The organism is Povalibacter uvarum, from assembly GCF_014202975.1.
Taxonomy (GTDB): Bacteria; Pseudomonadota; Gammaproteobacteria; order Steroidobacterales; family Steroidobacteraceae; genus Steroidobacter; species Steroidobacter uvarum.
On the sequence record NZ_JACHHZ010000007.1, the window covers coordinates 13,913 to 129,255 of the forward strand.

The following is a 115,343-nucleotide window of genomic DNA, read 5'->3' on the forward strand; positions in this document are numbered from 1 at the left end:
GAATGACGGCAGTCCTCGTCACACCCGCGAAAGCGGGTGTCCATCTTTGTCGCAAAGCCCGGATGGATTCCCGCGTGCGCGGGAATGACGGCAGTCCTCGTCACACCCGCGAAAGCGGGTGTCCATCTTTGTCGCAAAGCCCGGATGGATTCCCGCGTGCGCGGGAATGACGGCAGTCTCCGTCACACCCACTGTCGCGGGTGTAACACCTCATCGCTGCCCTTTCGGGCCAGTTGCAATCACCCTATCGCGGGCTTCTACTAGCCGTGCTTCGCAACGATGTCTGGGAGGGATCGTTTATGCAGCGTCGCCGATTTCTGCAGTCTTCACTGTGGGCGGCCGCCGCCCTTCCTGCCCACTATGTTCTTGCTGCCCGGACCGGGCGTGCCCCGAACGTCGATGCTGTAACCGGCGATGGTCGCGAGATCCAGCTGCGCGGCGGTGATATCGACGAACTCGCTGCGCAACTACAAGGCGATCTGTTGCTGGCCGGCGATCAGGGCTACGACAAATCGCGACTGCTACTGAATCCGTCGTTCGACAAGCATCCCTCGCTCATCGTATTGCCGGCGAACAGGGTGGATGTGCAGGCGGCGGTCACGTTCGCGAAGGCGCACTCGTTGCTGCTCGCAGTAAAGTGCGGCGGCCATAGCAGCTCAGGCCAATCGAGCTGCGACAAGGGAATGCTCATCGACCTCTCGAAGCTTCGCGGCGTGAAGGTCGACAGCGAGCGACGTCTCGCGCGGGTGCAGGGCGGCACGTTGCTCGGACAGGTGGATCAGGCTTGCGTCGCTCAGGGTCTCGTCACTCCGCTCGGTACTGTGTCGCACACGGGCGTGGGTGGTTTGACGCTCGGCGGTGGCTTCGGTCGCCTTGCCCGGCGCTACGGGCTTGCGATCGACAATCTCGAATCCGTGGAGCTGGTGACCGCCGACGGACAATTGCGGAGCGCCAGCGAGAAAGAAAATGCAGATCTGTTCTGGGCTGTGCGCGGTGGCAGCGGCAACTTCGGTGTCGTGACGGGGTTTGAGTTTCGCCTGCACGAGCGGCAGCCGCAGGTGATCGCAGGCTCTGTGATCTTTCCATTCGAACGGGCGCGCGAAGTGCTGGGCATGTGGGCGGAATACGCGCCAGCTGCACCAGATGATCTGTACGTCGATCCTGTCCTGATGCTCCCGCCCAACAATGCGCCTGGCGTCATGCTGCTGGAGATTTGCTACTCCGGTGCGGCGAAGGATGCGGACGCAGCGCTCGCGCCCATTCGAAAACTGGGTCCCGCCAAGGACAGCATCGGTACGAAGGACTACGTCGCTGTGCAACGCGCGAATGACTCCGGCGATTCGCGCGCCATCGCTTCTTATATGAAGAGCGGTTTCGTTCCACAGCTGCCGCGCGAGCTCGTTTCGACCATCGTCGAAGGCTTGAAGCCGGACCCTCGTCGCACGACGTTGCTGTTCTTCCAGCACTGCGGCGGTCAGAGCACGCGTGTCCCGGAGGCGAGCACCGCGTTCGCTCATCGCGATGCAGTCGCGAACATGATGGCGGTCGTGGCGTATCCGAGCTCGGGTGATGCGGCCGATCACATCACGGCGACGCGGGCGTACTGGAAGACGCTGGAGCCGTTCACTCGCGGCTTCTACGTCAACGACATGGCGCGGGAAGCGACGTCCTCGGAGGTCAACGAGAACTATCGGGGGAATTACAAGCGTCTGGTCGACCTGAAGAACAAGTACGACGCGACGAATCTGTTCAGGCTGAATGCGAATGTGAGGCCGACGCGGGTGTGAGGATGGATTCCCGCGTTCGCGGGAATGACGAGACTGTCGTCACACCCGCGAAAGCGGGTGTCCATCTTTCCCAGACCAGATGGATTCCCGCGTTCGCGGAATGACGGAACCCCTCGTCACACCCGCGTAGGCGGGTGTCCATCCGAGCCCCCTCAAGCGCGCAGCTCCAGGTAGAGATCCCGCCACTCCGGATTCATCGACTCGATCAACTGAATCTTCCACGCGCGCCGCCACTTCTTCAGCTGCTTCTCCCGAGCGATGGCTTCGTACATGGTCGAGTGAGCTTCGTAGTAGACCAGCAGATGGACGCTGTACTGCTGCGTGAAGCCTCGCACTACGTCCTTGCGATGCATCCAGGCGCGCGCGATCAGGTTTGAGGTGACGCCGATGTACAGCGTGCCGCGCGGGCGACTGGCCAGGATGTAAACCGCGGGTTGCCTGTCCATGGCTTTCCGGGGTGGGATGGGGTAACTGAAGATGGATTCCCGCGTTCGCGGGAATGACGAAGAAGACTCTGTCACACCCGCGAAAGCGGGTGTCCATGCGTTTCGCGGGAAATCGGATGGATTCCCGCTTTCGCGGGAATGGCAGGACGTCGTCGGGAACTACAGGACGTCGTCGGGAATGACAGGACGTCGTCGGGAATGACGGAGAGGTCTCGTCACACCCGCGAAAGCGGGTGTCCATCCTTCCCAGATCCGGATGGACTCCCGCTTTCGCGGGTGTGACGGAGTGCCTCACCCGATCGGGAACACCAACGTCGAATTCCCACGCCGGATCGTCACCGTAAACGCCCGAGCATCCTTCACCGTCGTGCGGAGCTGCTCCATGTTCGTGATCCGAGTGCGGCCGATCCCGACGATGACGTCATTCGCGCGCAGCCCGTTCAGTGCAGCGGGGCTGCCTTCGGCGACGCTCTGAATCTGCACGCCGCCGTTGCTCGGTGCATTCCCCAGCGCGGCGCCTTCAAACGCTGAGTGAATCTCGCCCGAAGTCTCCGCGCTCGCATCGTCACGCTGTGCGATCACTGCAGTAACGCGACGAGGCTGACCATCGCGACTCAACCCGATGTCCACCTTCTCGCCGATGCGCAGCAGGCCAATCAGATTGCGCGTCTCCGATGAGTTCGACACGGTCTTGCCGTTGATCGACGTAATGATGTCGCCCGCCTTGATGCCTGCCTTCTCCGCCGCCGAGCCTTCAACAACCTGGCCCACGAGCGCGCCCTTCGACGTCTCGAGCCCGAGGCTCTCAGCAATCGCCGGTGTGAGGTTGCGCAGTTGCACGCCCAGGATGCCGCGCTTCACTTCGCCGTATTGAATGAGCTGCGTCATCACCGCCTTCACCATGTTCGACGGGATGGCGAAGCCGATGCCGATGTTGCCGCCGCTGCGCGAGAAGATTGCGCTGTTCACGCCGACGAGCTGGCCGTCGAGATTCACGAGCGCGCCGCCCGAGTTGCCGGGATTGATCGACGCATCGGTCTGGATGAAATCTTCGTAGCCTTCGGGATTGATGCCCGAGCGGCCGAGCGCGCTGATGATTCCCGACGTCACCGTGTGCTGAAGGCCGAACGGATTGCCGATCGCGATGACGAAGTCACCGACTTCGGCTTTGTCGGAATCCGCGAGCGGCATTTCGACGAGATTTTTCGCAGCGACCTTGAGCACCGCGACATCCGAGCCCGTGTCCTTGCCGACGACTTCCGCCTTCACCTGGCGATCGTCGCGCAGCGTGACCGTGATTTCGTCCGCGTTCTCGATGACGTGCGCGTTCGTGATGATGTAGCCGCTCTTCGCATCGACGATCACACCCGAGCCCGCGCTCTGGAATTCACGCTGCCGCGGCTGGTTCGGCGCATCGAAGAAGCGACGGAAGAACGGATCATCGAGCAGGGGATTGCGGGCTTCCTTGATCGTACCGCGCGTCGCGATGTTCACCACCGCCGGCGACGTCTTCTTGATGATCGGCGCGAGCGAGGGGACGGGCGTATCGCCCACCTTCTGCGGCAGCTGCGCGTGGGCAGCGGCAGCAAAGAGAGTCAAACCGAGGGCGACGAGCTTGGATGCCTGGCTCATAGAAGAAAGTCTCTGCAAAGCGATTGGAAGAACAAGTGCGCGATTTCGCGACGATTGTCGGGAGATTCTAGCCGCGAACATTGGATGAGTGCTGGAAGAGTCCGGAAGCGGAGAGGAAGTTCCCCCTCTGTCATTCCCGCGCACGCGGGAATCCATCCGGATCAAAGGCATGGACTCCCGCTTTTGCGGGAGTGACGGGGCGACTCTCTGTCATTCCCGCGCACGCGGGAATCCATCTGGATCAAAGGCATGGACTCCCGCTTTTGCCGGAGTGAAGGAACGCCGCACTCCGTCATTCCCGCGAAAGCGGGAATCCATCTGGTTTTCCGGGGGGGGCTCAAGGCATGGACTCCCGCGTTCGAGGGAGTGACGAAGCCGTTCGCGGGAGCGACGGATTAACAACCCTGTGGACAACCCGTGCACACCCTGTGCGCCCCCTGTTCTTTCGTTGTGCAGTTCTGTGGGGCGACACAACATCTTGTGCTCCAAACCCTGACGGAGGTGGCTGCGGAAGGCGACGCTTGCAAAATAAAATTTCTCCAACAAACCCTGTAATCGGCTCATCCGTAAAGAATTTTCCGACCCTGAACGAGCCTAAACATTGTCTTGACGCATCCCCAACACCGGAATAGATTCCCTCCTCTGACACAAGATGTTGTGGTAGGCGATCACGGGTGGTACTCCCGCCCCGCGGACTACGGGGCACCCCCAGTAACCGGCCCGGATCCCAAACCAGCATGGAGTCAGGAAGGACTGTGCGCAGCTTCGTCCCCCCGCCGCCATACGAAGAGCGAGGCACGCACAGGTGGATTCAAGGGGTTCCCGCCCTCATAAAGTTGGGGAGTTCTCACCGGCATGAAGACAGCAATCAAGCTTGAGCCTATGGACGTCAACAGCATTCCATTTCAGGAGGCCTCGCTCGATATCTGGGACAAGAAGTACCGGTTGACGGCCAAAGACGGCTCGCCGATCGACAAGAGCATGGACGAGACGTACCAGCGCGTTGCCCGCGCACTCGCGGACGTCGAGCTCGAAGAAGTCCGTACCGAGTGGTACGAAAAGTTTCTCTGGGCGCTGCGCAAGGGAACGATCCCGGCGGGGCGCATCACCTCGAACGCCGGTGCGCAGGAACACAAACCTGCGACCTCCACGATCAACTGCACCGTGTCCGGAACCATCCTGGACTCGATGGACGATATTTTAGCTAAGGTTCACGAAGCCGGCCTCACGCTCAAGGCTGGCTGCGGGATAGGTTATGAATTCTCAACGATGCGTCCGCGTGGCGCGTACGTGTCGGGCGCCGGTGCCTACACGTCCGGCCCGCTGTCGTTCATGGATATCTACGACAAGATGTGTTTCACCGTGTCGTCGGCTGGCGGCCGTCGCGGCGCGCAGATGGGCACGTTCGATGTCGGCCATCCCGATGCGATGGAGTTCATCCGCGCCAAGCGCGAAGCGGGCCGGCTGCGCCAGTTCAACCTGTCGCTGCTGATCACGGATGAGTTCATGGAAGCGGTGAAGCAGGACAAGGAGTGGAAGCTCGCCTTCCCGGTCACCCGCAAGGAAGTCGAAGCCGAAGGCCTCGATACCTCGGATACCAGCAAATTCCTGTGGCGCGAATGGCCGCACAAGGGGCCGTACGTCTCCAACGAAACGGGCCTGGTCTGCTGCCGTATATATAAGACTGTCCCGGCGCGCCGCATGTGGGACGTGATCATGTCCTCGACGTACGACTTCGCCGAGCCTGGCTTCGTGCTGATCGACCGCGTCAACGAGATGAACAACAACTGGTGGTGCGAGAACATTCGCGCGACCAACCCCTGCGGTGAGCAGCCATTGCCGCCGTACGGCTCGTGCCTGCTGGGCTCCATCAATCTCACGCGCTTCGTCGTCGATCCGTTCACGGACGATGCGCGCTTCGATTGGGAAGAGTTCCGCAAGACCGTGAAGGTCTTTACCCGCATGCTCGACAACGTCGTCGAGATCAACGGCCTGCCGCTCGGCCAGCAGCGCGATGAGATCATGCGCAAGCGCCGTCACGGCATGGGCTTCCTCGGCTTGGGCTCGACGATCACGATGCTGTGCATGAAGTACGGCTCGAAGAAGTCCGTCGCCTTCACCCAGAACGTGTCGCGCGAAATGGCGATCGCGGGCTGGGAAGCCGCACTCGATCTCGCACGCGAGAAGGGCCCGGCGCCGATCATGCTCGAAGAGTTCGAAGTGACGCCGGAGATGCTGCGCAAGCGTCCGGAGATGGCGGATGACGGCTGGCGCGTCGGCCAGAAAGTCCCGGGCCGCACGCTGCACGCGAAGTACAGCCGCTACATGCAGCGCGTTGCCGAAGCAGCGCCGGAACTCGTCGATGAACTCGCCGAGATCGGTGCCCGCTTCACGCATCACAGCTCGATCGCGCCGACCGGCACGATTTCGCTGTCGCTCGCGAACAATGCATCCAACGGCATCGAGCCGTCGTTCGCGCATCACTACTTCCGCAACGTGATCCGCGAAGGCAAGAAGTCGAAGGAAAAGGTCGATGTCTTCTCGTTCGAGCTGCTGGCCTATCGCGAACTCGTGAATCCACGCGCGATGCCCGGCTCGACGAACGCCGCCGAGAAGCTGCCGGACTACTTCACGACCGCCGACGACATCTCGCCGAAGGAACACGTCGACATCCAGGCCGCCTCACAGATCTGGATCGACTCCTCGATCTCGAAGACGGCGAACGTGCCGACGAACTACGACTACGAGCAGTTCAAGGACATCTACCTCTACGCCCACGAACAGGGCCTGAAGGGCTGCACCACCTTCCGCTTCAACCCCGAAGCGTTCCAGGGCGTGCTGGTCAAAGAGGAAGACCTGAAGAACACCACGTACGTGTTCACGCTCGAAGACGGAAGCGAAGTGAAAGTGAAGGGCGACGAAGAGATCGAGTACGACGGCGAGATGCACAGCGCCGCGAACCTCTTCGACGCTCTGAAAGAAGGTTATTACGGGAAGTTCTAACTAGCAGCGCCGCCCACTCCGTCATTCCCGCGAACGCGGGAATCCATCCGGACCAAGGCATGGACTCCCGCCTACGCGGGAGTGACGAAGAAGCAGACGCGTCGCTGCCAGTTCTGAAGCGGCACAGCCGCTGGAGCAAGAAGATGTCCATCAAGATCGACAAAAAGATTTCGAAATACCGGGTCGAGAAGCCCGAAGACAAGAAGGCTGCTGCGGTTGCGAAGGAAGAACCCCGCAAGGAAGCCAACGTCGTCTGGATGCACGAGAAGCTCGAGCGTCCCGAGATGCTCATCGGCTCCACGTACAAGATCAAGACACCCGTCTCCGATCACGCCATGTACGTGACCATCAACGACATCATTTTGAATGAAGGCACGCCGCACGAGCAGCGCCGCCCGTTCGAGATGTTCATCAACACCAAGAACCTCGATCACTTCCAGTGGATCGTCGCCCTCACCCGAATCATTTCGGCCGTGTTCCGCAAGGGCGGCGACGTCACGTTCCTGGTCGATGAAATGAAAGCCGTGTTCGACCCCCGCGGCGGCTACTGGCAGGCCGGCGGCAAGTTCATGCCATCGATCATTGCCGAGCTCGGCTACGTGGTCGAAAAGCACCTGCAGATGATCGGCCTCCTCAAGAAGCCGGAAATGGACGAAGATCGCAAGAAGCTCATCGAAGAGAAGAAGGCCGAGTACGAAGCGAAGACCAAGCAAGTCGACGCGTTCTCGAAGAGCCACTTCCCGGATGGTGCGCAGCTCTGCTCAAAGTGCAGCACGGCGGCGGTGATCATGATGGACGGCTGTATGACGTGCCTGAACTGCGGCGACTCGAAGTGCGGGTGAGGTGAGGGGACTCCTTGAAGGGCCTCTCTTCTTGCTAGTAGATCTTTCTTATTGTGGGTCCCACTTTAGTGGGACTCTTTGCAAAGCAAAGGTTTGAACACATTCCCTCCCGCCCCACCGCCTATCTCAGCGGGCAGGCGCCAAGGACGAGGATGGAATGAGACGAAGCGTGACGACAGATGAGGATGCGGGACTTTGACCAAGTAATACGACGATGGCCTCACCGCCATCCCAGCATCACCTCATCGCGTCATCACGCTTGCTCACAAGTTTGATCGTCGAAGGGGACTAGCCTTGACCGATTGAAGCCCCGCCGAAGAGCGGGGTTTTTTTTGGGATGTATGACAGTCGAGTACTGAATCGGGAGGTGCGCGGATGAAGTCAATTGCGGTGTTCAACAATAAGGGTGGAGTTGGGAAGACGACATTCTTGTGCAACCTAGCTTCGTCCCTGGCTCGACATCAGAAGAAGCGCGTGCTCGTTGTCGATGCGGATCCGCAATGCAACGCAACTCAGTACATGTTCGATGATCTAACGATTGACAAGATATACGAACAGAACGATTTCACACTGCTGGATGTCGTCAAGCCGCTAGCTCAAGGCAAAGGCTTCGTTCAACAGTTGCGAGTTCGCCATAGCGAGGCATTCGAGGTTGATGTAATTCCCGGTGACCCCGGTATGTCCCTCGAGGAGGATCGGCTGGCCACGGATTGGGTTCAAGCGACCGGCGGCGACATTCGTGGACTTCGAACGACCTTTCTGTTCTCGCAGTTGCTCTCGCAATGCGGCGAGTACGACTTTGTCTTCTTCGATATGGGGCCATCCCTGGGCTCGATCAATCGAGCTGTTCTTGTGGCCGTCGACTATTTCGTTACTCCGATGTCGACGGACATATTCTCTGTGCGCGCGATAGACAATATCAGTCTCTCGTTGTCGTCCTGGAGGAAAAAGCTGGAGCGCGCGCTCGAAGATGTTGCGGATTCGCTTGAGGATCTTGAAATCGACGACCCGCGCTGGAGACTGCAGTTTCTAGGCTACATTACGCAACAGTACACTGCGAAAACAGTCGGTGAAGAGAAGCGGCCCGTTAAAGCGTTCGACAAGATAGCCAAGAAAATACCAGTTCGAATAGAGAAGCAGCTAATCGCGCACTTTACGAGCCGAGACTTACCAACTTCAAAGTTTGAACTGGGGTCAATACCGACGCTGCATAGCTTAGTTCCGCTTGCGCAGTCTGCGCACACGCCGATATTCGCTCTGAAGGCTTCCGACGGTGTGGTTGGTGCTCACTTCACAAAGGTTAAGGAGTATGCCTCCACCATCCGCGAGGTTGCCAAGCGCTTCGAAAGCCAAGTTGACGCATTGTCATGATTGTTTGGCCTCAGCAGCTGATCGAGGACATCGCTCGGCGCAGAGCTATTCTTTTCCTCGGCTCTGGTGTCTCCAAAAACTCGGTTTCCGAGTTGGATAACAACGTACGTCCGCCTACGTGGGAGGAATTTCTAAGAGCTGCTGTTGCTCGCTGTGGGAATCCAAAGCGACACATTGAAGCGCTCTTGAGTCGGCACGACTACCTGACTGCCTGCGAAATCATCAAGTATCGACTCGCGGATGAGTGGAACGCATTGATACATGATCTGTTTGTAGCTCCGAAATTTCGTGCAGCAGACATACATCGCGACATTTTTCAACTAGATAGTCGCATCGTTCTAACGCAGAACGTTGACAGAATCTACGACTCATTTGCTGCTAACGAATCTAGCGGCACTGTCTACGTCAAGGAATATTCGAACGCTGATGTCGGTCTGGTGGTGCGCGGAGATCGCAGATGCGTACTGAAGGCGCACGGGTCTGTGGATACACCGGCTAGGATGATCTTCACGCGCGAGGACTACATTCGCGCTCGCGTCGAGCATTCGCCTTTCTATGGTGTGCTTGACGCGCTTAGCGTGACTCACACGCTATTGTTTGTGGGTTGTGGCCTGTCCGATCCCGATGTCCAGCTAATGTTGGAGAAGTACGCATACGTGTTCCCTGGTAGCCGGCCGCACTACATGGTTGCGCCGCGCGCATCACTCCATGTGGACATCGAACAAAGCCATAAGAGAAATATGAATCTAAAGTTCCTCTTCTATCGGGCGCAGGATGGTCATGCCGAGCTTCGCGAATCGCTACATGATCTCGTGGGGTTGGTGGAGACACAGCGTGAACTGCTGGCAAGTACCAGAAATTGGTAGCAGCCCCCAAGATCTGTAAGCGCGGGTTCAGCTATGCAAGTGTTGCGGGACGACCTTGAGAGTCCAAATCTGAAGGTAGGATGACTGTATGGCAATGGGAGCAGACTTTCGTCAGTCGTGGCTATGGCGCCAGGCGTTCTTGACTCAACGGTCGGATAGTACAGCCGAGGAGCAAGAGTTCTTTCGGATGCAGTATCTTTCGGTTCGAGAGAAGGCCGCCCAACTTGTAAGTCGCATTGCTGCGGATTTGCCTGGTTTGACGGTTCACGACATCTCTCACCTAGATGCCCTGTGGGATACCGCGTCTTTGGTGGCGGAGGGCGCGATAAATGTGAACCCGGCAGAGGCTTTTGTGCTGGGAGTGAGCATCCTCTTGCACGACGCAGGCATGAGTCTCGCGGCGTATCCAGGGGGTATCTCGGAGCTGAAAACAACGCTCGCTTGGAAAGACGCTGTTGCCCGGGCGTGCTCAGAATTGGCGGTTGATGACGATGGGCTGCAGGACTCCGATTCGCTGCCGGCTCCCATTGAGCAGCGAATAGTCTCTGAAGTGCTGCGCCGACTGCACGCGGAAACAGCTGAGGTTCTTGCAGAGCAGGGATGGCAAGCCTCGGATGGCTCAAAGATCTACTTAATAGACGACCCCGATCTCCGAGCTTTCTACGGTCCAACTATCGGGCGAATCGCGCATAGCCATTGGTGGTCAGTTAGCAAGGTGGAGTATGAGCTCTCAGAGGACTTGGGGGCGCTGGCGCATCGGACACGTAACTTGGTTGATCGCGTAAAACTCGCATGCCTGTTGAGAGTGGCTGATGCGGTGCATCTCGATAGTAGGAGAGCGCCAAGGTTTCTCCGAGCGATAACAAATCCGACTGGGGTATCCGCCGCTCATTGGGCATTTCAGGAACGACTATCGCGTCCTCATGCGGAGCTAGACGCGGTTGTATTCACGAGCGGCCGGCCATTCTCGAGATCTGAGGCGGAAGCATGGTGGCTTGCGTACGACACTCTCAACTCGGTCGACCGTGAGCTGCGGGACGTCGACGTCCTTCTTCATGGGAGAGGCCGCGAGGTTCTCAAGGTCAGGCGGGTGAAGGGTGCTGGATCTCCAGAGATGCTCGCCCGCTCCGTGCAGACACGAGAATGGAGGCCGGTGGACGCGCGCTTGCAAGTTTCCGATGTTCCGCGAATTGTCGAAAACCTGGGCGGATCGAAGCTCTATGGAAATGATCCAACAGTTGCGCTACGTGAGTTGATTCAAAATGCTGCTGATGCAGTCCAGGCACGGCGAAGATTTCAGAAAAGGGCACCTGATTGGGGAGAGATCACGCTAGACCTTGTTTGGCGAGCAGGTGACTGCTGGCTAATTGTCGAGGACAACGGCATAGGAATGTCTGAACACATCCTAACTGGCCCCTTGTTGGACTTCGGGACATCGTTTTGGAGATCGTCGCTAGCCATGGATGAGTTTCCCGGCCTGCTTGCTTCCGGGATGCAAGCAATTGGCCGATTCGGCATTGGCTTCTTCTCTGTCTTCATGCTGGGGTCGCTAGTTCGTGTCTACTCGCGTCGCTGTGACAAAGGCCAGGAAGCTGGACGATTGCTCGAGTTTCGCGGAGGCACAAGCGCGAGGCCGATCTTGTCCCCGGCTACTGCTGAAGCCCCAATCGACGGAGGTACGCGTGTAGAGGTCTTGCTTAAGATTCATCCCGCAGACTCGCATGGGCTGTTATCCGTGGGACCGTTCTCTAGGGCTCCATTGCAGTTTCCAAGCCTCGTTGCCTCGATAGCTCCAAATCTCGACGTAAACGTGTTTGTGAGGACAGATCGTGGGACACGCGAGCAGGTCATACGCCCCGGTGACTGGCTAGAACTCGGAGATGCCGATCTAATTAGTCGCCTAGACCCGCAGCTCGATAAGGCTCATCTAGATCGCCGCAAGGCTGATCGTTCGTTGATGCGGCCTATCGTTGGCGCGACTGGTGAGCTATTTGGGCGTGCGTTCATCAATCCGTCACCCTACTTTTCGTCCACATCAGGTGGATGGGTGACGATCTCCGGGCTACGGGCTGGTCGGCTTAGCAACCTACAAGGCGTGCTTCTGGGTCAGGCTGTGACGGCGGCGCGAGATGCTGCGCAACCCTTGGTCACGAAGGAGGCGTTAGCGAGGTGGGCCACTGAGCAAGCACGTCTCATTGAGGAGTTGGTGAGTGACGAGGACCGTCAAGCGAGATCGGCCGAGGTCATACTGGAATGTGGGGGAGATGTGGGGGGGCTTAAATTGATCAAATGGGGCTCGGATTGGCTCAATGCGCAAGAATTCTTGGAGCGATTAGGTGCAATGGGCGAGATCGCGATCAGCTTCGATGGTGAGTTCAGGTACGACGAGGATGAAGACGATATCCATCCGAAGGAATTCCGCGAAGACTTCGTGCAAGATGATGGCGTGGCAATCGCTCTCAGGCATGACGGTGAAATACTGCGATCAAGCAATTGGCCGGCAGCTCTGACTGGAGAGCAAAAGCCCCAAGATTCCCGCGTCGCAGGCTTAGTTCGAAACCTTATAGCCCACGCCTGGAATGGGGCATTCGCGGAAGACGAAGACGATGTCGTAGTGGGGGCGGTCAATTCAACGAGAATCCATCGACGAATACCTATCTTCAGAATGCAGGAGTCTACGCATGATGGAGACGTGAAACCTGGTACCTCTCCCGACTTCGACGCCACGCTGTAAATCACGGTGCCCGCAACGAAATGTTCGTGGGTTCGAGCGACTAGGTGCCGGGCCGCGAGTTCAGGGGTTCGCGTGCACATTGGTGCCGGGCCGTAGGTTCGTACTTTCGAAACTATGGGACGGTGGGCGCTGTTTGATGTGAGCAGAGATACGAACACACGTCCCGGTACGTAGCGCCTGGAGCTCGACATCAGTATCTATTGTGGCAGCAGAGAGGAGGTGAGCGCTCAATGTGTTTCGGGTTGGACGCGATGATTGAAGGCTTTGTGCGATTTCAGACTTTCATCGTGGGGCTGCTCGGCTTTACGGGGGTGATTCTTACTATCAGAATGAATGCTAGGTCGGCGCGCCAGCAGCATGGGCGCCAGGTGAAGCACGAGAGGCAGGCGCTCCGCACCGCGTTGCGGGCGGAGCTAGAGATCATACGTGCGATGTATGCTGATCGGATCAGCACGACTGGCGATCATGAATCGCAACAATCAGTGTTAGTTCCGCTGCATGTGCCGGATCGCGTGTATCAGCAGCTCCTCGATCGAATCGGCCTCCTGACAGCAGCCGAAGTGGAGGCGACGATGAAAGCGTATCTGCTGGTCGCCGAGCTTCCGACGCGCTTAGGAGTTCTCGCTGATACGACGGTTGAGAGCAGGTATCCGGGATATGTCCGTATTCCCGGCCGCAACGTCGGGCACGTGTCGAAGCTCCATGCGAGTTTCATTGAGAGTATCGATCTAGCATTGAAGCTGCTGATTGGCGAGCTTTCCAGCAATGCCATCACATAGAGCAAACGAGGTCATCGGTGCCGGGCCGCGGGTTCGCGGGTTCGTACGGATTCGGTGCCGGGCCGTATGTTCGTAGGTTCGAAGCTCAACCAAGATACGGACGTATGTTCCGGTACTTAGAGCCGGCAGAGCTTGTAAATGGAAGGAGCATCGAGCATGCCTACAGAGGACGAGCTGAGTCGCCGGGCGAGTCGCTCTGCGATGGTCATTGCCACGGTGGTTGTTGTTCTCGTTGTGGTCACGGCCGTTGCATCGAGGGAGCCCCCACTGTCGGGTGCATACGGCGATACATTCGGTGTGCTAACAGCATTGTTCTCGGGCGTGGCTCTCTCGGGTCTCTGGCTAACGATCAGGCTGCAAAAGATAGAACTGGCAGCGACTCGGGCAGAGCTGCGCGCGCAGGCAGAAGCTGTGTCGCGGCAAGGTTTCGAGAACACGTTTTTTGCAGCTATGGATCTATTGCAGCGCGTTGAATCAGAGGTAAGAAATCCCGGCAGCGTGGACCCGGCGCAGCAAGGTAGGCACGCGTTCTTCCATCTGGTTCATCATTTGAACGGCTATGACAACGGGGGTCTGAGTAAGGTTCGCGAGGGAGATTCGCCGGATAGTGTGAGACGAATCTACAGTTCATGGTTCATCAATAGCGCTTACAACATTGGCCCGTACTTCGATCTGCTGTTGCAGATTCTTAGACTGATCGACAGAAGTCGCCTGGCAGATCGACAGATATACGCGAATCTCCTCAAGGCGGCTGCGTCGCCAGCTCAGAAGCATTTGATCTTCTATCACGGCTTACTGTGCGAGTCGTCTCCGGATTTCAAGACGCTTCTTGAGCGCTTTGCATTCTTCCGCGACTTTGACATGACGCAGGTGTTCGCCATCCCTCAGTCTCGAAACCTCTGGTATGGCGCGGAGGCAACGGGTCCTGGTGTGATGGTTGACGGGAGAGCTGTGTAGGGCGCGGAGCGCCAGCATTTCGGTACCTGTGCACCGGTGCCGGGCCGCTAATCGCGTGGCTAGGGCGTTCGGCGCCCGGGGAGAGTTTCGGGTTGGCCGTCCGGTACGAATGAGGAACCGCAAAACCCCGCCCCGGCAACGAAGCTGCCGGCACCGAGGCTGCGCTAGGCTGTTATGGCGAATGGAAGGCATTCGAATGAACGAGTCGAACGACCCGCGGTGGCATCGTCGAGAGCCTGTGTTCTCGAAGTCATCGGAAGAAAATCTCTTCGTTCCAGTGAACATGGAGCGACACAAAATGTATGAGCCCGAGACCAGTCGCGCCGTATCGTGGAAGGAGCTTTCGGTGCTGGCGGCCCTGCTTGCCCTCGTGTATCTCGCCGCCAATCCCTGGATCACGCTGCATCAGCTGCGCGCTGCGGCGGCGTCTCGAGATGCCGATGCGCTTTCGCAATACATCGACTTTCCGGCCGTTCGCGACAGCGTAAAATCCCAGATGGGCGTCGTCATGACGAAGGAGATGGCGGAGCAGAAGAGTGGATTTGCCGTGCTCGGTGCGGCGTTCAGCTCCATGATCATCGATCGCTTCATCGACACCATGATGACGCCGGCGGGCCTGCGCGCGGTGATGAGTGGTAAGGACCCGGTGGGCGCGGGGCGGGATCAGTCGCCGACGAAACCCGAAGAAGTCTTCAGGTACGACCGCGCGTACTACACGGGTGTGAATCGCTTCGTGGTAGAAACTCCGAACCAGAAACGCGAGATCATCAGATGGGTGATGAAGCGCGATGCCTTCTCCTGGAGGATCGTCGATATCCAGTTGCCGCTCGACGAGTTCGACACGGAGTAACCCTTCGAACCTTCGACCCGTCGTCTTTGGTGCCCGGGCACCGAGGGAGGCGAGTGCTACCAAGAGTGAGCCGCCATACGGCATTGCGCTTCCTGGTTGCTTTTTCGCAAGTTGAACGGGAGTGCCGATGAAACGACTCGTCCGCAAGCGACCGGGCTGGCGCAACACAGTTGGAGGTCGTGGTGTCATGAATGAAGGGGGTGCCATGAACGAAACGACGGCAACAGCTTCAATCTCCGATCCCGCTGGTCTATGGAGATATATCGACCCAAAGAGCCGGACGTGGAAAGGCCCGGTGACGCTGCAAGAATTGGACAGCATGCACAAAGCGCTCGAGATCCACGGTTCAACAACGGTAGTGGCTGAGTATGTTGTTCAACAGCGTGGCGAGGAGTCGCCGCTCATCACGTACGAGAACATTCTTCGCTATCCGTTTGTCTTCGAGCCGACGATCGATGACTTCTTCGTACAGCGCAGGGATGCGTCGGTAACGGTCCTCTGCGGTCCGAACAATTGCGGAAAGTCGCTAATCCTCAAGCAGATGTATCTCCGTGCCGACCAGCGTGCCTTTTTGCTCGCGGTCGGTCGGTTCTCCCACGTCGACACACTCAATACTAGGCCTAGCGAGCCAGAGCTGTACCGCGGCATGTACTACAACCACATGCAACAATCGTTTCAGAAGGGTCAGAATCAAGACGATTCGCAGGTCAAGCTTGAGCAGATTGTGGGCGGACTCCCCGATGCTGAACTGGACAAGTTGCTCGAACTGTGTAGCGACCTGATCGGTGAGAAGTTCACAATCAAACACGTCGACGAAGGCCGCAGGCTCAGCCCGTTCTACGTGGACATGAATGGCCAGAACATGCGCGTAGCCAGTACTGGAACGCGTGTCTTGATGACCGTACTTGGTGTGGCAGTCGATAGCCGAATCTCTGCCCTCTACATCGATGAGCCAGAGCTCGGTCTCAGTCCGAAAGTCCAAAAGACCGTGGCTACGCTTCTCTACAGTCCGGAAAGTCGTGCCAAGCACTTTCCTCACCTGAAGCAGGTTGTCGTCGCAACGCACTCTCATCTGTTCTTGGATAGACGCGCGTTCTCTAGCAACTTCAACGTTCAGAAGGCAGACGATGTCTTGACCGTTAAGCAAGTGACGAGCGTCAGCGAGTTCCACGCGCTGCAGTTTCGCCTGCTTGGGAATGATCTAGAGTCTTTGTTCTTGCCGTCCGCTATCGTATTCGTGGAAGGAGACGCAGACATCATTTTCCTCTCGCGCGTCATCTCGCGTCGCTTTCCAGACAGAACAATCACCGTGACGCCTACTGGCGGCGAGGGGAATGTCAGCGGGAGAATCCACACGTTGAAGGAAGCATTTGGTTCGCTGGAAAAGAGCCCATATCAGAGCAGGCTGTTCGTCGTATTCGACAGCCGGTTCAGCACCAAGAGGCAAAAACTCGTGAATATGGGAGTTGCAAGCGACAACGTCATTGTCTGGAGCCGAAATGGCATCGAGTATTTCTATCCACCAGAAATGGTGGCCTCACAGTTCAATTGTGCCGTTGAAGAGGTCGAAGAAATCTCCTATGAGAAGGATCCGATCACTTTCAACGGCGTGAGTTTGGGAAAGAAGCAGTTGGCCCAAGCTGTTAGTGATCGCCTTACCAAGGACACCGCATACAACAAGGAACTAGAGGGCTTTCTCGCCAGACTGGGTGACGCGTCAGCTTAGCTCCTGGCAGACTCCCTGTAGTCCATGCTCGGTGCCAGTCGGGCGTTCGGTGCCCGCCGCGGTGCCTCTGGTGCCGGGCCGCGGGTTCGAGGGTTTGATGTTGTGCAAGATTAGGTCGCGCTCCTGAGGGGCTGACTAGGACCGGCACCCGTAACGCAATCCAACTCCTGCCGAGAAGCGGGTTCGGTTAACCCAGAACCCGCTCCCGACGTTCTTCAGTGCAAAGGCGCCACGTCGTACGCTGCTGCCATCTCCCGAACCCCAGCCGCTAGCGTCTCCCGCCCCTCCGCATACTCCAAATCCTCCAGCCGCCTGACCGCCTCATTGACCAGCTCTCCCGCCGCCTCAATAGCCGCCGGCCAATACGGCCGATCACCCGCACAAACGCCATCGCTCTCTATCGCCTGCTGAACACACCCGAGGATCGCGTGCGCCTTCATCAGCCGCATGCGCTCGTTCTCGATAATTTCACCCCGCGTCTTCGGATCCGCTTCACTCGCCGGAGAAGCGCAGTTGCGGGACGGACGGGACTTCGACTTATGATGCTTCCTAGCCATGGATGGACCTCTCAGTAAGGTTTGCCTGTGGTTAGGCGTTCGGCGGTGTTGCCACACCGTCGAACGCCGCTTGTCGATCAATCGACAGACACCTTAGTACCGATCTGGCATGCGGCCGAGATGCGACTTTCTGAGTGAATTGCAAAGATACTCATTCGGAGCTGATGCACGAATGGAGCTATCGTGCGGCAGGAAGAAACCGCTGCAATTCAGTTGGGGATTCGGTGTCTCGAAAAGCCATAGCCCTACCGAAGCTGATGCTCGCCGAAGATATTTTGCGAGTGATGGGTTGTGTCAACGTTAACGTTCGGTGCCGGGCCGCGGGTTCGCGGGTTTGGCGAATCAGTACGTGGTCCTTTGGTGCCGGGCCGTGCGTTCGTGGTTTGAGCCGATGGATCGGGCTGCAGCTTGCGCATTGGATTGAAGTGGCCGCGCCGGCGCCGAGGGGCACCTTATGAGATGCTGCCCACGGTGAGGATCAACCAGGGAGACTCGAATGACCGCAAAGTTCGCACTAGTCCGGGGTCGTGACGTCGTTCCGATCGCCGAGATCAAGGCCAATGGCCGCCGCGTGTCGACCATGCATGAGCTCACCCATGTAGTGCAGCAGCGGGGTTGTCAGTTGACTCTGTCATTCGACGAGACAGGAGTCAGTGCCGCGCAGAAGACCATCATCGGCGGGTTCAAATCAATGTCGGGGATGGATTCGGAGACAGAAGTGGTCGATCAGGCGCTGGTCGGGGAACGAGTTGCCCTCGGCGGATTCAAGGCGACAGGCGCTGGTGCGACACCGTATTTCCCCGGTAATACCAAGTACTCGTCGGTCAAACTGACACGCAGCTGATTCCACGCAGAAGCTCTTGTTCGTGATTCCGGTTGGTCCGGCATCGAAGCGCGCGGTGACCCCGAAGGACGCGGTGGATCCCGAAGGCGTTGCGTGCTGTTGGTGCCGGACCGGGAAAGGTGGCTGTCCATTGATTGCGGGCCATACCCGGCACGGCATTCGGTGCCGGTGCCGGGCCGCGGGTTCACGGGTTTGAGCGTTACGCAAGACGAGGTCGCGTCCTGCTGGGTTGGCTAGGAAACCCGCGAACCCGCGACCCGGCACCGCCTGACACGCGGTACCCGCTGAGGCGCGCTGAGGCGGGATTTCACGTCGCACCGATTGCGCCGATCTGCGCAAGTCCTCGCTGTGATTCCGGCGGCGCGCGAGAATCCAGTCCGTCGCGAAGTCCCAGCGTATCGGAGGCATCGGCATGCGATTCAGCGTGATCGTTATCCTGGTTGCGGCATTCACCGTGGCGTGCGCGGCGGTACCTGACAGGACAAGCAGCCAACGCATGGTGGTGGTCCCGTTGAGCGAGGCCAAGTTCGTTCCGGTGGTGGCCCGATTGCCGGATGGTCCACAGATGGCTGTGCTGTGGGGCGATCCTTCGAGCGGCCCTTCGGCGATGTTGTTGGAGATGAAGCAAGGACCGACACCGCTTCATGTACACACTGCGGACTATCATCTGGTGGTCATCGAGGGCCAGCTCAAGCACTGGGGTGAAGCGGAGACCGGCGCATCCGCGAAAACGTTGGGGCCGGGCAGCTACTGGTTTCAGCCGGGGAACGAGATTCATGGCGATGCCTGCCTGACATCGAAGTGTCTCGTGCAGGTCGTCTGGTCCGGCCCGAGGGACGGACGTCTCGCGGAGTAGCGTCCGGCACCAGATTGCGTTTTGTTCTTCGCGCCTACCCGTGCCGGGCCGCGGGTTCGCGGGTTTGGTTCAGGCGGATCAGGCGGCAGATTTGCGTACTTCATCAAAGTGAACCCGCGAAGCCGCGACCCGGTACCAGTAACTAGCTGTGCCGGGCTGCGGATTCGCGGATTTGATTCTCAAGAGCTAACGGAAAGAACAGAGCGTTGGATTCGATGCGTCCTGGATGGCGAGTCATGTCGAATGGACCATTGCTGCACTCAGACTGCGGCTAAAATCCGCGAATCTGCGGCCCGGTGCCGAATCACGATCGCTGGCGTTGACTCACGAAGGACCCAGGAACCGGACACTCACGTCCCAGCGCACCGCGCGCCGCCGCGAGCCGGAGTTGCAGTAGCCGACGATCTGGACGCGTCCCTGGCTCAAGTCGTTTACGGCGTACGCCTCGCACCCGCCTGAGTAGCCGCTGGCGGGCAGCTTCGGGAGTTCGCGCATGCCGATGCTGGGATGCCACACGAAGCCGTGATTGCGGCGATATCCCGGAGGACCTGGCAGCGGAGAGATCGTCCATTTGTCGGCGACACCGACGACGAATCCCTGCCGGTTCACTTCATAGGCCATGCTCTCGGTTCCGGTTGGCAGCACTCCGGTGAAGATCGAGTGCGCACCGACGCCGTCCCAGAAGAATGCGCGACGCAGCCTGGCGCCGGACTCACCAAGGACGTAGAACTCACCGACTACCTGACCGCCATCGTTGATGCCACGGGCAGGACCGCCTGAGCCGAGGATTCCCATACCCGGTGGCAGAGGCACCGCCGTCAACACGCCCGAATGCCAGCGGAACGCTTTGTGATCGACGCGAACGCAGCACTCGTTCGCCATGCCCACGAAGGTTCCGTGATTGTTGACGTCGAAGTTCTGGCCGCCGGGCAGTCCGACGTCGAGCGTCTCGGGAACGCCAAACACGTGCGTCCAGTAGGCCGGTTCGTATGCAGGGTAGCAGCGCGATGTCGGTGTCTGGATGCTGATCGCGCCGACCGCCATGCCGGAATCGTTGAGCGCTTGCACCAGGCTCCTGTAGTTGCACATTCTGGCAACGTCGGGATGGATGCCCTCGTCCATGAGCACCATGGATCCGCCGTACGAGTAGGTGGCGGCATGCGGTCGCAGGTCGGTACGGGCGCGGGCAATCGCCACGGCGCTGCGCAGGCTGTTGATACCCGTCGCTTCCGTGTCGTAGTTACTGGCCAGGTTCCAGCCAATGTCGGCCATCACTCCGGCGAGATGCATGAATGCACTCTGCCGTCCGTCCGCCTTGTGCGCCCAGCCGACTGCGTCACCGAGATTGTTGATGTCCCTGGCGACGCTCTCCTGACCACCGAGCGTTCCCAGGTCGGTGATGGTGATAGTCGCAATCTCGTAGCGCGAGGCGCTTGCGGGCGCGTTGCCGGCGAACATCGCGAGAGCGATCGCCCAGGTCAATTTGCGGAACGGCATGTTTCAGCCCTCCGAACGCGAACTCCGTTGCCTGCTCCCAATGGAGCGCCGGCCACGTACGCGTGCAATCGACGAAGCGTACCGAGATCGAATTCACGGTAGGCTCTGTCAGTTGATGCGTCAACTGAACGGAAGTCTGCTTCCGCCTGTCTTGCGGTTCGCGCATCGGCGGTCGGATTCGTCCTGGTCATGCTCAGGCACACCAGCGGGTCTATCAAACTCTCGTTGGATTTGTGGCGGTGGGAAGTTCCCAGGACACCCATCGATTGCGTCCGAGAACTGATGGGTATCCCAAGTAGCTCGCCGCGAAATGGATTCCCAGGACCCATCGCCGCAGTTCGAGATGGGTGTCTCCGTAGTTCGGTACGGTGTCCCAATCGCAGCTCCAGTGATGGGCTCCGGTGCCGGGTCGTCTGCGCCAACCCAGATATTCACATCACGAGTCCCATCTCGTCCTTTTTTTCATTCGTCAGCGATCATTTGCCAGGTAGCGTATTCACTGGCATTACCGAAGCGGCTCGGGCGTGTATTGGCCGCTGATACCTCTGACGTACGGTGCTGCATGAGAAATGTTCGTCCAGGCACGATCGTAGGGCCCTTGCTGGCGTTGGCCGGGGTCACAATCGGATTGTGTTCTGCTTTGAACGGCGTCGCTTCGGAGTATGTGGGTAGTGAGGCCTCAGGAATAATGTTTGGCCTCGCCGGCGCAGTAGTCGGACTACTTGCGGCAGTCGGCTGCGCGTTGGCCGCTCGCGGCGGCAAGCCTCGCGCCTGAGCTGTCTCGAATCGCTCTTGAACCAGGGGCGTTACGCCACGGACTCGATCCGGTACGCCCAATGTGCAGTGACGCTGAAATTCCCAGTAGCTCGCATTCGAAGCGGGATAGCGCTCGGCGGCGCGGGAATGCGGGTCCTCGACGAACTCACAAGCCTCGACGTTGCAACTTCTCCCCATTGATTCGTGTCCTTGGGCGACGCGAACCGATACCGGAGATTTGCCATGTCGACGGAGCTGCCAATCACTCCTTCAGTACCGCTGCCACTATTGGCGCCGGGCAACACCGGGACTACGGATCGGCGCCAGGCCATGGCGCGGCTCTCGGGATTCGCCTACATCTCTTACGTGTCCCTCGGACTCTACATCTCATTCGGACCCGTTGGCCGGATCTGGAACCTGAACGCAGTAGGAGAGTCCGCTGGCCTGTCCCAGGCAGACTTTCTATTCCGCACGGGTCTCGTCGCGGAGACGGCGCTCTACCTCTTTGTGACGATCTCCGCCGCCGCCATGTACGCCACCCTTCGCGACGTCGATCGCGGCATCGCGTTCGCGGCTGCCTTCTGTCGGCTCATGGAAGGAGCGATGGGAGCGACATTCGTGCTGCTGAAGTACGCCGCCTTCGCCGTCCTGATGCGCGATGACCTCGTGGGCGCGTTTCCCGATGCTCAGCGCCAATCGCTCACCATGCTCTTCAAGCACGTGCATGGATCCGGGCTCTACCTGATTCTCATCGTCATGGCCGTGGGCGGCGCGCTCTTCTTCTGGTTGTTCTGGCGCAGCCGCCTGATCCCACGCTGGCTCGCAGGATGGGGCGTCTTCACGTACGCACTGATGGGCGCGGTCGCAGTGCTGGTGATCCTGTTTCCAGCGTTGAAACAGTGGGTGATGATCGCTTTCCTCCCTGGCGCAGTATTCGAGGCTATCGCCGGAGTCTGGCTGCTGGCCAGAGGCGTCAACGGGTGCGTAGCGACTAGGACACCCACCGATTCCCAGCCGAATATCGACTTAATCCCCACCGCTCCGACCTGACGCCGGCATATATGTATTGCCGGCAATCTCACCGGCTCAGAAGCACACCGATGTGTCACGATGCGTCGCGCGCGGAAAACGCTGGTGTGTCTAAACGACATGCGTACCTTCCTGTCCTCTTGTTCCTCTGCACTTCCCTCACCAAAAGAGTCGTCATGCATCGACATGTCATATGCATAGTGCTGATCTCCGGTATCACCGCGTGCGCAACAACACAGCCTGAGGCGAAGCCGCCCGAAGCCCCGCAGCGCTGGACCTGCAGTGGCGAAGAAAACGCAAGGAAGCAGCAGATCGAGCACAACATGCTCCCTCGCGTGGTTTTCGAAGGTGAAACCACACCCGTCCGCATCGAGTCACGCATGGCGGCGCACAAGACGCCCGCCCTGTCCGTGGCTGTCATCAACGATGGCAAGTTGGACTGGAGCAGTGCGTGGGGTGTGCTCGGCGTCGATAGCGCGCAAGCGGGTTGCGACAGTCTGTTTCAGGCGGGTTCACTCGCGAAGCCGGTAACACTGCTTGCGGCCTTGCGGATGAAGGAGGCGGGGCTGATCGACTTCGACAGGAACATCGACTCGTATCTCGTTTCCTATGATCTCCCTGCGGGGCGGCAGACCGAGGGCAACCCGGTGACGTTCCGCAACCTGTTCGCGCATACCGCCGGGATCACACCCGGCGGATACGCGGGTTACGCGCAGACCGAAGCATTGCCCACTGATCAGCAGATCGTGCGCGCAGAACCACCGAGCAACTCGCGCAAGGTGGAGGTGCTGAACGAACCCGGTACTTCGCTCATCTATTCCGGCGGCGGTTACACCGTCATTGAGATTGCTCTTCAGGATCAGCTGCGCAAGCCATTTGAACAGATCATGTCCGAATGGCTCATCGATCCAGTCGGAATGAAGCAGGCGACCTATGCGCAACCGCCGCCGCCCGCGATCCGTGAGCGGATTGCTCGCGGGCATCGAGCCGATGGCAGCATCGTACCGGATGGTTGGCGAAATCATCCGGAGCAGGCCGCAGCCGGACTTTGGGCAACCGCGAACGATATGGCGGCGTTTCTGCTCGAGATCTACAAAGCCCACAACGGCAACAGCAAGGTCCTTTCCCAGGCCAGCATTCGCGAACTTCTGGCCGCGCCCATCGAGCGGCATGCGTACGGCTTCCGCCTGATTGGTGAAGCTGACCAGGTGTTCATCACCCACTATGGCGGAACCGAAGGCTACCGGGCAGGGATGACGCTGAACCTGCGCACCGGCGACGGCGCTGTGTACCTGAGCAACTCAGATGCTGGCAGTGACCTCGGCGCCGAGTTCCTCGCAGCGGTTTCGCGTGTTTATGAGTGGACGGCGTTTCGCGAGGTGCGAGTCACCCGCGTGACTCAACCAGTTGAAGTGCTGCAATCGCTTGCCGGTGTCTACACGTTCCCACGGGGACGGGATGTTTCCGTGGTCTACGAAAAGCAGTTGACGCTGGTGTTTCCGAATGGCGATCGATACGCACTCGAGCCGATCAAGGGTGCTCCTCGGCGATTCATTCATCCAGCATCGGCTGTCGAAGTCACCTTCGAAGGCGAAGGCTTGCAAACGCGGCTGCATCTGTATGGGCAGATCGGAACGCGCCGGCCGTAGCGGCGCGTTAAACCGGCTCTAGTTTGCGGGCGGCGTTGGCACTGCAGGTGGCTTGCAGACCTCTGCGCCAGGTTTGGCGTCGCCCCGACATTCGCGGATGCAGCGAAATCCTCTCTCGGCTTCGTGGGCACATTGCTTCTTGCACTCGGCATCCTTCTTTACCCACGCGTCACTGCACTTCGGTAGATCCTGAGCACCTGCCAAGATGCTCATGCTGAGTGTGAAGGCTCCAATCATCACTGCCGAGAGTTTCATTTTGCCTGCCCCTTGCGTGGAAGATGCCCAACTGACCCCGAGTGTCGTCAGAACTGGAACGACGAGGCGGATGACCTCAATCGCGTTCTTCATTCAGACGCCACAGCATAACAACTATTGAACTGACGCGGATTCGCGGATCGATCGTGTTGTCAGTCAGCGCTCCCTACGGCAGGGTGAGGTCTCTAGAAGATCAAGGTCAGGGCAGAGACTCCTTCATTCGCGTCGGTACTGAGGACCTTCCTCTTGTCGAATGTCCCGAGGTCGGTCCACGGATCGCCGTCGTCGGAGACCAGCAGAGCGCCGCCCTCGGAGTCTCGAAATAACTCGCCGATGCGGCCCTCGACCACGATAGCGTCCTTGATCCAGCGATCAGGCCCTGAGATGCGAAGTCGCATCTTCATGTGCCCGCTGAAACCTTGAGGATATTCGATGCCGGCGACCCCCAGCGACAGGCGGGGGTTGACGGGGGTTATCAGATACGGCCTCTTGAAAGTGCAGATCACTCGATCCTGCCTGTTCCTATCAAGACGTTCCGTGTCCCCGTGTTCGAGTCTGACAATGCAGATTGGCGCATCATCTCTGAGAAGCTCGCAGGTAACCTCATTGTCCGTACCGGCCTGATGCTCGTCGCTCGTGTAAAGCGACCACCGTACGGCGGCAAGAACTGTCGTGGACATCCGGATGCTCCTGAGTAGATGGGTAAAGTCTGCTGAGAGTGATGGTGTAGTTGCCTTTCTGTCAGGGATGGACATCAGAGCATTTGTGCACGAGGTCAGAACGTGCGAGACACGATGATCAGTGCGGACCAGCGGGACTTGGTTTCGTATCTCACGGCGGTCTCGGTTCCCGGCGGGGGCTCGTTCTCCTTGAACCCGTCAGCGAGGTCTTTGATGTTGCCATCGAGGACGACGCCAATGCCGACCGAAAAACCTTCGGTATCGCTCGGCGTCGATTTTCGGCCGTACATGAAGCCAACGCCGACGCCAGCAAGGACATCGTCTTCCGATGCGGCTACCGCGACGAAGGGACCGCATCCGCGGTCTAGTTTCGTTCTTCCGCTGTTGCACCAGAAGTATCGGTGGAACTCGAGAACCGCCCGGGGTTGATCTTTCTTGCGAGAATTGACGCGGACCACGCCATCAACGATGGTGGCGTCGTCGATGGCCTCGTCTTCTCCGAATGAATAGCCGAAGCCCAGCCCCCACGTCAGACCCATGAACTCGGTGGCGCTCTTGGTCTCCTTCACCGAGGCTTCAGCGAGTTCCACATGCGGTTGGACTATTCGGTCTGCATTCGGATCGCTCGTTTGAGCGGCCACGATTTCCTGGTTGGATCTGAAGCAGAGCCGCGCCTCCTGCGCGCTGATGAGACGATCGTCCATCGTGCGACTGCCGTCCCTGGACTCGCTCAACGACCGATCGCACGCCTCCAGGATGACGCCCTGCGTCTCGGGCAGGTTGTTCCTCACGATTGCCTGGTTTAGCCGCGCTTGCTGCGACGGATTCATGAATTGGTTCTGCGCCAAAGCGGTACCCAAAGCGACATGGCTACCTACTGCGATCCCCACGAAAAGGAGAAGGAATCGGCGCATACATTTCTCCCTGTAGTTGAGGTCCCTGAACGGGGTACCGTTGCTCCGGGAACCTGTGGCTACGCCGATTCCTATCTCACTAACGCAGGTCCGGTGCCGAACGCAGGTCAACGCAGGTCCGGTGCCGGGCTGCGGCTTCGCGGGTTTGAACGTTACGCAAGACGAGAGTCGCACGCTGCTGGGTTGGCCAGGAAACCCGCGAACCCGCGACCCGGCACCGGCTCCGCGTCCGGCACCGGCTCCGCGTCGGCATTCGGTGCCGGGCTGCGGCTTCGCGGGTTTGAACGTTACGCAAGACGAGAGTCGCACGCTGCTGGGTTGACCAGGAAACCCGCGAACCCGCGACCCGGCACCGGCTCCGCGTCAGGCACCGGCTCCGCGTCAATGCGCGTCCGTCCTGCTTTTCCTGACCGGGACGATTTTGGTCGTATGGCCGAACCAGCCCGCGACAGTGGATTTGTTGCGGCGGCTGATCGGTATCCTCAGGTCGTTGGATAGCAGGCAGTACCATTGATGGCCGTTCTTGACGATTTTCACGATAGCGCCTCGTGCCACCCAGTGGGCTCGATGGACCCGCAAGCCGGATTCCCCCAATGAATCCGCGGCCTGCTGCAGAGAACCGAGAATCATGCAGCGGCCGAGGTCCGTGTAGACGTGCAGATAGTGAAGGTCGGAAGAAATCGCAATGACGTTCGTTCCCAGCGATTCGGGTAGTCGGCTGATGAACTCCGCCCGGGCGGATTCGGCGTAGCGACCCGCTTCCGCCTTGTCGAGATCGACCGGCTCGGCCGAGCCGGCGTTGGGGTCTCGCGCATCGCCGAACGACCGGCGCTGCGCGAAAAGCGGCAGATTGATGATCATCCAGAAGCTCAACGTTGCCGGTGCAAGCTGGAGGAATTCGGCCGCGATGGCTTGCCACCAACCCCGGCTGGCGAAGACATCCAGCCACCCGTCCTCGTCTTCGACAGCGATCAGCGATGCCGGCAGCGCGTGTTCGACCAGGTAGCTCACCGGCGTGACGAGTAGCGCACCACCGGTCCCAGCGACTAGCAATACGAGCCACGCCGGCAAGGATTTCATCATGTGCGGTAGAACGAGCCAGCTTGCGGCATAGAGGGAGACAAGCCCGAGCCCTACGTGAATCACCCAGAAGACCGTTCTTGCCGCTACGCCCAAACCCCGGCTGGCCTCCGGCTCGATCACCACGAAGGTGATGACGAGCAGAGCGCCGACGACCGCGATGGAGCGCCCCAGCGCCCAGGCTCCGAAAACTGTTCCGCTACTGACTGCGGCGTTGCGATTCATACGTAGCGTCCAAGAAGCCACCAGAAGTACTCGAAGGCAAGTCCATCATCGTAGACGAAGAGAATCCAGTTCTCGCGCAACTTGGCAGAGTGATCGAACGTCATAGGCGGCGCCGGGTTCTCGCCGGGCGGCTGGAATGCGGCTGATGGAGGTCGACATCCCCGCGCCTGTGTTGACCGACGTGATCTTCGAGTCCGTCAGGCGGCGGTACCACTCGTTCCATTCGGGTTGGCGGACGACGGTTCGTGAAGTATTCGCGCCGCTGGTACAAAGGGCCGCGCTGGACGAGCCACGGCGCAGCAAGATTGACCTGAGATCACCACACTACGCCTCACCATGTCTCACCAGCTACGCAGTTTCCATCAGGCTGTATTCGGTTTGCAGAAGGCCGCCCTCATGCTGCTACTTGCGACAACCCCCGCTGTTGCCGACGTAGGCGCGATATCGGTGGAGGTCGTCGATGCCGTGACGCGCCGGCCTGTCGATGGTGTGACGATTACGGCCGAATCGCGCGACGGCGAGGTGCGCTCGGCTACGACAACTGAAGGCAAGGCGCTGCTCGACAGCCTGGAAGACGGTTTCTTTAGACTGCGTGCCGAATCGGCCGGATACGTCACGGCCGTCGAGCCGGCGGTGCGAGTACTGGAACAACGGACAGGCCGACTTCGCTTCGAACTGCAGCCGGTATCCGACTCGTTGGACGAGGTCGTCGTTATCGCTCGTGCACTCGAGGCAGATCCCTTCGGCGGCGTCTCGGACAGATTCCTGAGCCGCGACGAGCTGCGCAACGCGCCTGGCAGCGGCAGCGACGTCATGCGCGCGCTGAGCGGCCTGCCAGGGGTCGTCTCCAACGGCGAGTTTGCGGCCTTTTCCGTGCGGGGCCATGGCCCCAAGAGCAACCTCATCTATGTCGATGGCTTCCCGTTCCAGCAAGTCGTGCACTTCGAGCAGACGCTGGGCGAGGAGGACGAAATCATCAATGGCGGCCGCTATTCCATATTTGCACCCAATGCCGTTGCCGGAGCGGAATTCTCGCCTGGCGGCTGGAGCGCGGAGTTCGGGGGCCGCGACGCGTCGCTCCTGCAACTCGACGTCGTGGATGGCGCGCCATCGCCTGTCGCCAGCCTGCGTCTCGATCTCGCCGGTGCCGAATTCCTCTACGAGGGACCGAGTGGCTTCCACGACAACACGACGATGTTCCTGCAGGCGCGGCAATTCGATTTCGGCCAGTTCTTCGAGATGATTGAGGAAGAGTCTTTGGGTGCGCCGGTGTCCACGGACGTAATCCTGAAGACGCATACACGTCTCGATGATGACGACGAGTTCGAGTTTCTCGCCGTATACGCGCCTGAGGAGTATTCGCGGGACGTCAACCACATCCTCGCTGCCGAGGAGGACGAGGGCATCGAGGACGTCACGTTGCAGAACGAAGACCAGGACCTTGCGCTCATCGGTGGCACCTGGCGGCGGATGTTCGGCAACGATGGCGAATGGACAAACCGTATCTACTACCGTGAGAGCGACCGGGTGTCGTCCGAGGGCGAGGCCTACCCGGACCTGGTGCCCCCGGGTACGCCAGCCGACCAGGTTCCGGTGCGCGAGAAACTCCTGACTGTGAAGGAAAAGGAGTCGGAGTTCGGCTGGCGCAGCGATGTGTCTGTCGGGAACGGCCTTGGGATATTCATCGCCGGGCTGCACCTCACGAGCAACGATCTCGACTATTCGACGGACCTTCGGGAGGACTGGATACGCTATATCTACGAGTCCGACGATCCGCGCCCCCCGAACGCAAACTACATTGTGTTGCAGCCAGATGAGATCGACTCGGTCTATAGCGCAAGCGAAACCAACTACGGAGTTTACGGCGAGCAGTTGTTTGACTGGGGCAATGCCAGTCTGCGTGCGGGCCTTCGCTACGATCGCAATGGCTTTGGGGACGAAGACCTGGTGTCGCCGCGATTCGGCTTCAATTATGCGATTTCACCCCGGCTGAGATTCTCGGCAACGGCTGGCATCTTCTATGAACCGCCAAGCAACCTGGCGCGTGCGGCCGACCCTGATAACTTCGATCTCGAGAGCGAAAGGCTTACTCATCTCAGCCTCGGCTTCGACTATCGGCTGAGCGACGACCTGGATCTGCTCGTAGAAGCGTACTTTCAGGATCTCGATAACCGGCTCGTTGATAGCGGACGCACGAGCGGTCGAATCACCAATGATGGAGAGGGCACTAACACCGGCGTGGACCTGGTGTTGAGGCGCAGGTTCGATCGGGGCTGGTCGGCCGACTTCGTCTATTCCTGGAATCGCTACCGGGTGGACGACAATGACGGGCGTGGGGAGTACGACTGGGACTTCAATCGCGAGCAGTTCGTCGCTGTCGGCGGGCGCTGGGAGATCAATGATCGATGGCAGATAGCGGCGCGATGGAAGTATGGCTCCGGGCTGCCAACGTACCGCTACCTCGTGCACGATGACGTGCTTGCGCCGAACCCGCCCGTGCGCTATTCGCAAGAGAGGTTCGACTTGAATGCGGATCGCGGTGATGCGTTCCACTCACTCGATGTGCGCGTCGATTACCGTCGTCGGATCGGCCCGGTGGATCTTGTGCTGTTCGCGGACGTGCTGAACGTTTATGGCGGTCCGGCTGGCCTGCAGCCCGAGTTCAACATCCTGACGGGAGAGATTGTCGACGAGGAGGAGGAAACTCTGCCGCTGCTCGGCCTGATCATCGAGTACGCCTGGTAGGCGTCCGGTGCCGGGTCGCGGGTTCGCGGGTTTGACTCCAGCAGAGCTGCAACGCTCGGATGCTGCCTTCGCTGAGTCAGCTGGAGCAATTGCGGAAGTGACGCTATGGCGCCTTCGGTGCCGGCACCGAAGGCGCACGATCCATTTGGGTGCGCATCCAGCCGGCGAATTCCTGCTCGAGAAAGATTTTCTGGAAACGAGACTTTTCCTCGATGCTGAGGCCGCTCTTGAGCGCGAATCGATACGTCCAGGTGACGGTGGTCCTGTCGGGCGCGGGTTGCGTACGGACGAACTCACCCACCGCATAAGCGACATTACGAAACTTGGGGTTGGTGTGGTTCCAGACCACGTACCTGAAACGGCTGCTCTCGCTATTCGAATCAGTGTTCAGCACCTCTTCGACCGACGTCGAGCCATCCGTGAGGCAGACGAGTCTGCGCGCACCGACGCTGCCATACGGGCCGTCTGACAGCCTGAAAGTACCACTGACGCCAGGCAGGTCTTTCGTCGGATCGATACGCAGCGGACGATTCGCGGATTGCAGGACGACGGCAAGTGGCTGGGGGATTTCCCTCTGCTCGGCGTGACTCATTAGTTGCTCGAGCGGAGCGATCTCGGGGCGGGGTGGGTTGACAAATCCCGCCGGCGGCTCGCAAGCCAGACTTTGGCCATTGAGCAGAAGGCCGAAGAGCGTCATCGCGAAATGGAACCGGTATTCGAATGTGCGCATGCGAGGTATCTTGCGCAAGTCTGCATCGCCGGGCTATTCGCATATGAGAAGGAACGCAGCCGGATCGCTGAACCCCAGAAAGAAGCCGCAACAGCGGCGTTCCCGCGACACCATCGACGCTATTTTCGAAGCAGCTATTCACGTTTTGCTCGCGAACGGGTTCGACAAGACCACGACGATTCAGATTGCCGAACGAGCCGGGGTTTCCATCGGCTCGCTTTACCAGTACTTCCCGAACAAGCGCGCCCTGCTCGCGGCAATCGTGAGGAGACATGTGGGTGGAGTCGTCGATGAGACGATTGCTGCCTGCAAGTCGGTACACGGGCAGACGATCGAAGCAATGTGCGCGACTATGATGGCTGTGTTTGTCGATGCGAAAACGCGCAGGCCAGACATCTCACGCGCGCTCTACCTCCCCACGGCCGCGGTCAATGCCGATGCAATCGTCAAGGAGGAGTCGAGCCGGTGTGCTCAGGCCGTACACGACATGTTGATAACGGCCAGTGACGCCAAGTTCGACCAGCCGCTTCTCGTAAGTAGCATGCTGATCGCATCCATCGTAGGGCCGACACGCGCAGTGATCGAGGCGGGCGGAGATCGTAGTACGTTCGAAAGACTCAAGCTGCACCTCACCGCGCTGACAGTGGGGTACCTGAAAGAAGTTTCGGCGCTTCGGTGCCGGGCCGCGGCTTCGCGGGTTTGAAGGTTATGCAAGACGAGGGTCGCACTCTGCTGGGTTGGCCAGGAAACCCGCGAACCCGCGACCCGGCACCGGCTGATCAGTGGCAGCTGACCTGGATGTCGGTCACGTTGGTCGCCCCGACAATGCCCGAGGCACCGCTGTCGATCGTGCAGACGTAACCATTGGTCGAGTCGATGGCCACGGTGTACTGCGTGCCGGCGGCAAACGGTGCATGGCCGGCGCCGTCGTCGATCGCGAAATTTCCTGCGACAAAGACCGGCTTCCAGAACTGCGGTGATGACGCGCCGTTGACGGTGAGCGTCAGCAACAAAGGTGCCACGCCTCCCATGCTGCTCGCCGGAAGGCCTGTTACGGTGCCGTCGATCGTGTAGCCGACCCAGCAGTCGACGACGACGCTCGTTACATCCTGCGTCGCCGTGCCGCTGGTATTCGATGCTTCGCAGTACTGGCCCCCAGGCTGCTGAGTCACAGAAACATCGTAGGCGTCTCCCGGATTGACCGCGGCCGGGAAGCCGAACACCGCGGCGTTGGCAGCCGGAGACAGCGTCTGCGAGCTGTAGATTTCCATGAGCTGCAGGCCGCTCGTCGTCAGGCCGTTGATGGATCCACCGATGGAGTACATGACGGGGCCGCAGACGAGCTGCAGATGTGTCACGTTCGCCGCTGCGACGGTGCCGCTGGCACCTCCCGAGAATGCGCAGCTATGTCCAGCCGGCAGACCGATCGGTTGGGCGGCGACGGACAGTGCATAGGCAGTGCCGGAGGGAAGTGCGTCTGCGAGTTCGAAGCTGCTCGCGCCCGCGGACACGGTGAGCGCCACGCTGCCGTGATTGGCGATCTGCAATCCGGTGGCGCTGCCGAGGCCGCTGATGCTCCCGCCGACCGAGTATGTGTTCACGCTGCAGGTGACCGCGACATCGGTGATGTCGTGCGCCGGTACTGTGCCACTGCCATTGCTGACCGCGCAGGTGCGCCCCGCCGGCTGGCTGCTCACTGTCACGCTCCATGCCGAACCAAACGTGACTCCCTGCGTGAACGCGAAGGTCGTGGCGTTGGCGGCAATGGCGAGCTGTTCACCGGCGCTGTCGAGCACAAGGCCCGTGGTATTGCCGAGACCAGCGACGGTGCCGCGGATGTCGAACGGCTGTGCCGCGCAGGCGATGGTGCCGATGTCCAGCACGCCACCTGCTGCGGACTCGGGAAATACGCCAGTTGCAGCGGCGAACGTGCAGGACAGGCCCGCGGGCATGCCGCTGACGACCACGCTGTACTGCGAGCCCACCGGCACCGGGTCGGGCAGCGCGTAACTGCCGGCGCCAGCGGGCACGTCGTACTCGGTCGTGCCGTTCGTGAGTTTGAGTCCGGCGTGGTTGCCCAGCCCGGTGATGCCAACGGATAGCTGGCCGCTCAGGGTTGCACAACTGACCACCACGTTGGCGATGTCTGCCGATAGCATGGTTCCGGCGCCGTCGGCGACCGAACAGATCTGGCTCTGCGGCTGCTGCGCGATGGATACCGCATACGCCGCGCCTTGTTGGACCGCTGTAGGGAACGCGAAAAGCACGGTGCTGCCGGGTTCGATCGCGAGCTGTTCGGAGCCCTGCGCGAGAATCAGGCCTTGGGCCGTGAGACCGTGCACCGTGCCGCCGACGGTGTGTGCCGGCACGGGAGTCGTGCATGTGACCGTAACGTCACGGTCCATGTCATGGCCGTGCTCTCCGACAATTTCATAGTTGCCGCTGATGTCCCCGGACAGTACGCAGGTCTGACCCTGCGGCTGGCGTGAAATCTCCAGGTTCCATGTGTAGAGGCCGCCGCCCGAGCTGCTATCGGTGTCCTTCACCTTGACCTTGCTTGTGGTTTCGTTCGCCGCGATGTCCAAGCGTGTGTCGCCCACCGTATTTACGATCTGCAGGCCCTGTGCATCGAGACCGGTCACCGTGAGGTTGATCGTCAGTGATGCTGGAGCACCGCAGGCTGCAAGGACCAGAAGCGCGGCGACGGCGGCGACCGCGCGGGGTCGCGTCGACATGATTTGCATGAAGGAAGGACTCTTGTTTGTTGTGGCCGTTGGCCCGATGAAACGGCAAACTTCGGCGATGACGGAGCGAGCTGCCAGCGAAGTGGCGCACAGTATTTCCGCGCCGAAGACCGGACATCCGAAAGTGTGGATGCGTACTGATCCGATCAGGGATTGCCGATTGCGAACGTTAGGTCGCTCGCCCAATGATTCTTGGAGTGTCTAGTCGAATCGCTGAACGCAGCGTCGTCCGGTAGGTGCCGGGCCGCGGGTTCGCGGGTTTGGGCGCGGGAGATTCGGAGCTTCGGTGCCCGTACATTCGTACGTTCGAGGCTACGGACCGTGAAGTATCCCAAGGTGAGCAAACGTACGAACATACGTCCCGGCACCTGACGCGGAGCCCGAAACTTCGACGTCGCGTGCGTGCGCCACTAGGCGCTAGTTTGCGGGCGGCGTTGGCACCGCAGGTGGCTTGCAGACCTCTGCGCCAGGTTTGGCGTCGCCCCTACATTCGCGGATGCAGCGAAATCCTCTCTCGGTGTCGTGGGCACATTGCTTCTTGCACTCCGCATCCTTCTTTACCCACGCGTCACTGCACGTTGGTAGATCCTGAGCGCCTGCCCAGATGCTCATGCTGAGTGTGAAGGCTCCAATCATCGCCGCCGAGAGTTTCATCTTGCCTGCCCCTTGCGGGCCACTCATCCTCGCGGCGACACTCAACCTCGAACATCACGGGTCGATCTCTCGCCAATGCACGATGGCGTGATGAATCAGGAAATTGTCGCCGCCGTGCCGTTCGAACTGAATCGTGTTCGCGCCCGTCTTGAGAAAGCGGGCTGGAATGACGTCGGTATGTGTCTGCAGACCGGTGTGATCCCCTTGTCCAGTTCGGAACACGTCGACTGCGGGCAGCGGCTGGTCGTTGATGAGGATCTCGTGCGCCAGTTCATCGACGTGTGAGACCTGATAGCTCACGTATCCGTCGACCTCGAACAGTGTTTGATTGATCTGGAACGTCCGCTTCGACGAGCGCTGGCCTTTGAAATCGAAGTCCGTGTCGATGTCACCCTGGTTGTCACCGAGATGCTCATTGAAGGTGAACACCTGGAAGTCTGCTCGTGCGCTCATGGTGCCTCCGTCGCTGAGATCCGTTCCCGGTTCGTTCGGCTCCCATCGTGCAGCACCGCTTCTTGAAGGAAAATCGTACCGAAGCGCTAGCCAGGAAATTGGTGCCGGGCCGCGCATTCAGCGCACGAAAACAACAGGGCCCCGACCTGGCGCCTCACGGCTTCAGATCGAGCGCAGCCTTTAAGCTGCCATCCATATAGAAGGGCACCGATGTGTGCTCGTGGACGATGAGCCATCTGCCGGCCCTGCGGGCAAGGCAGAACGTAGCGCGCGACCACCATTCAGCGAGCGCCCCACTCGCGTTGCTGACGGCGGCCGTGTGGATGTAGCCGTGTGCGTAGGCGAGATCGCCACCGACCGTGATCTCGAGGTTGTGCACCTTACGGCTTACGGGTCCGTCCCACGTATCGAGCCACGCGGCGGTTGCCTTCTCGCTCACTCCGTGCGCAAGAGGCGGAGACAGGTCGAAAAGAGTGGCATCGGAAGCGAAGGGCGCGATGATGGCTCTGGCGTCGCGATCGCTGTGCGCCCTGTTGATGCCTTCGACGAGGGTGCGGATTGCGTCGGAATCGGCTTGCATGGTCATGGGAGTCTCCAGGATGGGTTCATCAAGGACGACTCGGTGAATCGTGTTCCGACATCGCGCCTCGCGCCCGGTGCCGGGCCGCGGGTTCGCGGGTTCGAAGGCTGTGCGCGCTGAGGATTGATCACGAAAACCCGCGAACCCGCGACCCGGCACCGCCTAGGCACCGCCTAGAAATACCAGAACCCGATCGACACCAGGACATTCAAATAGTCGCGCGCGGAGTCGACCGTCGCGGTCAGGCTCCAGTCGTATTCGCCCCAGAGGCTGGTGTGGAACAGGCGGACTTCGAATCCGCCAGTCACGTGCGTACGGCTCGACACGCCTTCGTAGTTGGAAGGTTCGTAGTAGCTGCCCAATCGAAGCCGCAGCCGGCCTGGTATTGCTTCCAGCTCTGATCCAACTCGAACACTGATGGTGTCATGAGTTCCGACGGGCTGAATCCTCTGCGCCAGCACCGATTCGACACCCACCGCGTTGTCGCTCGACTCGGTGTAGAGCAGATCCCCGCTGACCAGCCATTTGTGGTCCTTCCAGAACGGAGCGGACTCCACGGCGTAGGACGCGCCCATTCCAAAAGTCGCAGGCAGAATCACCTGGTGCGGAACCACCAGGCCGTTCACTGTAACCGGAGTGTCGCCGGGATTGTCGAGCTCATCGGTCAGGATGGAAGAGGAGAACGACGCGCCGAACCGCCATGGCCCGCGTTCCGGGTTCCACAAGGCACCCACATCCCACCCGACGCCGGAAAGTTGCCCGAGCGTCGCGTCCAATGTCTCGGTTCGCAGTTTGCTGGTCGTCGCGTGCAGTCCGACACCGATCGTCAGTTCGCGATCCAGAAACTGCCGGCCGAGTCTCAGCGAGGTGACACTCAGTACATATTCGCTGTCGTCATCATCGGGGTTCTCGAGTGCGATGATTTCTGCATTGTTCAGCACGCCGAGTCCCCATGGCCCGTATTGCCCCATCAGTCCCAGCGACCGGATCCGGTGACTCTTGTAGTCGGGCGGTGTTACGCCGTTGTTGTCGAAGTCCTTGCTATCGAGGTTGGTCAGGCCGGCAGTCCAATCCCAGTCGAACCGGGTCGTCGAGCGTTCCAGGCGGAACGCCACACCGGCGGGATTGGAGTTCAGCGATGCGATGCCTTCGGCGACTCCGATGTATGCGCCGCCCAACGCGACTTGCCGGGACGAGCCCATGACGGGGCCCTGCCGCAGATCCAGATTGTAGTTGTTGTCTACGATCGGCGGTCCGTCGATCTCGCTGCGCACTTCAGCGCAGGACAGCGACATCATCAGCAGCAACAGGCGGCATCCGGATCTCAAGGCGGACTCGGTTGTGTGGGACATCGAAAAGGCGTCCACTCTGGCGGGAACGAGGACGCCCGCCTATTGGGGAAAGACCGGAGCGCGGAGCGCGGTGCCGGGTCGCGGGTTCGCGGGTTTCAATAGCGATCAGGGATAGTTGAAATGACGTTTGACGCACTCTCGCAAGCTGGATTCGCGACGCTGGAAGACGCGAGCGACAGCGCTGAGTGATGCGACGCGCAGGGTAAGGGCTTGATGGGCCACCCAGGCGCGTGCTTTGGTCAGCTCGCGGTTGGCGCTGGGGGAGCGAAGCGATGATTCATCCACGTCGAACTTCCGGCATGCTTCTGCGACGATGTCGGCAATCGTTTTGCGGGATCTTGGTTGCCAGGCTGCACCGAGGAGTTTGGCCGCGAAGTCATCGCTCCCAAGGATGCGGCGATCGTTGGAATTGCATTCAAGCAGCGGAGAACAGAGCACGCCGCCGATCTCCTCGGATAGGAAGCGTTGGTACGCTGCGACTGCGTGCTCCCGTTCCCGATGGAGCATGCTCAGGGCGAAGTCGGTCGTGACCCACGGATGCGCGATCGAGCTGCAATACGCATGATGGCTTGACCACGGATAGTCGCACGGAAGCGCGACCATCCGGGCGCGGACAGGGTTGAGATGGATGTAACGCAGAAGTTCGAGCAGGTATTCATTGGCATCGACGAGAACTGGGTAGTAGCGCTTCTCGAAGAGGTGTCCGGTCGTGTGGAGTTGCGCCTGGACAGTGCGTGCATAGCGGCCGGCAATACGCATCATCAATCTGCCCAGAGGAACGTCGCTGACCTGAATCAGCAGATGGATATGGTTGGTCATCCAGCAATAGGCGTGAACCCGTGCCCTGAACCGTTCGATGACCTCGGCGACAATCTCGTCGAGCAGTTGCCGATCGGCGTGCGAGAAGAAGATGCTCTGGCGATGGTTGCCTCGCAGCGTCACGTGATAGAGCGCGCCGGGCGCATGAAGTCGAAGAGGTCGCGGCATCCTTGCCCCGGCAGAAATTGTGCCTGGATGAATGTAGAGTCGATCAGGTTGGTTGGTTATTCGATAAATGAAGCAGTCATGCCAGAAACCCGCGAACCCGCGACCCGGCACCGGAGGCGACAAGGACTCCGCCGCAGATGACTACGCCTCACGCTACGGCACTCGTGAGGACTTCAACGAGAGCGACATTCCGCCGCCCAAGCCGCAGGAACCGCCGACAAAGATGCTCGAGTACAGGGAGATGACGAAAGCAGAGCAAAGACATCGGTCCCGACGCTGGGGTCGCCGAGAGCGCAACGAACCTCCTCAATCCATGGGCTCGCGCGTCATGGGCGCGATCGGTCTGATCCTCGTGATCATCATCTTCAGGGGGCTGACCAAAAGTAATCCACCGGAAGGACACATTGACGGATCCATGGGAGGCGCCGTCTATCACGTGCCGAATCTGTTGACGGCGCTTGTCATCGTCGGCGTCATCGGTGGAATCTTTCTGGCAATTTTCAGAAAGAAGTAAGATCGAATCATGCCGGTGGATAGGGCGGTGGCGGAACTTCATCGGTGCCGGGCCGCGGGTTCGCGGGTTTGAAGGCTGTGCGAGATTCGGGCGCGCTGAGGGTTGATCACGAAAACCCGCGAACCCGCGGCCCGGCACCGTGAGGAAAGCCCAATGCCGTGTTGCGCAGAGAGATTCCACTGCACGAGCGTCTTCATGGGTCGATTATCCGGGCCGCGACCGAGGAGCTTGGCATACCAGCGTTCGGCGACCGAAAGGTCGGTGGTGCGCAATATCGTGTAGCTCATTTGCAGGTTCATGACGGCGAAACGTCCGCTCGAGAAGCGGGGTTCCGAGCAGTGACGGGCAGTGCATCCGACTAACCCGATCCCTCCTGTTTTCCTCATAAGGAGAATCCTGATCTGCACACAACTGCTCGCGTGGGAATTCTCGACGTACAAGGTTGTTACACTTTTAACCGCGTCGATGGCGAACAATACCCGCGAGCAAGTGTCAGTACCCGGATGACAATCACCATGCCGAGAATGCGAGCCGTCACAGTCGTTGCTTTTCTGCTGCTCGGAGCTTGTGGCGGCGGAGGCAACTCGCCCGCGCCTGCGCCGGCACCCGCTCTCGTCGTCAATAGCCTGCTCGACTCCGCCACTCCAGCGGCGGGAACGACAACGCTGCGCTCGGCCTTGGCGCAGGCCGCGTCAGGGCAGGCGATCACCTTTGATGCCGCACTTGATGGAGGCACGATCGCGCTGTCGATCGTCGCTAACGAACACACGCTGCTGAAGGGCGAGGTGATGGGCATTCGTAACGAGCCCAGCGGCCCCGTCTCGTATCTGATCGGCTATTTCGATCGGGACTACGGTCGATCGGCACTGGAAGCGCGAAAGGATGTCGTCATCGATGCGTCCAGTCTTCCGAGGGGCATCACGCTCGCATGGGCTGGTGGTGCGCAGCCCGGTGCGCGCGTGCTGGCTGTCGACGGCGATCTTTCGCTCACGAATGTCTCGATCACGGGCGGCAGCAGCGTGGCTGCAGCGAACACGGTCACCACTGCACACCCTCAGCCCTGGACGCTGGCACGCGGGGGTGCGCTGGCGGTGTGGGGCACGGCCCGCCTCACGAACTGCAAGCTCTACGACAACCGCGTGAGCGGCGACTTCGAACAGTCGCGGGATCGCGGCGCATTCGGGGGCGCGGTCTATGCGGACCTCGTGGTCATGAAGGGATGCGTCGTGAGCGGCAACTCGGTGCTCGGCGCTGGTGCCGCGGGTGGCGGCGTGTACTCCGTCGGTGGCGCCGGGCACTCCGGGACGACATCGACCATCGATCAGTCAACGATCAGCGGCAACCGCATCAGCGGACTGTTCACCTACGGCGCCGGCGTGTACTCGGACGGCGGCAGCATCGGCGAAAGCAAGCGCCTTAGACTGACGAACACCACGATCGCAAGAAATCTCGTCGAGCCGGCGCCGGGCCTGCCACCGTTCCTGCTGGCTATGGGTTACTGGCGTGGCGGCGGCGTCTACATGTCGAACGGCTACATGGAAATCCAGAACTGCACCATCGTCGAGAACGAAGTCCGCGGCGTGCCGCGCACGGACAGCCTCGGACGGCGCAACCTCGCGGGCGGCATCGCGGCGACGGTCGGCAATGCCCACGCTGTCGAGGACCTGATTATCGGCAGCTCGGTCGTCGCCGGAAACACCGTGCAGGAAGTTGGAGGAGTCCGCTACGCGCAGGACATCTATACGGGCTCGCTTTTCTATTTTCGCAGCGCGGGCTACAACCGGATCGGTGCGCTCGATTTCAGTCATATCCTCGTTCCGGTCGGTGAACCGGGCTGGGCATCGCTGAGCCGTAGGCACTATCCGCAGAATGGCGACGCGGACGGCGTCGCACTGGTGGACGTGATCGACGTTGTCGGAGTGACGCGCTCGAACTCCATTCTATCGGTCGGTGCTGATTCAGGCAGTTTCGCGGTGCTGCACTACCCTCCGTTGGGCAGTGCACTGGGCCAGGTCCCGAACTCTTCCTATGAACTCAGCGAGACCCTTGGCGAGTACGCTGTTGCGCGCGGGGCCACCGATGACTTCCTCGAGATCGTGCTTCGGCGCATCGAGAGTCACTATGGGTTGCCGGGATTCGCAGCTGATTTTCAGGCTGATTTCGAAACGTTCCTGCGGACCGTGGACGCAGATTCTGCAACTTCCGGAACCCAGCCCTACGTGGATCCATCCGGCGTTCCGATTCTCACGCTCGCCGCCACCGCATATTTCGGTCCGGCACAGACCTGGCCACAAGAGCTCGAGAACTATCCTTACATCGAGTTCTGGCACCGGCTCGACGAGGCCCTTGCCGCGGCATCTGTTCCCGGCATGGGGCCGGAACTGCTCGGTGGCGCGGCTTGGCGCCAGCTGTTTTCGACGGGCCAACTCAACGAGAATCAAGGCATCACCGTGACGATGAGCACCCGGCCTCGGCTGAGTGTTTCGCCACTTGGCGTCGACCAGCTAGGTCGCACACGCCCGACTGCTTCGTCTGCCGACATTGGGGCCATCGAGGCGCCCTGACCCGTGCCGGGCCGCGGGTTCGCGGGTTAGGTAGGTGCGTCGGCTGAGAGTTTAGAGTTCGCTGTGGTCAGTCCGGGTGAACCCGCGAACCCGCGGCCCGGCACCTCTACGATATTGTCGGCCTGCTGGCGCATCCATCGTCCTTCGCTCCGTGGTCAGTCACCAGGAGCACCTCATGCGAGCCAGTTTCATCTCGATCGGACTATTCGCGTTGGCCTTTCAGGCGTTAGCAGAAGACCGCAAATACGCTTCGTTCGCCGAATATGAAATGCCGCGCGATGCCGAGGTCGCACTGGCGAGAAGCGCGGCACCCGAACAGATTTCCTCGCGCGCCACGATCAAGATACTGACGCGCAACGGCTTCGAAGTCGTCGCGACGGGTGACAACGGCTTTCTCTGCATGGTGATGCGCAGCTGGAGTGCAGCTCCAGATCCGGAAGCCACCTACGCAGCCGCGATTCGCTCGCCCATTTGCTTCGATGCCATTGCGGCACGAACGGTCGCACCGGCGGAAGAATTGAAGACGAAGCTCGGGCTGGAAGGACAATCTCCCGAGGCCATCGCGCAAGAGGTGGCGACACGTTACGGAAATGGTCAGCTGCCCGCGATGGAAACGGTTGCCTTCGCATACATGTGGTCAGCCGACCAGAATACCGGCCCGGGTTTCGGTGCCTGGCATCCACATATGATGATCTATGCGCCCTACTACGAGAATGCAACGCTCGGCAGCAACGCCGTTGGCGGCCATGCGGCTCCGTTCGTGGTCGGCAGCGGCGCGCCATACAGCACCGTGCTGATCGTGGTGGATGACAAGCTGGCAATCAGGGCGAGCAAGCCCTAGTTCGGGCTGCGGACTGACCTGTCACGGAGGCATAATCACCGAGCGCCTTCTGGGCGCTCTCAGTTCGCCAACAAAAATCAACGAAGGGAGTGTCGGCATGAAGATCCTCATCAACGTTCTGCTCCTTCTGTCTTTTGTGACTATCGCTGCATGCGATGGCTCTCCTCAGCCCTCGGCGAAAGAGGCCGAGAACAATGCTTCGGGCATGCCGAGTCTGCTTCTCATCGAGGCCAACGGTTCAAAGTGCGAATGCAGGCCTCACACCTGCCCGCATAACCTGGCGTCGTCCTGCACGATGACCGAAGTAAAAGACGCAACCGGCTCACGGTGCCAATGCACGTGCCAGTGTATTTACCTTTAAGGTGCCGGGCCGCGGCTTCGCGGGTTCCGGCAATCACCGATGGAAATGCCGTCTGGCTCACTCGTGCGCAGGCACCGGCCATCACCCTCGCTGCTGCGAATTTTCAACCAGCCTCACTCCATCCTCACGGCTCAGCTGTGGCGTAGTCAGCACCACGGAGGTTTCAATCTGACGCTCTGGAATCCTCCAGTATGTTCTCAGCAGCAGCGGCTTCAAATCCTCAGGGACGAGCCGAAATCCATGCCGCTCATAGAAGCGAACTGCCCACGTCGCGGCGGCCCATGTGCCAACGAGTACAGGCCGCTCAGTCCGCTCGCGCAAATGGGCTATCAACGCGCTTCCGACGCCCCGACCCTGGTAGCCCGGCAGTGTGTACGCGTGACGAATCAGATCGACATTGCGCACCGTCTGAATGCCCATCACTCCAACCACCGCATCGTCGATTTCACAGCACACGAAGCGGACGCCCGCTTCGATTTCCGATAGAAGTTCCGCCTCTGGCATGTAAGGTTCGTGCCAGCGATCCGGAGGAATCACACCGCGATAGGCTTCGGCTGCCGCGTTGATGATCCCCGTCATGATATCGATCTCGTCGCTGCGGGAAGGACGAATGGCTGGAGAGGGAAGGGTGTTCACGTCGCGCGGAGTCATACTTGTGCTCGTCCCATCGTTTGCTTGCCGCACCGGCAATAGCGATGGAAGCACGCGACCGAGTGCGTGGTATTGAACGAAATTGCAGCTCAGCGCATGGCGCGTGCGTAGGCGCCGGGTGTGAGGCCGTAGCGTCGAACGAACAGACGATTGAAGTGGCTTTGATCCGCGAAGCCGCAGGTGATGGCGACGGCTGCAAACGATTCACCGCACGCAATCATCGCTCGTGCCGTGTCCATGCGCCGCTGCACGATATAGGCATGAGGTGTAAGTCCAGTGCCGCTCACGAATCTGCGCAGCAACTGAAAGCGGCTGAGGCCGGCTTCGTGCGCCAGCTCGGCTAGGGTCACGTGTGCAGCCGGATCATCATCGATCCGCGCCTTGGCACGCGTCCATGCCTCGGGCGGATGTCGCGATGAGTGCGGCTTGACGCGTAGAAATCCGGCCAGTAGCTGGATCAACCGTTCCTGCGCATCTTCCGCATCGACGCTCCGACTCGCCAGCGCGTCGTAGGCAGATTCGAACCTCCGAGCATGCGCCCGTTCCGAGATCACAGGATCAGTGAACTCGAGCTCCTGCGCAGCGCCCTCGTGGACGTCTGACGCAACGGCTGCCACAAGCTGCGGCGGCAAGTACAGCATCCGCCACATCCTGCTGTCGCCCACTGGCCTGCCGTCATGAACCTCGCCCGGGTTGCACGTGATGACATCGCCAGGCCCCGCCTCAACCATGCCGCGACCACTCCAAGATCGATGCGCGCCGCGCACGATGATCCCGATGCCAAAGCTGTCGTGTGTGTGTCGCGGAAACGAATGTCGCGAGGATGCCTCGACCGCGTGCACCCCGGGCAGGGCGCAGGATTGCATCGCGAATCCTGCGCCATCTATGGCAGGTTGCTTCTGGGTGGAGCGGGGCCTCACGGATGCGATCCTAACAGCCGCTGAGTTCCCCGGACATCTACGCTGATCGAATGATGGGCGTACGCGCGCGCCGCCGATTCGCGAAGAGAAGCAGGGCGACCCCAATGCTCATCATCGAGAAGAGGCCTGGCTCAGGTATCTTCGCTGCTCCTCTGCGCACGTGTCGCACCGTGATATCGGCAACGAGGTTGAAGCTCATCGGGACGATGTCGTCTGTCGCAGCGTTGATCAGCAACGTGCCGGTCTTGACCCCAAACTGCGAGTCGCCCTCCGTCGAGATGACCATGTCCCTGTAGAGGTAGTCGAGAGGCAGTCCCACCATCTGCATGCCTTGGGCGTATCCGACCAGATCGTTCGGATAAGACACCGGACTCCAGATCGGAGATGCAAGAAAGCTCACGCCGCTGACTGAGAGGAACAGGCCCGCGCCACGCGGTTCGACGGGTCCAAAGATCGAGCCGGGAGTCGCGACCTCGCGGATTCCGAACCACCCCAGGACCGGATCACCGACGGTGAATGGCGTTGCAGCTCCGGACTCGGTCACCGACACCAGGGAGCCGGAAATTTCCCAGATGGAAACGGGCTTCGCGAACAACTGTCCGGAAGTGAACAGGAGAGAGAGCAGGACTAGCGCGCGCATGGGACTCTCCAGTGGTGGAGAAAGCGGGCAGATTGCCGGCCGAAGTATTCAGGTGGACGGCAATGGAGACGATGCAAGCGGTGCGCCAGAAGGAACAGTCGAACAACAATCAATCAGTTGACGGAGCAACGGACTGGTGGCGCGACGCGTCATGCAAGGGTCTTCGACGCTTGGTTTCACCTACGGTGACGACGCGCGTGCACCTGATCGCGGCGGTTGGCGAGAATGCTAGGTCGGTGCGGTGCGATTCTTCAGCGTGTCCTCGATCTGCACAAGAACTCGCTCGATCGCCACCTCTTCGGTGCGGGTGCGAGTGCGCTTCAGCCGGCCGCGAAGCTGGTTGCTCAACGTGGTCAGATGCTCGGTCGAAGATGTGGTCGGATCGAAGGCCAGCAGCGCTCCGGCCACCTGTTCGTCGCTGATCTCGTGTTCATTCTGCGTGGTCGAACGGGTCAGCTTCTCGGAGGTCGCGGCTGCGACGCCGCTGATGATGCCGTCGAACTTCCGCCTGAGGCCCTCCACTTCCATGGTGAGGTACTCCAGCTTGTCACCGCTGGATGTTGTCGGACGCGCGCCATCTCCGCCGAACTGTGCACGCAGGCCAAAGTACCTCCACAACGCGTTGCCCTCTTTTGACTGCTCGACGCTCGTCCTGATATGGGCCGCAAGTGTCTCGATCTCACGCTTGATCGTCCATGGCGTGAGATCACTCCGGTAGACATGGTAGTTCACGATTCCCGCGTCAAACGGAATGGAAGATTCCGTGATGTCGTCGACCACGAAACACAGCGGCTGGTTCAGAGCCGTACGCAGTCCCATCTCGAAGAATACGTTCGGGTTCAATCCGGACATGTCACACAGCACCAGATCGCTCTTGACGATCTTGTCGACGATCGATGCATGAACCAGATTGGCACCCGTCGCGATCGGCGACACCATCGCCATCCCGGCAATCTCTATGGCGGGCTGGAACAGGTGCGACAGCACGTGAGAGAAATGCTCCTCATCGCCTCTATAGGCATCAAGGGACCCGTCGGGGGTCGTGATAGGCATAGCGACGAAACACTGCCGCCTGCCATGATTCACGTCCGGATTGCTGGCATTGCGCACGTCGTCTACTCCGCAGGGTGTGACATCCGCGAGGATGTGCCGAACAAGACGTCGACCGCCTCATCCACCGATGCGACGAAGCGAAATTTCAGGCCGTTGGAAATTCGATGCGGCAGTCTGGCCACTTCCGCTTCGTGACTGCGTGGCACGATCACTTCCTCGAGTCGCTGCCGTTGTGCAGCTGCCATGCGGACCGTGAAATCGTGACAGCCTCCGACCTCGCCATGCAGATCGACTGTACCCACAACACCGCTTCGCTGCGGAGCCACGGTGCCGATCAGCGCGGAGATCAGCGACAGGCAGATGGCGAGGTCCAGATTGGGCGTGTCGTCCGTGGAGATGCTTGCATCGATGTGAACGTGCACATCGGAGTTGTGCAGGCCCTCGGGATCGAAACCCAGTCGCTGTGCCCGATGTCGCACCAGCGACATCGCAACGTGCATGCGTTCGGTCACTACGCTGTCGTTGGATCCCGAGACTACGAGCTTGCCCCGGCCGCGAAAGCGTATTGAATCGATTGGCACGATCCGCGCACCGCCGGCATCGAAGGCAATCGCATTGACACGCCCGACCTGTGCCGTTGGCACACCCATGCTCGGAGGGACGCGTGGTGCGCCGAGCAGGGAATCCAGTGTGTCCGTGGTGATGTGTATGGTCTTCTGCGATGCGCCACTGACCGACAGCAGCACAGCACAACGTCGACAGATCCGCTCGAGGTGCCGCGCCAGTTCGCGCACGCCAGCCTCTTGCGTGTAGCGCTCGATCAGCTGCTCCAGCGCAGCTTCATCGATCTCGACACGGCCCTTGAGCCCGTGGCTCTCGAGCATCCGGCCCAGGATGTAGTCACGGGCAATCGCCAGCTTCTCGTCCGCCGAATAGCCCCAGAAGGTGAGCACACGCATCCGCGATCGAAGCGGCGGATAGATGGCGCGAGCATTGTTCGCAGTAGCAACAAACAAGACCTGCGAAAGATCGAGCGTTACACCCAGGTACTCATCGACGTAGTGACGATTCAGCATCGGATCGAGTGCCTGCAGGAGTGCCGCGCCGACATTCCCGCGGTATGAATCGCTGCTTACCTTGTCGATCTCGTCAAGAAGGATGACCGGCGCAAGCATGCCCGCTGCCTGCAACGCCGTCGTGAGCATGCCCGGCTCGCTGCCGATGTAGGTCCTGCGATGGCCTCGAATGAACGAAGGATCCATCGCTCCGGCAAGGGATATCGTCTGCAATGGGCGATCGAGCGAGTTGGCGATGGCCTGGGCAAGGCTTGTCTTGCCGACGCCTGGCGGCCCAACGAGGCAGAGCGTTTGCGCGCTCCGGTCGGTTGTGCTGCGCGCGGTCAGGTTGCGAACGGAGAGCTCCTCGACGATCCAGTCCGCAACCTCGTCCGCCCCGAAATGCAGGCTGTCCAAGGTTGCGCGAACGGCCGCGATGTCGGGAGGAGTCTTCACATACGACGTCCACGGCAGCGCGGCGATGTGTTGCAGGAGTTTGAAGCCGACCGCGTACTCGGCCGCGGACTCGGACTGCCGCTCCAGCTGTGCATGAGTCTTTCGCACCAGATCCCGCACGGCCTGCGGCAGGGCAAGGCGGTCCAGTCGGCTGCGAATCTCGACGAGGTCGCTTTCTTCCGCCTTGCCCTGGCCGAGCTCCGCCCGGATGGCTTTGAGCTGCTCGGTCAGGTAGTACTCGCGTTGCGAAGCGTCCATCTGACGTTTCACTCTCCCCTTGATCTGACGCTCCAGTCCCGTCATCGCCTGCTTCTCGCGCAAGAGTGCGGCAAGCAGCGCAAGCTGCTCATTCACATCCTGTGCCTCGAGCAGCCGGATCTGTTCGTCGTGCGTCGCGCTCGCGTGAGTTGAAATGAGGTTCGCGAAGACAATTGCATCGTGCGCGCCCTCGATCTGCTCCACGATGCCCGCGGCAATTTTTTCGTTCTCTTCGCTGAACTCACCCCATAGCTCGCGTACTTCTGCGAGCACAGCCGGATTGGCGACGCCGCTTTCGACGATCGGAGTTACACGACCGCGCACGTAGGGCTCAGTGCGCGTGAAATCATCAACCCTGACCCGGGAGATCCCGCGCAGGATCGCTGTTCGCGCGCCATCGCTGCCTTGTGTGAGGCTGACGATGTGCGCGACGACTCCGATCGGAGAGATATCCGACAGACCGGGCTCCTCGATCTCGGCCACCAGCTGCGTGGCGACGACGACGGGTGTCCGCACTTCGCTGCCCAGTGCTTCCAGCAGGGCCAATGTCCGCTTTCGGCCGAGGTCGAATGACCGCTCGGTGCCTGGGAAGACGACCGCATCGCGCAGGAACAGGAAAGCCAACTCGCCGCTCAGATCCGGCGAAGTTTCCGACGACTGCGGATTGCCCATTCGCACCTCGGCGATTCGACGTCGGGTCACCACCAGGTGTCCGACCCAGCGGCTTCTAGTTTTAAGAGCCTCGGTCCTGGAACTGAGGAAAGCGTGCTCCCGCGGAGCTGGGTTCGTCAACCACCAACAGCGGCAGCCCGGGCTCGAATCACACCGCTGAAACTTGCCAACCCGAGGAACCGATGACAATGTTCTTGGGCAAGCACGCTCGGCGTGCCAATCCGTGCCGCGATTTCCTGTACCAGCACGACACCCGCTTCCAAGGAGAACAAGTGAGTGGCCTGACGTTCATGGTGCTTGCGCTTGGTATCGGCTTCGTCCTGTTCATGCTCAGACGCACCACCGGGTCCACCGGGGGACGCCTGTTGACCACGTTGGTCTTCTTCGTATCGTTCTTCGTTTTCGGGGCAACCTTTATTGGATTCGTGGCGGTGCTGATAGGCCAATCCGAGAGTGTCCGCACCGCATGGTCCACACGACTGATGTTTCTGGTGCCTTTGTCAGTTGCCTGCATTTGGGCACTCTGGCGGCTTCGAGAATGGATTCGTTGATCTTCACCCAACGACGTGAACCCGACTCCGAGCCGTCGCCGTCTGAGTCCTGCGCAGCACCGAATCCACGGACGTTTGCACTTCCGCGGCCATCCATTGCGCAAACGCCTCGATGTCGGGATCGCCCTGACGATCGCGGCGCCAGCGCAGGTAGTGCCGCTTCGTCGAGACCATCGGTTCGAAGTTGCTGACGGGAATCGCCAGTCGGCCTTCCGCAAGAGCATCGTGCGCAAGCAGCGATCGCGAAAGAGCCACACCCGCGCCATTGATCGCAGCGGACAGCAACATCCCCATATCGCCCAGGCGCAGCTCGCCGCGTGAGCCCCGCTCTCTGTGCATCTCGAGTTTCTGCAGCCACGTGGCCCAGTTCAGCTCGCTGAATCCGTGCGAGGTCTTGTGGATCAGCGGCAGCTCGGCAAGTGCCCGCCCGGGCGCGACGCTCTTCAGCAGCGCGGGACTGCACACCGGAAAGACGTGTTCATTCGCGAGCGCGAGGTGGGTCGCGGCCTTTGGCTCATCGTGAGCGGCGAGCCAGAGGACGCGTACGTCGACTTCGGGAATCGGCGAGCGCTCGTTCTCGATCGGCACCAGTTCGAGCGTGATCTGCGGATGCGCTTCCATGAAGCGGGGCAGGCGGCCCGCGAGCCACCAGCTGCATAGCCCGCTCTCCGCGGCGACGCGCAGTCTGCGTTCACGCCGCCGGCCGAGCTGCTCGAGGCCATCGAGCGCCGACTTGAGTTGCGGCAACAGCAAGATGCCTTCCGATGTGAGCTGCAGCCCGGGATTCGAGCGATGCAACAGGCGCACGCCGAGGAACTGCTCCAGCCGCCTGACCCGATGACTCACGGCGCTTTGTGTAATGCACAACTCGTCCGCTGCTTTGGTGAAGCTCAGATGGCGAGCCACCGCTTCGAATGCGACGAGTTCGGCAAAGGGAGGGAGACGGCGCATGGGGCCATTGTGCCGCAAGCTGGCGCGGATGGCAGCGGCCATGAGCATGATCGTACGTCATGCCGCATGCCGCATGGTCATTTGCGCCGCGCGTTGCTTTGTCGACACTGGACGGTGTTCACCGAGGAAAGGAGAGCATCATGTCGACGTCATCGCTGGCTCAGCACAATAAGGCCCTCCTGAGGGAGATCTTCGAAGCAGTCGGACGAGGCGACGGTCGCCTGTTCGCCTCGCATCTGGCGAATGACGCCCGGATGACGATCACGGGCGAGGGCTCCTGGTCGCAGGTGGTCGAAGGCAAGGAGCGCATTCTCGAATTCTTCCGCTACGTGCGTTCGCGCATCGCGGAGCACAGCTTCAGGACACAGGCGTTTCATTTCCTGGCGGATGACGACTGGGTGGTCGTCGAAGCGCGCGGCGATATGGTGACTCTATCCGGCGAACCCTATCGCAATCACTACTGCCTCATGTATCGGCTCGAGGACGACCTGATCATCGAGATCAAGGAGTACCAGGACTCCCTGATGGGCGAGCGATCCCTGGGTCCTTGTCCGCCGCATCTGCGAAGCCAAGGGGCTTTCACGGCACGCGTTTCGCCACCAGCACCGACCCCTGATCTTCAATCGCAGCACTCGTGACGTTGCCCGCCGCGTCGCGGATGAACTCGACTGAATCGCCGCTCGCGGGGTTCACGTAGACCCAGTCGCTTTCCGCGGCCAGCGAAGGACGTTGCGGGCCAGGCGCATCGACGACCAGGGTCGAACCTTCGACGCGACACGTGACGACGACACCGGGAAACAGCTCGTAGCGACCAGCGATAGCTTGTAGCGCGGCGGGCGCAGGAACGAATCCTTCCTGTGGCATCTGGCGCAGAGTCCATGCGGCAGCGGCTTGTTCATCGCGCGGCACGGTCAAGCGATCTCGCGTGCGCCACGTCGCGTCGAAGAGGCCGGATGCGACGCTGCTGACCACGGGGTCCAACGTACCCGGTGGCGCGCGTCGCCCATCCTGGATGATCCAGTCGAACTGCGTGAGCGGATTTCCCCGCACGAAATGGACGAGCTGCGGCCGCCAGAAGTACATGCCGGCGGTGGAAGTCGGTGCTACGACGTATACGTAACGGTCTGAGGCGGCTGGGCTCGGGTAGACAGCCTGCAGGACTGCGTCTTTCGCGTGCCATTCGCGGCCGTCTACTTTGATGCCTTTCGCGGACGTGGCGAACGGGAGTTTGCTGGCGAAGCGCCGCGTGACCGCATTGGCGTCGCTGCCGCCGATCAGGAGCAGCGAGTACTTCTGCTCCTCAGCGGAGGTGACCTGAGTGTCGTCAAGCATTCGCAGTGGCTTGTGTTGCCAGCTTTGCCACTGGTCTGCCAATCGTTGCGCGCGTTCTCGAATGAGCGCGCGCATGCGGGCATCGCTTGATGTGGTGCCAACCACGATTGCGAACGGAGTAGCGAGGACGGCGGGCAAAGGTCCTTCGAGGCCGGCACGTTTGCGCAGGGCGGGGGACTTGATCTGCGCTCCCAGCACGACGGCAGACGTACCGTCCGTGAGCTTCTGGCGCTCACCGTTCCAGACAATCTGCAATGTTGATTCCGATCCGCGCAGCTTCTGCGGCAGGGCGATGCGGAACGTCGCGACGTTGGTCGTATCGACGCTGACGATACCGGGCTCGGTCACCTCGGCGAAGACGCGAATGATCTCGCCCGGCTGCTCCGATGCGAGAACTTCCAGCCAGTAGGCGGATGCGCCCGCGAGGTCTGTGGCCCGGATACGCACTGTGCGTGGATCCGAGACACGCGAGTGCTTCAGAAGCCAGTCTGCGATCGCTCCTTGCTGTTCGAGGTCTTCATGCGCCCAGCCTGGCATTTCGTGGTAGCGCACGTCGTACCCCCAGCGCTGCAGCAGGCGTACCGCGTGCCGCGAATTCTCGACGCTGACAGCCTCATCGGCGTCACCATGGATGATCAGCAGCGGCACGTGCTGGAGATTCTCGGCATTGGCAAACGAACTTGCGCGCTCGAAGCCGTAGGCTTGCCACGCCGTCGTCGGTGCGGGTGCGAGAGCCGGTCCGCTCACGTTGGTGATCCGAAAGTCCCAGCCCCCATAGACCGGCGCGACTGCAGCGAAGCGATCCGGATGCCGGGTGGCGATCGCCCAGGTGCCATGCCCACCCATGGACTCGCCCGTGAGATAGACGCGGTCAGGATCGACAGAGAACTGGCGACTTGCCTCTTCGAGGCAGCGCAAGACATCGCGGTCGCCGATGCCGAGGTACTGAGCATTGCCGCGCCCGTGCGGCTCTACCACGATCGTTTCGCGGGTCTGTGCAATGCCGTGATGTCGCTGGTCGACGCTCCACCAGTCGAAGTATTCGGGATTGGCCGGATTGAAGCCGTGCAGTGAAATGATCAGTGGCCAGGCTCTGCCGCGCGAATAGCCGGACGGCAGATACGCGCGGCAGTACTGCGTCGAGTTGTCGACTTCGTCGCGATAAGCAATTCGTACGAAGCCATCGCTTCTGACGCGCCCCTGTTTGCCCTGCGCTTCGAGTTCGACCTCTTCGAACTCCATCAGTGGGGAGTGCACGAGCCGCCAGTGAGGGGCGATGGCCTGATTCTCTGAGCCGCCGAGCCGATCGAGCGCCATCGCAGACAGCATTCGCAGCGTGTCGCCGGCAGAAGTGTCGGGTGCCTTTGCGGCCGTCGATTGCAATCTTTTCACTGCGGCAGCCGCATCACCCTTGAACCAAGGCAGGTACTGAACGCGGCTCGTGCTCCATGCATCCGACGTGGCCACGCGGATTTCGTATGCACCATCCCGCCAGTTCGTCGTGTCGAAGGTTGCCGCTTGCCCACGCGAGCGCGTCTGCTCCGCGATTACGGTACCTCCGGCAGCGATGACCTTGAGCTGTACCGGCGCCCCGCGTGTCTCCGCGACGTGTGTGCGCACGAGCAACGTGCCTGGCTGCGAGTCATCGAGAGAAGGTGACACCTCGTCGATTCGTTGCAGCACCGCACCTGTTGGGACGGGGCGCAGCGTGAAAAGAGCCGGTCCGGCTTGTGACTGCTGGAATCGCAATACGATGCGATTGCTCCCGGCCCGCAGTCGAACCGCGACACGATCCTGATCCGGCGTAAACGCCGCGGGACTGCTGCGTTCGTGGACCTGCTCTCCATTGACCCACAGCGCATAGGGCAGCGCGCTGCCGATCGCGAGGTCCAACGAGCCGTCTGTCTTACTGGTGAGATCGCAGGCCATGAATGTCACGTGGCCGGCCGCCATGCCCGGCAGTGCATTCACATCGATGACGTTCGACCATGACACCTGGGGCAACCAGCGTACCGACTGTTGGTCTGGCGCAAGCGGCATGCCGACCCCGACGTCGAATCGCGCCGGGTCGATTCGCTGCGCAGCCTCCGGCGAGACGGGGCCTGCGATCAGCCACTGGCGCTGGAACCGCACGGCGCCCCTCGTCCACAGTTCGCGCAGGGGCGCATCGAAACTGTCAGGTGGCAATGGTTGCGAAGCTGCGTCTACCCTGGGAGCCGGCAGCGCCACCACGAGACTCAGCAGCAGTGCGGGTCCACGCCAGAGGGTGAATGACATCGGTGGCCAGCCTTTATCGGGTGTGAACGATTGGGACGCGGGGCCGCGGGAAAGGGTTGCACATCCGCAGTGCCATCCTAGCGACAACGCTTGCGCGCCAGGGCGATCACCTTGTCAATCAGATCATTGGTACGCAGCCAGACTGAGTTGAACACAAGGTTGGGGTCGCGTTGGGTGGGCGCAAGCGCCTCGAGTATCGCCCGATCGAGATCCTGGTGCGCATCGACCACCGACCGTGCATCGGTCGCGTCGAACAACATGCGGACACGTGTCACATCTGTCCTCAGGTCGGCTCGAGCGGACTTCCAGCTCGTCTCCATCGCGGCGATTTCCTCCGCCGTGAATTCATGGAGCTGGAGATGATCGGCCTGCTGCATCATGAATCGGGAGCGGACGATCTCCGCCGTCGAGACGATTCGCAGCAGTGTTTCGTAGCGATCCAGCCACAGGCATTCCCGGCGTGACTTCAGCAGCGCGAAGTAGGTACCGAAGAGCGCTCCGACGAACGCGACCAGCAGCGGTATGACGTTGGCCACCGACCTCTCCTTGTCCGCAGCTCGTGACCGACGGGTCCAGGGCATGACCCGCCATTCGGGCTGGTTGAGTCGACCCAGTGTCTGAGTGCGCGCTCATACTACCTCGTTGCGTGGGTACTCCCGGTTCTGTTCGCACGGAACGCTGGTGAGCGACCTCACCCGGCCAGCGCCGGATAATCCGTGTATCCCTTCGCCTCGGACGTATAGAACGTCTTCGAATCCGGAACATTCAGCGTCGCGCCCACGCGGAATCGCGCCACGAGATCCGGATTCGCGATGAACAACCTTCCGTAGGCGATTGCATCAGCTTCGCCAGCCTTCACTGCAGCCGCGCCGGTGGCGGCATCGAAGCCGCCGTTCAGAATGAACGTGTTTCTGTACGCCTCGCGCATCGCAGGCGCGACGCGATTCGCGATCGTGCGCGTCTCGTGCACGTGCAGGTACGCAAGATCAAATTCGTTGAGTGCCCTTGCCGCTGCCGTGAACGTCTTCGCAGGGTCGCTGTCGGTCATGTCGTTGTATGGATTCCACGGCGACAGTCGTACGCCTGTGCGGCTCGGCGACCATGCCTTGACGACTGCTTCGGTCACTTCGCGCAGGAAGCGCAGGCGGTTCTCGATGCTTCCGCCGTAGCGGTCCGTGCGCTTGTTCGACCCGTCGCGGATGAACTCGTCGATGAGATAGCTGTTGGCGGCGTGAATTTCCACGCCGTCGAAGCCGGCCTCGCGTGCGTTGAGCGTGGCTTGGGCATAGTCCCGCACCGTTGTGGCAATCTCGGCTTCGGTCAGCGCGCGTGGTGTGACATACGGTTTCTTGCCTTGCGGTGTGTATGTCGTGTCGTTGACCGCAATCGCGGACGGAGCGACCGGCGTCGCGCCGTCGAGGAAGTCGGGGTGCGAGACGCGGCCCATGTGCCACAGCTGCAGGAAGATCTTCCCGCCGCGCTGATGCACGGCGTTCGTTGTCGCCTTCCATCCTTCGATGTGCTCGGGCAGATAGATGCCAGGTGAGCCGTTCCAGCCGTAGCCGGTCGCGGAGATCGCCACGCCTTCCGATACGATCAGACCTGCACCAGCGCGTTGGCCGTAGTACTGCGCCATGAGCGCATTCGCGGTACGAGAGGCTCCCGCGCGGCCCCGTGTCAGCGGCGCCATCGCGATGCGGTTGCGCAGCTCGACATCGCCGATCTTGATCGGTGCAAGCAACGCGTCGGCCGGTTGTTCAGTCGCATTCCCGCGCCCAATCGCCAGTGCCAGCATCGTCGCAGCAGCGCCCTTCGTCACATCACGCCTGGAAATCGATCGCATCGTTGGACTCGTCGCAAAATAGGAAGCCGCAGGATAGCGGATGGACTGCCCGGGGCTGCGATCGGTTCCCTCTGAGTACATCGCCGGCGCGCATGACAGCTCGACGACGGGACTTCGCTGGTTGGTGATCAGTATCCGATCGTCTCGGCACCGCATCTTGATCGCGCAGGTAAGCAGACCTTCTGATTGCACCTTCACGCCGACCGCCTGACGATTCGTGTCACACCGGAACGAGGCCTCAAGGAGCGGACAATGAGGGTAGGGAGACTGGCAATCATCGGCGTGCTGACGGGAGAAGAAGTCAAGGACAAGGAAACGGAAGAAGGGGCCTATGCCCTGCTCGGGAGGTGCACGGAGCGGTCTCCGAACATGGAATGGACATTGAAGTTTGTCAGGCTCGGGGGAACCCCCGGAGCCCAGGCCTGGAACCCACAGGAAGATAAGGAGACTGGCGGGCAAGCCTCGGGCTACTTCGAAAACTCTCCCGCCGACCTGGGCGTCTACGTGCTGGCGCACGGCAGCATGGCGGGGCTCGCCGGCGTCGTCGACGTGGAAAAGTTCTACGTCATGCTGCAGCACTTCGGTCTGCTCTCTCTTCGCAAGCTGTGTCTGATTGCATGCGTAAGTGCCGGAGAGGCGATCGTCGAAGGTGTGGTCCACGGCAATCCCAGTACTCTCTACAAGATCTGCAAGTACATGGGAGAGAAGGGCTGCAAGCCCGTCATGGCGGGCTGGAATTCATTCGTGACCGTCGTCAATACGGAGATGTTCGGCAAGTCCGAAGCGGACGGGAAGCCGTTCCTGCTTGGCACCGCGACGGCAAGCGTCAAGAAGAACAAAGGATTGCTGGATCCCGCCGACCATGCCGGAAGGAAGGCGCTTGACGGGCCAAGGACAGCGAAGATCCTGGCATCGAATCCGGCGAGCAAGAGCAGCGCAAAGAAACTGTTCTATGTGTTTAAGGATGGAGCGACCCGAGTGACTCACGCCGACTGGACCGACAAATAGGGCAGCTGCGATCAGGCGACTCCTTTCGCAATGCGCTTGCCGATGCTCCAGCGATGGACCTCCGAAGGTCCGTCGTAGATGCGGAAGGCACGCATGTCACGGAAGATGCGAGCGACGATCGTGCGATCGGTGACGCCGCTGCCACCGAGAATCTGCACGCTGCGGTCGACGACACGCCACTGCGCCTCCGAAGCCAGGACTTTTGTCATGCTCGATTCCAGGCCGCCGTCGCGGCCCTGATCGAGTACCCAGGCTGTGTGCCAGATGGAAAGTCTGGCGGCGTGCAGGTCCATGAGGTTGTCAGCCAGCATGAAACTGACACCCTCGTGGTGACCGATGGGCTTTCCAAACGCCTGGCGCTCACGCGAGTACTCCACTGCGACATCGTGGGCGCGCCGCGCCTGACCCAGCCACCGCATGCAATGAGTCAGCCGCGCCGGTGCCAGACGGACCTGGGCATAGTGAAATCCTCGGCCGGGCTCGCCCAGGATGTCGTCCTTCGAAACTCGCAAGTTGTCGATCCGCACGTGCGCATGGCCACCCGTGAAGCACGTGTCGAGTGCGGTGAGTTGCTCCTCGATCCGGATTTCCTCGCGATCCATGTCGGCCAGGAACATGGTTGCAGAGCCATCAGGCATTCGCGCCATGATGATCGCGAGCTTCGCCCCCGTGGCGCCCGTGATGTACAGCTTCTCGCCGTTGATCACGTAGCCATCGTCTACGGGGTCGGCAGTCGTGCGCAGCAGTCCCGGATCCGATCCAGCGCCTGGGGGTGGCTCGGTCATGCAGAAGCAGGAGCGGATGTCGCCGCGAACCAAAGGACGAAGCCATCGCTCCTTCTGCTCGTCGTTCGCGACGACTTCCAGCATGTGAATGTTGCCCTCATCGGGGGCATGAATGTTCAGCGCTGTTGGGCCGAGGGGCGAATAGCCTGCCTCTTCGAACAGCACGGCTTTCTCTCGGTGAGAAAGACCCAGCCCACCCATCTCGACCGACGCGTGCGGTGTCAGCAGCCTGGCCTGCCGCGCCAGAGCCACGAGCTCGCGACGCAAGTCTTCCGTGGGTCCGTGTTCGGTCTGGCGCGGATCGCTCTCGTAGGGAACGACCTTCTGCGCGATGAATTCGCGTGTTGCGGCCTGGAGCTCGCGCATGCGCGGGGTGATTTCAAAGTCCATAACCTGTCATTTCGGTGGCCCGGGGTCAGCGCATTTAGGAGCCTTCCGGAAGTGAAAGCATCGTCGCTTCTGACGAGTCGGTGCCGTGCCGGGACCGATTGAGGTAGCATTCCGTCATCTCCAATCGCCCCGCATTTCCCATGGCTTTCTCGCGTCAGGAGCTGCTAGCGGGATTCCAGATCGGTGCGTGCGTCATTGAGCCGCGCCAGAACCGCATCGTGCGCGGCGATACGGAGGTGCATCTCGAACCCAGGGTAGTGGACGTGCTCGTATGCCTGGCTGAGCATGCGGGTGAAGTCGTTTCTCGCGACACGCTCAACGCGCAAGTGTGGGGCAACGTCGTGGTCACCGATCAGGCGGTGACCAACTGCATCTCGGAGTTGCGTCATCATCTGGGCGACGATCGTGCAGCTCATCGCGTCATCGAGACGATTCCCAAGCGCGGCTATCGGCTGGCGGCGTCCGTGGAATTGGTTCGATCCGAGCCGCCGCCGATGGAGCCGCCATCCCCGCCGAAGGCTCGCATGTCCGGCAGACGTTGGCTGCTCGTGGGCGGGCTGTTCCTCGTGCTCAGTGCAGCACTCGGCGTGTTCTGGTGGCGGAGTGCGTCGACGGCAACGCGTACGAGCGTCGCAGTGCTGCAGTTCGAGAACGCAGCCAACGAGGAAGCGCTCGACTATCTCAGTCTTGCGCTGCCGGATGAAGTGGCGACCCTGCTGTCGAAGTCACGCGATCTGGCGGTCCGTCCCTCCGCGTATGTCGATGGCGAAGATCCGCTCACCGCCGCTCGCAAGCGTCGCGTGGATCACATCGTCAGCGGCCGTTTCTACAAGGAAGACAACGGTCGGCTGAGTCTCGCGGTCGAGGCGTTGCATGTGCCCCAGGAGCGCGTGGTCTGGCGAACACGTATCACGGTTCCGGCTCACGATCTGCTTGCGATGCGTCGAGAGATTTCAGACGGCGTGAACAGGGGCCTGCTGCCAGCGCTTGGCGTAACTGCCGCTGCATCGTCAGGGCCCATGCCCGAACACGGCGAGGCCTATCAGCTCTATCTGCATAGCCTCGCGCTCCCGAAGCAGCCGAAGCCGACCGAACGCGCCATCGAGATGCTGGAGCGCGCAGTCGAGTTGGAGCCGAAGTTCGCATTGGCATGGTATGCCTTGGGCGTTCGCTACTACGACCACGGTTCTTATGGTGCGGGCGGAGAGGCCGCACGGCAGCAAGCGATCGTGGCGCAACGCAAGGCGCTGGAACACGATCCCGATCTGCTTCCCGCGGCCAGACGCATCGTGAACCAGCGCGTCGAGGCCGGAGAGCTCGAGGCCGCGTATCGCGCAGCCCGTGAACTGTACGACCGTCATGGCCCGGCCCTGGAAACGCATTTCTCACTCGCGTACGTGTATCGGTTCGGTGGGCTGATGGAGGATGCACAGCGCCACTGCGAGCTGGCGCTCGAGTACGACCCATACAACCCGGGCCTGCGTTCCTGCGGCTACGCGTATCTGTACGCCGGGAAAACCTCGCGCTTCATGCGCTTTCTCATGCTGGATGAGGGCTCGTACTTCGTGCAGTGGGGAACTGTGCTGTTCCACTTGCGACAGGACAATCGAAACGCAGCGCTGCAGGTCGTCAGGCAGGCGGCGGATGAGCCGACGCGGCAACTCATGGAGCCGTGCCTGGCGGGAGCGAGTGGCGCCGCGCTTGATGCTCGGGCTGCCGCGTTCGTCACGTACTGGAAGCGCCAGGGAGACCCGGAGAACTACTACTCCGTTGCACCGATGCTCGCCTACTGCGGCCGCGCTCGGGAGGCGCTGCACATGTTGGAGCTTGCGGTGGATGGCTACTACTGCTCATACCCCGCGCTCGATGTGGACACGATCTGGACGGGAGTGCGTGACGACCCGGAGTTTCAGCGAATCCGCGTCAAGGCCATGGAATGTCACGACAACTTTCGTCGAATGGTCGAGGCATACGACGCCGCCTGATGCCGCACGGCAAGAAGCAGGCAGTCTTGTCGATCCCGGCCGGGATCGATCGTCCTGACGAATCACGTTCAAACGTAACTGAGCCACCAGTCCTGTCGTCGCGCCTTGAGGTCTGCGATCCAGCGACACAGCGGGTAGAGGGCGGCGACGACCGCGATCCAGACCAGGTAAACACCCAGCAAGCCGACCCCAAAGCCCGTTGGAAAGTAGCGGTAGTGGGTGAGGAACTGCTGTGCCGGGAAGCCCTGCGCGATTCCAAGCAATATCGCCGCGGAATGAATCAGATACAGATGAGCGAGGTAGAAAGCGAGTGGCGCGCGTCCGAATGTCACGAGCGCAGTGCGGATTGGACCCTGGAGCCGGTCGATGAACGCGCAGGCGAGAGCAGCTGGGCCCAGTGTCATCAGGACGTAGAGAAGACTCGGCGGATACTTCGTCGTCGCCAGGAACGACATGACGGAAGCCGCTGTGCCGCTCGCGTCAGACTGCCATGGATGCGGATCACCGTAGACGTTGAGCGCCCGGATCAGAACAAACGCAATGATTACGCCCGCGCCGATTCGTACCAGCAACGTGTTCCGCTGTTTCTCCGGCAGCTCGAAGAGACCGGCGGCGCCGTAGCCGGCGAGCATGACGCCGGTCCATGGCAGCAGCGGGTAGGAGAAGAAGACCGAGAGGAAGCCGACTTCATGCAGTTGTCGCGCATGCAGCACTGCCCACAAAGGTCCTGTGCTTCCAGTTGTACTTGCCGCGGGCCAGACGCCATCCAGGAGGTTGTGGCCCATCAGGATCATCACACCAATCAGAAGACACGCGTGTCGGCCCAGAAATTGCGCGCCCGCCAGAATCACCATGCTGGCCCCGATCACCCAGATGACCTGCAGTCCTATGTAGGTCTGCCCGCCAAGCTCTGGAATACCCATCGGGGCGAACGACCAGGCTGGGGAAACTACGAGGACTTCCAGCACGATCAGCCAAAGGCCTCGCGTCAGCAGGAAAGACGCAAGCTCTGCGGGACTCTTGCGGCGTGACATCAGTCCCGCACTGGTTCCTGCGAGGAACACAAACGTCGGCGCGCAGAAGTGAGTGATCCATCGCGTCGCGAACAGCAGTGGGCTGCTTGCAGGATCGGCCGTTGGATCCTGCACCGCCGCAGTCATGACGAAGTCACGAACATGATCCAGGGCCATCACGACCATCACGAGTCCGCGGAGCATATCCAGCGAGGACATCCGGTACGCGCGCCGATCCGCGGGAGCCGAGATTGTCGCAGTAGTGCTGACCGGTGAGCCTGCCACCGTTGCATGGACCGAACTCATGACCACCCTCGCACAGGACAGATGTTCGGTCAGTACTGCGACGGCAGCTTCGGGTTCACTCGCTCGATGACGAATGTGTCATGTGGATCGCTGAGATGGCGCCCCTCGTCACTAAGCGTGGGTCACTGAACGTGGCTTGCGGAGTTTTCTTCGTCTGAACAGAAGGCCGATCGAGGCAGCTGCAACCAACATCAATGGGCCTGGTTCCGGGACGCGCGTTGGCGTCGCCAACCGCAGGTACTCGATCTCGCCGCGAATGAACACGTTGGGAAACCCTCCCAGGATCGAGAACTGGCGCAGGCCGAAGCCCTCGAGATCAGGCGGCACGGTTGGAAGATCGGTGCTTCCCAGCACTGAAGCGTTGCCGCCTGATCGGGAGTCCAGATCGATCGCAATGAACGCCGCACTGGACTCCACGATCTCGCCGTCGATCGTCGAGTAGGCGCCCGACCAGTTTCCCGACGGCAGCACGGTCTGGGTCATGAACGACAGGTGATCGTACACCTGCCCAGCGACCTCGCCGTCGTTCAGAACTCTGATCTCGGAGTGGCTGTCGTCGAGGAACAGGCTTGGCGGCAGGCTCGCATCGGTTTGCAGCGTGAAGCCCCCGAAGGTGACGTTCATCACCATTCCCGTCTTGCCCGCGTCCGCGTATTCGTATGCGACGCTCGTGCCGAAGCAGCATGGATCGGCGACGTAGTTCTGCGAGTCGAATGTGATCTCGCCCTTGAATGCTTCGCCAACGACCGCGGAAGGAAACTCGTCATACCCGAGGTGACGAGTCAGGACATTGGGATTGTTCGCGGTGATGGTCCCGCCAAACTCGAACGTGATGGGGACCGCCAGCACCGCGAGCGGGTTGACGAGCAGACTCAATGCAACGACCCGTCTGACGCTCATTCCGAACCTCCGTTTCGCCGTCTTTCCCGGTGTGCCGACAGTAGTCGGTTGATCCCGCAACCGGAATTGCGCCGAAGGGCAGTTCGGACGTGTCAAGGCAGCCGACATCATCCGTGCACCGCGCGAACGCTTTTTGTCTATGCTTGTGCCGTCTTCTTGCGGCCCGGATTGCGCGTGATCGTCCCTGAAGAAAATCTTGTCCAGCTCGCCCTGGCTTGCGTCGTTGCCCTGTCCGCCTCAACGCTTGGCGGCCTGTCCGGCTTCGGCACCGGTCTGATCCTTCCCGTTTTCCTCGTACCGCTGGTGGGCATCGCGAACGTCATTCCCGTCATGGCGGTGGGCATGTTGATCAACAACGGCAGCCGCGTCGTCGCTTTCTGGCGTGACATCGACTGGCTGCACGCTCGACGCATGCTCCTGCTAGGGCTGCCCGCCTGCGTTGCCGGAGCCTATGGCTACACGCTTCTCAGCGCGAAGTGGATTGCGGTTCTGCTAGGCACGTTTCTGCTTCTGAGCGTGCCGATGCGCCGCGTGCTGCGACGGGCACAACTGCAGTTCTCCGCTGCAACCGAAGTTGGGGCGGGCGCAGTCTTCGGTTTCGTCAACGGTGGCGTGACCGGTGCGGGCGTGATCCTGATCTCGATCCTCATGTCTGTCGGATTGGCCGGCAGTTCGCTCGTGGCGACCGATGCCGTGGTCTCCATCATCATGGGGGCGGCCAAGGTGATGTTGTTCGGCTCTCTTTCGGCACTGGACCTGCGACTTGCGCTGCTCGGGCTGCTCGTCGGTCTCTTTACTGCTCCAGGCGCGTTTATTGCTCGCGCTCTGCTGCGTCGTATCCCGGCGGGCGTCCACGCCGGGTTCATGGAGCTGGTGGTCGTCGTCGGAGCAATCGTACTGTTGTCGCGCGCCTGGGCGTGAGCACAGGAGCGACGGTATCCGCCGGTGCAGCGTCGCGGTGATTGCGACTATCATCTGACGATCATCGAGGGCCGGCTCAAGCACGGGAATGCGAAACGAATGAGCTCACTCACCCGTCGTGATTTTGTCGTCGGCGCCGCCGCGCTCGGCGCTTCGCCATCCATGGCGGCGTCGGTGAGGCAGCCGAATATCGTGTTCATACTGGCGGACGACCTCGGCGCAGGCGATCTCAGTTGCTACGGCCGACCCGACTACGTGACGCCGAATATCGACCGGCTGGCTGCGCAAGGCGTCAGGTTGACGCAGAGTTACGCGAACTCCTGCACTTGTTCGCCAACCCGCGTCGCGCTTGCGACGGGCCGCTACCAGAATCGGTTGGCGGTCGGTAACTACGATCCGTTGCCCAGAGGTGTTGATGTCGGCCTGCCTGTCGATCATCCGACGCTTGCATCGCTGCTGAAGCGCGCCGGCTACGAAACGGCGCTGATCGGCAAGTGGCATCTGGGCTCGATCCCGAAGTACAGCCCGCTCCAACGCGGATATGACGAGTTCTTTGGAATCAGTGGGGGCGGCGCGGACTATTTCACTCATGCATCCGCTGTTCTCGGACCGCCCGTGCATGACTTGTTCGAGAACGATGCGCCCACGCGTGTGGAAGGGTATGCCACCGATCTCTTCTCCGCGCGCGCGGTACAGTTCATCAAGCGCCGTCGCAGCAAGCCGTTCTTTCTCAGTCTGCATCACACTGCGCCACACTGGCCATGGCAAACGCGCGACGATCGCGGCGGCGCACGTGTCAACGACTTCCACTATGACGGCGGCTCCCCGCTGATCTTCGCTCAGATGATCGCGGCGCTGGACGATGGCGTCGGCCAGGTGATGAAAGCGCTGCGATCGGCGGGAGTCGAGCGCGACACCATCGTGATCTTCACCAGCGACAATGGCGGCGAGCGCTTCTCCTATAACTGGCCACTGCGCGGCGAGAAGTTCGATTTGCTCGAAGGCGGCATCCGCACTCCGGGGATCGTGCGCTGGCCGGCGCGCATCCCCAAGCACTCGACGTCGAATCAGCTCGTGATGTCGATGGACTGGTTGCCAACGCTGCTGGCTGCTGGCAGTGGGGTGGTCGATGCGGTTTATCCCTCGGATGGTATCGATGTCATTCCAATGCTGGCCAAAGAACGTGCCGTGCAGGAGCGCACCGTGTTCTGGCGCACGCAATGGGCGCATGCCGCACGCCGCGGTTCATGGAAGTACTATGCTCACGCTGATCTTGAATACTTGTACGATCTTGCAGCGGATGAATCAGAGAGCGCGAACCAGCGGCTGAAGCAGCCTCGGATCGCTGCCGAGCTCAGGGAGGCCTACGAGGCCTGGAACGCAGCGATGCAGCCCATACCCCCTGACGCGATCACCCCGCGTGAAGCCTTCGAACGCGCGAAGGGGATGGAGCCGTTCGTGCCCAGAGGTCCATCAACGCAAGGTGCGGCGCCACGATCACCTGCCAACGATGGCAGGTGATCCGACGCTATGCTCGAGCTTCAGCGCAGCAACTTCATGTACGCCACCATGTCCCGCTGATCTTCCTCCGTCAGAACGATCGGCGAAATGGCGCCGAAGAAGAGCGCGTAGTGGCGTGCGACATCTTCGAGCGTCTTCGCCGAGTTATCGTGAAAGTACGGCGCCGTACGCGGTGCGCCCCAGAGCGAAGGAATCTTGAACGCGTTTGCGCTCTCGAAATCGAGCGCGTTGCCTGTGATGAGCGCCCGGCCCGGATCGGGGCTGGTGATCGTGGTCTGGCTCCCGTCCGGATTCGTGAACACGAAGTCGTGCACCGGATTGCCCGCGGTGTTGAACTCGGAAACACCGACGGACTGAAAACGTCCTCCTCGCTTGAAGGGCGGCGCGGGCACGAACTCATTCGTCTCGTTGAGCATGGGGCCGCTGTGACAAGCCGAGCACAACCCTGTCTTGAAGTCTCCCTCGGGCGGCGCATCGATGAAGAACCGGCGACCCCGTTTCTCCGACGCGGTGCGGCCTTCGGGCAGCTTCGGTTCCTTGCCGGCGTATGCATAGGCAAGCATGGGGATCGAGCTGAAGAACTGTGGCATGTGCTGATAAGTCGCGATCAGTTCCAGATCGCGAGTGCGCGGCTGTTTGCCCGCGGCGTGATCGGCAATCGCGCCGCTCGCCTGTGCAACGAGGTCGGGCTGGCGACCATCGAGCATCAGCACCGGATCGAGCGCTGGCGTGTTCAGCGTCGACGGAATGCCGCGACGTAGCACAACGCTGCGCGCCGTCGGATCGCTGGCAAGAGTCACGTTCTCAGGCAGCGCAATGCGAACCAGAATCGTCGCGTCCTTGAGGATGCGAGAGACGCCGTGGCCCTGGCCGTCGTCGGTGCCATCGCCGCGGAACAATGGGTCCTTGGGATTGCGCGCGAAGCGATGCTGCGCGTCCTTCGGAGACAGCGTGCCTGTGTCAGTGCTGTGGCAACTCAGGCAGGTGCGTCCGTTGCCGCCGAAAGTCTCCCGCTCGAACAACTGGCGCGCTTTGAAGAAATCCAGCGGACCCCGAAAGAACTCCGCTGCCTGTGTCTCCAGCGCTGCCGCGTCAACGGCGTCTGATGTCTGTGCATCTGATCGAGCCGGGATCTGCGTCAATGCCAGCACGAACATCGCGGCCGCGATCGGCCGGCTCCACGAACCTGGATGCATCGCTCACTCCTGAAGATGGATCGCTCGCGGTGCACTCGGGCTGCGGCGAGCAGGGCACACATCGTGGGTGTAATGAGCGACGGGCGACACACACGGCAGTGTCAGGGCACATCTGACTTTTGTCAGAATTCTGTCCAGACCTGCGGTGTGAGCCGCTTTTTCATCGGTTTGCGCGCCGCGCTGGGATCAAATTCGTTGCGGCACCGCACGATCAGGAACAACGCCCGCGCCACGGCCGTCTAATCGGCGCACTTCAAAGGAGGACACATCATGATTTCCTCGAAGGGTAAGGTTTCTCTGACGGCAGCGTGCGCGTTCGCAGTTTCCCTCTCCGCGTGGGCGGGCGGCGACAAGCACGACAAGATGGCGATGATGGACACGGACGGTGACGGCAAGATCACCCAGGCCGAGCATGCGGCCGGTGCAAAGAACATGTTCGTCAAACTCGACGCGAATGCCGACGGCAAAGTGACCGCGGCGGAGATGGACGCCGCTCACAAATCGATGGGCCACGACAAGGCAGGCAAGGGCATGTCTTCCGCCGACAAGATTGCGAAGCTGGATACAGACGGTGACGGCGCCTTGAGCTCGGAGGAGCATTCGGCTGGCTCGAAGAAGATGTTCGGCAGGATGGACGCCGACGGCGATGGCAACCTGACGGCCGCTGAATGGAAGGCTGGTCATGACAAGGAGATGAGAACGGCCAGCGACTACTAGCTGACTGAAGTTCGCTCCCGCGGTGCGACGCCGCGGGAGCTACAGCGCGTTCTCCATCTATCGGTGACTTACGGTTCCGGCGTCACCACCCATCTTCTGGCCAATGACCGCGTAAGCCAGTCCGAGTCGTACGTGATGCGGCCGTTGGGACCGTACGAGTTCCTCCATCCTCTCGCGTTCGACCTGAGCCGTGACGGCAAGCGCGAGCCGCTGGCGGCCGGTGAACAATTGTCTTTCACCGCGGTCGCGAGGAGATCGAAATGGATTCTGCTGGGGATCAGGCCGCCGAGCAGCGCGATGCCGGATTTCTACCGCGCTTCTCTCGATGCGCCCGGCAGCAGCGTCAAGTTCGCGGCGGGAACGTTCGTTCCTTCCGGAAACTGGTCGAAGCCGAAGATCAATGAAGCTGGAACGCTGATCGCGTACGGCAGAGGGGACACGCCGGGTGCGAATCCGGCCGTCCCGCGCTTGCGGTTGATGAGCACGCAGACAACGGACCACGACTGGCCCATATCCCGACCCGACGGGACGAGGGGTACCGGTCAGTTCGAATTCCTGCCCGCCCGATAGGGCTCGCTCACGCTCAATGCCGCACGATCTGGTGCGCGTCCTGGCCGATCTTCTCGGCCTGGACGTTCAGCATCTCGATCTCCGGCATCGCGGAGAGCAGGGTGAACGCCTGCTTCGCGAGCTCGCGCGGGACGTGGCCGACGAGATGCAGGAAGCGCTCTTCGTTGCCCGGAAAGACATCGAAGATTCCGTACTCGCCGTCGCGCATGCGGATGCCGAACCAGGCAGTGGTCGTGTGCTCGTCGTTCACGGCCTCGTTGGCGAATCGGATGAAGTCTTCCATCTCCGGTTCATGACCCGGTTTGACCTTGAACGTGAGCAACAGCCCCCGCGTATCGGGGACGGAGCTTGCGACTGGCAGCTTGTCCGCCAGCACATCCAGCTTCTCGATCCGCGGAGCGCCTTCGAACAGTTCGCTAGAACGCTCTTCGAGGGCGGCACGAACAGGCCCTGACAGATGTGCGTCGCGCGCGGCGTCATCGGGGAAGACATCGAAGATGCCGTACTCGCCGCGGCCGAAACGCACAGCGAACCATGCAGAGGTCTGCGGCTCATCGACGATGAGTGGTAGTGCCGAGCGCAGGAATTCTTCCACGGCGTGTTCCTTGCCGGGCCGTGCGTGCATTCGCACCAGCAGTCCGCGCGTATTCATGAGCCACCTCCGGATTGGAATCGCTGTGCGCCGCCATCTCAGTCGCTTCGCACGGAAGGCGCAATGCGTATAGAAAGCAGTGGCGCAGCGAAAATGATCAGGCGATTGCGCCAGGCGAAAGGCACGGGCCCAGGCGCGGACGGTGGAGATCACTGCCCTTCAGCCCGACGACATCGAGATCGCATCGGAGTACGTTCAGACCGACGCTGCGCACCCGCGTCGTTCCAGGAGGTACGCCATGCCGATCTTCGACAGGATCATCAAGTACTCGGTGTCTGTTTTCCGGAGAGCCGGGTTGCCCGGTGTGCCACCTTCGACGCGCCAGATTCGTCTCACGCTCGAGTCGGGCGGCGCCGCATCGATCGACTTCACGCCGACACTGCCGAGTGATTTTCTGAGGTTCTCTGGCCCGGATACGGCCCTCGTCATGACGACGGATCAATTCACTGATGTCTACAAGGTCCTGCAAAGCGAAAGCCCGGTCTTCTTCACTGCGTTGGACCTCCTGGGAATCCGGATCGGCAGCGTGCACACTGAGCTCGATCTCAGCGGCGGCGAGACGCCGGGGGAGGGTGATCAGGATCCGCAGACTCTCGAGGCGCTGATCCTCCACGCACGCCGGGTTGGAAGTGATCGCGTTGTATCTTCGAAAGCGCGTGCTCCCGCGCGCTCGGCGAGTAGAATCCGCCCTCGCGGAGCGAAGAAGAAATAGAGTGCCGGTGGTGGGCCGGCGCATGGAGTTGCAACGATGCGGCACGCCCTACGTGCAGTGACCCTGATGTTCGCAATGGTCAGCGCATGCGCGCTCGCGGCTGAATCACTGCCGACAGTCTGGTTGTTTCATGACGAGTGGCCGCCGGAACCAGCGCAGCCGGAAATACCCTGGAAGAGTACGGGCGTGATCGTGACTTTCTGTCCTGGCGGTGAGCTGCGTGTGCTGACCGGTACTCTGTACCGTGCGAAGAACGAGGTTACGATCGCGAGAGAAGGTCTCGTCGTTCTTCCGGGCACGTGGTCCGGTACGACGGACAATCTGGAAGCCCGCTACGTACTCGCGCTGGGGGAAAGTCAGTCGGCGGGACCCAGCATCCGCGCTGTGCACAAGAAGACGACGCGGCCGCGCATCGTCGATGGCGGCAACCGAATGCTCTTTGAGTACCAGGCCATGCCTCGCGAATCCGCTCGCGAAGTCGTGCTGAGACCCGAATGGGACCTGCCATTCAGGATTCGCGACAACCTCGTGCGCTGCGACTGATCCGCAGTCCGTAGCGGCGTCTCGCGTATAGAATCGAAAGCAGCAATGCGATCGACAGCGGAGTCGTCGAGCCGCCGCCACCACCGCCGCTCTTACCTGGGTCGCTTGGGGGAGATGTCGGCGGCGGCAGATCCCTGACGGTCACCGAGACGACAGCACTGTTGTTGGCTGGATTCGAATCATTGCGCGCTGTCAGTGTTGCAGTGGTCTGGAAGGACCCCGCCTGCTTGGTCGTCAGCGTGACAGCGATCGTGTGCGTGGTGTTTCGCTCAACTGTTCCGAGCAGACATTCGATCACGGTGGTCGAGAAGGAACACGTGCCTCCCGCCGCGGTCGCGGATCGCACTGTTGCGAAGCGGTCGTCGATGCTCAGCCTGACCTTGGCGTCGTCGACAGGATCGGTTGTCGTGATGGACACCGTAGGCAGCGACAGTGTCTTGCCCGAGTCGCCGGCGACGGTGCTGGCTTGCGCCTGTACGGACGCATCGCCCTGGCGATCGGCTACTGTGATCGGAACGATCACCTCGTTGTTGGTCGTAATGACGTCGAACTGACCCGACACGATGGCGTGCAGCGTGAGCGGCGTCATGTACGCGGCACTGAATCTGACGGTTATCGTCTTGGTTGTGTTCGCCTGCATCGTGGTGAGGTAGCAACGCAGTGCATGGAGCGCTGGCGATACGCATGATCCGCCGTTCACCGTCGCCGATTCATACACTCCGCCCTGACCGAGAGGAGCCAGATCGACGACGACCTGGTCGACGTAGTGGTTCCCCGTGGCCACCGTGAGATCCAGCGACGTGGCCGTTCCCACTGTTGTATTGCCAGAGGTCGGACCACTCAGGCGCACATCCTGTCCTTCGCGCACCTGGTACTGCCAGGCGATCTGATTGTTGAACGTCGCGCCGTCTCCTGGCACGTCGGCGGTCACGCTGGCAGTGAACGTGCCCACTTGCGACGCGGTCGTGTCGACTCGCAGGAATGCGTCTGTGTTGCGCGCCAGGGCAGTAGTGCGAACGCATCGCGCCGACTGGCCCTCGATCGTGCACGAGCCGCCATCCAGCGAAGCAGCGAGAATCGTGAACTGCGAAGGAAACGTGGCGGTTACTGTGAAATTCGACGCGCCAGTGAGGCCCCAGGAACGCAGCCGGGCAGTGCTTTGAGAGCGAACGCCAGCGTAGGGGAAGTACGAACCGCCACTGGTGGTGTTGAGCTCCAGATCGGTGTCGAACCACGCGACAGCATTGATCTGCGACTCGTTGTTCCCGATCGCGTCGTCGCCTGCCGACGTAGCGGTTACGTTCGTGTAGAACTGACCACGGCTTGGCGCACGCAACCGGAGTGTGATGGTTCTTGTGCCGCCGGCTTCGATGGCGTCCATATTGCACACGACGGTGCCGCCGCCGAGGCTGCACATTCCGCCCTGCGTGCCGACCGAGTCGAATGTGAACTCAGTCCCGGGCCCCGGTCCGAACGTGACAACGGCCGGTGAAGTCGCTTGTGTTCCCGCCGAACGCAGGATCACCGGAACATCGAAGGGCGTATCGATGCCGACATCGAAGTATTTCGTCGGGATGTCGAGCTGCAGATCCCGCTCCGGATTTATTCTGATCGGGAAGTAGTGGCGGTTGTTCTCTGCTTCCGCGTCGTTGTCCGCGGTGACCTCGACCGAGCCGTACTGCGAGACCCGGACTTCCGTGGCACGTGCGGTCAGGTCGATTCTCCGCGTCGAACCCACAGGCAGGTCGCCGAACGTGCAGTTGAGGACGACGTTGTCCTGGATCGAGCAGCTGCCTTCGCTGGGAGTGGCGGCAACGATCTGCAGGGCCTCTTCGATGAAGAAACGTGCCTCCACGTTCCGCGCTGTACGCACTCCGGTCGATTCGAGGTTCAGTGAGAAGTCGAAAGGCGTGCGCACCATGCCGCCGATCGAAGCAGGCGCGCTGGTAATGCGAATGTCCGCGGCAGTCCCAATGGCGATGCGTACCTCGGCGTTGTTGTTGACCGCGTTTCGATCCGTCGCGGACTGCAGCCGGACATTCACGGGGTAGTTGCGGATGAACGCGGAGGATGCGCGGACTGTCATCCGGCGAGCCTCTCCCGGCGCCAGTTCGGAGAGCTGGCAAGTCACACCGATCCCGGATATCGAGCAGCTGCCGCCTTCCATCTGCGCAGAATCGATCGCGAAGCTGGGCAGGTCGACAGTCACCGACATGTTCCGGGCCGTCAGCTCGCCGACGGAGCGGACGTTGACCGGCAGCTCGAAGATCTCACCCACGTAGCCCTGCACATTCGACACATCGACGGCTGCATCCGCGATTCGCAGCGGAACGATGCATGAGGCCGCCGCGATCTTCGTCGCCATCTGTTGCCTGCTGCAGCTCGAAAACGTGCTCGAGAAATTGAGCGCCGGCGCCATGAGGTAACTGTCCGGTGTATCGCTGCAGGCAGAGCCCGCCTCTCCATCGTGCGGCGCGCCGAAGTTGTGGCCGAGCTCGTGAGCGATGATCAACGCCGCGAGGCCTGCATCGCTCCATGCTTCGCTCAGGGAGACGCCGTATTGTTCAGAGCACAGCGCATCGATATAGGCGATACCGACGGTGCTTCCGTCGAGTCCTTTGCCCGTGAGCAGGTGAGCGAGTCCTCGCGCACGGACGGCATCGGTGGACCTGCGCAATGTCGATACCTGTTCCAGCAGAGTGGGTGCGGCTGTGGCGATCAGCGGACTATCGGCACCGTCCGATACGACAAAGTCGGTCGGAATGATCGAGACGCCGACCTGTTGCGTGAAGATGCCATCGACGATGTTGATTCGCGCAAGCATCGCTGCCTGGGCGTCGGGATAGGCTGCGGCGAACTCCTTGTCGCCGAGCAACGCGACTTCGATCTGCAAAGGGATCCCGGCCGCTGCCGCGGATGCGGCGCTCTTCAGCTCCCTGACCATGGAAAGATACTGCGTGAGCGCGGCGCCGCGTTCTGTCGCGCCCTCGACGACGGTGCACGAGCCGCCCGAGACGCCGCCGACGGTGTCGGAAAGGCGATAGATCATGGTGGCATCCGGGCGCAGGCCCGGAGCGGAATCCATGTGCGGCTGCACCTGGCTCGCCGGCGCTACGATGTAGTAGTCGGTACCGTCCCAGATCGCGCCGTGGACTTCACCGTCGCTCGCTGTCATGCGGATCCAGGAGCCTGGCATCCCAGCGATCGTGCCGCGAAACAGGGACTTGCCTGCGAGGACCGTCGGCGCGGTGCGAACGAGCGCGTCGTTCGATTCGAGCTGCAGGTCGAACTGGCGGCCATACGCGGCAATGGAGACAGCGGGCGCTAGTTGCGGTTTCGCCGTTGCGAGGTTCGGGCCGGCCTGAACCGCGACGGGAAGGTCGATCTCCTCGGCGTACAGGACGCGGAAGTCGTTCGCATGCGTCAAAACGCCGAACAATAGCAGTACGCATCCGCTGAGATGGCAGAATGCACGGCGCAGCATGGAGAGCCTCCCTCGCTTCTTATTATTCCCCGCGGGTTGATGTTAGCGGGTGTGTTGCAATACGCCAGAAGGGTTTTGCCTTAACGTTTCAGAAAAGAATCACCTGCTCCATGACCCATTTCTCCGCCTTGAACCTGAGTGCCCCCCTTCAGCGCGCGCTCGCCGAGGTCGACTACGACCAGATGACCCCCGTCCAGGAGGCCAGCCTGCCGCCTATCCTTGCTGGCCGCGACGTGGTTGCGCAGGCCCGGACGGGAAGTGGCAAGACAGCGGCCTTTGCGCTTGGAATGCTGTCGCGGCTCGATGCCGCGCAAGTGAGACTCCAGAGTCTCGTGCTGTGCCCGACGCGGGAACTGGCCGACCAGGTCAGTCGTGAGATTCGACGCCTCGCGCGCTTCATTCCGAACGTGAAAGTGCTGACGTTGTGCGGCGGGGTTCCCCTGCGTCCGCATCTCGCGTCGCTCGCTCACGAGCCGCACATCGTGGTCGGTACGCCGGGCCGGATTCTCGAGCTGGTTCAGAAGAGCGCGCTTCCGCTCGGCTCAGTTGAAGTCATGGTGCTCGACGAAGCAGACCGGATGCTCGACATGGGCTTTGCCGATGACTTGCACAACATCATCGAAGCGATGCCCGCGCGACGCCAGACGCTGATGTTCTCCGCGACGATCCCCGCATCGATTCGCGAAATCAGCGGGCAGTTCCAGCGCGATGCGGTCGATGTCACGGTCGCGGATGCAGGCGACGAGTCGCCGATCGCACAGACGTTCTTTGAAGTCGACGCCGATCGTAAGATCGACGCGCTCGAAGCGCTGCTGCTCGAGTATCGACCCGAATCCGCGGTCGTCTTCTGCAACACTCGCCAGGAAGTACGTGCGGTGGCGGAAGCGCTCGATGCAAGAGGCTTCGCGGTCCTCGCATTGCATGGTGAGCTTGATCAGCGCGATCGCGAGGAGATGCTCGTGCGATTCGCCAATCGCAGCTGCACCGTGCTGGTCGCTTCCGACGTCGCGGCGCGCGGGCTCGACATCGCTGATCTGCCGATGGTCATCAACTACGACATCGCATCCGACGCCGACACGCATCTGCACCGCATCGGCAGAACAGGTCGCGCGGGCCGTGAAGGTATCGCCCTGAGCCTTTGCACACCGCGCGAAATGAACCGGGCCAACGTGATCCAGGATCGCCTTGGTCAGCGCCTTCACTGGGAAAAGCTTCCCGTGCCGGATGATCGCAGTGCACTGCTCGCCGCCAATCTGACGCTGGCCATCGATGCCGGCAAGCAGGACAAGCTGCGGCCTGGCGATGTGCTCGGCGCCCTCACCGGAGATGCGGGTCTACCCGCGGACGCCGTCGGCAAGATCGACGTCTTTCCAACACGAACCTATGTCGCGATCGCACGCGAGTCGTATGACAAGGCGCTGCAACGACTGCGCGGCGGGAAGATCAAAGGCCGCGCATTTCGTGTTCGCAAGATCGTGCGCTAGTCGCTGAGCGGTTCTGGGCCGGGGATCGCTCAGCCAGTCGTTGTGTTCTCACGAGCCCCGGGTCCGGAATCGAGTGCGCCAGCAGTCGCGGTGCCGGTTGCGATGGTGCAATATTCGGCGGAGCCCATGCTCGGGAGCAGGAATCATGCGCCTTGGCGGCAAATTGAGATTCGTCGCTATAGCCCTCGCGGCAGGGCTTCTCTACGGATTCATGGCTTGGGGAAGCTATGGAATCCCAGCCGCACGTGTTCCGAACGCTGGCGTCAGTGCATGGGGCTTGGTGCTCTCTGCACTGCTCTGGACCTACAGCTGGTTTCCGGGATTCCTGGCGGGTCTCCTGGCGGGCAGAGGAGCCGTGCCGCTGGCGGTGGTGACGGTTGTGATTGGCGCTGTGGCAAAGAGCGTCTTTCACAGTCTCTTCTCGCCGATGGTCGTCATCGATGATTGGGACCCGGCCATCGTCAACCTGGTGCAGGGATTGCTGGCGATTGTCGCCGCCGCAGTAGCGGCTTTCGCCGGCCAGTGCATGTCGCGGCGGAGAGGCTGGGTCACCGCCAAGGACTAGCGGGCGTTGCTGCCGTTGATTTCGCATTGGACCTCGCGTAAATCTTCTGCCGACAGCGTTTGCTCTGAAAGGGACTATTCATGCGTAGATTCGCGCGTTGTCTGTTGCTGCTGTTTGGCGTTGCACTCTTCTCCTGGGCTGAAGCCAGTCCGCCAACCCTACAGCAGGACCCCGATGCTTCCAGCCTATATGACTTCGCCAAGCGGGACGCTCAGTATCGCGCGCTCGCGAGCATTCCCGACGCGGTGGTGAAATACGGAAAGTATGGACGGCTGCGGCAGCTCGACGGGCGCACGGGAATCGGCGTTGCAGGCGCAGCGAAGCTGAAGCCTGGTGACTCTGCCGAACCGATCCTCCGGAGACTGAAGCCAATCCTGCTGGCGAGCGGATCGGAATCGCTGATCGTTCGACACGCAGGTCGCGATCCGCTTGGAGCGGGCAATTTCCTGTTCACTGATCAGCTGATCGGCGGCATTCCTGTGCTGGACGGTGGCGTCAACATCATTCTGGATTCTCGAGGAGAAGTGTCGAAGGTGATTTCCTTTTTCGTCCCAGAGGGGACGGAAAACCGATCCCCGAAGCTTTCGCTGAAAGATGCGCAGGCGAGGCTGAGGCAGTTGCTGGCGCAGGGGTCAGACGGGACCGCTGCAGATGCCGCCGGAATAGATGTGGCCGCCGAGGGTTCGCTCGCGTTCTGGACAGACGGAGGTGACCGCGCAACTCCGCAACTCCTGTGGATGATTGATGTCAGTCATTCGAGAGACGGAGAGTTCGGGATTGTTCGTTATGGTGTTGATGCGGCAACCGGGAACGTGAGCTATTCGCAGAAGCGTGGCTTTGAGCTCAGCAGGACCGTGTACACACACAACTACCGCATGGACAGCAATACTCCGGTCGCCACCAATCGACTGTGGCTGGAGGGCAGCCCAAACTCCGCAGACACACAAGCTTTCAGTATCTACAATCGGATTGTCCAGCCGATCCAAGCGTGGGCGGGCACGCCGCTCGCATACGACACTCTCAGCTTGGTCGCGCACTGGGGTACGCCTGGCAGCAACACCGCCAACAATGCGACATTCATTTATGGAACGGACAACAATCGCTATCTCTTTTTTGGCGATGACCGTGCTTCCGACGATGATGCAATCGCTCATGAATATGGTCACGGGCTCTTCTTCGGGTACGTCCCGATGCCAACAGGCTGGAAGCCGTACCACGATTGGTACGCTGGCAATGAGTTCTACGCCGACTTCTCGGCTGTTCTGACGGATATCCACCGCTACGGCATCAACAGTGGCACATGGGCTATTACCGACCTGCGTGACTGGCAGCATCCTCAGAGCAGATCGGTCTTCCACATGGACTGGTATCCGAATCGCTATTTTGCCAATCCACTGATTGGAATCTCGTATGCAAACTCGACGATCTACGGTTACGCCATCTATCTGATGGTCAATGGCGGAACGCACCGGCGTGCTGGGCAGATCGGTATCAGCGGTGCGATACCCGTTATCAACGTGCCACCGTCGACTTGGGCACAGATCAAGGAAGTGATGATCACGACGATCTACATAATGACCCTGAACCGCGACGAGTTCACAGGGCCTATGCTCAAGCAACGCTCGATGGAGGTGGCGGGTGCCATCCATGGACCGGTCTCAAATGTGCTCAACACCGTGCAGCAGGGATGGACCGCCGTGGGCATTGGTCACGGCTGTTCCAGTCCACCTCCGGCGCCCCCGGTAGTCAACATTCAATCCGCATACTGCAAGGGCAGGCACGATATTTCGTGGAATCCGATCTCGAATGTGAAGTACCACGCAATGGCCGTCTCAAATCCCTGGACTTGGGAGTCAGACAGAGCCGTTACGGTCGTGGATGGTGTCAACACGAACTGCACGCAGAATGTGCCCGGAGGGACACTCACTCGCTATCGCATGCGAGCTTGCAATGCCTGTGGCTGCAGCAATTGGACGAATGATGAATGGATGCAGTACTACATGCCCTGCTTGTGATGCTCCAGCCGTCCGCACTCGCATCAGCTTCTATCTCGCCGCGGTGCCGGGGGCGGCAAATGGGCATCGCTCTTCATTGGAAGGATATCGAGAGCTTTTTGACTCCTGCCCGTCAGCGACCACTCATCGGTATCGCCACAGCGTGCCGTTCGTGCCGACGGCCCAGGTGCGCACCGAAGTGGCAGCAATGCTTTCGAATCCATTGGCGTCTTCGACCTGCTTGAAAGTCACGCCGTCGTCCGTGCTGGTCCACACGCTTCCGTTCTTTCCAGCCAGCCACAGTGTGCCGTTCGGGGCGACGCCGACGTCCTGCATGCCGCTCGCCGGAGTTTTCTTCCAAGTGCCGTCCGCGCGTTTCCACAGCGAGCCGTTGAAGCCAACGGCCCAGACGACGTCTTCACCGGCGGAAATGCGGCTGAATCCACTCGCCTCGACCTGCTTGAAGCTCTGTCCCTGATCATTGCTGGACCAGACGGTGCCGTTCTTGCCTGCCAGCCAGATGGCGCCGTTGGAAGCGACAGTGACATCTCCGATCCCGCTGGCGGATGTCTTCGTCCACCGGTCATCAGCGAATTTCCATAGGGTCTCGTTGGTACCGACTGCCCAGACGGTGCCGTCTGGTGCGACAGCGATCCGTGCAAAGCCGCTGGCTTCGGTCTTTTTGAAAGTCTGTCCGCTATCCTTGCTGACCCAGACAGTGCCGTTCTCGCCCGCCAGCCAGATACTGCCATCGTAGCCGACCGCAACGTCCTCCATCTGGCTCGCGTTGGTCTGGAACCAGTCGGAAGCCAGGGCTGACAACGGCAGCAGCATCCAGGCCGTCGCGAAAGCCAACATGAGTTTCGAGCGCTGAAGTCCTCGACCGTGCTGACGCGTCGATCGGGCCTCGTCCGGGGCTTTCATTTCCGTCTCCTCGATGATGGAGGTGTCACCGTCAGTGGATTCGGTTGTGAGAACAACGTTTCTCCCACTCCCTTTGGTACACGGCGCCGGCCCGGGGAACCGGACACTCGCAACGCGTCAAAGTATCGGTCCGGGTTGCGCACGAAAGCGATTGTGCTTTCTGTATAGGGGCGCCGCGCTTAGATCGCGGGTGTTCCAGGCTGAACCGGTTCTTCCTCCGATCGCCTGCGCCAGCCGCCGGGCGAGGTGCCGAAGTGTCGTTTGAACGCACGACTGAACGCTGCTTCCGACTCATAGCCCACCGAGAGCGCCACTTGCGCAACGCTGCTGCGCCCAGCACGCAATTTGTCTTCCGCGACGTGCATCCGCCAGACAGCCAGGTAGTGCATCGGCGGTTGTCCAACCAGCGAAGTGAAGCGATCCGCGAACACCGAGCGTGAAAGGCCCACTTCGAGCGCCAGGCTTTCAGCGGTCCACGCTTCCGCCGGTCGTGCATGAAGCAACGCCAGTGCTCGTCCGATCTGTTGATCACGCAGACCCGCGAGCCATCCGCTTCGCTCCGCGGGAAGGCTTGCGACGTACTGGCTCACCGCTTCGACGAACAGCAGCTCAGAGAGCTTTGCGATCACGGTCGCGGAACCCATGCGCCCGGCCGCAATCTCGCTGGCTGCGAAGCGAAACGAGCTTTCGATCCACGCGCCCGACGCAGTTGCGCGCACATCCAGTTTCAGCACGGCCGGCAACGCGGAGAGCAGCGGGCTGAACGCGACTTCAGAGCCAAGAAAGCCGCAAAGAAGCTGTGTCGCCTCGCCGCCACCGCCGTGCCTGAGTCGCGCAATTCCGCCGGCTTGCAACTGCATGGTTTTGTGGGCGGGCAGCGGCTCGATGTTCAGATCGCTGCCGAATGCATGAGCGTGGTTGTGAGGGAGCAGGACGAGCTCACCCGCTCGCAGTTCGATCGGTTCGCCGCCTTCGACACGCAGTTGCATGCGGCCCGCGGCGACGAAGTGCGACGCAATGACATGGCGAGGCGCGACCGAGAAGGGCTTGCAATGGTCCGCCGAGATTCTTCCCTCGATGCACCAGGGCGCGGTGAGCTCGGCCTCGAGGAAGACACCTCCGGCCAGCCGGATCACCCGCAACACATCTGAGAATGCGTCAAGCAAGGCCCGTCCTCGGGTTCGGAGTCCGGAGCAGAAACTCCGGAGGAGCAGTCATTCACCGTCTGAGGGTCGACTCGTAGATTAGCACCCGGTGAAACATTTCACCGCTGTCCAGTTACGAGGAATCTCACGATGAATACCGCCGCTGTCGCGCCCGCTCCCGCGTCGAGCAGGGCCACCCGTTACGCTCAGATCGTCCAGTCGTCGAAGAAGGCGGAGTGGCAGATCGATCGCGATCTTCTGCAAGGCCGGGCCTTCGACTTCTCGCGCAAGTTTCTGCCTGATGCATTGTCGCGCGTCGATCGCCTGACCTTCCTGTCGAACGACGAAGCGCGCCTGCTCAGTCAGATCCAGGGCCGGACGTACGCTTATCTCTTTGGCCTCGTCGAGCGCTTCATCAGCGCCAAGATGCTCGAGCAGGGGCGATCTCATGTCTTCGACGATCAGCTCGCGCTCGAGGCGCTCGTCCGCTTCTCCAGCGAAGAGCTCAAGCACCAGGAACTGTTCCGGCGCATGGAGACGATGATCGGTCCGCACCTGCCGGCCGGCTATCGCCAGGTGGTCGATCCGAACGATGTGGCGCGTGTCGTGCTTGCATCCAGCACCTGGTCCGTTCTGGCGCTGACCTGTCACATCGAGCTGTTCGTGCAGGCGCACTACGCCGAGAGCATCGCTCCGCACGATGAGCTCTGTCCGCTGTTCAAGGATGTCTTCAGGTTCCATTGGAAGGACGAAAGCCGCCACGTCGTGCTCGATGAGCTCGAATGGAAGGACGAACATGCGCGACTTTCAGAGGACGAGCGTGACCATGCGGTCAACGATCTGATTGCACTCGTCGCGGCGGTCGATGGGATTCTGCAATCGCAATCGCAGTCCGACGTCGATTACTTCATTCGGTGCGCTGCACGGCGCTTCAGCTCCGAAGAGATAACGCAGATCGGGGCGACTGTCCTGAGCGCCTATCGCTGGCAGTACATCATCTCAGGCGTCCAGCACGCGCATTTCGGCAAGCTGATTGCCGGCATGACGACGCAAGCGCAGATGTCGCGGATCGAGGCTGCGCTCGCACCGATCATGAACGGCTGATCCTGCGACGGAATCGACGGGGAGATCGCCATGACGATACCGATGTGGGCGTTGCTGGGGTTCGCAACCTGGACCTTGCTGCTGCTGATAGCGACGGTGGGTGTCTATCGGTGGGTCAGGATTCTGCTCTTCAGGGCGCCGATCGCATCGTTCCGGAGCGACCAGCTCGAAGGAGAGGATTGGTACCGGCGCGGAACGCGAGCCCACGCGAACTGCGTCGAGAACCTTCCGGTGTTTGGTGCGATCGTGTTCGTGCTGACGACACTGGGTGTCGCGGGCCCTGCCGTCGACTCCCTGTGCATCGCCGTGCTGGTTGCGCGCGTTTGCCAATCGCTGGTCCATGTGTCGCACGCGCAGACGGACGCGTTCGTCGCGGTCCGGTTCTCGTTCTTCAGCGTTCAGCTGATCTGCTTCCTGGGGCTCATCGTCATGGCTGCGCGTCATCACATCGGCACATGAGTGCATGTCATCAACTCGCGGACACTCTCGAGACATCCCTGAGGGGAGTGCATTAAGACCGATCCTGAATCGCCATGCGGGTCTGTCCTAACGTCCTTCGCGTGTGATTGCACTCACTGTTGCGATGCACTCCGCTGCCGACAATCCGGCATCAAGTCCTCGGAGAAATCAACGGAGTTCCGCATGTTCATTCCACGTCGGCCAGCGGCACGGCTCGCTATCGCCGTGCTCGTTTCATCGCTGGGCGCGAGCGTTGCCACTCAGGCAGCGACTCAGTGCATCAACGCGGGCGCACCGGCGCCGCTCGAAATCTGCGTGCAGGACAGCGGAACGCCCGGCGTGTGGATCAACCAGCCCAATGGCAGAACGCGCCAGTACTTCGGCGACTACTCGTGGGGTTCATCGCTCTGGCTCGATGGTGTCAACGCCGGCCTGCGCTATCAGACGGGCTACTTCAGTGGCACTGCTCTCACGCCGGTTTCCAACACGACGACAGGCACCGGAACGGCAGCTGACCCGTACGTCATCACGACGGTCGCTGATCTCGGCGCCTCGGGCGTGCGTTTCACGCAGCGCTTCACCTACGTCAACGGCGATCGAAATTTCCGCAAGGCATGGAAGCTGGAGAACACCGGCGGCTCGACCTTCAGCGGTTTGCATTTCTTCCATGGTGGCGACACTTACTTCGGCGGCAGCGACAGCGCGCGGAGCTGGTACGACGCCTCCCTGCGCATGGTGTACGTGAACAACTCGAGCTTCTCCAACTCGGGCTACATGGGCTTCTACGCGAATCCGCTGACGCCGTTCTCTCACTACTTCTCGGGCCAGTACAACACGGGGCGCACACAGGTCAACGCTGGCCAGCTCGGCGACGCCTCCAACTCGGCATTCCTGGATGCGGGCTACTACCTGCAATGGGATCGCGCCGAACTCGCGCCGGGGCAGTCGTGGAATATCGAGGCGTTTGAAACGTGGTCGCCGCCCGGCTCGCTGCAGGTGCTGACGCCGGCTGCGGAATACGTCACGCCGGCAATCACCGTGCGCAAGACGTTCAAGGTTCACAATCTCAGCGACACGACGCCGCTCAACGTGACGGCTACGGCGAGCACTGTCTCAGGATGGACGGCCACGCTGGTGGGTTCGGGCAATCTTTCGCTCGCTCCGCTGCAGGTTGTGGAGGTGCCGGTGGATGTGCAGGTTCCCTCGAATGCGGCAGCCGGCGCGAACGAAGTCGTCCAGCTGAACGTCACGGACGGTGCTTTGAACAGCATGCTCGGCACGACGCGTCTGATCGTACCGAGCGTCGACTACTCGTTCTCCAGTGAAGATCTGAACTTCGGCACTGTGGCTTCCGGTGACGATGCGGATCTGCCGGTGACGCTGACCGCAGGTTCGAGCTCGCTGTCGATCGGGCAGGTGACTGCAACTGCGCCGTTCAGCATCGCGAATGACAACTGCTCGAATGCGACCATTGCTGCCGGCGCAAGCTGCACGATCCTCGTGCGCTTCTCGCCTGTTGTTGAAGCGGAGTACACGGACACGGTCAGCGTTCCGGTGACGGGCGAAACGCTCATCGGTCACAGGATCGACGTGTTCGGCGCGAGCGTGGATGCGCTGGCCGTCACGGCTGCGGCGGGTGTTGGTGGAACGATCGCACCGACCAGCATTGCTGTGCCAGCAGGCGAGCGGGCTGCGTTCACGCTGAGCCCAGAGACTGGCTTCAGCATCGACGGTGCCAGCGGTTGCGGCGGCACGTTGAACGGCAACACATACACGACTGCTGCAATCACGACGGCGTGCTCGATCAGCGCGGCCTTCAAGCGCATCCAGTACGCAGTGGCTGTGAATGCCAGCGTCGGCGGAACCGTTACTGCTGCGGGTTCTGATCCCTATCACGGTGAGACGGCGTCGTTCACGATTGCGCCGCAGACGGGTTACAGCATCCAGGGTGTGACGGGTTGCGACGGCACTCTGAACGGCAGCACGTATACGACGGCCGCGATTACTGCCGCGTGCTCCGTCAGCGCGACGTTCACTCGCAATGAGTATCCGGTGAACGTGACGTCAGGCGCGGGTGGCAATGTCGCTGCGATGGGCTCCACCCCACGTTACGGCGATCCGGCGACATTCACGATCACTCCGGAAGCGGGCTACAGCATCGATACCGTGTCGGGTTGCAACGGGACGCTGAACGGCAACACGTACACCACTGAGCCGATGACCAGTGCCTGCAGCATCTCCGTGACGTTCAAGCAGACGATTTCGGATGTGACTGTGGACGGCAAGGGCAACGGAGGTGGTGGTGCGTTCGATTGGGCCATGCTCACAGGATTGATGCTCGCTGGCCTTGCGCGACTGCGTCGCGGCGCTGCAGCGGTGACGCTGGGTGCTGTGGCGACAACCGCCGCCCACGCAGCTGATGCGGATACTTCGCAGAGCGGTTGGTATGTCGGCGGCTCGCTCGCCGATGCCAGCAGCAGCGAAAGCGCGGGCGATCTCACGCGCGCGCTGCAGGATCAGGGATACGCGGTCACGGCACACATCGATGACGATCGCACGGCCTGGCGCATCTATGGCGGCTGGTCGCTGAACGAGTACGTGAGCTTCGAAGCGGCGTACTCGGACTTCGGCGATGTCACGACGACCTATGACGCCGCCATTCCCGTTCTGTCCGTCGATGCCTTCCTGCAGGACGCTGTCGAACTGCACCCGCTCTCCGCGGATGGCTTCGATGCTTCAATCGTCGGGCGATACGCGATCGGCGATCGCTTCGCTCTGCGCGCGCAGGTGGGCGTTCTGCGATGGGATGCCGAACGCAACGTGCGGACGTCCGATGGCCGCTCTGCCCATGACGACGACAGCGGCGTCGACCTGCTGTGGGGCGCTGGCCTCGACGTTAAGGTCTACCGGAACCTTGAGGTCGCGGCCTCATGGAATCACTTCGAGCTCGACAACGAATACATCGAGACGCTGGGCCTGGCGGTGCAGTACCGCTGGTGATCCCAACCGGTGCCGGGCTGAGCCCGGCACCACGAGGGGACTACGCCGCGTTGCTGACGCCGGTCTGTACGTTGCACCCCTCCGACGTGCCCGGAGATGCGACCTCACGAACTTCGCAAGTGCCCTCCCAGCTGGGAAGGAACTGCTTGTGCAGCGTCATGAACTCGATGGCGCTCGCTATCGCTTCGTCACGGTTCGCGAATTCGAACATCGCGTAGCCGCCGATCACTTCCTTCGTTTCCGCGAACGGCCCGTCAGTGACGCCCAATTCGCCCTGCTTCAGCGTCACACGCGTCGCCGCCGGCAGGAGTCCGCCCGTGTCGATGAGCCGGCCGGCCTTGATCTCCCTCTCGATCAGTTTGCCCATGGCATCCATCAGTTCCGGGGTGGGCGGCACATCGGAATTTGAAATCACGAACGACAAGTAGCGCATGCGGTGGCTCCCGGGCGAATGCGGGATCCTGCTGCGACCGCGCCGCAGCGTTGTCCCGTGTTTGAATGACGAAGCAGGATGCGCCGATCCGACACCGAGGGGTAAGGAAATTTCGGCGCCGCATGGCGTGTCTCCGTTGACGACGCGTCCTTTCGTGCTCCAGTCCGTCCAGTTCCGCGAGTTCAGTGCCGATTCAGTGCATCTATGCCATCGTCCCGCGCCTATGAGCAGGTGGGCAATCTCTGTGCTTTGCGTGGCGGGCTGCCTGAGCGGATGTGTCACGACACTTCCCCCGGCACCGACGCCGTCGCAGATCGAGACCCTCCAGAGTCGCGAGTACGAACACGACAGAGCCATTGCCTTCGGTTCCGTGTTGAGCGCGTTCCAGGAGTTGGGCTACTTCATCGACAGTGCCGATCCGGTCACTGGTCTGGTCACGGCCTCCAGCCCCACGGACGACAAGACCAACTTCCTCGAAGGACTCAGCGGCGTGATGGCCACCGGTCGGACTCGCGCAACGGCTGTCGTTGAAGAGATCCGGCCGGGTTTCGTCAGGGTGCGCCTCGATTTCGTCGACAGCAGACATCGCTCCAATCCAGGTACGTTCGCAGTGACGAACCCAATTGGTTCGGGAACGGGTGATCGCGAGACATTGATTCTTGATCCGAAGATCTACGAGACCGCATTCGAAAAAGTGAGTGATGCGATCGTCGCGCGTTCCAGCTCGGAAAGCGTGCGATGAGCGCGTGTCGGTGATTGGCTGTCAGTCCACGTGACGAAGAAGCCGGAACAACTACGCATTGCCGCGCTGATCCCCGCTTCATAGTGTTGCTGCCCGCTTCCTCTTTCCGCACTCGCGGATCGCCGAGGACCCAATGCGTGCAGCTTCTAACCCGATCTGCATTCTTCGCGCCGTCGTCCTTCTCCTGTTCGCACTGTCCTTCACTACCGAAAGAATAGAAGCAGCAACGCTGCCGAGCGGATTCACCGAAACTCGCGTTGCGACCGGACTCGCGAGTCCGACCGCGATGACGGTTGCGCCCGATGGGCGGTTGTTTGTCTGCGAGCAGGGTGGGCGTTTGCGAGTGATCAGAAATGGCGCGCTGCTGACGCAACCGTTCCTCACGCTCTCGGTGAATTCCTCGGGTGAGCGCGGGCTGCTCGGTGTGGCGTTCGACCCCAACTTCGAAAGCAACAGCTATATATATGTGTACTACACCACGTCGAGCTCGCCCGTTCACAACCGCGTCAGCCGGTTCACGGCGAGTGCCGCGAATCCTGACGTGGTCGCAGCGGGCAGCGAGCAGATTCTGATCGATCTGCCCAGCCTGAGCTCGGCGACGAATCACAATGGCGGCGCGATTCACTTCGGCAACGACGGTTACCTCTACATCGCGGTCGGTGACAACGCGGCGCCTTCGAACGCGCCGCTTCTGACGACGACACTCGGCAAGGTGTTGCGCATCGCGTCCGACGGCTCGATTCCCGCCGACAATCCTTTCGTGTCGCAGACGACGGGCATCAATCAGGCGATCTGGGCTCGCGGACTGCGCAATCCGTTCAACTTCGCAGTGGACCGTGCGAGCGGCCGCATTCACGTGAACGACGTCGGGCAGGATTCGTGGGAAGAGGTCAATCATGCGATCGCCGGAGCCAACTTCGGCTGGCCCGCGACCGAAGGTCCGAATCCGGCGGGCGTCGCAGGCGTTCGCTATCCGGTCTATTCGTACCAGAACGCCGGCTCGAACTGTGCGATCACCGGCGCGGCGTTCTACTCGCCGACGACTGTGACATTCCCATCAGCGTATGTCGGTCGATATTTCTTCGGCGACTATTGCGGCGGATTCATTCGCTACGCCAGTCCGACGAGCTATTCGACCGCGACCGGGTTTGCCACCGGCATCAGCTCGCTGGTCGACATTCAGGTCGCCAACGACGGCTCCTTGTACTACCTCGCTCGCGGCGGCGGCGAGTTGTTCCGCGTGCAGTACACGGCAAACCTTGCTCCGAGCATCACGCGGAATCCGATGAACGTCGTCGTGGCGGTGGGGCAGAGCGCCAACTTCGAGGCAGCCGCATCGGGCACCGCGCCCTTGACGTACCAATGGCAACGCAATGGCGTGAATATTTCAGGGGCCAACCAGGCGACATACACCATTCCGTCCGTAATTGCGGGCGACAACGGAGCGAGCTTCAGAGTGGTGGTCAGCAACGCCTTCGGCTCAGCAACAAGCAGTCTTGCGACGCTCACCGTCACCAGCAACACCGCGCCTGTCGCGACGATTGCCTCGCCCGCGGCGAACACGACCTATCGGGGTGGGCAAGTGTTTACCTTCTCCGGCAGCGGCTCCGATGCGGAGGAGGGTACGCTTCCGCCCAGTGCGCTGACGTGGCGGGTCGATTTCCATCATGACGACCACACGCATCCGCATGTGTTGCCGACCACGGGTGGCACAGGGACCTTCTCGATCGCCAATCGCGGTGAAACATCGGCCAACGTGTTCTATCGCGTAATCCTGACCGTGCGTGATTCCGCGGGGCTGACCAGCACGACATCGGTTGACCTGCGACCGCTGACTTCCACCGTGCGGCTCGAGAGCAATATCGCGCAAGCGCAACTCACGCTCGATGGTGTGCCGGTCGTTGCGCCTCTCGAGTTCGTCGGTGTCGAAGGTGTAGTTCGCAGCATCGGCGCGGTATCGCCACAGACGAGCGGCGGAGCGTCCTACGACTTTGCATCCTGGTCCGACGGCGGCGCGCAGACGCACGAGATCACGACACCGACGGCAGACACGACCTATACCGCGTTGTTTCAGCCGACAGTGACGACGACTGTGTTTTCGGAGACGTTCGAAACGCAAACAGGATGGACGTTGCCGTCTGGAGCCAACACAGCGTCCTCGGGCCGTTGGGAGCGAGGAGATCCGCAGGCCACTGGTTCCAGCGGTCGGGCAATGCAACCCACCAGTTGCGCAGGCGGAACGGTGAACTGCATGATCACCGGCCTCGCTGCCGGCAGCAGTGCCGGAGCCAACGACGTGGACGGCGGGCTCACGACGATCGAGTCACCACCGATTGCACTTCCGACGAGCGGCACGATCACGCTGCGCTTCAGCTTCTACCTGGCGCATTTGAACAACGCATCGAGCGCGGACTTCTTCCGCGTGCAGGTCGTTGGAGCGAACGGCACTCCGCAATCGGTATTCCAACGCAACGGCTCGGCTTCGACCATTGCCGCTGCGTGGAGCAGTCAGACGGTGAACCTGACATCGTTCGCCGGCCAGACCATCCGGCTGCGCTTCGTCGCGGCTGATGGCAGCTCGGCTTCATTGATCGAAGCGGGGGTGGATGCGGTCAGTGTGACGCGGCAGTAGGCGGGGTAGTTCGGAAATTCCGCTTCACAGCGCATGGAGGGCGCAGCAAACTCCATGGCTTTCAGCTCGAGAGCCGTGTCATGGATGCCTTGGTTCGAGAAACAGCAGCCGTCGTCAGGGCGCTTCAGGAGCGCGACGACAACACAGCCGATCATTGTGGGCGTGCGAGCGGCCTGGCCCTGGAGATAGGCCGGGCGTGCGGCCTGGCTTCCAGCCAACTGGCCGCCCTGGAGCTGACGGCAAGGTTGCATGATGTGGGCAAGATCGGGATTCCTGATCGCGTCCTGCTCAAGCCCGGCCGGCTCGATGAAGAAGAATTGCAGATAATGCGGACTCACCCGCGACGCGGCTACGACATTCTCATCGCCATTCCGCGCGACGAGATCGCGAACGTCGCGGATGCCGTTCTTCACCATCACGAAGCGTGCGACGGAACAGGTTATCCGGACAAGCTGCGTGGAGAAGCAATACCACTCTTGTCGCGAATTCTCGCGGTCGCCGATGCTTATGATGCTCTTGCCACCGTGCGGCCCTATCACGCGCCGCGAAGCCACGCGGCGATCATGACCCTGCTCGAGGAGCGCGCGAGCAAGTACGACGCGAGTGTCCTCCTGGCGTTCAACAGCATCATCGAGTCGAGCGCGTACAGATCGAGGGGCGGTTCAGCCTGAGCTCGGGGTCGTTACCAACCCCGGCACAGGTATCCACCTCTACGGCTTCGGCGTCTTCGTCACATCTTCGATCCAGACGATCTGGTTGTCGTAGCGCACGGGAGCCGGGGCGCCGGAGTCCATCCACTTGATCTTTGCAGCGGGTCCGATTTCACCTTTGCCGGGGCCCGACGCTTTGGTCGAGATCATCGCGTAAGTCAGGTCGAATCCCTTCTTGGATTTCTTCGAGCCGCCGAGGAAGCCCATCGGTTCGTCACTGATGACGATCACGCTGTCGCCATTGTCCATGGGCGTAACGGATGCGAATCGAATCGGGACGCTGCGGTCTTCGGCCTGGATGGTGCCGAGTTGCGGCTTGCCGGCGAGGACGCTCTTCGCGGAATCCGGGTTGGCCTTCACCTGCTCCGCCACGGCCTTTCGATCCTCTTCCGCCATCGCCTTGTCCAGGGTGATGACGAGGGTTGCAGTGACCGGCTTGCCTGCCGCGTTCTTGAACTTCACCGTGCCCTGGTAAACGTCCGCGGCCAATGCCTGACCCGAGAAGAAGGCACACATTCCCAGACTTGCAGCGAACCAATGCACGCGAGTATTCCGAAGCATGACGGCGGGACCCTGTTGAGTTGAGGAGTCAAGGAGCCTATCCCCATGGCCGGACCGGCGCCAGCCGCATAAATCCGCGAATCATCCTTCCCCTAAGGGCAGGTCTGAGCCGCCGCGCGAGCTTTCTTCGCCCGTAGGGGAAAGGGCAGAACCCGTGCATCACGGGAAGAGGGTTCATCGTGCGTCTCCTCATCGCCGGATCATTGCTGCTGGTTGCGTCACTTGCCGACGCACAGATCGTCACTGCGTGGAAGTACAAGGTGACGAACATGGTTGTCACCGATCTCAACACGCTTGGTGGAGCGGACAGCTCCGCCAAGGACATCAACAATATCGGCGATGTCGTCGGCAGCGCGTGGAAAGTGGCTGTCATCGATGCCGACCGATGCTTCGGTCGGGATGGGCTACTTGTGGGCCGCGAAGGCGCACGCGATCAACGGCTACGACTACATCGCGGGTGAAGCGATCACTTCGCGCTGGCGCGACTCTCCGCTGCAGCCGGCTCCGGCGTTTGCAGTTCCTTCACGATGGCCGCAGCAACTGCTGACACGCCACCAGAAAGCGCGCGCTCCAGGCCGGGCACATCCGCCTTCATCGATTGCAGGTCGCTCCATCGTTCCGCCGCATCTCCGGTCAGTCGCACCGCTTTGGGCTCCGCGAGGTTGTATGCGAACAGTCGATCCATCAGGATTTGCTTCGCTGCCGTATCCGTCATCCGTGCGTGCACCATGAGTTTCGGAGTGAAGTCTCCGTTCGCACCTGCCCAGAAACCATAGATGATCAGTTGCGAATCCAGGAACAGATGGTGTCCATCCACGCTCGGGAGCTCAGCCACTGCAACAACATCGGGGTAGACGCCGGCGGATTTTCGCTGAGGTCTCGGGTCGCTCCTGGGTCCCTTGCGCTGCGTGGACGCTCGTTCGCGAGGAATCGTGTGAGGCCGACCAACGTGGCCGGCAGCGCCGAGATTCGAGAGCAATTCCTTCTGCAGCAGGATCGCCGCATCGAATTTCCGGACCTGCAATTCCTTTTGAATATCGGCGAGGGCAGTCGCCGTGTAGATGTCATACACCAGGCCGTAGAGGGGAACGAAGCGCGTCGGGTCGAATGCAGCACTGATGTCGATCTGAGCGGGCTTTGCCGGATTCAGAACGACGACTGACGAAGCATCCGCAAGGCGCGACTTCATCGGCGTGTTGGTACAACCGGCAATGAGAGCGGCAAAAAAAACCAGGCAGACCCGAGCAGCGCGGCGCTGCTTCTCGCGAGCGAGCATTGGAAGCACACGACTGCTTTCGGCGTACATCGATTTCACAAGTGCGATACTGGAACCCAGAGACACACAGGCGCTTACGTCAAATCCCGCTCTGCGCCAATACACAGCCAGGCCGGGGCCGGTGCTATCTTGCCATACGAGGGAGGTTTCAAGGCCGCGCCTGGCCGGCCGCGGCCCCGGCACTTGCTCAAACCACTTATCCCAGTCCCCCGCGCAGGTCTGTAACGTCCGCTCCCGTTGCCATGCAAACCGAGGGAGCGACTGCCATGGGAAAGATGTGGGATGACACCGGCTGCCAGGAAATCACGTTCGGCGTTCGGCAGTTTCATGTAAGCCGGACCGAGCCCGCGTCGATCGCGCTGGTCGACGACGACTTTCAGGGAGGCATCGTTCACTACGTGAACTCCAACGCCATATCGGCGCACTCGCCGTACTCGCCGGTCACGCGGCTGATTCACACGCTGCTCAACAACAACAAGGCGAAGGTTCTGACCGGCAACGTGATCTACACGACGGAGGCGCCGACTGCCATGTGCCTCGGCATGGCCTCCAATGTCGGCGCGGCCGTGAAGCAGATTGCGGTGATCAAGGGGCGGGTGCTGAAGGACTCGCAGTACAAGCAGGTCGACTGGTCGTCATGGCTGGCGACACGCAACACCGAGTTGAACGCATATGCATGCGATGGCGCGGGCGCTTCTCCAAACCTCGATCTGACCAACGAACTCAAGACCAAGAGGCATGAAGGCGGGCACAGTGTTCATCGCATCTACATGATGGTTGCGTGCGCACTCATCACGAAGCGGTTCCGCTCGGGCCACGGGCTGAACTCCGGCCAGAACATCGGTTCCATCCTGGTTTCCCGGCAGGGCGAGATTCTGGCGTGGGGCGTGAATACGAACGACAACAACCACACGTATCACGCTGAAGTGAACATGATCCAGAGCTATCACAGGCGCATGGGCGGCAACTACGCCGGTCTGCCGGACGGCTGCCGCATCTATACGACGCTGAAGCCCTGTGCGATGTGCGCGGGCATGATCATGCAGACGGTCGCGAACCCCGGATCCTTCAAGGTGTTCTACGAACAGCATGATCCGAGCGGTTTCGCGGCCGACACTGCGCTCGACAAGGCTCCGGGTCGTCAGTCGGCGTTGTTTACGGGCAGCCACGTTCTCGACATCGTCGGCGTCGAGACCGCGGAGAGCAAATCCCGGGTCGGCAAGCCGCGGATGTCGGACCAGATCAAAGATTCTTACCGCAAGATCCAGACATCGAAGAAGGTCGATTCCGAGGACAAGCGCATCACTGCTTTCCTCGGCGACGAGATGGCGACGAAGCTGTTCAGCGCAGCCGCGACGTCACTGCAGACCAAGTTGCGCAAGCACGGTGTCAGCGGACAGGCGACGGGCAAGGAACTCAATCCGACAGTGACCAGCGCCCTCACGCATTTGCATGGTTTTCTGCGGGCGCGTGGCGTGGTGAACTGACTTCTCTCAGCGGTGGCCCACCGCTTCGGCTGTGACGAATCCCGCTTTCGTCATGGCGTCGAAGAGTGCTCCGGCGGATCTGGATGTTTTCCCGATCTGCCGGCCTGGCACCTTCAGCGTCAGCCACTGCAGAACACTTTCGAGCGCAGCGTGATGTGAGTGGCCCGCGCTGCGACTGCGTTCATAGATCCGCAGTTGCTCATGAGCGCTCGTACCGGCATTGGCGATGTCGACGAGTGTAGTCAGGATCGGTCCGCAGCCGAAACGCGCGATCTCTGTTTCGAGTGAGTCGAGGAAGCGGGCGAGCAACCGACGGACCGACACGGTTGACGCGGGGTCGTCGGAGATGAACTGGGCGTCCATGCCGTCGCGTTTCGCCCGCGAGCGATTCTCTCCCGCGATGGCGTATGTGCGAGGCGTGTGATCAGCGCCTGCTTGAAAATTGCGGACAAGCGCAGAGACATGGCATCGGAACAGGTTGGCAATCGCGACGCTGTCCTCTACGCGAGTACATGCATCGGAGATGTTCAGCTCGAGCGCGGTGGTGTTCCTCGCGAGGAAGTCGGAGGTGCCGCCGTACGGCCACTGATCGAACCGTGCCTGTCGACAGCTGAGTAGTCCGCCGAGTGAGCCGTTCCAGAACGGCGATGAGGTGCTGAGAGCGAGGAACAACGGCAGCCACGGAATGGAGCGATTCATCAGCGCGACGCGATCGATCCCCGATGGAATCGATACCTGCACGCGAAGTCCGCATGTCTGCTGTGCCTGTTCGACGATGCGCAGGTCAGCGAGCCTCTCGCCGGAATCCCTGCGCTCAGAAGCCGGCGATTCGGTCGATGTGCCGAGAGGATGCGTGCCCGCCACGAGCAGGCGCAATCCATGCGACTCCGCGATGCTCGCCAGGCTGTCTCGCAGGAACGGCATGTCCATCACCGGCTCTGGAGCCAGCAGGAATCTCTGTGAAGTGACCTCGATGCACGCTCCACGCTTCTCAATAGTTGCCCGGGTTCCCAGCTGTGCGCGGACATCCTCGACGAAGCGCGGCGGGAGCTCGCGAACGAGTTTGTACGAGCGATCCTCGCAGACAAAGAAGCCCTCCCTGATCGTGAAGGCGTAATCGAAATCGCCGGCGCTCTGGTTCATGCGTACACATCCGTCGTCGCCCCGCACTTGAGCGACATTTCGCGGAGAGTAGCACTCGCGGATGTGGGATCAGCGACGCGCGGAACGAGTAGTGAGCGCCGTCGGATCGTGAACAGTGCAAGGATTGCTCACGATTCTCACGATCACGAACCGCCGGGAATGAGGTTGCCCGTACGGGCTCTACCGATCGCTGGACGATCGGCTCGTGAATCGACAGGCAATCGCGAGTCTGTGCAAAGGACACCGTACGTGCACTACACCTGTCCGGCGGTGCGATCGGGAGGATCGATCTTCGTGCCGTTGTCGCAACGATTGCGAGAATGTAGCAATCTTTTCGTCAGGGAAGCGCTCTATCCGCGCTTTTGCGCGCGGGCATCGAGCCCGATGCGCACTGCGTCCGCGAGTGTCCGGCAACCGAGCTTCTCCATCATCCGCGCCTTGTAGACCTCCACGGTACGCGGGCTGATGTCCAGGCGCTCGGCGATTTCGCGATGCTGCAATCCGTCCGCAAGCAGATCCAGGACACCCCGCTCGCGCGCGGTGAGGCGGTTCAGGCGGGCGTCGAGATCGCTCCGCTCGCTGTCGGCGCGATGCCGTTCCTCATCGATGCGGATCGCGTTGAGGAGCACGTCGATCAGGATGGAATCATCCACGGGCTTCTCGAGGAAGTCGACTGCGCCGTTCTTGAGAGCCGCACGAGTGGTGCTGACATCGCCGTGCGCGGTGAGCACGACGACGGGAAGTGAAATACCGCGCTCACGCATCGCTGCCTGAAGTTCCAGCCCGCTCATGCCCGGCATCTTGAAGTCGGTCAGCAGGCAGCCCCGCCAGCTCGGATCGTAGACCTCGAGAAAGTCCTCGGCGGAAGCGAATACGGATGCGCGCAGGCCCTTGAGCGAGATCAGCAGGCTCAGTGCATCGCGGACGGCTGCGTCGTCATCGACGACGAAGACGGTGGCGTCAGGCATGGGCAGTCGCGCGCTCATACGGTGGGTGAGTCGGTCGGAAACTCGAACGGCAGGAACATGGTGAACGAAGCACCGCCCAGTGTGCCAGCACTCGTGCAGGAAAGTTCGCCGCCGCGGGCACGGATCAGGGAACGGCTGATCGCGAGGCCCAGGCCCATGCCGTCGGGTTTGCTCGTGACGAAGGGTTCGAAGAGCTTGTCCCGCAGTTCCGGAAGCATTCCCGGACCGGAATCGTCCACGCGCACCGTCGCGGCTCGCTGCGAGCGGGAGGCCGAGAGAACGATCAGTCGACGCCCTTCGGGCATCTGGCTCACCGCATCGATGGCATTCGCGAGCAGGTTGTGCAGGGCGATTTCCACGTGGGTTGCATCGCCCTCGAAAGTGGGAATGTCCGGATCGATCGAGACGCTCAGCGAAGCATTGTGCCGACGCAGACGCTCCTGGAATGCATCGACCACGGCAGTACAGATCTCGTCCAGATCGATGGTCTCCCGTTTGTGGGCACCACCCTGGTAAAAATTTCGCAGGCGCCGCAGCACTTCGGAAGCGCGGATCGCTTCGTGTGCGGCTTTGCCCAGAGTGTCCTGCAAATGCTCCTGATCCGCAGGCTGCCGATCCGCGAGGATCTTCGATGCACGCACGTACGAGACGAGCGCCGTAATGGGCTGATTCAGTTCGTGCGCGAGTGCCGATGCCAACTCTCCGGCTGCGGCGAAACGCATGGCGCGTGCGAGGGCCGCGTCATGCTCGCGCAGTTGTTGTTCGGCCTTGCGACGCTCCGTTGCATCGCGGACGGTGACGAGATACCCGCGATTGGCTGGCGGATCGAGGCGTGCCCAGGCAATTTCCGCTGGGAATGGCTGGCTGTCGGCGCGCTGGCTCTCGAGAGTTCCACGCCCTTCTTCCGAGACCAGTTGCAGACCCGGCAACAGCTCGGCGAGCAGCCGCCCATACTCCGCGCGCTCACCGAAGAGACGCAATGCTGCTGCATTCGTCATCTCGATCCGCCCGTGTGCATCAACGGCGAGCACAGCGTCGGGCGCCATCGCCAGCACCGCGCGTTGTTCCGCTTCGCGTATCGCCATTCGCTCCAGCACGCCCGCGCGCTCGCTTACGACAGCGCCGAGCAGCAGTGCTGTCAGGCTCAGCGTCAACATCAGGAATTGCAGGTCGGTGAAGCGCGGTGTGGGAATCTCATTCTGGGACGCGATCAGAAAGCCGATCTGGATGGCCAGCGCGGCAAGAATCGATCCCGGCCAGCCCCATCGCAACGCGATCCAGATCAGCGGAACGAACAACAGCGCGAAGAAGCGCAGCTGATCCGCCGCCGGCAGCATGAAGATGATCACGAGTGTCAGTGCGATCGACGCGAACTGCGCGAATACTTCCATGTGGTGCCCCGAGAGCGTCCGCGCCATCTCGCGCCAGTGACCTGCAACGATCAGCAGCGGTGCGACTGTCAGGACTCCGTTGAGGTCGCCGATCCAGTGCCGTGCTAGTGCCTTCAGCGTGGTGTCCGCGGGCAGCACGTGTGTTGCGACCAGCAGACCTACGTAACCAGCCGCGACAATCGCAGTCCCGACAGCGACTGTCGTTGCGAGACGCGCTGCGTGCACGACCGTTGCCATCGGGATGGCGATGCGCCAGCTGCGAATCACGACTCCCATCGTTGCGTAGCCGCAGGCGACCCACAGCGACATGGCGACATGAAGCAGTAGCGGCTGCGAGGGGATGCGAACCAGACTTTCGGCGAGGAAAGTGGCAATGGCGGCGGCGGGCAGCCAGCGTGGGCCGCGCCAGACAAGCAGCGCGAGCGTCAGGCCGGCCTGCGGATTCCAGGGAGTAATGCTCGGCGCAAGCGGGCGCACGAAGCTGAGCCATACCAGCAGCAGATGGAGCGCCAGATAGAGGGCCAGGTACAACGCGACCTGTGCGACGGGTTCCCAGGTTCGAGGCCAGGTGCGGGTGATGGGCAGCGTTGCCATGGCGGCGAGCGTAGCTCACGGTGCCAGGCTGGGAAACCGGGAAAACTCGGCGGAGCTGCGGTGTGAGGCTCTTCTCCAGCCACGACGCTGCCGCTGAATTGCCGGCAGCGTCGTGGTGCGCGCAATCACCGATCGAGCGGTACCGCAATGTCGGTGACGTTCTGGCGGAACGTGCCCAACAGCTGCGCCGTGCCCGTAAGCAGGCTGACGCGATAGAAGGCCGAATATCCGCCGCTGCTGAGGACGGCGTAGCCGCGATTACTGCGCGCAATCGAGCCGCGCAATTCACTGAAGATGTCGAATCCAGCCGCTGCATCCGCGTCGATCGTCGTTCGCCCCGTTGCACCCAGGGAACCGTTGTTCGGAGGGGCTTGCACTGCGATCTGATCCATAGTCACGTCGAGGTCGAAGAGGGTAGTGGCTGTCTGCGGGTCCAGGTCGTTGTTCGTGTACGCAGCACCGACGATGCCCAGTGCCGCGATGCCCGCCGTGTAGTTGAGTCCACCATCGGCGAGCGTCGTTCCCCCTGCATTGACGTTGTGGCGCAGATTCTGGCCGGTGTCGCTCACGATTCGCAGTCGATCGGCCGCGGGATTGAAGTCGACGCCGAACGATGTGCCGTTGAGTGCTTGTGTGAGCACGCTCACCTGAGTGGCAGCGGCATTGGTGGTGTCGAGCTTGTAAACGCCGCCACCGTCGCCGACACCGTACAACTCACCGTCCTGCACGCGGAAGTCGATGCCCACCAGGCGTGTATCAGGGCTGACGAGACCGCCGACATAGCCGATCTGCCGTGTGTGCCGCGGCGACTGCTCGTTGAAGCAGACGAGGAAGCCATCATCCGTCAGTCCTACGACACGCAGCGTCTTGCCGTGATCGGCATTGCTGCAATCGAAATTCTTCGTCGCCTGTGACGAGGTCGAACCCAACAACATCAGTACTCCGGCCGCCGCGCCCAGACTCCGACAGCGATTCCCGATTCGCATACGCATGATGAAGACTCCTCTTCGCAAGGTGATGTTGCCCCGCCTCAGGACGGATCGAGGCCGCCGGCAGTGCGAAGTAAGTTACGCAGCACGGATGCAATCGGATGCAGGGAAGCCGAAGCCGCACAAACAGCCAACCATTGTGCGGCGCGCACACACCCATCAGACTCGTCGTTCGGTACAGTCGTGCGCAGATCGATTCGGCTGCGGAAAAAGGGAGTGATCATGGCCAGCAGTGTCAACCTCTCGCGTCAGTTTCGGGGCGCGCGATCCTGGGTTATCGGACTTCTGCTTTTGGTGGGAGTGCCTGCTCTCGCGGATCCCGCATCCGCATTGGATCGCGAGCTCACACCGGATGCATCCCTGCCCATTCCACGGCTGAGCTTCGACGGCGCGGGAGCGCTGGCGATCCGGGCTTCGGCCACCTCTTCAGAACACGACTTCGACTTCCTCGTGGGCAACTGGAATCTGAAGAACCGCAAGCTGAAGTCGCGTCTCACGCAATCGCACGAGTGGATCGCGTTTGAATCGAAAGTGGAGATGCAGCAGATCCTCAACGGCGTAGGCAACATCGACAAGTACGCCGAGCTCACGGGCGACAAGCCCTACGAAGGAGTCGCACTGCGGCTCTTCAATACGAAGACGAAGCTCTGGAGCATTTACTGGGCCGACAGCAATTCGGGTGCGCTCGATCCGCCCGTCGTGGGCTCTTTCGAGAACAAGGTCGGCCACTTCTTCGCGAGGGATACCTACAAGGGCCAGAACATCATCGTGGTGTTCCGATGGGATGTGCGCAATGCCGAGCGCCCGATCTGGAGCCAGGCCTTCTCGACGGATGAGGGCAGGACCTGGGAATGGAATTCGATCAATGTGTCGGAGCGAGTGCGGTAGCGCACTGGGCCAGGCCTGCGGCTGCACTCATTGCGCCGGCGCTGCTCGGGTGCCGGCCTTCATCAGACTTCCGATGCGGACTACCAGAATGAGCACGGATGTCAGCGCCAACGACAGCAGCAAACCTGTCTCGACCGGATAGTAGTAGGCGAGCCAAAGCCACGACCACGGAACGACCCGGCCGAGCAGCATCGGAAGAGCGATCAGGACGGCGATGGCGGTTGCGGCATAGCAGACGAATCCCACCGCAATGCGCCACCATGGTCGTGGCGTGGTTGCCCATTTCCTGGTGCGCGTCAGTTTCCACGCGGTGAACGCCCAGTTCCCTGCCAGCAACAGTCCGGCGACGAGATCAATCCTCGGCAGAAGAGGCGCGGAATTGGCGGGCGGCGACAGTCCCTTGCGCAATGAAAGGATGCCAAGCGCCATGTCTCGCGGCGCATTGCTGTCGCCGCACGGGCAGAGGACGACGACACCGTCTCCATTCTCGAAGAACGCCACGTATGAACTGTAGGTGGGCAGTCCACCGCTGTGCGAGATGCGGCCATTGTTCGCAACGTTCCATCCGAAGGCATAGCCGCGGGATGCGGCCGATGGCGTATGGGTCTCGCGAAGCGCCTGCGAAGAAAGAAGCTGGCTGCCATTGGCCGCTCGGCCGCCGTTGGCTTGAGCGATGAGCCATTTGCTCATGTCGGTGGCCGTCGTCGCGATGCCGCCGGCCCCGTTGATGAAGAAGGGTCCGCCGGGTGCTATGAATGCATGACCGAAGGCGTAGACGTGTCCGCGGGCAATGCCGTGCCGACGTTCATCTACAAAGTCGACGGTCCGGGTTTCAGTCATTCCCAGGGGCAGGAACACTTGCGTGCGCATGTAGTCGTCGAAGGGACGACCGCTGATCACTTCCACCAGCCGCGCCGCGGTGGCGTAGTTCGGGTTGAAGTAGTTGTGCGTCGTTCCCGGCTCGGTCGCCAGGCGAGCACGGCGCAAGCGGGCAACGGCCGTCGCCAACGAGTCCGGTTGCGGAAGCGACCACTGCCGGATTCCCACTTCCCACATTCCGGAGGTGTGATTGAGCAGGTGCCGGACGGTGATTGAGCCAGCTCGCTGATCAGCCAGCTTGAACTCAGGAAGATACCTCTGGACTGGAGCGTCCAGTTCGATCTGCCCCGCTTCGACGAGCTGCATGAGAGCGACGCCCGTGAAGGCCTTGCTCGTCGAGCCGAGGTAGAACGGCGTGCTGCCCGTTACCGGGCGGTTCGATGAGTCCCGACCATATCCGGCGACCGAGAGCACGTAACCGCCGTAGGTCACTGCGACAGCGACGCCGGGAAGCGCGCGTCGGGACATCTCGGCGCGGATGAACTCGTCGATCGCGGTCGCTGCGCTTGTCGCGGGGTCGGGGGACGCATTGCTGTCCCCTTGCCGGGTTGCAGCGGAACTCGCCGAGCCCAGGGCCAAAGCGGCACAGATCGCAACTGTCCGAAGCCAACGCGCCGTCACATCCATGAGACATCGACCTCACGCATTGGCGTAACCCTGTCGATCATTCTTGTCGCCCGATCCCAGACCGTGCATTCGGTGTGGTCAGGCATGTTATCGCGACGCATCGTCGGGGTGATATCCGCCGCTCGCCTTCCTGTGTCCGCGGGGGCGAGCTAGGATGAGGCGGCACCGGGACCGTTGAAAGGGACACCGCATGTATCGCTCGCTTGACGCCAATAACATCATCAATACGGCGCAACAGCTGTACAACCGCATCGGCGAACGCTTCCCGGCTTCCGGGTTGCGGAAAGTCTGCGAAGAGCTGCTGGCGGAAGCACGCCAGGCGGAGGTGACGGCGCGCTGGCTGGCGACACCGAACATCCGGATTCGCGCTATCTCCATCGTGATCATCATCGCGATGTTCGTGGTTGCCGCCAGCACGATGCTGGCGCTGAATCGCCGCGTGGAACTGTTCAGCAGCGTGTCCGATTTCCTGCAGGGCGTCGACGCGGGCGTCAATGAGCTGATCCTCATCGGCGCGGCGACCTATTTCCTGCTGGGCTGGGAGACACGGATCAAGCGCAAGCGCGCGCTGCGGGCGCTCCATGTGCTGCGTTCGTTTGCGCACATCATCGACATGCATCAGCTCAGCAAGGACCCGGAGCGGCCCGCTCCGATCAAGAGTCACGCGATAGCGACGCCAACCCGCACGATGACGCCGCTCGATCTCGTCCGCTATCTCGACTATTGCTCGGAAATGCTGTCGATCATCAGCAAGGTCGCGGCGCTCTACGTGCAGAACTTCGATGATGCGACGACGCTTGCTGCGGTCGATGAAGTGGAAGATCTCACGGGATCGCTGTCCCAGAAGATGTGGCAGAAGATCATGATCCTCGATCGCATGATTCCGATACCGGTTGCGTACAGTGCCGATGCGACCGGGTGAGTCCCCGAGGCAGCGCGAATGCAATCCACCGACTCAAACTCAACTGGTCAGGCAGGCCCATCTGATCAGGCAAGCTCATTTGACCGGGCAGGCCTGGACGATTTCATCGCCGGGTTGCCGAAGGCCGAGCTGCATGTCCACATCGAGGGCACTCTCGAGCCGGAGCTGATGTTCGAGCTGGCTCGGCGCAATCGGGCACCAATCCCGTTCGCGTCCGTGGCGGACGTGCGTAACGCGTACTCCTTCACGAACCTCCAGGACTTTCTGGATATCTACTACCAGGGAGCGCAGGTGTTGCAGGTCGAAGAGGACTTTCGCGACCTCGCGTTGGCCTACTTCGCTCGCGCGGTCCAGGACAACGTGCGACACACCGAAATCTTCTTCGACCCGCAGACTCACACCGATCGCGGCGTTCCTTTTCGAGTGGTCATCGAAGGATTGCTGGCGGCTGGCAAGGAAGCAAAGACCCGATGGGGGCTCAGTTCGAAACTGATCCTGTGCTTTCTGCGTCATCTCGATGAGGCTGCCGCCTTTGCGGTGCTCTCGTCCGCGGAGCCCTGGCTGGATCGCATCGAAGCCGTCGGTCTCGATTCTTCCGAAGTGGGGCACCCGCCTTCAAAGTTCGAACGTGTTTTCGCTCGCGCGGCCGACATGGGGCTCAGGCGCGTCGCGCATGCGGGCGAGGAGGGGCCACCAGAGTACGTCGAGGAGGCACTCGATCTGCTGCGAGTCGATCGCATCGATCACGGCAATCGCGCACTGGAGAGCGAGACGCTCGTGGCTCGTCTGGCCAGCACCGCAATGACACTGACGGTGTGTCCACTGTCCAACCTGAAGCTTTGCGTCGTGAAGGATCTGGCGAAACATCCGATCCCGCGAATGCTGCGATCGGGTCTGTGCGCCACCATCAACTCGGACGATCCCGCCTATTTCGGCGGCTACATCAATGACAACTATCGCGCGGTCGCGCCGTTGCTCGGGAGGGAGGGTCTCGCGACTGCAGCGCGCAACAGCTTCGTCGGATCCTTTCTCGACGCGGATGCCACAGCGGTGCAGCTGGCCGGGCTGGATCGATATCTCGAGGGTCGCGGGTAGGGATGCGAGTTTCTGGCGGAATCGCACAGATAGGGTAGGCGGCGCGGCATCTATTGCCCTTCAGCACACCTGAATCGGCCGGGGGCACGAGGATAATGAGTGCCGGCGATGCCGAAGCCATGGCCAGTGGGGCGGACAGGTCGGAGGGCATGATCATGGGCGCTGCGTCGAAATCTGCACCGGGACCCAACCTGAGTGCGCAGGTGCTGAATACCTACGTGGGAAAAGAGATCACTGCGATCTGCCCCCACGGATTCCATGACAAGACAGTGAATCACTGTGCCCACTTCGTGAGCCACGTGATGTCGCTGGCGGTGGGGGTGACCTGCAAATCGCTCAGCAACAAGGCGGTGGCGACGATTCCTGGGGGCTGTGTGAAAGTTCACGAGCTGTTCGCCAAGTGTGCCAAGGTCGGTTTGTTCGCCGATGCTCCGGGCGAGCCTGTGCTCGTGTTCGTCCTGGGGCGGAATCTCGTGAAGCTGCCGACCAAGTCGATGACCAACGTGCCGAAGAAGCACGTGGGGATCCACCTCGATGGCACCATCTGGCACTACAGCAACGGCAAGGACAAGGTCGTGACCGCCACGCCCGAAGACTTCAAGAAGCACTACCCCGGCCAGGTGAACGAAATGTACTTCGGCACGTTTCCGTCCATCGCGGCGCCGGTTTCGTCGAAATGACCCACCGAATCCGTCGAATCACCGTGTATCGACTGCTGGGGATCTTCCTGCTCGCCATGCTGGTGGGCTGTCAGCGTGAGCCGGCTCACGTCGCGACCCGTCAGCCGCTGGCCGGTCCGCCGGATCGTGGTCTGGTCCTGCGCGTGTTGCTGGCCAATCTGCGGATTCCCCTGTCTTCTCACGCCTCCTGCAAAGACATCGGTACGCTGCCGTCTGACACGACGGTCGGCGACTACATCGCTGGTTTCATGGCGGAGCAAACCACCGGTCAGAACAGCATTACGACGGAGTGTCCCGCCCGGACGGGGCATGGCTATCAGTGCGAGGTCTATCTGAAGCACAGCGATGGCGATGACGAATGGGGCTGGGGGGTCGGTTTCGAGATCGCCGAAGACGCGACGCTGGTGCCAGGTTCCATGCGATGTCTCGGAGCGGGCTGAGGCGAGTTTCCCCGCATTGACCCTTGCCTCCTTCTGATGCATCTATGCCGGCGCGAGCGGCGGAGCTCGGGGGAGGCAGCGATGCTGTATTCACGGTTTCCGGTCATTTCCGGTTCGATCTGCTCCGTGCTGTTGGGCTTTGCGGGTGCCGCGCACGGGGCGCCGCCAGAGTCGATTACAGTCGGCTCGCTGACGCTCGAGTACTGCAACTCGGACTACGACGGCTACTGCGGGTCGATCAAGCGCGCCCTCGATCCGACTGGCGGCGTGCGAGGTTCGATCAACATCGGGTTCGAGTACTACCCGCGCTTCGATCAGCGCAGCCCCGCTCTCGGTACGATCGTGCCGCAGGAGGGCGGGCCGGGATACTCGTCGACCGGCACTCGCGACGCCTACCTCAATATCTTTGGCTCGCTGCGCGAGCGCCGCGACATCCTGATCGTCGACAAGCGCGGCACCGGCACTTCGGATCCCATCGATTGCCCCGGGATTCAGACGGGCGATCCGAGCGATCCGGCAGCGCTCAAGGCGTGCGGTGATCAGCTGGGCAGGAAGGCTCCGCTCTACGGCACGCGCCTGGCGGTCGACGACATCGTTGCCGTCCTCGATGCCTTGCAGATCGGTGTGGTCGATTTCTACGGCGACAGCTACGGCACGTACGTCGGTCAGGTGTTCGCTGCATGGCATCCGACGCGGCTGCGCAGCATCATTCTCGACAGCGCCTATCCTGCGCGTCCCCCGGATGTCTGGTTTCCCACGGATTGGGCGACGGGTCGCGACGGGCTCGACCTGGTGTGCGAACGTTCGCCGTCGTGTCGCGCGCTGCGCGGGCGATCGACGAATCGTATCGAGCGGCTGCTGCGCGAGCTGCGAACGCATTCGATCAGTGGTGTCGCTCCGGATGCTGACGGGTTGCCGCTCGAGGTGACGTTGGATGTCTCGACGCTGTTCCTGCTCATGACGAATCTGGGCAACTCTCCCATCACGTACCGCGATCTCGACGCCGCGGCGCGCGCGTGGTTCGATCGTCGCGACTCGTTACCGCTGCTGCGGCTTGCGGCCGAGTACAACACGCCGTTCGTGAGCTCGCCGGAGGATTTCAGCTACGGCCAGTATCAGGCCGTGATCTGCGCGGAGTATCCGCTGCACTACGATCTGAACGCGTCGCCCGCTCAACGACGCCGGCAATACGATCGTGCGATCGAGGATGCGCGGCGGACGCGTCCGGATCTGTTTGCACCGTTCACGATCGATGAGGCACTTGCGGCGAACGCGAACTTCACGCCGCTCGCCACTTGTCTCGACTGGCCAAAGCCGCCGCCCGCGTATCCGCAAGGCGATCCGTTGCCCGCGCACCCGAAGTTTCCGGACGTGCCGACGCTCGTATTGTCGGGAGATCTGGACTCCGTTACCTCGCCGGAGGATGCGACGCAGGCCGCGGCGCAATTTCCGAACGTCGTCCATCTGATCGTGCCGAACTTCACGCACGTTACGGCCTACTACTACAGCGACGTGGGCTATCTGCCGGACGGTGGCGACACGACACACTGCGTGCAGCGTATCGTGCGGCGTTTCATCGAGGCGCTCTCGACGGGCAGTACGAACTGCCTCGACGGGATCCGGCCGATTCGCACGGTGCCTGACTTCGCAAAGTCAGTCCGTGATCTCGATCCAGTGAACGCCATGGCCGGCAACAAAGCGGGCCGCGATGAACTGAAGCTCGCGACGGGCGCGATCGAAACGGTGGGTGACACCTTCGCACGATTTCTCGTGACGTACGGCATCGGCAGCGGCTTGCGCGGCGGTGAGTTCACGTATCTGCAGAAACCCTACGGATACGAGTTCGATCTCGACCGGGTGAAGTGGGCTCAGGATCTCGCCGTCAGCGGCAAGCTGCGCTGGTACACGAAGACAGGAGATGTGTTCGCGGACGTGCGGCTAAGGCAGGGCGGCAGGAATATCGGGCACCTGACCTTCTTCTGGAACGATGTCGAGAAAAACGCCACGACGTTCATCGAAGGCACGATTGAGGGCAAGCGAGTCAGGGCGAAGCGGATTGCGCCGTAGAGGCCGGAAGCATTGCAGTGCTCACGACCGTAATGCCTGCAGTTGCAGTCCCTCACTCGAACACGTAAACCGCTCCGCTCGCCGAAGCGGTGTTGTTGCTCGAATCGCCGTTCACGTTCGTCGCATTGCTGTCTTCGAAGGGGGCGCCGAAGACGAGCGTGGTGTCGGACAATGCCGCTGAGCTGCGACCGAATCTGTCCCCGGCATCCGAATTCGAAGCCTTGACGTAGAGCTCCTGGGACCAGTTGCCCGAGTCATCGCGCACGAACAGGTAGGCGGCGCCGGCGCCCGGCTTCGTGTTGTCGCTTTCGTCGCCGCCGATCGCAGTCGAGCCACCGGCCTCGTTCTCGGCTGAGACGGCCAGCCAGTCGCCACAGAGCGCGATCGCGTAACCGAAGTTATCGAACGCCCCGGGATCGGATGCCTTGATGAAAGCGGTCTGCTCCCATGTGCCGGCCGAATTGATACCGAAGAGATAGACGGCGCCGGCCCAGGTCACACTGTTGTCATTCGGATTGCCTGCTGCTGCGCTGTCTTCGCCGGGCGCGCCTACGGCCAGAGTGCCGTCGGATAGTGCGACGCTGCTGCCAAACTCGTCCGAGGGTTCCGTGTTCGAACCCCTCAGCTTCACGACTTCGGTCCACGTACTACCCTGGCGCGAATAGACATAGACAGCGCCCTTGAAGCTGGAAATTCCTGGATGCCATGGAGCTCCTACCGCAAGCGTATCCCCTTCCAGCGCCAGCGTCTGACCGAAGCCGGCATCGCCAAGGGGATCTGATGCGGAAATGACGGCCTGCTCGCTCCAGATTCCATCGGCATCCCTGGTGAAGGCATACACGGTGCCTATCAGCATCGGCTGCTGCGGCGCTGCAACCACCAGCGTGTTTCCGTTCAGCGCGATGCTCTTGCCGAACTGCCCGCTCGCCACGGTCGAAGGCTTGAGATACGCCTCCTGCGTCCACTGCCCATTCGAATCACGGACGAAGATATAGACCGCGCCTGCGGAGGTCGCGGAATTGTCGGCCTGGTCGCCGTTTATGCCACTCGCATTGCTGGCTTCGAATGGAGCGCCCACTGCGATCACATCGCCGTCGATCGCCACGCTGTAGCCGAAATTGTCGTTGGTGTCGCCGTTCGATGCCTTCAGATACGCCTGCTGACTCCAGGCGCCGGCGGAATCACGCGTGATGACGTAAGCAGCACCACTGCCGCTCGCTGCATTGTTCGTTCCGTCCTGATTGACTCCGCGTGCGTCGCTGTCTTCCGCGGGTGCGCCCACAACCAGCGTATCTCCGGAAAGCGCTAGCTGGGTGCCGAAGACATCGTCGATGCCGGTGTTGGATGCCTTCACATACGCCGACTGTTCGAAGGTCGTCCACGTTTCGCGCGTGAGCTCGATGGAGTAGTTTTTCTCTTCGGTATCGTTCTCCACGACGATGTCGATCTCATTCTGTCCCTCGCTCAGCGAGATGCGTTCGGTCGCGCCCGAAGTCACTGCTTTGCCGTTGACGCGAACCACAGCATCAGGGTCGGAGGCCTGTGCGTGAATGCGCACGGCATTGTCGAGATAGCGAACCTTCGCGGTGTAGTTCGTTACACCGGGCTGGAACTGCTGATCGAGCTCACCGATCGACAACCCGAGGCTGCTGAGATTCGTGTCGGCGGCCGCCGGGGGTGGCTCCGGAGGCGGTGTCTCGGGCGGCGGCGCTGGCGGCGGAGGGGGTGCCGGGCTGGTTGGCTCTGGCGTCTCGCTGCTGCCTCCGCTTCCACCGCATCCCGCCAGTACGAAGCTCAAGGCCCAGATGGCCAGGAGCACGCCCGGCCGAACACAGCTCAATATTCCCTGGGAACCGCAACGAGGTTGTCATTTCTGCTTCTCTTAATTATGTGACATGAGCGAGACTCCGCCTCGCTGTGAGCGGTCGTAGCTTAGCAGCGCGATGCGGGTTGGGCGCTTCGAGCTGCGGGAGCCGGTCACAAACCCCGAACACCCGGATACCGCGCCGCGCGGAAACCCTCATGCCCGCATCGGCATGCATACTCATCTGGCACAATTCAATCATCGCGCAACGGTGTCGTAGGCGAATGAAAACTTCTGGCAATCGCTCACTGTTCGGTCTCGCCCTGACGCTTGCAACGGCGATTGCGCAATCGGCAACGCCCACGGAAGCTCCCCGGCCAAAGCTGATCGTCATGGTCGTCGTCGATCAGTACTCCGCGGATCTCTTCAATGAGTATCGTCCGCTTTACAAGGAAGGCTTGAAGCAGCTTGCGACGGGCGTCGTCTTCCCTCGCGGGCATCAGAGTCATGCGGCGACCGAAACATGCCCGGGTCACTCGACGATTCTGACCGGCGCACGTCCTGCGCGGACAGGGATCATCGCGAACGAGTGGCAGACACCGAAGCAGGCGTACGAGGCGAACGGGCAGACGACGCACGAGGTGTACTGCGCGAAGGATCCCGCGACACAAGCGGTGACGCCGAAGTATCTGAAGGTGTCCACGCTCGGCGACCGCATGCACGCGGCCAACTCCAAGGCGAAGATTGCCGCCGTCGCCGGCAAGGATCGGGCGGCGACGATGCTGGCCGGCCACGACACGGACACGATGACGCTCTGGTGGAACGGAAAGAAATTCGAAACCTACGCGAACGCCCGGCTTCCGAAAGGGATCGACGCGGTCAACGCAGCCGCTGAGAAGTCGATGCGCACGGATGTGCCGGTCGACATGCATGCCGCGTGTCGTTCGAGAGCCAATGCAGTGACGTTCGAATCGGGTGTTCAGATCGGCGTTGAAACATCGGAAGAGAATTACAGCGCGTGGCGCGCATCGTCCGCTTTCGACGCGGCTGTGCTCGATGCGGCGTTGCTGGTGCTGGACGAGGAGGAGCTGGGTCGGGGTGAGCAGACCGATCTGCTGGCGATCGGTTTCTCGGCGACTGACTACGTCGGCCACCGATACGGTGCCGGCGGCATCGAGATGTGCACGCAGCAGATGCGCCTCGACGCTTTGATCGGCCGCCTCGTCGACCGGCTGGATCACGTCGGTGTTCCCTACGTGATCGCACTGACGGCGGATCACGGGGGCGTCGATGTTCCCGAGAGAAACAAGCAGCAGGGCGCGGGTCAGGCGAAGCGTCTCGAGCTCGAATTGTATCCGGCACAGATGAGCAAGTACGTCGCGGAGAAACTGCGGCTCAAGGGTCCGGCGATTCTGGGCAACTTTTTCACACCGGATATTTACTTCTCCGACGCCATTCCGAAGAACCTGCGTGCCCGGGCGATCGCGATTGCACGTCAGCGCTACGAAGCAAGCGACAGCGTCGAGCTGGTCATGAGTTGGGAGGAGCTGAACAAGATTCCCGCGCCCACGGGGCTGGTCGATGAGTGGACGCTGCAGCAGCGCGCCAGGGCGAGTTTTGATCCGGAACGCTCGGGCTCGCTCGTCGTGCTGACGAAGCCTTTCGTGACACCGCTTCCGCCGCCGACGAAGACCGGCAGGGACTACATCGCGGGTCACGCAACTCCATGGGGCTATGATCGAAGAGTGCCGATCCTCTTCTGGTGGCCGGGCATCCGGGGATTCGAGCAACCGATCGCCGTCGAGTCGGTGGATATCATGCCGACGCTCGCCGGCCTGATCGGTCTGGAAATTCCCGAGGGCGATATCGACGGCCACGCGCTCGATCTCAGCAGAGCCGAGCAATAGCTTCATTCGGAAGAACAGCGCGTCCCCCGGGATTGTTCCGGCGTGTGCGCTGCGGCACGCACGTGCAGATCGCTCGTGTAGATGACTTCGCGACAAGGATAACCGCGATCCCTCGCGTCGCGGCCCCGGTCGCATACTCGGTCATCGAATCGCGAGGAGCTGCCATGGATACCACGCTCGATACCCTGGACCAGATCCGCACGACTGCTGTCGATCTCGCGGTGAAGTTCGGACCTCGTGTCCTCGCCGCCTCGCTCGTTCTCATCGTCGGATACTTCATCGGCCGCTGGACTGCGCAATGGCTGGAGCGCGCGCTGAGCCACGTCCAGATCGAACCGCCTGTGCGTTCGCTCATCACGCGACTCGGACGGGCAATCGTCAGCGCCTTGTTCGTCGTCATCGCGCTGCAGAATCTGGGCGTCGAGTTGCTGCCGCTGATCGCCGGTCTCGGTGTCGTCGGTGCGGGCATCGCACTCGCCATGCAGGGCGTTCTCGGCAATCTCTTCGCGGGCCTGACCATCATTTTCACGAAGCCGTTTCGCGTCGGCGAGTACATCGAGATCGTCGGGGAGGAAGGCAACGTCGACACCATGACGCTCTTTCAGACGACGCTGCTCCATCCGGACCAGTCGCGGGTGGTCATCCCGAATCGCAAGATCGTCGGCGAGATCCTCCACAACTTTGGAATGCGGCGGCAGCTCAACATTACTGTCGGTGTCGCTTATGACTCCGACATCGGGCTGGTGCTGGGCCTCATCGACGAAATCCTGAAAGTGAACCCCCGTGTCATCCGCGAACCCGTTCCGCTGGTCCGCGTGAACCGGCTTTCGGACTCGTCGGTCGACATCATCGTTCGTCCGTGGGTCGCGTCCGCCGACTTCGGGCCGGCGTTGGGAGAGATCAATCGCGCCATCCTGGAGCTGTTCCGCGAGCGCGGCGTCGTCTTTCCCTTCCCGCAGTGCGAGGTACGCCTGATCGGCGAAGCGGCGTGAGGCCTTCGGGCGCCGCTTCCATCCATGGCGGAGGAACTAATTTCCCGGGCACGCAGTCCATTGGCTCAGCGCATTCAAACAACGATCGCGTCGGGTGCAGGGAGCTGTCGATGCCTAAAAGTGCGAAAAATGCGGCAGTCGCGTTGGTGGCTGCGTCGCTGTGGCTTGCCTCATGCGGTGGTGACGACAAGGGCAATCGCGGACCTCCGCCAATGCCCGTGCCACCCGCACCCGCCGCTGGAGTCGTGGGCGACAACAGGCTCGCGGAGCTCGCGGAGTGGGCGCGCGACACTCAGGACGTTCCCGCCATGGCGGTCGTGCTGGTGCGCAACGGCCAGATCGCTGAAAGCGTTGTCGTTGGACGGCGCTCCGCAGCGAGTTCGGTCCCAGTGACCCTCAGCGATCGCTGGCACATGGGATCCCTGACCAAGGCAATGACTGCGACGCTTGCCGCCGTGTTGGTCGAGGACGGAGTCATCGACTGGGACACGACAGCGCAGCAGGTCTGGCCGGAGGCGGCCAGCCAGATGCACGCGGATTTTCGCGATGCCACGCTGCGACAGTTCCTGTCGCACACCTCTGGTCTCAGGCGCGACGACAATTTTGGACCGGCGCAGGATGGCGCGCCGGGAACCGTCACCGAGAAGCGCCGGGCATGGGCCGTAGACCTTCTGAGCCATGGAGCTCTGGTCAATCGCGGTGTGTTCAGCTACTCGAACGTCGGATACATGATCGCCGGCGCCATGCTGGAGGCCCGGGGAGGTGCGTCGTGGGAGACGTTGCTGACCGACCGAGTGTTCGCACCGTTGGGAATGGTGCGCAGCGGCTTCGGTGCACCGGGCACTGCCGGACAACTCGATCAGCCATTGGGACACCGCAGCGAGTCGCGCGGATTCAGTCCTGTCGATCTGACCAACCCGGATGCGAACATTCCCATTGCTGTCGGCCCAGCGGGCTCGGTGCACACCACGCTCGATGACTACGCGAGGTTCATGCTGGCGCACATCGATGGTGAGCGTGGCACGCCGAATCTCGTGAGTGTCGAATCGTATCGAGTCCTGCACGAAGGCGTTGGCGGCAACTACGCGCTGGGCTGGGGAGCGCAGTCTGCGTTGTCGACGCTGGGTGCTGCTGGTCTGACGCATACCGGTACTATCGGATTGTGGTATTCGCTGGTGTGGCTGGCGCCGACGCTGGACGCGGGTGTGATGATCGCAGTGAACGGGGGCGGGGATCGGTCGCTTGCGGCGATCGAGCAGATGGATCTGCTCATGCGTCAGCGGGTGATGGCGAGTCGGTGACCGGGGCTGGATGCGATGCGTGTCGCAATTGACGTCCGCTCTTGCGCCGCTGGGCACTTCGATGAGAAAACATCTTGTGCGGAAGGCGCCTGAGCCCAACGGGATGCGTATCGCGTGATCTTCAAAATCGTTCGAACTCTGACCCTCGGCGTTGTTGCACTGGCGATGCCGCTCCTCGTCCCGACCCACGCCAACGATGTCGCGAGTTCGACTTCGCCACGACCACTGCTGGCGGGCGTCGGTGCTCGTGGGGTGTTCGATCCGTCGGTCACCGAAGATCCCGAGACGCGCCGGTTGTGGATGAGTTACTCGTCGTTCGATGCTTCACTGCATTCGCAATCGGGCGTCAATCTGCGCCTCGCTTCATCGGACGACGGCGAAACCTGGCGCGACGCGGGGATCGTCCAGCGATTCACTGACGTGGTGGTGGGCCCGCTCGCGGAAACCGCGGAGGTAGAGGGTTACGTCGAAGAGGGCAGCCGGGGTACCTGGCAGAACGGCACGTCGACGCTCGTTTACGATGGCCACGCGCCGCGCGATCAGCGGTGGAAGCTCTTCTGGCAGCAGACGCTTTGGGTAAGCGACGTTCCGAGGTACGCAAGTTACAGCTGGATCGCGCTGAAGATGGCGGACGCGCCAGAGAACCTGGCGAACGCGACGCCGATCAAACTGTTCACCGGATACATGGCGAGAACGACAGGCGAGTCTGCTGATGCCCCGGCCTTCTCGCCCATCCCAGGTCCACCTGCGATTCAGCTCGACAAGAAGGACGCACAGCTGGGCGCATGCATGTTCGGGCAGCCTGCGGCGCTCTCGGCGCCCGATGGTCTGTACCTCGCGCTCGATTGCGCCTGGCTGGGTACTCGTGCGCTGCTGCACACCGTGCTGCTCCGATGCACGTATCCGGGTTGCGTTCCGACTGACGCCGCGACCTGGCGGGCCATCGGTAGGCTGACCGAGCCTCGCGATGGGCCGCAGCTCAACGAGCAGTACCTGGGATTCGGCGGTACTTCACTCGTCGAGAACGGCGGCCGTTACTACCTGATCGCCACGCCGATTTCCTCGGACGCGAATCGCTACGACGGATGCAATGTCTACCGGTTCGAAGACCTGGCCTATGGCCGGCTCGAGCGCAAACGCGGCAAGCTCGTCGTCGCGGAAACGGTCCACGGAATCCCGGGGACGTATCACGGCGCATGCGCGGCCCACTCGCGACTGCCCGGCATCCTGCTGAGTCAGATCATCAGCACCGCGGCCCCGAGGGTCATGCAGATTCGTGCAACGGACGTGAAGCTGCCGAGGAAATGACATGACAGCGGCGGCCCGATGCAGAGCATCACGATCAGTCTGAACGGGGACGCCATCGCCGATATCAACAGCACGCTCGGCTCGGCCTATTACCTGTTCGCGATTGGCGGCTTCTCTGAAACGCTCGCTGCAGGTCAGTTGCTGTTCCAGACCTCGGGAATCGCGCCGAACGCGACTCTCTCGGTTGCGCCGGTTCCGCTTCCTGCCGCGGCGTGGCTGCTGGGCAGCGGACTGCTGGGTCTCGGTGCACTGCGTCGACGCAAACGGACTGCCTGATGGGCCATGACTGGGTGCGATGCGCAGATCGCTTGCGCATCGCGCCCGGTTGCGTGGATCACGGATACCAGAGCTCGTCTGTGCAATACGCGATCAGATGTCCACGGAATACGAAGTTCGCCGCTTCCTCTTCTTCCTCTGCGTAGATGGTATAGACAATGGTGTAGTTGCCGTTGCCCGTGAAGCTGTCGTGCAGCGTCACCGCTCCGTTGTCGAAGCCGCCGTCGCGGCCAATCCGGCTGTGCATCTCCAGATCGACATGGGCTGCGGGGCTGCAGCCGTTCTCGACCTGTCCGTACCAGAAGGTCCGCGGTTGTGGGGGATCGTACAGTTCGCCCGGCTCATTGAAGAACATGAAGCCGGCCGGTACATCCGGCCGCACACGTTCCGCTACATTGCTCTCGAATTCCCAGTGCAGCCAGAACTGATTCAGATCGGCATTGTTGTCGATACCCCCACCGGCGACGGGTTGATGATCGATGGTGTCGATGTGGATGTGGAAACGCAGATGCGGCAGGTACTGGCCGATCTGCGACGGGGGCAGGAAGTTCCGGCTCGTCAGATTCCGTGCGGGAGCGTAGGGACAGTGCGACTGCGGCCGCATCGCCTCGGCGGTTTCACAGATGAAGTCGAAGGCAGGATCGGTGAGCAGTGGCGGGTCGCGTGTGACCTCCAGAAATCCTCCTGATCCGGTGGTGTAGCTGCCTGTCTTGCCAGCGGCATCAGCGGGAAGTGTCGCGATCGATTGCGCGGCGATGGGCAACAGAACCATGAGTTCTGTGTTCATGAGCGTGCTCCTCTGATCCTGTTGCACTATTTCTCAGAGGAGCGACGCCGAGTCCATTGGTCTTCGGCGCTGGCACTAAAGGACTGGCTTAAGGGTGTTGAACATGCAGGCCAGATGGCAACTGCGGCGTCGAGATCAGAGTTTCGAACGCCTTCCAGCGCGCATCGGCGTCGGCACCGCCAACGGTCTCGATGTGCTGCCGTACGAGTTCGAGGCCGAGGTTGTAGTTGATGACGTAGGCGCGATACGTGTCGATGAAGCTCATGCGCTGTTGCGCTCGTTGCGGTGACATGAGCCCGTAGCGCTCGAGCCATGAGGTGGCTGTCTTCGCGTCGATCTTGCCATCGAGATACTGGCGCGCGGCTTCGTTGACGGCGAACTCGAGTTTCGCTGCGAGGCGCGTCACGCGGTAGTAGCGTTCCGCCTGCGCTGGATCCAGGCCGGCGATCGGGTAGAGCTCGTCGCGCTCGAACTGCCATCGCTCATCGCCGGGAAACGCGAGCTCGATACCGTAATTCGCGCTGCCTTCACCGATCAATGCCTGCGGTGAGAAGAGCGGCAGCATCGTGAACTCCTGCCACTGTCGTTCGCGCACCATGTGCTGTTCCAGCAGCGTCGAATACACGTGATGACCCGGGTATCCCTCGTGACACGCGAGGTCGAGCGCGCGATCGATGTAGATCGGCAGGTCCGTGTTCACCTGGATGAGACTTCGATAGCCGCCCTGGTAGTAGTTGTAGCCGCCCCAGGGTTTGTCCTTGACATACTCGACAGTGAAGGTTTCTTCGGGCGGCAGTTTGATGTGGGCCAGTGTGCGCTCGCGACACGCAGCCACGGCACGCTTGAAGACGGCATCGAGCTTTGCCGGCGGAACGATCATCTTGTCCCGATAGGCAACGTATCGCTCACTCGTCGAGCCCGCGCCGGGCAGGGCGGCATCGAGTTCCTTCAGCATGTCGGCGAAGTAGGCTTCGTCGTGAGTCGGTGCCTGCGCATCGAACAGGCGTTGCGATTCGACATCGAAGGGGAGCTTTGTCCCCGTCAGCATCTGCATTCGCGTACGCATCGCTTCGAGCTGCTTGATGAGATACGTGCGTCGTTGAGCCTCGATCTCGACCGATGGCACCGGAGTATTCGACAGCTTCCCCGCCAGCTCCTGTGCCCGTTGCTGCAGTTGTCCGGCGGGCGCAGCGTCTCGCTTTGCCTGTTCGCGCCATTCGGGTGGTCCGTAGTACGCATCCACATATGCGGCGTCATGCTCGCCCCACGCGAGGCCGAGACGAACGTAGTCTTCGCTCAACGAATCAAGGGTCCGCGGGCCGGGCGAAGCGGTTTTTTCCAGGGGAGTCTGCTTCGAACATGCGACGCAGGCGAGGAGGGCCACAGCCGCGATGATTGAAGCGGTCGGACTACTACGGGCAGCACGATCGGTCACTGTCGGCACCTCGACGGGTGTGGGCGTGGATGGCTCCGGGCGTCCCGGTCGTGCCTATATATACATCTATATGTGGTCATCGGCTGACCAGGTTGGGTGCCCAGGTTGGGTGCCACGAGGGGGCTGGCACAAAACCCATCCGTTTCGCACAATGATTTCGCACGGGTAGGTGCCCATGAACACACAACTCAAGGAAACAACAAGATGCGTCTCAGTATCCTGCTGGCGACCGGAGCGTTTGCGATGCTCCTCGGTTCCTCCGCGTTCGCGTGCGAAGGCGAGGCCTGCACCATGGTTCTCATCGGCTACAAGACCGACAATCCCAACTGCATGTCTGTCCGGAACATGGGCAAGCGCACGATTGTCGTGACCGTCGGTGCATGGCAGGCCACGCTGCGCCGGCGCCAGGACGACGTGCCCAAGGATGCGAACGGTGCCTGCTTCAAGGAGTTCGATATCTCCAAGGTCAGTACCGCGAAATACGCCGATCAGTGAGGAATAGATCCTTCCGCGTGCCGCTATGACCTGGTCCGCAACGCAATACAGCCGCTTCGAAGATGAGCGTACCCGTCCGGTTCGCGATCTCGTGCGCGCCATTCCACGCGAGCGGGCGACCGCCGCGGTGGATCTCGGTTGCGGCCCTGGGAACTCGACCGAAGTGCTGGCTGAGCGCTACGGATCGGCGCAGATCATCGGCGTCGATAACTCGGATGACATGATCAGTGCGGCGCGGAAGCGGCTGCCGCATGTGGCATTCGAGGTAGCCGATATTGCGAATTGGCAGGCGCGACAGCCGATGGACGTAATTCTCGCCAATGCGTCCCTTCAATGGCTTTCGGATCACCGGTCGCTTTATCCGCGATTGGTCTCACAGCTGTAGGAAGGCGGATGCCTTGCCGTGCAAACGCCGGACAATCTCATGGATCCTCCGCATCGTCTTGCACGCGAGGTTGCGGCGGCGGGGCCGTGGTCAGGACAGATCGGTCAGGTGCGGCATCCGGATCGACATGATGCTGCCTGGTACTACGCGTTGCTGAAGCCCATCTGCTCACGTGTCGATATCTGGCGCACGACCTACTTTCATCCTTTGCAGGGCCATCAAGCGATCGTGGAGTGGTTCAAGGGGACAGCGCTGCGTCCGTACCTTGGACCACTGACAGCAGAAGAACAGCAGGGCTTTCTCGCTGCGTACTTGCAGGCGATTGCGTCGGCCTATCCTGTTCTGGAAGACGGGACTGTACTGCTGCCGTTCCCGCGACTGTTCGTGGTGGCTACGCGGTGAGCGCGTAGTCGCCCGGGTCGCGCTTCACAGATTGAGAATCTTCCGCAGCTCCGCGGCAGTCGTATTCTTTCCCGATCCGGGTGCGCCGAAATCGAATTCCTTCGAGCGCGCGAGGCCGCCGACCATCACGGGTTCGAAGCCGGCGTCGATCACGAGGTCGGACGTCACCTTCACGGCCTCCGCATCGTCGCCTGCAATCGGAATCGCAATCTTGTCGCCGGCTCGATGAGCGTTGTCGAGCGCAACTTTGAAATTGATAGTGCCGAATGCGCGTGTGACGCGTGCGCCTGGAATGTACTCGGCTGTCGCGACGCCGCTGCCTTTCTGGCGTGCTTCCTCCGCCATCGCACCGTCACGACGAGGTGAGGGGTTGCTGCAATCGATCACCACCTTGCCTTTGAGGATCGAGCCGAAGTCCTGGCCGATCTGCGGGATCGCGCCGTAGGGGACGGCGAGAAAGACCACGGGCCCGAACTCCGCTGCGTCCTTCGGCAATCCCGCTCGCGCCTTCGGGCCAGCTTCCGCCACGAGGCCTTTCAACTCGTCGGGATTGCGGGAGGCGAAGAGGACCTCGTGACCTGCTTGCGACCAGAGTTTGCCGATCGCGCCGCCGATATTGCCGGCACCGATGATGCCGATGCGGATCGGTCGTCCTGTCTGGGCGAGGAGGAGTTCATTTTTGAGCCCAAGGGCCAGGCCGCCCGCCGCAAGCGCGAGGCCGCGGCTGAATGCCCGCCGGGAGAGACCGTTCCTTGTCGTCTTCATGTCGCGACTCCGATGAAGTAGTCGAGGGCGCGGGAATTATCGTCGCCTCGGGGAAAGCGCGGCGAAAAGAAGAGTCACGATGCCCGTCATCGATTGCCTTATCGGCCTCGGGCGCGGGTTGAGTTATCCTTGTCTCGCCGGTCGCAAGCCCGGCAATCTATGAACCGATAAGCAACTTTCCTTCCGGATTCCCCTCCCTCCGCTGACGGGCGCAGTGCGCCTGGGGTTGCTTATGCCTGCACTCATCGTGGCCCACGATGTGTCCTATGAGCTTGCGAATGGTCGCGAGCTGTTCAGTCGATTGAGTCTGTCCCTCGATGCCGGACTGACGGCGCTCGTCGGTCCAAACGGCGTCGGAAAGACCCTGCTCGCGCGCTTGCTGGCTGCTGAGCTGGAACCGACGCACGGCGTCATTCGCAGAACCGTTCCGGTGAGACTGTTTGCGCAGCGCCAGATCCCGCCGGAGGTCAGCGTCGATGAGTATCTGGTCGGCAATGGCGACTGGTCGCTGCTGCGCGATCAGCTTCTCGCCGGTGTCGATCGGCGTGCGGATTGTCGTGTACTGAGCGGCGGTGAATGGATGCGTGTCCGCCTCGCTCGCGCGTTGAACGAGGACTTCCTCATTCTCGATGAGCCCACCAACGATCTCGACCGGGACGGTCGTCGCCTGGTGGGGCAGTTCCTCGGGGAGCGAGCCGGCGGAACGCTGTTGATCTCCCACGATCGTGAGCTGCTCGAGCTGTGCACGGAGTTCCTCGAGCTTTCGAATCGCGGATTGATGCGATTCAGCGGTGGCTGGCAAGGCTATTCGGAATCGAAGGAAAGCGAAGCGGAACGGCTCGGCGCCGCGCTCGAGCAGGCGAAGCGTGAGCGTGATCGCCTGCATGCGGACCGCGTCGAACAGAAGGAACGACAGGAGAAGCGCAATCGTCGCGGCGCTGCAAACGCCGCGCGCGGCGGCATGCCGAGAATCATTGCCGGTGGTCTGAAACGCCGTGCACAGCAGACCAGCGGGCGCCTCGATCGAGCAACCCTGGAACGTGCCGAAGTGGCAGTCAGCAACGT

Annotated in this window: 93 protein-coding genes and 2 pseudogenes (1 of these 95 cut by a window edge); 54 read left to right on the top strand and 41 right to left on the bottom strand. The window is 61.4% G+C overall.

Translation table 11 applies throughout. From position 1 onward, the window contains the following. The first annotated feature begins 299 nt into the window (after nt 1-299). Nucleotides 300-1,787 (top strand): FAD-binding oxidoreductase, encoded by a 1,488-nt coding sequence (locus tag HNQ60_RS25245; RefSeq protein ID WP_184335815.1) that lies wholly within the window; start codon nt 300-302, stop codon nt 1,785-1,787. 152 nt (nt 1,788-1,939) lie between these two features. Here HNQ60_RS25245 and HNQ60_RS25250 read toward each other — a convergent pair whose 3' ends face one another. Then, nucleotides 1,940-2,233: a GIY-YIG nuclease family protein gene (locus tag HNQ60_RS25250; RefSeq protein ID WP_184335582.1), complete on the bottom strand. Its 294-nt coding sequence runs from the start codon at nt 2,231-2,233 to the stop codon at nt 1,940-1,942. 291 nt (nt 2,234-2,524) lie between these two features. Continuing rightward, a complete protein-coding gene (locus HNQ60_RS25255; RefSeq protein WP_184335583.1) occupies nt 2,525-3,865 on the bottom strand; it encodes a DegQ family serine endoprotease in 1,341 nt (446 codons plus the stop codon). An 855-nt stretch (nt 3,866-4,720) separates the two neighbouring features. On the opposite strand from HNQ60_RS25255, the gene HNQ60_RS25260 reads away from it, so the two are divergent. The 11 genes from HNQ60_RS25260 (at nt 4,721) to HNQ60_RS25310 (ending at nt 19,250) form a co-directional block, all read left to right on the top strand. Then, complete coding sequence (locus HNQ60_RS25260; protein WP_246433882.1) at nt 4,721-6,868, top strand: adenosylcobalamin-dependent ribonucleoside-diphosphate reductase; 2,148 nt, start codon at nt 4,721-4,723, stop codon at nt 6,866-6,868. A gap of 143 nt (nt 6,869-7,011) precedes the next feature. Next, entirely contained in the window at nt 7,012-7,710 is a 699-nt protein-coding gene (locus tag HNQ60_RS25265) for a TSCPD domain-containing protein (protein ID WP_184335584.1), read from the top strand. A gap of 375 nt (nt 7,711-8,085) precedes the next feature. Next, a complete protein-coding gene (locus HNQ60_RS25270) occupies nt 8,086-9,081 on the top strand; it encodes a ParA family protein (protein ID WP_184335585.1) in 996 nt (331 codons plus the stop codon). Then, nucleotides 9,078-9,947, top strand: coding sequence for an SIR2 family NAD-dependent protein deacylase (locus HNQ60_RS25275; protein ID WP_184335586.1), 870 nt, complete (start codon nt 9,078-9,080; stop codon nt 9,945-9,947). Before HNQ60_RS25270 ends, HNQ60_RS25275 begins: the two co-directional genes overlap by 4 nt. Nucleotides 9,948-10,134: 187 nt before the next feature. Further along, a complete protein-coding gene (locus HNQ60_RS25280; protein ID WP_221304455.1) occupies nt 10,135-12,681 on the top strand; it encodes an HD domain-containing protein in 2,547 nt (848 codons plus the stop codon). Between the two features lie 251 nt (nt 12,682-12,932). After that, on the top strand, nt 12,933-13,460 hold the full coding sequence (locus tag HNQ60_RS25285; RefSeq protein WP_184335588.1) for a hypothetical protein: 528 nt from the start codon (nt 12,933-12,935) through the stop codon (nt 13,458-13,460). A gap of 156 nt (nt 13,461-13,616) precedes the next feature. Beyond that, nucleotides 13,617-14,417 carry a putative phage abortive infection protein gene (locus HNQ60_RS25290; protein ID WP_184335589.1) on the top strand — a complete coding sequence of 267 codons (801 nt, stop codon included), beginning with the start codon at nt 13,617-13,619 and terminating at the stop codon, nt 14,415-14,417. Between the two features lie 283 nt (nt 14,418-14,700). After that, nucleotides 14,701-15,267, top strand: a complete 567-nt coding sequence (locus HNQ60_RS25295) for a DUF2939 domain-containing protein (protein ID WP_184335590.1) — start codon at nt 14,701-14,703, stop codon at nt 15,265-15,267. Between the two features lie 127 nt (nt 15,268-15,394). Next, nucleotides 15,395-16,993: an ATP-dependent nuclease gene (locus tag HNQ60_RS25300; RefSeq protein WP_184335591.1), complete on the top strand. Its 1,599-nt coding sequence runs from the start codon at nt 15,395-15,397 to the stop codon at nt 16,991-16,993. A 1,053-nt stretch (nt 16,994-18,046) separates the two neighbouring features. Beyond that, complete coding sequence (locus HNQ60_RS25305) at nt 18,047-18,394, top strand: hypothetical protein (protein ID WP_184335592.1); 348 nt, start codon at nt 18,047-18,049, stop codon at nt 18,392-18,394. A 412-nt stretch (nt 18,395-18,806) separates the two neighbouring features. Beyond that, entirely contained in the window at nt 18,807-19,250 is a 444-nt protein-coding gene (locus tag HNQ60_RS25310; protein WP_184335593.1) for a cupin domain-containing protein, read from the top strand. A gap of 324 nt (nt 19,251-19,574) precedes the next feature. Here HNQ60_RS25310 and HNQ60_RS25315 read toward each other — a convergent pair whose 3' ends face one another. Next, entirely contained in the window at nt 19,575-20,747 is a 1,173-nt protein-coding gene (locus HNQ60_RS25315) for a hypothetical protein (RefSeq protein WP_184335594.1), read from the bottom strand. Between the two features lie 999 nt (nt 20,748-21,746). Here HNQ60_RS25315 and HNQ60_RS25320 point away from each other — a divergent pair. Together HNQ60_RS25320 and HNQ60_RS25325 are read left to right on the top strand one after the other, a co-directional pair. Next, the gene (locus tag HNQ60_RS25320; protein ID WP_184335595.1) at nt 21,747-22,553 is read left to right on the top strand and encodes a DUF4386 domain-containing protein; all 807 of its coding nucleotides are present in this window, start codon (nt 21,747-21,749) and stop codon (nt 22,551-22,553) included. Between the two features lie 155 nt (nt 22,554-22,708). Further along, complete coding sequence (locus HNQ60_RS25325) at nt 22,709-24,181, top strand: serine hydrolase domain-containing protein (RefSeq protein WP_184335596.1); 1,473 nt, start codon at nt 22,709-22,711, stop codon at nt 24,179-24,181. Between the two features lie 440 nt (nt 24,182-24,621). Here the strand turns inward: HNQ60_RS25325 and HNQ60_RS25330 are convergent, their stop codons facing one another. The 3 genes from HNQ60_RS25330 to HNQ60_RS25340 form a co-directional block, all read right to left on the bottom strand. Beyond that, nucleotides 24,622-25,116 (bottom strand): hypothetical protein, encoded by a 495-nt coding sequence (locus HNQ60_RS25330; RefSeq protein WP_184335597.1) that lies wholly within the window; start codon nt 25,114-25,116, stop codon nt 24,622-24,624. Nucleotides 25,117-25,211: 95 nt separating this feature from the next. Then, nucleotides 25,212-25,946, bottom strand: coding sequence for a hypothetical protein (locus HNQ60_RS25335; protein ID WP_184335598.1), 735 nt, complete (start codon nt 25,944-25,946; stop codon nt 25,212-25,214). Between the two features lie 465 nt (nt 25,947-26,411). Further along, nucleotides 26,412-27,335 (bottom strand): LytTR family DNA-binding domain-containing protein, encoded by a 924-nt coding sequence (locus HNQ60_RS25340; protein WP_184335599.1) that lies wholly within the window; start codon nt 27,333-27,335, stop codon nt 26,412-26,414. Between the two features lie 396 nt (nt 27,336-27,731). Here HNQ60_RS25340 and HNQ60_RS25345 point away from each other — a divergent pair, with 396 nt between their 5' ends. Continuing rightward, a complete protein-coding gene (locus HNQ60_RS25345) occupies nt 27,732-30,080 on the top strand; it encodes a TonB-dependent receptor (protein ID WP_184335600.1) in 2,349 nt (782 codons plus the stop codon). A gap of 103 nt (nt 30,081-30,183) precedes the next feature. Here HNQ60_RS25345 and HNQ60_RS25350 read toward each other — a convergent pair whose 3' ends face one another. Next, the gene (locus HNQ60_RS25350) at nt 30,184-30,810 is read right to left on the bottom strand and encodes an SRPBCC family protein (RefSeq protein ID WP_184335601.1); all 627 of its coding nucleotides are present in this window, start codon (nt 30,808-30,810) and stop codon (nt 30,184-30,186) included. Here HNQ60_RS25350 and HNQ60_RS25355 point away from each other — a divergent pair. Continuing rightward, nucleotides 30,809-31,513 (top strand): TetR/AcrR family transcriptional regulator, encoded by a 705-nt coding sequence (locus HNQ60_RS25355; protein ID WP_184335602.1) that lies wholly within the window; start codon nt 30,809-30,811, stop codon nt 31,511-31,513. The genes HNQ60_RS25350 and HNQ60_RS25355 overlap by 2 nt on opposite strands. Before the next feature lie 76 nt (nt 31,514-31,589). On the opposite strand, the gene HNQ60_RS25360 is transcribed toward HNQ60_RS25355, so the two are convergent. The 5 genes from HNQ60_RS25360 to HNQ60_RS25380 all read right to left on the bottom strand — a co-directional run bounded on the left by HNQ60_RS25360 (nt 31,590) and on the right by HNQ60_RS25380 (nt 37,703). Continuing rightward, nucleotides 31,590-33,545 (bottom strand): hypothetical protein, encoded by a 1,956-nt coding sequence (locus tag HNQ60_RS25360; RefSeq protein ID WP_184335603.1) that lies wholly within the window; start codon nt 33,543-33,545, stop codon nt 31,590-31,592. Nucleotides 33,546-34,262: 717 nt separating this feature from the next. Next, complete coding sequence (locus HNQ60_RS25365) at nt 34,263-34,661, bottom strand: DUF7383 domain-containing protein (protein ID WP_184335604.1); 399 nt, start codon at nt 34,659-34,661, stop codon at nt 34,263-34,265. 154 nt (nt 34,662-34,815) lie between these two features. Beyond that, nucleotides 34,816-35,247 (bottom strand): YybH family protein, encoded by a 432-nt coding sequence (locus HNQ60_RS25370; protein WP_184335605.1) that lies wholly within the window; start codon nt 35,245-35,247, stop codon nt 34,816-34,818. A gap of 167 nt (nt 35,248-35,414) precedes the next feature. Continuing rightward, entirely contained in the window at nt 35,415-36,593 is a 1,179-nt protein-coding gene (locus HNQ60_RS25375) for an OmpP1/FadL family transporter (RefSeq protein ID WP_184335606.1), read from the bottom strand. A 105-nt stretch (nt 36,594-36,698) separates the two neighbouring features. After that, nucleotides 36,699-37,703: a transposase gene (locus HNQ60_RS25380; RefSeq protein ID WP_184335607.1), complete on the bottom strand. Its 1,005-nt coding sequence runs from the start codon at nt 37,701-37,703 to the stop codon at nt 36,699-36,701. Nucleotides 37,704-37,821: 118 nt separating this feature from the next. Between HNQ60_RS25380 and HNQ60_RS25385 the strand changes: the two genes are divergently transcribed. From HNQ60_RS25385 to HNQ60_RS25395, 3 genes are all read left to right on the top strand, one after another. Beyond that, nucleotides 37,822-38,094, top strand: coding sequence for a hypothetical protein (locus HNQ60_RS25385; protein WP_184335608.1), 273 nt, complete (start codon nt 37,822-37,824; stop codon nt 38,092-38,094). 515 nt (nt 38,095-38,609) lie between these two features. Next, nucleotides 38,610-40,658 carry a right-handed parallel beta-helix repeat-containing protein gene (locus HNQ60_RS25390; protein WP_221304456.1) on the top strand — a complete coding sequence of 683 codons (2,049 nt, stop codon included), beginning with the start codon at nt 38,610-38,612 and terminating at the stop codon, nt 40,656-40,658. Nucleotides 40,659-40,833: 175 nt separating this feature from the next. Continuing rightward, nucleotides 40,834-41,499 carry a hypothetical protein gene (locus tag HNQ60_RS25395; RefSeq protein WP_184335610.1) on the top strand — a complete coding sequence of 222 codons (666 nt, stop codon included), beginning with the start codon at nt 40,834-40,836 and terminating at the stop codon, nt 41,497-41,499. Between the two features lie 442 nt (nt 41,500-41,941). Here HNQ60_RS25395 and HNQ60_RS25400 read toward each other — a convergent pair whose 3' ends face one another. The 5 genes from HNQ60_RS25400 to HNQ60_RS25420 form a co-directional block, all read right to left on the bottom strand. Next, nucleotides 41,942-42,511: a GNAT family N-acetyltransferase gene (locus HNQ60_RS25400; protein WP_221304457.1), complete on the bottom strand. Its 570-nt coding sequence runs from the start codon at nt 42,509-42,511 to the stop codon at nt 41,942-41,944. A gap of 89 nt (nt 42,512-42,600) precedes the next feature. Then, entirely contained in the window at nt 42,601-43,377 is a 777-nt protein-coding gene (locus tag HNQ60_RS25405; protein WP_184335611.1) for a helix-turn-helix domain-containing protein, read from the bottom strand. A gap of 91 nt (nt 43,378-43,468) precedes the next feature. Next, nucleotides 43,469-44,071 (bottom strand): PEP-CTERM sorting domain-containing protein, encoded by a 603-nt coding sequence (locus tag HNQ60_RS25410; protein WP_184335612.1) that lies wholly within the window; start codon nt 44,069-44,071, stop codon nt 43,469-43,471. 228 nt (nt 44,072-44,299) lie between these two features. Continuing rightward, nucleotides 44,300-45,124, bottom strand: a complete 825-nt coding sequence (locus HNQ60_RS25415) for a hypothetical protein (protein ID WP_184335613.1) — start codon at nt 45,122-45,124, stop codon at nt 44,300-44,302. A gap of 62 nt (nt 45,125-45,186) precedes the next feature. Further along, complete coding sequence (locus tag HNQ60_RS25420) at nt 45,187-47,595, bottom strand: S16 family serine protease (RefSeq protein WP_184335614.1); 2,409 nt, start codon at nt 47,593-47,595, stop codon at nt 45,187-45,189. A 152-nt stretch (nt 47,596-47,747) separates the two neighbouring features. On the opposite strand from HNQ60_RS25420, the gene HNQ60_RS25425 reads away from it, so the two are divergent. After that, entirely contained in the window at nt 47,748-48,116 is a 369-nt protein-coding gene (locus HNQ60_RS25425; protein ID WP_221304458.1) for a hypothetical protein, read from the top strand. A 3-nt stretch (nt 48,117-48,119) separates the two neighbouring features. On the opposite strand, the gene HNQ60_RS25430 is transcribed toward HNQ60_RS25425, so the two are convergent. After that, nucleotides 48,120-49,067 (bottom strand): LysR substrate-binding domain-containing protein, encoded by a 948-nt coding sequence (locus HNQ60_RS25430; protein WP_184335616.1) that lies wholly within the window; start codon nt 49,065-49,067, stop codon nt 48,120-48,122. Nucleotides 49,068-49,207: 140 nt separating this feature from the next. Between HNQ60_RS25430 and HNQ60_RS25435 the strand changes: the two genes are divergently transcribed. Beyond that, nucleotides 49,208-49,705, top strand: a complete 498-nt coding sequence (locus tag HNQ60_RS25435) for a nuclear transport factor 2 family protein (RefSeq protein WP_184335617.1) — start codon at nt 49,208-49,210, stop codon at nt 49,703-49,705. Here the strand turns inward: HNQ60_RS25435 and HNQ60_RS25440 are convergent. The 3 genes from HNQ60_RS25440 to HNQ60_RS25450 all read right to left on the bottom strand — a co-directional run bounded on the left by HNQ60_RS25440 (nt 49,647) and on the right by HNQ60_RS25450 (nt 54,519). Then, nucleotides 49,647-52,676 carry a carboxylesterase family protein gene (locus tag HNQ60_RS25440; RefSeq protein WP_184335618.1) on the bottom strand — a complete coding sequence of 1,010 codons (3,030 nt, stop codon included), beginning with the start codon at nt 52,674-52,676 and terminating at the stop codon, nt 49,647-49,649. The genes HNQ60_RS25435 and HNQ60_RS25440 overlap by 59 nt on opposite strands. Nucleotides 52,677-52,753: 77 nt before the next feature. Further along, a complete protein-coding gene (locus HNQ60_RS25445; protein WP_184335619.1) occupies nt 52,754-53,212 on the bottom strand; it encodes a hypothetical protein in 459 nt (152 codons plus the stop codon). 155 nt (nt 53,213-53,367) lie between these two features. Next, on the bottom strand, nt 53,368-54,519 hold the full coding sequence (locus HNQ60_RS25450; RefSeq protein ID WP_221304459.1) for an alkene reductase: 1,152 nt from the start codon (nt 54,517-54,519) through the stop codon (nt 53,368-53,370). A 252-nt stretch (nt 54,520-54,771) separates the two neighbouring features. On the opposite strand from HNQ60_RS25450, the gene HNQ60_RS25455 reads away from it, so the two are divergent. Continuing rightward, nucleotides 54,772-55,527, top strand: coding sequence for a hypothetical protein (locus tag HNQ60_RS25455; protein WP_184335620.1), 756 nt, complete (start codon nt 54,772-54,774; stop codon nt 55,525-55,527). Nucleotides 55,528-55,538: 11 nt separating this feature from the next. Here the strand turns inward: HNQ60_RS25455 and HNQ60_RS25460 are convergent, their stop codons facing one another. Next, entirely contained in the window at nt 55,539-56,702 is a 1,164-nt protein-coding gene (locus HNQ60_RS25460) for an acyl-CoA dehydrogenase family protein (RefSeq protein ID WP_184335621.1), read from the bottom strand. Between the two features lie 140 nt (nt 56,703-56,842). Here HNQ60_RS25460 and HNQ60_RS25465 point away from each other — a divergent pair, with 140 nt between their 5' ends. Further along, nucleotides 56,843-58,687 carry a winged helix-turn-helix domain-containing protein gene (locus tag HNQ60_RS25465; RefSeq protein WP_184335622.1) on the top strand — a complete coding sequence of 615 codons (1,845 nt, stop codon included), beginning with the start codon at nt 56,843-56,845 and terminating at the stop codon, nt 58,685-58,687. Nucleotides 58,688-58,755: 68 nt separating this feature from the next. On the opposite strand, the gene HNQ60_RS25470 is transcribed toward HNQ60_RS25465, so the two are convergent. Continuing rightward, nucleotides 58,756-60,006 carry a DUF1624 domain-containing protein gene (locus tag HNQ60_RS25470; protein ID WP_184335623.1) on the bottom strand — a complete coding sequence of 417 codons (1,251 nt, stop codon included), beginning with the start codon at nt 60,004-60,006 and terminating at the stop codon, nt 58,756-58,758. A gap of 111 nt (nt 60,007-60,117) precedes the next feature. Then, the gene (locus HNQ60_RS25475; RefSeq protein ID WP_184335624.1) at nt 60,118-60,906 is read right to left on the bottom strand and encodes a PEP-CTERM sorting domain-containing protein; all 789 of its coding nucleotides are present in this window, start codon (nt 60,904-60,906) and stop codon (nt 60,118-60,120) included. A 174-nt stretch (nt 60,907-61,080) separates the two neighbouring features. On the opposite strand from HNQ60_RS25475, the gene HNQ60_RS25480 reads away from it, so the two are divergent. Together HNQ60_RS25480 and HNQ60_RS25485 are read left to right on the top strand one after the other, a co-directional pair. After that, nucleotides 61,081-61,827: a sulfite exporter TauE/SafE family protein gene (locus HNQ60_RS25480; RefSeq protein ID WP_322096907.1), complete on the top strand. Its 747-nt coding sequence runs from the start codon at nt 61,081-61,083 to the stop codon at nt 61,825-61,827. A gap of 99 nt (nt 61,828-61,926) precedes the next feature. Continuing rightward, nucleotides 61,927-63,348 (top strand): sulfatase family protein, encoded by a 1,422-nt coding sequence (locus HNQ60_RS25485; RefSeq protein ID WP_184335626.1) that lies wholly within the window; start codon nt 61,927-61,929, stop codon nt 63,346-63,348. 20 nt (nt 63,349-63,368) lie between these two features. Here HNQ60_RS25485 and HNQ60_RS25490 read toward each other — a convergent pair whose 3' ends face one another. Continuing rightward, nucleotides 63,369-64,544, bottom strand: coding sequence for a hypothetical protein (locus tag HNQ60_RS25490; RefSeq protein ID WP_184335627.1), 1,176 nt, complete (start codon nt 64,542-64,544; stop codon nt 63,369-63,371). A 270-nt stretch (nt 64,545-64,814) separates the two neighbouring features. Here HNQ60_RS25490 and HNQ60_RS25495 point away from each other — a divergent pair, with 270 nt between their 5' ends. After that, on the top strand, nt 64,815-65,261 hold the full coding sequence (locus HNQ60_RS25495) for an EF-hand domain-containing protein (RefSeq protein WP_184335628.1): 447 nt from the start codon (nt 64,815-64,817) through the stop codon (nt 65,259-65,261). A gap of 63 nt (nt 65,262-65,324) precedes the next feature. Beyond that, nucleotides 65,325-65,831, top strand: a complete 507-nt coding sequence (locus HNQ60_RS25500) for a hypothetical protein (protein WP_184335629.1) — start codon at nt 65,325-65,327, stop codon at nt 65,829-65,831. A 358-nt stretch (nt 65,832-66,189) separates the two neighbouring features. Here the strand turns inward: HNQ60_RS25500 and HNQ60_RS28200 are convergent. Next, nucleotides 66,190-66,483, bottom strand: a pseudogene (locus HNQ60_RS28200) (putative quinol monooxygenase); the annotation flags it as partial. Between the two features lie 142 nt (nt 66,484-66,625). On the opposite strand from HNQ60_RS28200, the gene HNQ60_RS25510 reads away from it, so the two are divergent. Both HNQ60_RS25510 and HNQ60_RS25515 read left to right on the top strand, forming a co-directional pair. Further along, complete coding sequence (locus HNQ60_RS25510) at nt 66,626-67,195, top strand: hypothetical protein (RefSeq protein ID WP_184335631.1); 570 nt, start codon at nt 66,626-66,628, stop codon at nt 67,193-67,195. 36 nt (nt 67,196-67,231) lie between these two features. Continuing rightward, a complete protein-coding gene (locus tag HNQ60_RS25515; protein WP_184335632.1) occupies nt 67,232-67,738 on the top strand; it encodes a hypothetical protein in 507 nt (168 codons plus the stop codon). Here HNQ60_RS25515 and HNQ60_RS25520 read toward each other — a convergent pair. Beyond that, nucleotides 67,704-71,222, bottom strand: a complete 3,519-nt coding sequence (locus HNQ60_RS25520) for a M12 family metallo-peptidase (RefSeq protein ID WP_184335633.1) — start codon at nt 71,220-71,222, stop codon at nt 67,704-67,706. The genes HNQ60_RS25515 and HNQ60_RS25520 overlap by 35 nt on opposite strands. Nucleotides 71,223-71,332: 110 nt before the next feature. Here HNQ60_RS25520 and dbpA point away from each other — a divergent pair, with 110 nt between their 5' ends. The 3 genes from dbpA (at nt 71,333) to HNQ60_RS25535 (ending at nt 75,286) form a co-directional block, all read left to right on the top strand. Further along, nucleotides 71,333-72,706 carry an ATP-dependent RNA helicase DbpA gene (gene dbpA / locus HNQ60_RS25525; RefSeq protein ID WP_184335634.1) on the top strand — a complete coding sequence of 458 codons (1,374 nt, stop codon included), beginning with the start codon at nt 71,333-71,335 and terminating at the stop codon, nt 72,704-72,706. Nucleotides 72,707-72,986: 280 nt separating this feature from the next. Then, complete coding sequence (locus tag HNQ60_RS25530) at nt 72,987-73,271, top strand: hypothetical protein (protein ID WP_184335635.1); 285 nt, start codon at nt 72,987-72,989, stop codon at nt 73,269-73,271. A gap of 80 nt (nt 73,272-73,351) precedes the next feature. Further along, nucleotides 73,352-75,286 carry a gluzincin family metallopeptidase gene (locus HNQ60_RS25535; protein ID WP_184335636.1) on the top strand — a complete coding sequence of 645 codons (1,935 nt, stop codon included), beginning with the start codon at nt 73,352-73,354 and terminating at the stop codon, nt 75,284-75,286. A 123-nt stretch (nt 75,287-75,409) separates the two neighbouring features. On the opposite strand, the gene HNQ60_RS25540 is transcribed toward HNQ60_RS25535, so the two are convergent. Next, nucleotides 75,410-76,189: a WD40/YVTN/BNR-like repeat-containing protein gene (locus HNQ60_RS25540; RefSeq protein WP_184335637.1), complete on the bottom strand. Its 780-nt coding sequence runs from the start codon at nt 76,187-76,189 to the stop codon at nt 75,410-75,412. Between the two features lie 179 nt (nt 76,190-76,368). After that, nucleotides 76,369-77,355, bottom strand: coding sequence for an AraC family transcriptional regulator (locus HNQ60_RS25545; RefSeq protein WP_184335638.1), 987 nt, complete (start codon nt 77,353-77,355; stop codon nt 76,369-76,371). Nucleotides 77,356-77,484: 129 nt separating this feature from the next. Between HNQ60_RS25545 and HNQ60_RS25550 the strand changes: the two genes are divergently transcribed. The 3 genes from HNQ60_RS25550 to HNQ60_RS25560 all read left to right on the top strand — a co-directional run bounded on the left by HNQ60_RS25550 (nt 77,485) and on the right by HNQ60_RS25560 (nt 81,897). Beyond that, nucleotides 77,485-78,438, top strand: coding sequence for a diiron oxygenase (locus tag HNQ60_RS25550; RefSeq protein WP_184335639.1), 954 nt, complete (start codon nt 77,485-77,487; stop codon nt 78,436-78,438). Between the two features lie 30 nt (nt 78,439-78,468). Then, on the top strand, nt 78,469-78,897 hold the full coding sequence (locus HNQ60_RS25555; RefSeq protein ID WP_184335640.1) for an MAPEG family protein: 429 nt from the start codon (nt 78,469-78,471) through the stop codon (nt 78,895-78,897). Nucleotides 78,898-79,080: 183 nt separating this feature from the next. Further along, complete coding sequence (locus tag HNQ60_RS25560) at nt 79,081-81,897, top strand: InlB B-repeat-containing protein (protein WP_184335641.1); 2,817 nt, start codon at nt 79,081-79,083, stop codon at nt 81,895-81,897. Nucleotides 81,898-81,937: 40 nt separating this feature from the next. On the opposite strand, the gene HNQ60_RS25565 is transcribed toward HNQ60_RS25560, so the two are convergent. Beyond that, nucleotides 81,938-82,330 carry a YciI family protein gene (locus HNQ60_RS25565; protein WP_184335642.1) on the bottom strand — a complete coding sequence of 131 codons (393 nt, stop codon included), beginning with the start codon at nt 82,328-82,330 and terminating at the stop codon, nt 81,938-81,940. Between the two features lie 223 nt (nt 82,331-82,553). On the opposite strand from HNQ60_RS25565, the gene HNQ60_RS25570 reads away from it, so the two are divergent. The 3 genes from HNQ60_RS25570 (at nt 82,554) to HNQ60_RS25580 (ending at nt 86,375) form a co-directional block, all read left to right on the top strand. Beyond that, nucleotides 82,554-83,072 (top strand): hypothetical protein, encoded by a 519-nt coding sequence (locus HNQ60_RS25570; protein ID WP_184335643.1) that lies wholly within the window; start codon nt 82,554-82,556, stop codon nt 83,070-83,072. Between the two features lie 133 nt (nt 83,073-83,205). Further along, nucleotides 83,206-85,704 (top strand): PQQ-dependent sugar dehydrogenase, encoded by a 2,499-nt coding sequence (locus HNQ60_RS25575; protein WP_184335644.1) that lies wholly within the window; start codon nt 83,206-83,208, stop codon nt 85,702-85,704. 80 nt (nt 85,705-85,784) lie between these two features. Continuing rightward, a complete protein-coding gene (locus tag HNQ60_RS25580; protein ID WP_184335645.1) occupies nt 85,785-86,375 on the top strand; it encodes an HD-GYP domain-containing protein in 591 nt (196 codons plus the stop codon). A 39-nt stretch (nt 86,376-86,414) separates the two neighbouring features. Here the strand turns inward: HNQ60_RS25580 and HNQ60_RS25585 are convergent, their stop codons facing one another. Then, nucleotides 86,415-86,975 (bottom strand): hypothetical protein, encoded by a 561-nt coding sequence (locus HNQ60_RS25585; RefSeq protein ID WP_184335646.1) that lies wholly within the window; start codon nt 86,973-86,975, stop codon nt 86,415-86,417. A 179-nt stretch (nt 86,976-87,154) separates the two neighbouring features. On the opposite strand from HNQ60_RS25585, the gene HNQ60_RS25590 reads away from it, so the two are divergent. Further along, entirely contained in the window at nt 87,155-87,436 is a 282-nt protein-coding gene (locus HNQ60_RS25590; protein WP_184335647.1) for a hypothetical protein, read from the top strand. 5 nt (nt 87,437-87,441) lie between these two features. Here the strand turns inward: HNQ60_RS25590 and HNQ60_RS25595 are convergent, their stop codons facing one another. Next, a complete protein-coding gene (locus HNQ60_RS25595; RefSeq protein WP_184335648.1) occupies nt 87,442-88,164 on the bottom strand; it encodes a hypothetical protein in 723 nt (240 codons plus the stop codon). A 353-nt stretch (nt 88,165-88,517) separates the two neighbouring features. On the opposite strand from HNQ60_RS25595, the gene HNQ60_RS25600 reads away from it, so the two are divergent. Next, a complete protein-coding gene (locus tag HNQ60_RS25600; protein ID WP_184335649.1) occupies nt 88,518-89,738 on the top strand; it encodes a Bd3614 family nucleic acid deaminase in 1,221 nt (406 codons plus the stop codon). A 6-nt stretch (nt 89,739-89,744) separates the two neighbouring features. Here HNQ60_RS25600 and HNQ60_RS25605 read toward each other — a convergent pair whose 3' ends face one another. The 4 genes from HNQ60_RS25605 to HNQ60_RS25620 form a co-directional block, all read right to left on the bottom strand. After that, complete coding sequence (locus HNQ60_RS25605) at nt 89,745-90,881, bottom strand: glutamate-cysteine ligase family protein (RefSeq protein ID WP_184335650.1); 1,137 nt, start codon at nt 90,879-90,881, stop codon at nt 89,745-89,747. A 350-nt stretch (nt 90,882-91,231) separates the two neighbouring features. Then, entirely contained in the window at nt 91,232-91,849 is a 618-nt protein-coding gene (locus tag HNQ60_RS25610; RefSeq protein ID WP_184335651.1) for a response regulator transcription factor, read from the bottom strand. A gap of 14 nt (nt 91,850-91,863) precedes the next feature. Next, nucleotides 91,864-93,834, bottom strand: coding sequence for an ATP-binding protein (locus tag HNQ60_RS25615; RefSeq protein ID WP_184335652.1), 1,971 nt, complete (start codon nt 93,832-93,834; stop codon nt 91,864-91,866). Nucleotides 93,835-93,959: 125 nt separating this feature from the next. Then, the gene (locus HNQ60_RS25620; protein ID WP_221304460.1) at nt 93,960-94,769 is read right to left on the bottom strand and encodes a DUF4394 domain-containing protein; all 810 of its coding nucleotides are present in this window, start codon (nt 94,767-94,769) and stop codon (nt 93,960-93,962) included. Nucleotides 94,770-95,045: 276 nt separating this feature from the next. On the opposite strand from HNQ60_RS25620, the gene HNQ60_RS25625 reads away from it, so the two are divergent. Continuing rightward, on the top strand, nt 95,046-95,711 hold the full coding sequence (locus HNQ60_RS25625) for a hypothetical protein (protein WP_221304461.1): 666 nt from the start codon (nt 95,046-95,048) through the stop codon (nt 95,709-95,711). A gap of 27 nt (nt 95,712-95,738) precedes the next feature. Here HNQ60_RS25625 and HNQ60_RS25630 read toward each other — a convergent pair whose 3' ends face one another. Further along, nucleotides 95,739-97,217, bottom strand: a complete 1,479-nt coding sequence (locus tag HNQ60_RS25630) for a serine hydrolase domain-containing protein (protein WP_281382828.1) — start codon at nt 97,215-97,217, stop codon at nt 95,739-95,741. Nucleotides 97,218-97,407: 190 nt separating this feature from the next. On the opposite strand from HNQ60_RS25630, the gene HNQ60_RS25635 reads away from it, so the two are divergent. From HNQ60_RS25635 to HNQ60_RS25655, 5 genes are all read left to right on the top strand, one after another. Then, nucleotides 97,408-98,139, top strand: coding sequence for a hypothetical protein (locus HNQ60_RS25635; protein WP_184335654.1), 732 nt, complete (start codon nt 97,408-97,410; stop codon nt 98,137-98,139). An 18-nt stretch (nt 98,140-98,157) separates the two neighbouring features. After that, the gene (locus HNQ60_RS25640; RefSeq protein WP_184335655.1) at nt 98,158-99,234 is read left to right on the top strand and encodes an adenosine deaminase; all 1,077 of its coding nucleotides are present in this window, start codon (nt 98,158-98,160) and stop codon (nt 99,232-99,234) included. A 95-nt stretch (nt 99,235-99,329) separates the two neighbouring features. Then, on the top strand, nt 99,330-99,914 hold the full coding sequence (locus HNQ60_RS25645) for a hypothetical protein (protein ID WP_184335656.1): 585 nt from the start codon (nt 99,330-99,332) through the stop codon (nt 99,912-99,914). After that, nucleotides 99,911-100,354, top strand: coding sequence for a hypothetical protein (locus tag HNQ60_RS25650; protein ID WP_184335657.1), 444 nt, complete (start codon nt 99,911-99,913; stop codon nt 100,352-100,354). The genes HNQ60_RS25645 and HNQ60_RS25650 overlap by 4 nt, the downstream gene beginning before the upstream one ends. A gap of 81 nt (nt 100,355-100,435) precedes the next feature. Next, entirely contained in the window at nt 100,436-102,421 is a 1,986-nt protein-coding gene (locus HNQ60_RS25655) for an alpha/beta hydrolase (protein WP_184335658.1), read from the top strand. A 52-nt stretch (nt 102,422-102,473) separates the two neighbouring features. On the opposite strand, the gene HNQ60_RS25660 is transcribed toward HNQ60_RS25655, so the two are convergent. Further along, on the bottom strand, nt 102,474-104,261 hold the full coding sequence (locus HNQ60_RS25660) for a cadherin-like beta sandwich domain-containing protein (protein ID WP_221304462.1): 1,788 nt from the start codon (nt 104,259-104,261) through the stop codon (nt 102,474-102,476). A gap of 248 nt (nt 104,262-104,509) precedes the next feature. Between HNQ60_RS25660 and HNQ60_RS25665 the strand changes: the two genes are divergently transcribed. The 5 genes from HNQ60_RS25665 (at nt 104,510) to HNQ60_RS27305 (ending at nt 110,009) form a co-directional block, all read left to right on the top strand. Then, nucleotides 104,510-106,132, top strand: a complete 1,623-nt coding sequence (locus HNQ60_RS25665; protein WP_184335660.1) for an alkaline phosphatase family protein — start codon at nt 104,510-104,512, stop codon at nt 106,130-106,132. A gap of 164 nt (nt 106,133-106,296) precedes the next feature. Further along, nucleotides 106,297-107,124: a mechanosensitive ion channel family protein gene (locus tag HNQ60_RS25670; RefSeq protein ID WP_184335661.1), complete on the top strand. Its 828-nt coding sequence runs from the start codon at nt 106,297-106,299 to the stop codon at nt 107,122-107,124. A 110-nt stretch (nt 107,125-107,234) separates the two neighbouring features. Then, the gene (locus HNQ60_RS25675; RefSeq protein ID WP_184335662.1) at nt 107,235-108,425 is read left to right on the top strand and encodes a serine hydrolase domain-containing protein; all 1,191 of its coding nucleotides are present in this window, start codon (nt 107,235-107,237) and stop codon (nt 108,423-108,425) included. Nucleotides 108,426-108,539: 114 nt separating this feature from the next. Further along, nucleotides 108,540-109,733, top strand: coding sequence for a hypothetical protein (locus HNQ60_RS25680; protein WP_184335663.1), 1,194 nt, complete (start codon nt 108,540-108,542; stop codon nt 109,731-109,733). Nucleotides 109,734-109,751: 18 nt separating this feature from the next. Next, nucleotides 109,752-110,009, top strand: a complete 258-nt coding sequence (locus HNQ60_RS27305; RefSeq protein WP_221304463.1) for a VPLPA-CTERM sorting domain-containing protein — start codon at nt 109,752-109,754, stop codon at nt 110,007-110,009. A 58-nt stretch (nt 110,010-110,067) separates the two neighbouring features. Here the strand turns inward: HNQ60_RS27305 and HNQ60_RS25690 are convergent, their stop codons facing one another. Both HNQ60_RS25690 and HNQ60_RS25695 read right to left on the bottom strand, forming a co-directional pair. Beyond that, the gene (locus HNQ60_RS25690; RefSeq protein ID WP_184335664.1) at nt 110,068-110,796 is read right to left on the bottom strand and encodes a hypothetical protein; all 729 of its coding nucleotides are present in this window, start codon (nt 110,794-110,796) and stop codon (nt 110,068-110,070) included. Nucleotides 110,797-110,884: 88 nt separating this feature from the next. Next, nucleotides 110,885-112,096 (bottom strand): hypothetical protein, encoded by a 1,212-nt coding sequence (locus HNQ60_RS25695; protein ID WP_221304464.1) that lies wholly within the window; start codon nt 112,094-112,096, stop codon nt 110,885-110,887. Between the two features lie 339 nt (nt 112,097-112,435). Between HNQ60_RS25695 and HNQ60_RS25700 the strand changes: the two genes are divergently transcribed. Next, entirely contained in the window at nt 112,436-112,726 is a 291-nt protein-coding gene (locus HNQ60_RS25700) for a hypothetical protein (protein WP_184335665.1), read from the top strand. A gap of 25 nt (nt 112,727-112,751) precedes the next feature. Next, nucleotides 112,752-113,513, top strand: a pseudogene (tam, locus tag HNQ60_RS28415) (trans-aconitate 2-methyltransferase). A 24-nt stretch (nt 113,514-113,537) separates the two neighbouring features. Here the strand turns inward: tam and HNQ60_RS25710 are convergent. Continuing rightward, nucleotides 113,538-114,278: an NADPH-dependent F420 reductase gene (locus tag HNQ60_RS25710; RefSeq protein ID WP_184335666.1), complete on the bottom strand. Its 741-nt coding sequence runs from the start codon at nt 114,276-114,278 to the stop codon at nt 113,538-113,540. A gap of 232 nt (nt 114,279-114,510) precedes the next feature. Here HNQ60_RS25710 and HNQ60_RS25715 point away from each other — a divergent pair, with 232 nt between their 5' ends. Continuing rightward, nucleotides 114,511-115,343: the 5' portion of an ATP-binding cassette domain-containing protein gene (locus HNQ60_RS25715; RefSeq protein ID WP_184335667.1), read on the top strand. It continues 667 nt past the right edge of the window; only the first 833 of its 1,500 coding nucleotides appear in the window; its start codon is at nt 114,511-114,513; its stop codon lies off the right edge, out of view.

Coding starts and splice junctions, on each gene's coding strand:
- HNQ60_RS25245 (WP_184335815.1), top strand. CDS start 300: ATGCAGCGTCGCCGATTTCTGCAGTCTTCACTGTGGGCGGCCGCCGCC.
- HNQ60_RS25250 (WP_184335582.1), bottom strand. CDS start 2,233: ATGGACAGGCAACCCGCGGTTTACATCCTGGCCAGTCGCCCGCGCGGC.
- HNQ60_RS25255 (WP_184335583.1), bottom strand. CDS start 3,865: ATGAGCCAGGCATCCAAGCTCGTCGCCCTCGGTTTGACTCTCTTTGCT.
- HNQ60_RS25260 (WP_246433882.1), top strand. CDS start 4,721: ATGAAGACAGCAATCAAGCTTGAGCCTATGGACGTCAACAGCATTCCA.
- HNQ60_RS25265 (WP_184335584.1), top strand. CDS start 7,012: ATGTCCATCAAGATCGACAAAAAGATTTCGAAATACCGGGTCGAGAAG.
- HNQ60_RS25270 (WP_184335585.1), top strand. CDS start 8,086: ATGAAGTCAATTGCGGTGTTCAACAATAAGGGTGGAGTTGGGAAGACG.
- HNQ60_RS25275 (WP_184335586.1), top strand. CDS start 9,078: ATGATTGTTTGGCCTCAGCAGCTGATCGAGGACATCGCTCGGCGCAGA.
- HNQ60_RS25280 (WP_221304455.1), top strand. CDS start 10,135: ATGCAGTATCTTTCGGTTCGAGAGAAGGCCGCCCAACTTGTAAGTCGC.
- HNQ60_RS25285 (WP_184335588.1), top strand. CDS start 12,933: ATGATTGAAGGCTTTGTGCGATTTCAGACTTTCATCGTGGGGCTGCTC.
- HNQ60_RS25290 (WP_184335589.1), top strand. CDS start 13,617: ATGCCTACAGAGGACGAGCTGAGTCGCCGGGCGAGTCGCTCTGCGATG.
- HNQ60_RS25295 (WP_184335590.1), top strand. CDS start 14,701: ATGGAGCGACACAAAATGTATGAGCCCGAGACCAGTCGCGCCGTATCG.
- HNQ60_RS25300 (WP_184335591.1), top strand. CDS start 15,395: ATGAAACGACTCGTCCGCAAGCGACCGGGCTGGCGCAACACAGTTGGA.
- HNQ60_RS25305 (WP_184335592.1), top strand. CDS start 18,047: ATGACCGCAAAGTTCGCACTAGTCCGGGGTCGTGACGTCGTTCCGATC.
- HNQ60_RS25310 (WP_184335593.1), top strand. CDS start 18,807: ATGCGATTCAGCGTGATCGTTATCCTGGTTGCGGCATTCACCGTGGCG.
- HNQ60_RS25315 (WP_184335594.1), bottom strand. CDS start 20,747: ATGCCGTTCCGCAAATTGACCTGGGCGATCGCTCTCGCGATGTTCGCC.
- HNQ60_RS25320 (WP_184335595.1), top strand. CDS start 21,747: ATGTCGACGGAGCTGCCAATCACTCCTTCAGTACCGCTGCCACTATTG.
- HNQ60_RS25325 (WP_184335596.1), top strand. CDS start 22,709: ATGCATCGACATGTCATATGCATAGTGCTGATCTCCGGTATCACCGCG.
- HNQ60_RS25330 (WP_184335597.1), bottom strand. CDS start 25,116: ATGTCCACGACAGTTCTTGCCGCCGTACGGTGGTCGCTTTACACGAGC.
- HNQ60_RS25335 (WP_184335598.1), bottom strand. CDS start 25,946: ATGAATCCGTCGCAGCAAGCGCGGCTAAACCAGGCAATCGTGAGGAAC.
- HNQ60_RS25340 (WP_184335599.1), bottom strand. CDS start 27,335: ATGAATCGCAACGCCGCAGTCAGTAGCGGAACAGTTTTCGGAGCCTGG.
- HNQ60_RS25345 (WP_184335600.1), top strand. CDS start 27,732: ATGCTGCTACTTGCGACAACCCCCGCTGTTGCCGACGTAGGCGCGATA.
- HNQ60_RS25355 (WP_184335602.1), top strand. CDS start 30,809: ATGCGAGGTATCTTGCGCAAGTCTGCATCGCCGGGCTATTCGCATATG.
- HNQ60_RS25350 (WP_184335601.1), bottom strand. CDS start 30,810: ATGCGCACATTCGAATACCGGTTCCATTTCGCGATGACGCTCTTCGGC.
- HNQ60_RS25360 (WP_184335603.1), bottom strand. CDS start 33,545: ATGTCGACGCGACCCCGCGCGGTCGCCGCCGTCGCCGCGCTTCTGGTC.
- HNQ60_RS25365 (WP_184335604.1), bottom strand. CDS start 34,661: ATGAGCGCACGAGCAGACTTCCAGGTGTTCACCTTCAATGAGCATCTC.
- HNQ60_RS25370 (WP_184335605.1), bottom strand. CDS start 35,247: ATGACCATGCAAGCCGATTCCGACGCAATCCGCACCCTCGTCGAAGGC.
- HNQ60_RS25375 (WP_184335606.1), bottom strand. CDS start 36,593: ATGTCCCACACAACCGAGTCCGCCTTGAGATCCGGATGCCGCCTGTTG.
- HNQ60_RS25385 (WP_184335608.1), top strand. CDS start 37,822: ATGACGAAAGCAGAGCAAAGACATCGGTCCCGACGCTGGGGTCGCCGA.
- HNQ60_RS25390 (WP_221304456.1), top strand. CDS start 38,610: ATGCCGAGAATGCGAGCCGTCACAGTCGTTGCTTTTCTGCTGCTCGGA.
- HNQ60_RS25395 (WP_184335610.1), top strand. CDS start 40,834: ATGCGAGCCAGTTTCATCTCGATCGGACTATTCGCGTTGGCCTTTCAG.
- HNQ60_RS25400 (WP_221304457.1), bottom strand. CDS start 42,511: ATGACTCCGCGCGACGTGAACACCCTTCCCTCTCCAGCCATTCGTCCT.
- HNQ60_RS25405 (WP_184335611.1), bottom strand. CDS start 43,377: ATGCAATCCTGCGCCCTGCCCGGGGTGCACGCGGTCGAGGCATCCTCG.
- HNQ60_RS25410 (WP_184335612.1), bottom strand. CDS start 44,071: ATGCGCGCGCTAGTCCTGCTCTCTCTCCTGTTCACTTCCGGACAGTTG.
- HNQ60_RS25415 (WP_184335613.1), bottom strand. CDS start 45,124: ATGCCTATCACGACCCCCGACGGGTCCCTTGATGCCTATAGAGGCGAT.
- HNQ60_RS25425 (WP_221304458.1), top strand. CDS start 47,748: ATGACAATGTTCTTGGGCAAGCACGCTCGGCGTGCCAATCCGTGCCGC.
- HNQ60_RS25430 (WP_184335616.1), bottom strand. CDS start 49,067: ATGCGCCGTCTCCCTCCCTTTGCCGAACTCGTCGCATTCGAAGCGGTG.
- HNQ60_RS25435 (WP_184335617.1), top strand. CDS start 49,208: ATGTCGACGTCATCGCTGGCTCAGCACAATAAGGCCCTCCTGAGGGAG.
- HNQ60_RS25440 (WP_184335618.1), bottom strand. CDS start 52,676: ATGTCATTCACCCTCTGGCGTGGACCCGCACTGCTGCTGAGTCTCGTG.
- HNQ60_RS25450 (WP_221304459.1), bottom strand. CDS start 54,519: ATGCGATCGATTTCCAGGCGTGATGTGACGAAGGGCGCTGCTGCGACG.
- HNQ60_RS25455 (WP_184335620.1), top strand. CDS start 54,772: ATGAGGGTAGGGAGACTGGCAATCATCGGCGTGCTGACGGGAGAAGAA.
- HNQ60_RS25460 (WP_184335621.1), bottom strand. CDS start 56,702: ATGGACTTTGAAATCACCCCGCGCATGCGCGAGCTCCAGGCCGCAACA.
- HNQ60_RS25465 (WP_184335622.1), top strand. CDS start 56,843: ATGGCTTTCTCGCGTCAGGAGCTGCTAGCGGGATTCCAGATCGGTGCG.
- HNQ60_RS25470 (WP_184335623.1), bottom strand. CDS start 60,006: ATGAGTTCGGTCCATGCAACGGTGGCAGGCTCACCGGTCAGCACTACT.
- HNQ60_RS25475 (WP_184335624.1), bottom strand. CDS start 60,906: ATGAGCGTCAGACGGGTCGTTGCATTGAGTCTGCTCGTCAACCCGCTC.
- HNQ60_RS25485 (WP_184335626.1), top strand. CDS start 61,927: ATGAGCTCACTCACCCGTCGTGATTTTGTCGTCGGCGCCGCCGCGCTC.
- HNQ60_RS25490 (WP_184335627.1), bottom strand. CDS start 64,544: ATGCATCCAGGTTCGTGGAGCCGGCCGATCGCGGCCGCGATGTTCGTG.
- HNQ60_RS25495 (WP_184335628.1), top strand. CDS start 64,815: ATGATTTCCTCGAAGGGTAAGGTTTCTCTGACGGCAGCGTGCGCGTTC.
- HNQ60_RS25515 (WP_184335632.1), top strand. CDS start 67,232: ATGCGGCACGCCCTACGTGCAGTGACCCTGATGTTCGCAATGGTCAGC.
- HNQ60_RS25520 (WP_184335633.1), bottom strand. CDS start 71,222: ATGCTGCGCCGTGCATTCTGCCATCTCAGCGGATGCGTACTGCTATTG.
- dbpA (WP_184335634.1), top strand. CDS start 71,333: ATGACCCATTTCTCCGCCTTGAACCTGAGTGCCCCCCTTCAGCGCGCG.
- HNQ60_RS25535 (WP_184335636.1), top strand. CDS start 73,352: ATGCGTAGATTCGCGCGTTGTCTGTTGCTGCTGTTTGGCGTTGCACTC.
- HNQ60_RS25540 (WP_184335637.1), bottom strand. CDS start 76,189: ATGAAAGCCCCGGACGAGGCCCGATCGACGCGTCAGCACGGTCGAGGA.
- HNQ60_RS25550 (WP_184335639.1), top strand. CDS start 77,485: ATGAATACCGCCGCTGTCGCGCCCGCTCCCGCGTCGAGCAGGGCCACC.
- HNQ60_RS25555 (WP_184335640.1), top strand. CDS start 78,469: ATGACGATACCGATGTGGGCGTTGCTGGGGTTCGCAACCTGGACCTTG.
- HNQ60_RS25560 (WP_184335641.1), top strand. CDS start 79,081: ATGTTCATTCCACGTCGGCCAGCGGCACGGCTCGCTATCGCCGTGCTC.
- HNQ60_RS25565 (WP_184335642.1), bottom strand. CDS start 82,330: ATGCGCTACTTGTCGTTCGTGATTTCAAATTCCGATGTGCCGCCCACC.
- HNQ60_RS25570 (WP_184335643.1), top strand. CDS start 82,554: ATGAGCAGGTGGGCAATCTCTGTGCTTTGCGTGGCGGGCTGCCTGAGC.
- HNQ60_RS25575 (WP_184335644.1), top strand. CDS start 83,206: ATGCGTGCAGCTTCTAACCCGATCTGCATTCTTCGCGCCGTCGTCCTT.
- HNQ60_RS25580 (WP_184335645.1), top strand. CDS start 85,785: ATGGATGCCTTGGTTCGAGAAACAGCAGCCGTCGTCAGGGCGCTTCAG.
- HNQ60_RS25585 (WP_184335646.1), bottom strand. CDS start 86,975: ATGCTTCGGAATACTCGCGTGCATTGGTTCGCTGCAAGTCTGGGAATG.
- HNQ60_RS25595 (WP_184335648.1), bottom strand. CDS start 88,164: ATGAAGTCGCGCCTTGCGGATGCTTCGTCAGTCGTCGTTCTGAATCCG.
- HNQ60_RS25600 (WP_184335649.1), top strand. CDS start 88,518: ATGGGAAAGATGTGGGATGACACCGGCTGCCAGGAAATCACGTTCGGC.
- HNQ60_RS25605 (WP_184335650.1), bottom strand. CDS start 90,881: ATGAACCAGAGCGCCGGCGATTTCGATTACGCCTTCACGATCAGGGAG.
- HNQ60_RS25610 (WP_184335651.1), bottom strand. CDS start 91,849: ATGCCTGACGCCACCGTCTTCGTCGTCGATGACGACGCAGCCGTCCGC.
- HNQ60_RS25615 (WP_184335652.1), bottom strand. CDS start 93,834: ATGGCAACGCTGCCCATCACCCGCACCTGGCCTCGAACCTGGGAACCC.
- HNQ60_RS25620 (WP_221304460.1), bottom strand. CDS start 94,769: ATGTTGTTGGGTTCGACCTCGTCACAGGCGACGAAGAATTTCGATTGC.
- HNQ60_RS25625 (WP_221304461.1), top strand. CDS start 95,046: ATGGCCAGCAGTGTCAACCTCTCGCGTCAGTTTCGGGGCGCGCGATCC.
- HNQ60_RS25630 (WP_281382828.1), bottom strand. CDS start 97,217: ATGGATGTGACGGCGCGTTGGCTTCGGACAGTTGCGATCTGTGCCGCT.
- HNQ60_RS25635 (WP_184335654.1), top strand. CDS start 97,408: ATGTATCGCTCGCTTGACGCCAATAACATCATCAATACGGCGCAACAG.
- HNQ60_RS25640 (WP_184335655.1), top strand. CDS start 98,158: ATGCAATCCACCGACTCAAACTCAACTGGTCAGGCAGGCCCATCTGAT.
- HNQ60_RS25645 (WP_184335656.1), top strand. CDS start 99,330: ATGAGTGCCGGCGATGCCGAAGCCATGGCCAGTGGGGCGGACAGGTCG.
- HNQ60_RS25650 (WP_184335657.1), top strand. CDS start 99,911: ATGACCCACCGAATCCGTCGAATCACCGTGTATCGACTGCTGGGGATC.
- HNQ60_RS25655 (WP_184335658.1), top strand. CDS start 100,436: ATGCTGTATTCACGGTTTCCGGTCATTTCCGGTTCGATCTGCTCCGTG.
- HNQ60_RS25665 (WP_184335660.1), top strand. CDS start 104,510: ATGAAAACTTCTGGCAATCGCTCACTGTTCGGTCTCGCCCTGACGCTT.
- HNQ60_RS25670 (WP_184335661.1), top strand. CDS start 106,297: ATGGATACCACGCTCGATACCCTGGACCAGATCCGCACGACTGCTGTC.
- HNQ60_RS25675 (WP_184335662.1), top strand. CDS start 107,235: ATGCCTAAAAGTGCGAAAAATGCGGCAGTCGCGTTGGTGGCTGCGTCG.
- HNQ60_RS27305 (WP_221304463.1), top strand. CDS start 109,752: ATGCAGAGCATCACGATCAGTCTGAACGGGGACGCCATCGCCGATATC.
- HNQ60_RS25690 (WP_184335664.1), bottom strand. CDS start 110,796: ATGAACACAGAACTCATGGTTCTGTTGCCCATCGCCGCGCAATCGATC.
- HNQ60_RS25700 (WP_184335665.1), top strand. CDS start 112,436: ATGCGTCTCAGTATCCTGCTGGCGACCGGAGCGTTTGCGATGCTCCTC.
- HNQ60_RS25710 (WP_184335666.1), bottom strand. CDS start 114,278: ATGAAGACGACAAGGAACGGTCTCTCCCGGCGGGCATTCAGCCGCGGC.